General features: G+C 58.3%; 116 protein-coding genes, 3 tRNA genes, 3 pseudogenes and 1 riboswitch (1 of these 123 cut by a window edge). Of the genes and pseudogenes, 72 read left to right on the top strand and 50 right to left on the bottom strand.

What is annotated here, in order from left to right:
* A protein-coding gene (locus BG841_RS14310; RefSeq protein WP_070058265.1) for an NAD(P)-dependent oxidoreductase crosses the window boundary here: on the bottom strand, positions 1–635 show its 5' portion. Its footprint begins 304 nt before the window's first position; only the first 635 of its 939 coding nucleotides appear in the window; it begins with the start codon at positions 633–635; its stop codon lies beyond the left edge, outside the window.
* Positions 636–1,036: 401 nt separating this feature from the next.
* Between BG841_RS14310 and BG841_RS14305 the strand changes: the two genes are divergently transcribed.
* From BG841_RS14305 to BG841_RS14290, 4 genes are all read left to right on the top strand, one after another.
* Entirely contained in the window at positions 1,037–1,816 is a 780-nt protein-coding gene (locus BG841_RS14305; protein ID WP_070058264.1) for an alpha/beta fold hydrolase, read from the top strand.
* A gap of 79 nt (positions 1,817–1,895) precedes the next feature.
* Positions 1,896–2,414: an O-acetyl-ADP-ribose deacetylase gene (locus BG841_RS14300; RefSeq protein WP_070058263.1), complete on the top strand. Its 519-nt coding sequence runs from the start codon at positions 1,896–1,898 to the stop codon at positions 2,412–2,414.
* A gap of 255 nt (positions 2,415–2,669) precedes the next feature.
* Positions 2,670–2,870 (top strand): CsbD family protein, encoded by a 201-nt coding sequence (locus BG841_RS14295; RefSeq protein WP_070058262.1) that lies wholly within the window; start codon positions 2,670–2,672, stop codon positions 2,868–2,870.
* A 234-nt stretch (positions 2,871–3,104) separates the two neighbouring features.
* Complete coding sequence (locus tag BG841_RS14290) at positions 3,105–4,463, top strand: MBL fold metallo-hydrolase (RefSeq protein WP_070058261.1); 1,359 nt, start codon at positions 3,105–3,107, stop codon at positions 4,461–4,463.
* Between the two features lie 191 nt (positions 4,464–4,654).
* Here the strand turns inward: BG841_RS14290 and BG841_RS14285 are convergent, their stop codons facing one another.
* The 16 genes and pseudogenes from BG841_RS14285 to BG841_RS14205 all read right to left on the bottom strand — a co-directional run bounded on the left by BG841_RS14285 (position 4,655) and on the right by BG841_RS14205 (position 25,092).
* Positions 4,655–4,936 carry a PRC-barrel domain-containing protein gene (locus tag BG841_RS14285; protein WP_070058260.1) on the bottom strand — a complete coding sequence of 94 codons (282 nt, stop codon included), beginning with the start codon at positions 4,934–4,936 and terminating at the stop codon, positions 4,655–4,657.
* Positions 4,937–5,058: 122 nt separating this feature from the next.
* On the bottom strand, positions 5,059–6,321 hold the full coding sequence (locus BG841_RS14280; protein WP_158007619.1) for a sigma-54 interaction domain-containing protein: 1,263 nt from the start codon (positions 6,319–6,321) through the stop codon (positions 5,059–5,061).
* 535 nt (positions 6,322–6,856) lie between these two features.
* The gene (locus BG841_RS14275) at positions 6,857–7,273 is read right to left on the bottom strand and encodes a hypothetical protein (protein ID WP_070058258.1); all 417 of its coding nucleotides are present in this window, start codon (positions 7,271–7,273) and stop codon (positions 6,857–6,859) included.
* 753 nt (positions 7,274–8,026) lie between these two features.
* Positions 8,027–8,869: a carbon-nitrogen hydrolase family protein gene (locus BG841_RS14270; RefSeq protein ID WP_070058257.1), complete on the bottom strand. Its 843-nt coding sequence runs from the start codon at positions 8,867–8,869 to the stop codon at positions 8,027–8,029.
* Positions 8,866–9,861, bottom strand: coding sequence for an ABC transporter ATP-binding protein (locus BG841_RS14265; protein ID WP_198929194.1), 996 nt, complete (start codon positions 9,859–9,861; stop codon positions 8,866–8,868). Before BG841_RS14265 ends, BG841_RS14270 begins: the two co-directional genes overlap by 4 nt.
* Complete coding sequence (locus tag BG841_RS14260; protein WP_070058256.1) at positions 9,858–10,832, bottom strand: ABC transporter ATP-binding protein; 975 nt, start codon at positions 10,830–10,832, stop codon at positions 9,858–9,860. The genes BG841_RS14265 and BG841_RS14260 overlap by 4 nt, the downstream gene beginning before the upstream one ends.
* Positions 10,833–10,834: 2 nt before the next feature.
* Positions 10,835–11,713: an ABC transporter permease gene (locus BG841_RS14255; protein WP_070058255.1), complete on the bottom strand. Its 879-nt coding sequence runs from the start codon at positions 11,711–11,713 to the stop codon at positions 10,835–10,837.
* A gap of 53 nt (positions 11,714–11,766) precedes the next feature.
* Positions 11,767–12,783, bottom strand: coding sequence for an ABC transporter permease (locus BG841_RS14250; protein ID WP_070058254.1), 1,017 nt, complete (start codon positions 12,781–12,783; stop codon positions 11,767–11,769).
* Between the two features lie 87 nt (positions 12,784–12,870).
* Positions 12,871–14,400, bottom strand: coding sequence for an ABC transporter substrate-binding protein (locus tag BG841_RS14245; RefSeq protein WP_070058253.1), 1,530 nt, complete (start codon positions 14,398–14,400; stop codon positions 12,871–12,873).
* A 196-nt stretch (positions 14,401–14,596) separates the two neighbouring features.
* Positions 14,597–16,084, bottom strand: a complete 1,488-nt coding sequence (locus BG841_RS14240; RefSeq protein ID WP_070058252.1) for a sigma-54 interaction domain-containing protein — start codon at positions 16,082–16,084, stop codon at positions 14,597–14,599.
* Positions 16,085–16,280: 196 nt separating this feature from the next.
* Positions 16,281–16,835: pseudogene (locus BG841_RS14235) on the bottom strand (carbohydrate kinase family protein); the annotation flags it as partial.
* Positions 16,836–16,953: 118 nt separating this feature from the next.
* Positions 16,954–18,108, bottom strand: a complete 1,155-nt coding sequence (locus tag BG841_RS14230) for a M20 aminoacylase family protein (protein ID WP_070058250.1) — start codon at positions 18,106–18,108, stop codon at positions 16,954–16,956.
* 203 nt (positions 18,109–18,311) lie between these two features.
* Positions 18,312–19,850 (bottom strand): aldehyde dehydrogenase family protein, encoded by a 1,539-nt coding sequence (locus BG841_RS16600; protein ID WP_074454365.1) that lies wholly within the window; start codon positions 19,848–19,850, stop codon positions 18,312–18,314.
* 3 nt (positions 19,851–19,853) lie between these two features.
* Positions 19,854–20,732: an NAD(P)-dependent oxidoreductase gene (locus BG841_RS14220; protein ID WP_070058853.1), complete on the bottom strand. Its 879-nt coding sequence runs from the start codon at positions 20,730–20,732 to the stop codon at positions 19,854–19,856.
* Positions 20,733–22,339: 1,607 nt separating this feature from the next.
* The gene (locus BG841_RS14210; RefSeq protein ID WP_070058247.1) at positions 22,340–23,329 is read right to left on the bottom strand and encodes a phage portal protein; all 990 of its coding nucleotides are present in this window, start codon (positions 23,327–23,329) and stop codon (positions 22,340–22,342) included.
* On the bottom strand, positions 23,329–25,092 hold the full coding sequence (locus tag BG841_RS14205; RefSeq protein WP_070058246.1) for a terminase large subunit domain-containing protein: 1,764 nt from the start codon (positions 25,090–25,092) through the stop codon (positions 23,329–23,331). Before BG841_RS14205 ends, BG841_RS14210 begins: the two co-directional genes overlap by 1 nt.
* 158 nt (positions 25,093–25,250) lie before the next feature.
* Between BG841_RS14205 and BG841_RS14200 the strand changes: the two genes are divergently transcribed.
* From BG841_RS14200 to BG841_RS14075, 27 genes are all read left to right on the top strand, one after another.
* A complete protein-coding gene (locus tag BG841_RS14200; protein ID WP_070058245.1) occupies positions 25,251–26,066 on the top strand; it encodes a GPO family capsid scaffolding protein in 816 nt (271 codons plus the stop codon).
* Between the two features lie 13 nt (positions 26,067–26,079).
* Positions 26,080–27,084: a phage major capsid protein, P2 family gene (locus BG841_RS14195; RefSeq protein ID WP_070058244.1), complete on the top strand. Its 1,005-nt coding sequence runs from the start codon at positions 26,080–26,082 to the stop codon at positions 27,082–27,084.
* Between the two features lie 10 nt (positions 27,085–27,094).
* Positions 27,095–27,757 carry a phage terminase small subunit gene (gene gpM / locus BG841_RS14190; RefSeq protein WP_070058243.1) on the top strand — a complete coding sequence of 221 codons (663 nt, stop codon included), beginning with the start codon at positions 27,095–27,097 and terminating at the stop codon, positions 27,755–27,757.
* A gap of 102 nt (positions 27,758–27,859) precedes the next feature.
* The gene (locus tag BG841_RS14185; RefSeq protein WP_070058242.1) at positions 27,860–28,324 is read left to right on the top strand and encodes a head completion/stabilization protein; all 465 of its coding nucleotides are present in this window, start codon (positions 27,860–27,862) and stop codon (positions 28,322–28,324) included.
* Positions 28,324–28,530 (top strand): tail protein X, encoded by a 207-nt coding sequence (locus tag BG841_RS14180; RefSeq protein ID WP_070058241.1) that lies wholly within the window; start codon positions 28,324–28,326, stop codon positions 28,528–28,530. Before BG841_RS14185 ends, BG841_RS14180 begins: the two co-directional genes overlap by 1 nt.
* 11 nt (positions 28,531–28,541) lie before the next feature.
* Complete coding sequence (locus tag BG841_RS14175; RefSeq protein WP_070058240.1) at positions 28,542–28,961, top strand: hypothetical protein; 420 nt, start codon at positions 28,542–28,544, stop codon at positions 28,959–28,961.
* Positions 28,958–29,761: an N-acetylmuramidase domain-containing protein gene (locus BG841_RS14170; RefSeq protein ID WP_070058239.1), complete on the top strand. Its 804-nt coding sequence runs from the start codon at positions 28,958–28,960 to the stop codon at positions 29,759–29,761. Before BG841_RS14175 ends, BG841_RS14170 begins: the two co-directional genes overlap by 4 nt.
* A complete protein-coding gene (locus BG841_RS14165; protein WP_198929193.1) occupies positions 29,758–29,967 on the top strand; it encodes a hypothetical protein in 210 nt (69 codons plus the stop codon). The genes BG841_RS14170 and BG841_RS14165 overlap by 4 nt, the downstream gene beginning before the upstream one ends.
* Positions 29,964–30,434, top strand: coding sequence for a hypothetical protein (locus tag BG841_RS16945; RefSeq protein WP_141737105.1), 471 nt, complete (start codon positions 29,964–29,966; stop codon positions 30,432–30,434). Before BG841_RS14165 ends, BG841_RS16945 begins: the two co-directional genes overlap by 4 nt.
* The gene (locus BG841_RS16940; protein WP_158007618.1) at positions 30,400–30,546 is read left to right on the top strand and encodes a hypothetical protein; all 147 of its coding nucleotides are present in this window, start codon (positions 30,400–30,402) and stop codon (positions 30,544–30,546) included. Before BG841_RS16945 ends, BG841_RS16940 begins: the two co-directional genes overlap by 35 nt.
* Positions 30,543–31,004 (top strand): phage tail protein, encoded by a 462-nt coding sequence (locus BG841_RS14150; protein ID WP_070058235.1) that lies wholly within the window; start codon positions 30,543–30,545, stop codon positions 31,002–31,004. Before BG841_RS16940 ends, BG841_RS14150 begins: the two co-directional genes overlap by 4 nt.
* Positions 30,997–31,452, top strand: a complete 456-nt coding sequence (locus BG841_RS14145; RefSeq protein ID WP_070058234.1) for a phage virion morphogenesis protein — start codon at positions 30,997–30,999, stop codon at positions 31,450–31,452. The genes BG841_RS14150 and BG841_RS14145 overlap by 8 nt, the downstream gene beginning before the upstream one ends.
* 73 nt (positions 31,453–31,525) lie before the next feature.
* Positions 31,526–32,086 carry a phage baseplate assembly protein V gene (locus tag BG841_RS14140; protein ID WP_070058233.1) on the top strand — a complete coding sequence of 187 codons (561 nt, stop codon included), beginning with the start codon at positions 31,526–31,528 and terminating at the stop codon, positions 32,084–32,086.
* 3 nt (positions 32,087–32,089) lie between these two features.
* Positions 32,090–32,287, top strand: coding sequence for a hypothetical protein (locus BG841_RS14135; protein ID WP_070058232.1), 198 nt, complete (start codon positions 32,090–32,092; stop codon positions 32,285–32,287).
* Between the two features lie 7 nt (positions 32,288–32,294).
* The gene (locus BG841_RS14130) at positions 32,295–32,657 is read left to right on the top strand and encodes a GPW/gp25 family protein (protein ID WP_070058231.1); all 363 of its coding nucleotides are present in this window, start codon (positions 32,295–32,297) and stop codon (positions 32,655–32,657) included.
* Positions 32,657–33,568 carry a baseplate assembly protein gene (locus tag BG841_RS14125; RefSeq protein WP_070058230.1) on the top strand — a complete coding sequence of 304 codons (912 nt, stop codon included), beginning with the start codon at positions 32,657–32,659 and terminating at the stop codon, positions 33,566–33,568. Before BG841_RS14130 ends, BG841_RS14125 begins: the two co-directional genes overlap by 1 nt.
* Positions 33,561–34,187: a phage tail protein I gene (locus tag BG841_RS14120; protein ID WP_070058229.1), complete on the top strand. Its 627-nt coding sequence runs from the start codon at positions 33,561–33,563 to the stop codon at positions 34,185–34,187. The genes BG841_RS14125 and BG841_RS14120 overlap by 8 nt, the downstream gene beginning before the upstream one ends.
* 8 nt (positions 34,188–34,195) lie before the next feature.
* Entirely contained in the window at positions 34,196–34,906 is a 711-nt protein-coding gene (locus BG841_RS14115; protein ID WP_070058228.1) for a phage tail protein, read from the top strand.
* Entirely contained in the window at positions 34,906–35,241 is a 336-nt protein-coding gene (locus BG841_RS14110; protein ID WP_070058227.1) for a hypothetical protein, read from the top strand. The genes BG841_RS14115 and BG841_RS14110 overlap by 1 nt, the downstream gene beginning before the upstream one ends.
* Positions 35,241–36,260 (top strand): hypothetical protein, encoded by a 1,020-nt coding sequence (locus BG841_RS14105; protein ID WP_070058226.1) that lies wholly within the window; start codon positions 35,241–35,243, stop codon positions 36,258–36,260. The genes BG841_RS14110 and BG841_RS14105 overlap by 1 nt, the downstream gene beginning before the upstream one ends.
* 521 nt (positions 36,261–36,781) lie before the next feature.
* Positions 36,782–37,906 (top strand): phage tail sheath protein, encoded by a 1,125-nt coding sequence (locus BG841_RS14100; RefSeq protein WP_416202632.1) that lies wholly within the window; start codon positions 36,782–36,784, stop codon positions 37,904–37,906.
* A 12-nt stretch (positions 37,907–37,918) separates the two neighbouring features.
* Positions 37,919–38,428 carry a phage major tail tube protein gene (locus BG841_RS14095; RefSeq protein ID WP_070058224.1) on the top strand — a complete coding sequence of 170 codons (510 nt, stop codon included), beginning with the start codon at positions 37,919–37,921 and terminating at the stop codon, positions 38,426–38,428.
* 12 nt (positions 38,429–38,440) lie between these two features.
* Positions 38,441–38,725: a phage tail assembly protein gene (locus tag BG841_RS14090; protein WP_070058223.1), complete on the top strand. Its 285-nt coding sequence runs from the start codon at positions 38,441–38,443 to the stop codon at positions 38,723–38,725.
* A 23-nt stretch (positions 38,726–38,748) separates the two neighbouring features.
* Positions 38,749–38,865 carry a GpE family phage tail protein gene (locus BG841_RS16595; RefSeq protein ID WP_074454363.1) on the top strand — a complete coding sequence of 39 codons (117 nt, stop codon included), beginning with the start codon at positions 38,749–38,751 and terminating at the stop codon, positions 38,863–38,865.
* Positions 38,865–41,108 (top strand): phage tail tape measure protein, encoded by a 2,244-nt coding sequence (locus BG841_RS14085; protein WP_070058222.1) that lies wholly within the window; start codon positions 38,865–38,867, stop codon positions 41,106–41,108. Before BG841_RS16595 ends, BG841_RS14085 begins: the two co-directional genes overlap by 1 nt.
* A gap of 5 nt (positions 41,109–41,113) precedes the next feature.
* Complete coding sequence (locus BG841_RS14080) at positions 41,114–41,593, top strand: phage tail protein (protein WP_070058221.1); 480 nt, start codon at positions 41,114–41,116, stop codon at positions 41,591–41,593.
* Positions 41,590–42,576 (top strand): contractile injection system protein, VgrG/Pvc8 family, encoded by a 987-nt coding sequence (locus BG841_RS14075; protein ID WP_070058220.1) that lies wholly within the window; start codon positions 41,590–41,592, stop codon positions 42,574–42,576. The genes BG841_RS14080 and BG841_RS14075 overlap by 4 nt, the downstream gene beginning before the upstream one ends.
* A 17-nt stretch (positions 42,577–42,593) precedes the next feature.
* Here the strand turns inward: BG841_RS14075 and BG841_RS14070 are convergent, their stop codons facing one another.
* Complete coding sequence (locus BG841_RS14070) at positions 42,594–43,049, bottom strand: hypothetical protein (protein WP_070058219.1); 456 nt, start codon at positions 43,047–43,049, stop codon at positions 42,594–42,596.
* 61 nt (positions 43,050–43,110) lie between these two features.
* The gene (locus BG841_RS14065) at positions 43,111–43,737 is read right to left on the bottom strand and encodes a LexA family transcriptional regulator (protein ID WP_228141669.1); all 627 of its coding nucleotides are present in this window, start codon (positions 43,735–43,737) and stop codon (positions 43,111–43,113) included.
* A gap of 142 nt (positions 43,738–43,879) precedes the next feature.
* On the opposite strand from BG841_RS14065, the gene BG841_RS14060 reads away from it, so the two are divergent.
* From BG841_RS14060 to BG841_RS13980, 17 genes are all read left to right on the top strand, one after another.
* The gene (locus BG841_RS14060; protein ID WP_070058218.1) at positions 43,880–44,110 is read left to right on the top strand and encodes a hypothetical protein; all 231 of its coding nucleotides are present in this window, start codon (positions 43,880–43,882) and stop codon (positions 44,108–44,110) included.
* A gap of 39 nt (positions 44,111–44,149) precedes the next feature.
* Positions 44,150–44,476, top strand: coding sequence for a hypothetical protein (locus BG841_RS14055; protein ID WP_070058217.1), 327 nt, complete (start codon positions 44,150–44,152; stop codon positions 44,474–44,476).
* Between the two features lie 87 nt (positions 44,477–44,563).
* Positions 44,564–44,758, top strand: a complete 195-nt coding sequence (locus BG841_RS14050) for a hypothetical protein (RefSeq protein ID WP_070058216.1) — start codon at positions 44,564–44,566, stop codon at positions 44,756–44,758.
* A gap of 9 nt (positions 44,759–44,767) precedes the next feature.
* Positions 44,768–45,325, top strand: coding sequence for an ogr/Delta-like zinc finger family protein (locus BG841_RS14045; RefSeq protein ID WP_083260269.1), 558 nt, complete (start codon positions 44,768–44,770; stop codon positions 45,323–45,325).
* A complete protein-coding gene (locus BG841_RS14040) occupies positions 45,322–45,660 on the top strand; it encodes a hypothetical protein (protein WP_070058214.1) in 339 nt (112 codons plus the stop codon). Before BG841_RS14045 ends, BG841_RS14040 begins: the two co-directional genes overlap by 4 nt.
* Before the next feature lie 12 nt (positions 45,661–45,672).
* Positions 45,673–48,381, top strand: a complete 2,709-nt coding sequence (locus tag BG841_RS14035; protein WP_070058213.1) for a toprim domain-containing protein — start codon at positions 45,673–45,675, stop codon at positions 48,379–48,381.
* 17 nt (positions 48,382–48,398) lie between these two features.
* Positions 48,399–48,626, top strand: coding sequence for a hypothetical protein (locus tag BG841_RS14030; protein ID WP_070058212.1), 228 nt, complete (start codon positions 48,399–48,401; stop codon positions 48,624–48,626).
* On the top strand, positions 48,619–48,843 hold the full coding sequence (locus tag BG841_RS17745; protein ID WP_070058211.1) for a TraR/DksA C4-type zinc finger protein: 225 nt from the start codon (positions 48,619–48,621) through the stop codon (positions 48,841–48,843). The genes BG841_RS14030 and BG841_RS17745 overlap by 8 nt, the downstream gene beginning before the upstream one ends.
* A 10-nt stretch (positions 48,844–48,853) precedes the next feature.
* Complete coding sequence (locus BG841_RS14020; protein ID WP_070058210.1) at positions 48,854–49,333, top strand: hypothetical protein; 480 nt, start codon at positions 48,854–48,856, stop codon at positions 49,331–49,333.
* Complete coding sequence (locus BG841_RS14015) at positions 49,330–49,554, top strand: hypothetical protein (protein WP_070058209.1); 225 nt, start codon at positions 49,330–49,332, stop codon at positions 49,552–49,554. Before BG841_RS14020 ends, BG841_RS14015 begins: the two co-directional genes overlap by 4 nt.
* A complete protein-coding gene (locus tag BG841_RS14010) occupies positions 49,547–50,152 on the top strand; it encodes a hypothetical protein (protein ID WP_070058208.1) in 606 nt (201 codons plus the stop codon). The genes BG841_RS14015 and BG841_RS14010 overlap by 8 nt, the downstream gene beginning before the upstream one ends.
* On the top strand, positions 50,149–50,574 hold the full coding sequence (locus BG841_RS14005) for a hypothetical protein (RefSeq protein WP_070058207.1): 426 nt from the start codon (positions 50,149–50,151) through the stop codon (positions 50,572–50,574). The genes BG841_RS14010 and BG841_RS14005 overlap by 4 nt, the downstream gene beginning before the upstream one ends.
* Positions 50,564–51,028, top strand: a complete 465-nt coding sequence (locus tag BG841_RS14000; RefSeq protein ID WP_070058206.1) for a hypothetical protein — start codon at positions 50,564–50,566, stop codon at positions 51,026–51,028. Before BG841_RS14005 ends, BG841_RS14000 begins: the two co-directional genes overlap by 11 nt.
* Entirely contained in the window at positions 51,015–51,305 is a 291-nt protein-coding gene (locus BG841_RS13995; protein WP_070058205.1) for a hypothetical protein, read from the top strand. Before BG841_RS14000 ends, BG841_RS13995 begins: the two co-directional genes overlap by 14 nt.
* Complete coding sequence (locus tag BG841_RS13990; protein ID WP_070058204.1) at positions 51,302–51,541, top strand: hypothetical protein; 240 nt, start codon at positions 51,302–51,304, stop codon at positions 51,539–51,541. Before BG841_RS13995 ends, BG841_RS13990 begins: the two co-directional genes overlap by 4 nt.
* Position 51,542: 1 nt before the next feature.
* Positions 51,543–52,787, top strand: a complete 1,245-nt coding sequence (locus BG841_RS13985) for a hypothetical protein (protein WP_228141668.1) — start codon at positions 51,543–51,545, stop codon at positions 52,785–52,787.
* Positions 52,788–52,906: 119 nt separating this feature from the next.
* Entirely contained in the window at positions 52,907–53,500 is a 594-nt protein-coding gene (locus BG841_RS13980; protein WP_070058203.1) for an antA/AntB antirepressor family protein, read from the top strand.
* A gap of 133 nt (positions 53,501–53,633) precedes the next feature.
* Here BG841_RS13980 and BG841_RS13975 read toward each other — a convergent pair.
* Positions 53,634–53,707 (bottom strand) — tRNA-Cys (locus BG841_RS13975).
* Positions 53,708–53,824: 117 nt separating this feature from the next.
* Positions 53,825–53,900: transfer RNA gene (locus tag BG841_RS13970), tRNA-Gly, on the bottom strand.
* Positions 53,901–54,058: 158 nt separating this feature from the next.
* Positions 54,059–54,151, top strand: a riboswitch (TPP riboswitch).
* A gap of 62 nt (positions 54,152–54,213) precedes the next feature.
* Between BG841_RS13970 and thiB the strand changes: the two genes are divergently transcribed.
* From thiB to BG841_RS13935, 7 genes are read left to right on the top strand one after another with little or no spacing between them, the layout of a single operon-like run.
* Positions 54,214–55,227 carry a thiamine ABC transporter substrate binding subunit gene (gene thiB / locus BG841_RS13965; RefSeq protein WP_070058202.1) on the top strand — a complete coding sequence of 338 codons (1,014 nt, stop codon included), beginning with the start codon at positions 54,214–54,216 and terminating at the stop codon, positions 55,225–55,227.
* Positions 55,203–56,909 (top strand): thiamine/thiamine pyrophosphate ABC transporter permease, encoded by a 1,707-nt coding sequence (thiP, locus tag BG841_RS13960; protein WP_228141667.1) that lies wholly within the window; start codon positions 55,203–55,205, stop codon positions 56,907–56,909. Before thiB ends, thiP begins: the two co-directional genes overlap by 25 nt.
* Positions 56,902–57,516, top strand: a complete 615-nt coding sequence (locus tag BG841_RS13955) for an ATP-binding cassette domain-containing protein (protein ID WP_070058200.1) — start codon at positions 56,902–56,904, stop codon at positions 57,514–57,516. Before thiP ends, BG841_RS13955 begins: the two co-directional genes overlap by 8 nt.
* A gap of 56 nt (positions 57,517–57,572) precedes the next feature.
* Entirely contained in the window at positions 57,573–58,727 is a 1,155-nt protein-coding gene (locus BG841_RS13950; RefSeq protein ID WP_083260268.1) for an ABC transporter permease, read from the top strand.
* 2 nt (positions 58,728–58,729) lie between these two features.
* The gene (locus BG841_RS13945) at positions 58,730–59,542 is read left to right on the top strand and encodes an ABC transporter ATP-binding protein (RefSeq protein ID WP_070058849.1); all 813 of its coding nucleotides are present in this window, start codon (positions 58,730–58,732) and stop codon (positions 59,540–59,542) included.
* Positions 59,542–60,480, top strand: coding sequence for an MlaD family protein (locus BG841_RS13940; RefSeq protein WP_070058199.1), 939 nt, complete (start codon positions 59,542–59,544; stop codon positions 60,478–60,480). Before BG841_RS13945 ends, BG841_RS13940 begins: the two co-directional genes overlap by 1 nt.
* Positions 60,477–61,124: an ABC-type transport auxiliary lipoprotein family protein gene (locus BG841_RS13935; protein WP_070058198.1), complete on the top strand. Its 648-nt coding sequence runs from the start codon at positions 60,477–60,479 to the stop codon at positions 61,122–61,124. Before BG841_RS13940 ends, BG841_RS13935 begins: the two co-directional genes overlap by 4 nt.
* Here BG841_RS13935 and pgsA read toward each other — a convergent pair.
* From pgsA to BG841_RS13910, 5 genes are all read right to left on the bottom strand, one after another.
* Positions 61,115–61,666: a CDP-diacylglycerol--glycerol-3-phosphate 3-phosphatidyltransferase gene (pgsA, locus tag BG841_RS13930; protein ID WP_070058197.1), complete on the bottom strand. Its 552-nt coding sequence runs from the start codon at positions 61,664–61,666 to the stop codon at positions 61,115–61,117. The two genes, BG841_RS13935 and pgsA, sit on opposite strands and share 10 nt — an antisense overlap.
* A 7-nt stretch (positions 61,667–61,673) precedes the next feature.
* Complete coding sequence (gene uvrC, locus BG841_RS13925) at positions 61,674–63,557, bottom strand: excinuclease ABC subunit UvrC (protein WP_070058196.1); 1,884 nt, start codon at positions 63,555–63,557, stop codon at positions 61,674–61,676.
* Positions 63,541–64,200 carry a UvrY/SirA/GacA family response regulator transcription factor gene (gene uvrY / locus BG841_RS13920; RefSeq protein WP_070058195.1) on the bottom strand — a complete coding sequence of 220 codons (660 nt, stop codon included), beginning with the start codon at positions 64,198–64,200 and terminating at the stop codon, positions 63,541–63,543. The genes uvrC and uvrY overlap by 17 nt, the downstream gene beginning before the upstream one ends.
* A gap of 91 nt (positions 64,201–64,291) precedes the next feature.
* Positions 64,292–64,549, bottom strand: a complete 258-nt coding sequence (locus tag BG841_RS13915; RefSeq protein WP_070058194.1) for a hypothetical protein — start codon at positions 64,547–64,549, stop codon at positions 64,292–64,294.
* Positions 64,550–64,631: 82 nt separating this feature from the next.
* Positions 64,632–66,254, bottom strand: coding sequence for a methyl-accepting chemotaxis protein (locus tag BG841_RS13910; protein ID WP_070058848.1), 1,623 nt, complete (start codon positions 66,252–66,254; stop codon positions 64,632–64,634).
* Positions 66,255–66,421: 167 nt separating this feature from the next.
* Here BG841_RS13910 and BG841_RS13905 point away from each other — a divergent pair, with 167 nt between their 5' ends.
* From BG841_RS13905 to BG841_RS13895, 3 genes are all read left to right on the top strand, one after another.
* The gene (locus BG841_RS13905) at positions 66,422–67,126 is read left to right on the top strand and encodes an AzlC family ABC transporter permease (protein ID WP_070058193.1); all 705 of its coding nucleotides are present in this window, start codon (positions 66,422–66,424) and stop codon (positions 67,124–67,126) included.
* Entirely contained in the window at positions 67,119–67,448 is a 330-nt protein-coding gene (locus BG841_RS13900; protein WP_070058192.1) for a branched-chain amino acid transporter permease, read from the top strand. Before BG841_RS13905 ends, BG841_RS13900 begins: the two co-directional genes overlap by 8 nt.
* Before the next feature lie 135 nt (positions 67,449–67,583).
* Positions 67,584–67,674, top strand: a tRNA-Ser gene (locus tag BG841_RS13895).
* Between the two features lie 168 nt (positions 67,675–67,842).
* Here BG841_RS13895 and alr read toward each other — a convergent pair.
* Together alr and BG841_RS13885 are read right to left on the bottom strand one after the other, a co-directional pair.
* On the bottom strand, positions 67,843–68,928 hold the full coding sequence (gene alr, locus BG841_RS13890) for an alanine racemase (RefSeq protein ID WP_070058191.1): 1,086 nt from the start codon (positions 68,926–68,928) through the stop codon (positions 67,843–67,845).
* A 93-nt stretch (positions 68,929–69,021) separates the two neighbouring features.
* Positions 69,022–70,282: pseudogene (locus BG841_RS13885) on the bottom strand (D-amino acid dehydrogenase).
* A gap of 651 nt (positions 70,283–70,933) precedes the next feature.
* On the opposite strand from BG841_RS13885, the gene BG841_RS13880 reads away from it, so the two are divergent.
* Positions 70,934–71,884 (top strand): AEC family transporter, encoded by a 951-nt coding sequence (locus BG841_RS13880; protein WP_070058190.1) that lies wholly within the window; start codon positions 70,934–70,936, stop codon positions 71,882–71,884.
* Between the two features lie 51 nt (positions 71,885–71,935).
* On the top strand, positions 71,936–72,538 hold the full coding sequence (locus tag BG841_RS13875; RefSeq protein WP_070058189.1) for a DUF938 domain-containing protein: 603 nt from the start codon (positions 71,936–71,938) through the stop codon (positions 72,536–72,538).
* 33 nt (positions 72,539–72,571) lie between these two features.
* Here BG841_RS13875 and BG841_RS13870 read toward each other — a convergent pair whose 3' ends face one another.
* Both BG841_RS13870 and BG841_RS13865 read right to left on the bottom strand, forming a co-directional pair.
* Complete coding sequence (locus BG841_RS13870; RefSeq protein ID WP_070058188.1) at positions 72,572–73,402, bottom strand: CheR family methyltransferase; 831 nt, start codon at positions 73,400–73,402, stop codon at positions 72,572–72,574.
* A gap of 13 nt (positions 73,403–73,415) precedes the next feature.
* Positions 73,416–74,354 (bottom strand): chemotaxis protein CheV, encoded by a 939-nt coding sequence (locus BG841_RS13865; protein WP_070058187.1) that lies wholly within the window; start codon positions 74,352–74,354, stop codon positions 73,416–73,418.
* Between the two features lie 191 nt (positions 74,355–74,545).
* Between BG841_RS13865 and flgA the strand changes: the two genes are divergently transcribed.
* From flgA to BG841_RS13830, 8 genes are all read left to right on the top strand, one after another.
* On the top strand, positions 74,546–75,253 hold the full coding sequence (flgA, locus tag BG841_RS13860) for a flagellar basal body P-ring formation chaperone FlgA (RefSeq protein ID WP_070058186.1): 708 nt from the start codon (positions 74,546–74,548) through the stop codon (positions 75,251–75,253).
* A 175-nt stretch (positions 75,254–75,428) separates the two neighbouring features.
* Positions 75,429–75,737: a flagellar biosynthesis anti-sigma factor FlgM gene (flgM, locus tag BG841_RS13855; RefSeq protein ID WP_070058185.1), complete on the top strand. Its 309-nt coding sequence runs from the start codon at positions 75,429–75,431 to the stop codon at positions 75,735–75,737.
* A gap of 7 nt (positions 75,738–75,744) precedes the next feature.
* Positions 75,745–76,215, top strand: a complete 471-nt coding sequence (locus BG841_RS13850) for a flagella synthesis protein FlgN (RefSeq protein ID WP_070058184.1) — start codon at positions 75,745–75,747, stop codon at positions 76,213–76,215.
* Positions 76,216–76,441: 226 nt separating this feature from the next.
* Positions 76,442–76,999, top strand: coding sequence for a peptidylprolyl isomerase (locus BG841_RS13845; RefSeq protein ID WP_083260336.1), 558 nt, complete (start codon positions 76,442–76,444; stop codon positions 76,997–76,999).
* Positions 76,999–77,853, top strand: coding sequence for a tRNA (5-methylaminomethyl-2-thiouridine)(34)-methyltransferase MnmD (mnmD, locus tag BG841_RS17470; protein WP_228141666.1), 855 nt, complete (start codon positions 76,999–77,001; stop codon positions 77,851–77,853). The genes BG841_RS13845 and mnmD overlap by 1 nt, the downstream gene beginning before the upstream one ends.
* On the top strand, positions 77,762–78,892 hold the full coding sequence (gene mnmC / locus BG841_RS17465; RefSeq protein ID WP_228141737.1) for an FAD-dependent 5-carboxymethylaminomethyl-2-thiouridine(34) oxidoreductase MnmC: 1,131 nt from the start codon (positions 77,762–77,764) through the stop codon (positions 78,890–78,892). The genes mnmD and mnmC overlap by 92 nt, the downstream gene beginning before the upstream one ends.
* Positions 78,893–78,967: 75 nt before the next feature.
* A complete protein-coding gene (locus BG841_RS13835; RefSeq protein ID WP_070058183.1) occupies positions 78,968–79,591 on the top strand; it encodes a CBS domain-containing protein in 624 nt (207 codons plus the stop codon).
* Positions 79,592–79,818: 227 nt separating this feature from the next.
* Entirely contained in the window at positions 79,819–81,675 is a 1,857-nt protein-coding gene (locus tag BG841_RS13830) for a methyl-accepting chemotaxis protein (RefSeq protein WP_070058846.1), read from the top strand.
* A 45-nt stretch (positions 81,676–81,720) separates the two neighbouring features.
* On the opposite strand, the gene ligA is transcribed toward BG841_RS13830, so the two are convergent.
* The 4 genes and pseudogenes from ligA to BG841_RS17740 form a co-directional block, all read right to left on the bottom strand.
* Positions 81,721–83,754 carry an NAD-dependent DNA ligase LigA gene (ligA, locus tag BG841_RS13825; protein ID WP_070058182.1) on the bottom strand — a complete coding sequence of 678 codons (2,034 nt, stop codon included), beginning with the start codon at positions 83,752–83,754 and terminating at the stop codon, positions 81,721–81,723.
* Between the two features lie 82 nt (positions 83,755–83,836).
* Positions 83,837–84,874 carry a cell division protein ZipA gene (zipA, locus tag BG841_RS13820; RefSeq protein WP_070058181.1) on the bottom strand — a complete coding sequence of 346 codons (1,038 nt, stop codon included), beginning with the start codon at positions 84,872–84,874 and terminating at the stop codon, positions 83,837–83,839.
* 118 nt (positions 84,875–84,992) lie between these two features.
* Positions 84,993–87,803: a chromosome segregation protein SMC gene (gene smc, locus BG841_RS13815; protein WP_416202619.1), complete on the bottom strand. Its 2,811-nt coding sequence runs from the start codon at positions 87,801–87,803 to the stop codon at positions 84,993–84,995.
* A 77-nt stretch (positions 87,804–87,880) separates the two neighbouring features.
* A pseudogene (locus BG841_RS17740) lies at positions 87,881–88,501 on the bottom strand (chromosome segregation SMC family protein); the annotation flags it as partial.
* Here BG841_RS17740 and BG841_RS17175 point away from each other — a divergent pair.
* Together BG841_RS17175 and BG841_RS13810 are read left to right on the top strand one after the other, a co-directional pair.
* Positions 88,383–88,634: a hypothetical protein gene (locus BG841_RS17175; protein ID WP_198929240.1), complete on the top strand. Its 252-nt coding sequence runs from the start codon at positions 88,383–88,385 to the stop codon at positions 88,632–88,634. The pseudogene BG841_RS17740 and the gene BG841_RS17175 sit on opposite strands and share 119 nt — an antisense overlap.
* 68 nt (positions 88,635–88,702) lie before the next feature.
* Entirely contained in the window at positions 88,703–89,188 is a 486-nt protein-coding gene (locus BG841_RS13810; RefSeq protein WP_070058180.1) for a hypothetical protein, read from the top strand.
* 36 nt (positions 89,189–89,224) lie between these two features.
* Here the strand turns inward: BG841_RS13810 and rluB are convergent, their stop codons facing one another.
* From rluB to sdhC, 13 genes are all read right to left on the bottom strand, one after another.
* The gene (rluB, locus tag BG841_RS13805) at positions 89,225–90,196 is read right to left on the bottom strand and encodes a 23S rRNA pseudouridine(2605) synthase RluB (RefSeq protein ID WP_070058179.1); all 972 of its coding nucleotides are present in this window, start codon (positions 90,194–90,196) and stop codon (positions 89,225–89,227) included.
* Between the two features lie 33 nt (positions 90,197–90,229).
* Complete coding sequence (gene scpB / locus BG841_RS13800; protein ID WP_070058178.1) at positions 90,230–90,859, bottom strand: SMC-Scp complex subunit ScpB; 630 nt, start codon at positions 90,857–90,859, stop codon at positions 90,230–90,232.
* Positions 90,860–90,862: 3 nt separating this feature from the next.
* Positions 90,863–91,723 carry a segregation and condensation protein A gene (locus BG841_RS13795; protein WP_070058177.1) on the bottom strand — a complete coding sequence of 287 codons (861 nt, stop codon included), beginning with the start codon at positions 91,721–91,723 and terminating at the stop codon, positions 90,863–90,865.
* 16 nt (positions 91,724–91,739) lie between these two features.
* Positions 91,740–92,954 carry a tryptophan--tRNA ligase gene (locus tag BG841_RS13790; protein WP_074454361.1) on the bottom strand — a complete coding sequence of 405 codons (1,215 nt, stop codon included), beginning with the start codon at positions 92,952–92,954 and terminating at the stop codon, positions 91,740–91,742.
* A 138-nt stretch (positions 92,955–93,092) separates the two neighbouring features.
* The gene (gene sucD, locus BG841_RS13785) at positions 93,093–93,965 is read right to left on the bottom strand and encodes a succinate--CoA ligase subunit alpha (RefSeq protein ID WP_070058175.1); all 873 of its coding nucleotides are present in this window, start codon (positions 93,963–93,965) and stop codon (positions 93,093–93,095) included.
* A complete protein-coding gene (sucC, locus tag BG841_RS13780) occupies positions 93,965–95,131 on the bottom strand; it encodes an ADP-forming succinate--CoA ligase subunit beta (RefSeq protein WP_070058174.1) in 1,167 nt (388 codons plus the stop codon). The genes sucD and sucC overlap by 1 nt, the downstream gene beginning before the upstream one ends.
* A 181-nt stretch (positions 95,132–95,312) precedes the next feature.
* Complete coding sequence (gene lpdA, locus BG841_RS13775) at positions 95,313–96,749, bottom strand: dihydrolipoyl dehydrogenase (RefSeq protein WP_070058173.1); 1,437 nt, start codon at positions 96,747–96,749, stop codon at positions 95,313–95,315.
* A gap of 35 nt (positions 96,750–96,784) precedes the next feature.
* Positions 96,785–98,008 carry a 2-oxoglutarate dehydrogenase complex dihydrolipoyllysine-residue succinyltransferase gene (gene odhB / locus BG841_RS13770; protein WP_070058172.1) on the bottom strand — a complete coding sequence of 408 codons (1,224 nt, stop codon included), beginning with the start codon at positions 98,006–98,008 and terminating at the stop codon, positions 96,785–96,787.
* Positions 98,009–98,033: 25 nt separating this feature from the next.
* Positions 98,034–100,871: a 2-oxoglutarate dehydrogenase E1 component gene (locus tag BG841_RS13765; RefSeq protein WP_070058171.1), complete on the bottom strand. Its 2,838-nt coding sequence runs from the start codon at positions 100,869–100,871 to the stop codon at positions 98,034–98,036.
* 252 nt (positions 100,872–101,123) lie between these two features.
* Positions 101,124–101,828 (bottom strand): succinate dehydrogenase iron-sulfur subunit, encoded by a 705-nt coding sequence (locus BG841_RS13760; protein WP_070058170.1) that lies wholly within the window; start codon positions 101,826–101,828, stop codon positions 101,124–101,126.
* 13 nt (positions 101,829–101,841) lie between these two features.
* Entirely contained in the window at positions 101,842–103,614 is a 1,773-nt protein-coding gene (sdhA, locus tag BG841_RS13755; protein WP_070058169.1) for a succinate dehydrogenase flavoprotein subunit, read from the bottom strand.
* A gap of 3 nt (positions 103,615–103,617) precedes the next feature.
* A complete protein-coding gene (sdhD, locus tag BG841_RS13750; protein ID WP_070058168.1) occupies positions 103,618–103,965 on the bottom strand; it encodes a succinate dehydrogenase, hydrophobic membrane anchor protein in 348 nt (115 codons plus the stop codon).
* Positions 103,959–104,333: a succinate dehydrogenase, cytochrome b556 subunit gene (gene sdhC / locus BG841_RS13745; RefSeq protein WP_070058167.1), complete on the bottom strand. Its 375-nt coding sequence runs from the start codon at positions 104,331–104,333 to the stop codon at positions 103,959–103,961. The genes sdhD and sdhC overlap by 7 nt, the downstream gene beginning before the upstream one ends.
* Before the next feature lie 453 nt (positions 104,334–104,786).
* On the opposite strand from sdhC, the gene gltA reads away from it, so the two are divergent.
* Both gltA and BG841_RS13735 read left to right on the top strand, forming a co-directional pair.
* Entirely contained in the window at positions 104,787–106,061 is a 1,275-nt protein-coding gene (gene gltA / locus BG841_RS13740) for a citrate synthase (RefSeq protein WP_070058166.1), read from the top strand.
* Positions 106,062–106,190: 129 nt separating this feature from the next.
* Entirely contained in the window at positions 106,191–107,066 is an 876-nt protein-coding gene (locus BG841_RS13735; protein WP_070058165.1) for an NAD(P)-dependent oxidoreductase, read from the top strand.
* Positions 107,067–107,195: 129 nt separating this feature from the next.
* Here BG841_RS13735 and topA read toward each other — a convergent pair whose 3' ends face one another.
* The 3 genes from topA to fadB form a co-directional block, all read right to left on the bottom strand.
* Positions 107,196–109,832: a type I DNA topoisomerase gene (topA, locus tag BG841_RS13730; protein ID WP_070058164.1), complete on the bottom strand. Its 2,637-nt coding sequence runs from the start codon at positions 109,830–109,832 to the stop codon at positions 107,196–107,198.
* A gap of 219 nt (positions 109,833–110,051) precedes the next feature.
* The gene (gene fadA, locus BG841_RS13725; RefSeq protein ID WP_070058163.1) at positions 110,052–111,227 is read right to left on the bottom strand and encodes an acetyl-CoA C-acyltransferase FadA; all 1,176 of its coding nucleotides are present in this window, start codon (positions 111,225–111,227) and stop codon (positions 110,052–110,054) included.
* A gap of 33 nt (positions 111,228–111,260) precedes the next feature.
* On the bottom strand, positions 111,261–113,408 hold the full coding sequence (gene fadB / locus BG841_RS13720; protein ID WP_070058162.1) for a fatty acid oxidation complex subunit alpha FadB: 2,148 nt from the start codon (positions 113,406–113,408) through the stop codon (positions 111,261–111,263).
* Positions 113,409–113,431: the final 23 nt, after the last annotated feature.

The raw sequence follows: 113,431 nt of genomic DNA, 5'->3' as shown, positions 1-113,431 counted from the left end.
AGCACCTCCACAAGGACGCCGGGCTCAATGCCACCCTTCTCGGCACAGGCCGCGGCTTCAGCCAGTACCGTAGAAAACCCCAGAGATACAAAATTGTGGAGCAGTTTCAGGGTGTGGCCAGAACCCACCGGTCCTGCGTAGGTGATGTTTTCGGAAAAACTTTCCAGCAGCGGTAACTGCTCGTCAAACAGGGCCCGGTCCCCTCCGACAATCAGGTTCAGCCGCCCCTCAGCCGCCTCTTTGGGGGTGCGCGTCATAGGCGCATCCAGAAAGGCGCCCCCCGCTGCCGCGACTGTTTGTGCAAGCTTCACCGTGGATCCGGGAATAGCGGTGGAGCAATCGATAATTACCGTTCCCGGCCGCAGGCCGCTCAGCACTCCGTCTGCACGCAACAGCGCATCTTCTACCTGGGGGGTGCCGGTCACACACAGGATGATCACGTCGCTGGCAGTGGCCAATTCGCTGCCGCTGGCATAAGCAATGGCCCCTTCGGCCACCAGGTGGTCCGTGGGCTGGTTGCCGGGGTGCTCGAGAAACCCGACCGTCCATCCGTGGTGTAAAATGTTGCCGGCAATACCCTGGCCCATCAAACCGATGCCGATCATACCAATACGCTGAGTCTTGTTATCATTCATAGAACTGCCCTGGTTAAAAAGATGGCACCGTGGTTCGCGATCACCCACGTCCCTGTATTTGATCTCAATATAGTCCCCGATCCGGCATTGTGAACCTCTCTGCGCGAATTCATACTGTCTGACTGCGACCGTTTGGGGCGGGCCCCACTCAAGGCGCGGGCCGGATGCGTAACGACAGATATCCAAGGCGAGGCTTAGCGGGCGCCATCGGCCGACTGACAATGAGCAGGCCATGGGGCCAAGGCTGCAATGTGAGGCTCATTTTGCATAAACTGGCCGCGCACGTACCATTCAGTATCAGCGCCTGGTTCATGGGACAAAACCCGTGGCGAACCCCAGGGCCTTGGTTTGGCGGGCCCAGCCGGGTTGCAGCTTCTTTCGACGGTAAGGCAATAAAAAATATGAGCAGCACTTCCATTGAACAATTCAGCATTGACGTTCCCGGTGGGCAGGTCTTCGCAAAAAAATGGACACCTGAGACGGATTCGGGCAAGCCGCCCCTCATTCTGCTGCACGATTCCCTGGGCAGCGTCGGGTTGTGGCGGGATTTCCCTGCCCTACTGGCGAAAACCTTAGCCCGCTGCGTGATCGCGTATGACCGGTTAGGGTATGGGCACTCGGCTGCCCGGGACACTTTGCCGTCGGTCAGGTTCATCGACGAAGAAGCCAGCGTCTACTTCCCCGTCCTTAAACACCAATTGGGTATTGAGCAGTATGTGCTGCTTGGCCACAGCGTCGGGGGTGGCATGGCGATCCACATTGCCGCGGAAGATCCGGATTGCCAGGCGGTCGTCACGGTGGCGGCCCAGGCATTTGTGGAGCATCTGACACGTCAGGGAATCGAGGACGCCAGGCAGATGTTCGCGCAACCCGGACAACTCGACCGCTTGAAAAAGTGGCACGGGGACAAGGCCTGCTGGGTTCTGCGCGCGTGGACGGACATCTGGTTGTCACCCGAGTTTGCCCAATGGAGTCTGGAACCCGCCCTCCGGAAAGTGCAGTGCCCGGTACTTGCCCTGCACGGGGATGGCGATGAGTACGGGTCTGCGGCGTTTCCCGAGTTTATTGCCGAGCATGCCGGAGGCCCGGCAACCGCGGTGCTGCTGGACAATTGCGGACATATGCCCCACCGTGAACAACCTGAGGAAGTTTTAGCCGCGCTGAAAGGGTTTCTTGATTAACCGGTCGCTAGCGAGCACGGGCCACAGTTAACTGCTCAGTGGCCAATCTTCTGATGACCTGAACGGAGTGGATAGCGACATGACCACTAGAGTGCATGCCATTCGTGGCGACATTACCTCATTGTCTGTGGACGCGATTGTGAACGCGGCGAATACCTCTCTGCTGGGTGGCGGTGGTGTGGACGGTGCCATCCACCGCGCCGCCGGGCCCGACTTGCTGAAGGAGTGCCGCACCCTGCATGGCTGCCCTACCGGGGAAGCCAGAATGACCGGGGGCTACCGTCTGCCAGCCAGACACGTGATTCACACAGTCGGCCCGGTGTGGCACGGCGGTGATCAGCAGGAGGCCGGGTTGCTGGCCTCGTGTTACCGCCAGAGTCTTCTGTTAGCCGCTGATGCCGGTCTGGAATCCATTGCATTCCCGTGCATCAGTACCGGGGTGTACGGTTTCCCGGCCGGAAAGGCGGCGCAGATTGCGGTTAACACCGTGCGGACTTTCGTGCGGTCACAGCCAGCGCTCACGGAGGTTATTTTCTGCTGTTTCTCCGATGACGACCTGAAATTGTACCAACAGGCCCTGAACGTACCGGCGGCCTGACATCGAGGGTCGACCGCCGCTTCCAGCCATCCCGTCCTTACTTGCCGCACTTGTAAAATTTACACGGTGACCCGGCAACCCCCTCGCTGTGGCAACCCGTCGCCATCGAATTCCCGTCCCTGCACGCCGCTACTGCCGGCAGATGACGACCTTTGCCTGACTCTCCTGCGCAAATTGGCATGGGAGATGCTGCGCTATATGGCACCGGCCGGCACTCTATGCCCGCAAGGTGTCATGATCAGAAAGGAGAGCAACATGAACAAAGATATCGCCGAAGGCAAATGGAAGCAGATGAAAGGTAAAATCCAACAAAAATGGGGCAAACTTACCGATGACGATCTGGACCGGATCGAAGGCAACCGGGAAGAGTTTGCCGGCGTGATGCAGGAACGCTACGGACAAACCAAAGAAGAGGCGGAGCAGGAATTTGACAGATTTCGGGACAGCGATATCTGATCTCCAGCCGCCGCTATGGGTGACATTTGCAGAAAATTTGATTCACGCAGTGTCACCCGACTTCCAGCTCCTCTGTATGACCGGATACCCATAGGTGCCAACGTACAAAGGGAGCAAACGCCATGACAAAGAATGCGATTGAGCTTCTCGCTGAGGACCACGACACCACCAGGACACTAAACTGCAAGCGACATGATCTCTCGGTCGGCACCGGCTTAGCATAACGGAGGCCTCATGTTCATTCAGACATTCAAAGCCGAAGGTTTGTCTCACCTGTCATATCTGGTGGGCAATAGCGGGCAGGCCGCAGTGATCGACCCGCGCCGGGACTGCGAAATCTATGCGGAAGTGGCCGCCGACAGGGGGTGTCGTATCACCCACATCTTTGAAACCCACCGTAACGAAGACCTGATTTCAGGTGCTCCCATTCTGGAGGAACTCACCGGCGCCCGGGTTTACCACGGTCCCAATGCCGGGGACGAGGTGCAATACGCCGAAACCGTCAGGGAAGACGAAGCCTTCGAATTAGGCAACCTGAAACTACGGGTACTGGAAACGCCAGGCCATACCGATGACAGCCTCTCTCTGGTGTTGTACGACACTGATTTTGGCGACGACGCTGTGGCGGTGTTCACCGGTGACGCTCTGTTTGTCGGCGATGTGGGCCGTACCGATTTCTACCCCGAGCGCGCCGAGGAAGTCGCCGGGTTGTTGTACGGCAGTTTGCAAAAATTGCTGCAGCTCGGTGACCAGACTCTGATCTACCCCGCTCATGGGGCCGGGTCCGTGTGCGGGGACAATATGGCGGACCGGGAGTTTTCCAGTATCGGGTACGAACGCCGCAACAATCCCATGTTGCAAGTGTCTTCCCGTGAGGCATTCATACAGCGCAAGTTGCGCGAACACCACTACCAGCCGCCCTATTTCCGCGAGATGGAACGCCTGAACTCGGCAGGGGGCAGCGCCGTGCCCCGGGTTCTGACCCCCACCGCTTTGTCGCCCCGCCAATTCAAAGAGCTGTCCAAGGACACGGTCATCGTGGACGTGCGCACCGTCAGCAGCTTTCTGGGCGGCCATATTCCCGACAGCCTGTCCCTGCCTAGCGCCATGATTCCCGCGTTCGCCGGCTGGTATCTGCAGCCAGACGATCCTGTAGCCTTGGTGGCGGCCAGTGCACAACAAGCGGCCCTCGCCTCCCGTCACCTGGCGCGCATCGGTTTTGATCGGGTGTTGGGGTATCTGGCGACCGATCTATCCAAATGGGCCGCCGGCGCAGAGCCGTTCGTTTCTGTAGACGTTATTGATCTTATCGAGTTCAAGTCGCGCCGGGACAACCCGCCAACGGACTGGGTCTTGCTGGACGTGCGCGGCAAAGGCGAGGTGGACGCCAACCCCGTAGACCAGGCCGTGCACTATTATGTTGGCCTGCTACCCGACTACACAGACTCTCTGGACCCTGCTAAACACTACACCCTGATGTGTGGCAGCGGAGCCCGTGCCACCATCGCCGCATCGGTACTGTTGCGGCAGGGATTTCGGCAGGTGGACGTATTTCTGGGGTCGGTGGGTGCCTTGATGGCCGCTGACAGCTGACACCCACCTGCGCTTCAATCACTTACCGACAAGTGACCGCGATTCAGGTCCGCCAGCCCCGCCCGGCCGCCGCCAGGGCGTTCTTGGCCACATCCCGAAACACCTCGGGCCCGGATAAGTAGCGCGCCAGCGATATCGGGTTACCGAGGCACGGCTGGGTGTGGGCGGAGTCGGTGCTGACCGGTCGGGTATCACGAGCTGCGGGTGGCGCACATTCTTAACACCTTGCGACTGATGTCGAGTTCAATATCCGTTGCAATATTGACCAGTTTGAACTGACTCCAGGGAATCGATACTGACGAAGTCTGGGCATCGAACTGGTCAGCATCCAGGGTCATTTCCACGTATTCGATACGTCCGTTGTGGGGGTTGAGCACAATATCGTGAATGTATCCCAGGATCTCGCCATCGCGGCCCTTGACGGAACTGTTGAGTAACCGGCTCAATTCAATCCGTGCGTGTCTGTGCGGCATAACACCTTTGCCCTCATTCCAGGCACCGTTTCAGTGCCTCTGCCGTGTCTGTGATCCAACCAAATCTTAAGCAGTTTTTGCGCCAATACCGTGCGGCCATGATCCGGGATTTACAGCCGTGTTTACGACGACAGGTGTTTCATTTCGTATTCTTTAAGCCGGTTGTACAACGTTTTCAAACTGATCCCCAGCTCTTTGGCCGCAGTGGTCTTGTTACCTTTATGGTTGTGCAAAGTGGTCAGGATAACCTGGCGCTCTACATCCCCGAGCGTCTGTCCCGCGGGCAGGCGGAGATAATCCGACGCGATGGGCGGGCGGGCGAGAAGATTGGCAGGCAAATCCTCCACCATAATTTCTGTGTCCGCCAGCAAAAAGGCCCGCGCCACCACATTGCGCAATTCCCTGACGTTCCCCGGCCAGTGATAGATGCGCAGCACTTCCAGGGCATCTTCTGAAAACTCTTTGCTGATCTTGTAAAACCGGCAGTGGTCCGCAAGAAACGCTTTGGCGAGCGGGACCACATCCTCCCCTCGCTGACGCAACGGGGGGATCTCCATTGCAAACTGCGCGACGCGGTAATACAGATCCTTGCGTAACTGGCCCTCGGCGACCGCTTCGGCCAACTCACGGTTGCTGGACGCGATGATGCGGACGTTGCAGGGCTGCACCCGCTCAGCACCCACCGGCTGAAACGTATGCGACTCCAGCACCCTTAGCAACTTAACCTGCAGGTCTGGCTTCATTTCTGTCAATTCATCAAGAAACAGAGTACCGCCTTCCGCTTGCTCGAACAGCCCTTTGCGGGCACCCGCCGCCCCGGTAAATGCGCCTTTCACATGACCAAACAGCTCGCTTTCGGCCAGCTCGGCCGCAATGGCACCGCAATTGACTGCCACATAAGGACAATGACTGCGGTGCGACAACGCGTGAATGGTGCGAGCGACCAGATCTTTGCCGGTACCGCTTTCTCCGCTCACAAACACCGCAATGTCGCTCGGGGCCACTTTCCGGATGGTTTTGTACAGCTGCAACATGGGTGGGGATTCGCCAATCAACAACCCCCGCCCACTCTTATGCACGGCCTTCTCACCGCTTTGGTCGCACTTCATTTCGCTTTTGTACTGGCCCAACGCTTCCGCCAATCTGGTCAATTGACTCGGGTATTCAAAGATGTCCCTGGCGCCGACCCGCAATCCCTCAGCAGCCTGAAGGTAAGAAGGCGATCTGCTCATAAGAAAGATCTGGGTAACGTCGGCAATATTGGCCTGAGTCAGGAAGTTCAGCAGCGTGGTCCGCAGGCCGATGTCGTCACCGTCCAGGTTAATCAACAAGACTTCAGGTCGTGCCCTGAGAATTGTGTCCCGGGCTTCCTCCGTGCTGCTCACTGATTCAACAGAAAAACCCAAGGTTTCACAGATCTCACGGACGGGGGTAAGACTTTTCGGGTTATTATCCACCAACAAAGCATGGGGCACAGGTTTTACCTTGGGTTGTCAGCCTGAACGGAACAGCATCAGGTGAGTGTTTAGGCAACAGACACTTACCGTTGCGGTTTTACAGAGGGTGTCACCATCGGCAAATTATCAGCACGGCTCCCGCTTCCCGGGTCAAGAGCCGGGTGCCTACACTCATACTGTAGTAGGTTTTAGCCCCACGACGCCCGATAAAGGCTGCCAGACCCCGCTTCCTTACAGAATGGTAAACATCGGGGCATGGATATGCCCGGAAAAGCGCCAGGTCGGGTAAATTTGACCAGGCAACCTGTAACTTCTACAAAACACTCTGGCCCGTTGGATCCGGCACTGGCTGACCGGTTTCTATAACGATTGTGCGCTGGAATCCATCGTGTTCTTTGCCAGTTCCTGCTGCTTCGTGCTGTCGCAATGGACAACGACTGTCCAATGCCCGGTTTTCGTGGCCTTACGGGTTTTTTCGATCAGCAGATCGTGGTCCGGGCGCAACGCCACTGCGCCTGCGAACAGCAACGACAATACCGCCCCCAAAAAAGCCCAGAGCGATAAACGTCAGTACCGGGCTGGTGCGGGCAAAAGCCGGCCCCACTGCAACCAGCACGGCCGCGATCACCAGTCCGGCCACCAGGCCCACCACCCCAAACTTCACATGGGCCTTGACCATCGACCGCGCGATTCCCGTGGATTCGGGCTCAATTTTGCGGGCCATGGCCGGGTCGTCGGGCTTGATGATCCGGATTTGCTGCTCAGGGATCCCGGCACGTTCCAGAGATTCCTTTGCACGGTCCGCAGCCGTTTGACTGTCGAACTCCGCGCTCACTTTGTGGGAATAATGTTCTCCCAATACGGCATTGCGATCATTCATGGGGTCGCCTCCCTAACGGTGATGTTTCTGCCCCCACGCTTGGGCAAGCAAGATGCGCACCGCAAACGACGAACGACCAAATCCGCCCCTTCCAACGACGCAGACGCACACCAGTTTGCGGCAACAGTAACCGTGCCCGTTTTACCCCTCCAACACACTCAACCGTCAGTGTCGGGCGTTAGACGCACATTCGCAACCTTGGTGATTGCACCCTTTGCCTTCCGAACACTCACGGCAACAGAATATACCGGTGGACGTCTTGAAGTGGGTTTCGTCATCGGCCACCCTGCAACTGCAACCTTCATGGTCACATTGATAGGTACCATCAGCGCTTACATCAGCCATAACAGCTCCTCCCAGCATTCATGGGTTGCGGGCACCGGGAGTACCCGGTCTGTTCCCCCCGTGCCACAGTAGTAACATAGCCGTTACCTGCGGAACCCTGCCAGCCGAAAGAGGTTAAATCCCGCTTAAAAACACGCGCTGGTCAGGCCCGGGCTGGCCGCCCCCTCTTCAAGCACCAGCTTAGGCTTCAAAGAGATCAGCACAACACCCCCTTTACCGGCTTTTAAGACCATTGCGCAGTCTTCGACGTGTTTACGCAATTGTTCGACGTCCTGGAAAACAGCGCGTGGTTTGACCTGGAAAAATTACCGCCGATAAACTGGTCGTTGCTTCGACACACGGTATCAGAAACATGATGAACCGCAGATGCACCGCGCCAACCGGAACATGTGAATGGTCCCTGAGGGGCTAAAGTTTCCCGGGCACCACCAGAGGTCCCAGGGTGCTCAGATACTTCGACGGCGTCGAATATTGCGGGTACTGCACCGTGGAATCCCGGAAACTTTTCAGCGGCTGCCCCAACGCCAGAACGCCCCGCTCCCGGCTGCGGCGGACACGATTAAAATCCACCACGGTGGTCATCACGTCCTGGCACTCCCCCGCCTGGCGCAATACGTCCCCGTCAGGGCCCACGATGATTGATCGACCATTGCCCAGCTCACCGCAACTGTTCACATCAAAGAAATAACACTGATTGACGCCGGCACTGGTCCGGGCGATCGCCAGCTCAAGGTCGCGGTCGGCGGTGTTCGTCAGCGTCGGATGAAGAATCACTTCGGCGCCCATGGAGCACATAGCGCGGGTGGTTTCGGGAAACCACATGTCATAACAGATGGACACGCCGAAGCGACCCACCCCCTGGATATCGAAGATCGTGTGCTGATTACCGGCGGACACCCCCTGCTCGTAGGGTAGAAATGGGTAGAGTTTTCGGTGGCGGACCACCACCTCCCCGTGCGGATTGATAACCGAGGCGGTGTTGTAAACCTCGCCCTGATGCAATTCGTACAGTGACCCATTGACCATCCACAGGTTCAGCTTCCGGGCCAGGGTACAGAAATACTCCTCAGTCGGACCTGGCAGTGGCTCAGCGGCGGCGACCGAGCCCCCTTTGGCAGCCAGCTCTCCGAGTACCACCATATCCACCCAGGGAAAGCGGCGCTTGGCAGCGGTCACCACCCGTCTGATCGCTTCAAGATTGTCGCCCGCGGCAGCATTGAGCTGGACGCCGGCAATGGCAAATTGCGTCATGGTTGCGTCTCCGATAACGGATGGAAACAGGCGAAACCGTGGCCGCCTGGTCCCTCGGTAAAAGAGGGGGCATGCTGGCGACAGTCATCGGTGGCTGCCGGACAGCGGTCGGCGAAAACACAGCTCCGTGATGCCGGTCGTAAAATCGATCCCCGGGGCACCAGGGTCGATACGCGGCGCTTTCTGTGTGGGTTGATGCTGGGTACTGCCTCGATCAACGCCCTGGTGTAATGATGACGGGTATGATCGAGCACCTTGCGTGTTGGCCCGGCTTCAACCCGGTGACCGAGATACATGACCATGATTCGATCCGCAATGAATGCCACAGAGCCAAGATTATGGGAGATGAACACCATGCTCAGGGCAAGCCGCTGTTGGAGTTCCTTCAATAACATAAGAATCTGGGCCTGAACCGATACATCGAGCGCCGCAGTGGGCTCATCCAGAATCAACAGGCCAGGCTCCTGCGCCAGCGCACGGGCAAGCGCTATGCGTTGCAACTGCCCTCCTGAGAATTCATGCGGAAAACGGTCGAGGTGCGTCTCATCCAGGCCAACAAGGTTGAGGTACTCCACCACGCGCTTTCGCCGTGTGACCCGACGGCCGCGCCACCCCTTGATCGCGGACAGCTTAGTCGGACGAAAGGCTTCGGCCACCAGATCAACCACCCTCATCTTGGGATTCAAGGATGAAAAAGGGTCCTGGAACACAATCGCGATGCCGTCGTTACGGTGTGATGCGTGGGCGTCACTGGCCCGATAAAGCACCCGGTCGTTAAAACGGATTTCCCCTCCATCGGCCTGATCCAGCCCGATCAACAGCCGGGACAAGGTACTTTTACCGCAACCGCTTTCACCGACAATCGCCAGCACCTCGCCATCGGCAATGTCCAGGCTCACCTTGTTGACGGCAATAAAAGGCCCCATTCTGGTGTGATAAACTTTCTCCAACTCACGGACTTTCAGCGTGTGGTTGGTTACGGGTTTGGTCACGGTTGCGTCACCTCATATGGGTCGTTCAGGTGGCACCGGTAACTTTGCCCCCCTTTGAGAACGCGCTCGATCGGTACCCGATCGCAGGCTCCGTGGCGATGCGCGCACCGCTCTTTGAAGGCGCACCCGTGCATAGGCTGACTGAGATCAGGTACCCGTCCGGGAATGTACTCAAGCGCAGTGCGACTCCCGTCGATATCCGGCACCGTAGCCAGAAGTTTTCGGGTATAGGGGTGGGCCGGTGAGCGCAGTACCTCCTTTACTGCTCCCTGTTCCACAATCTCCCCCGCGTACATCACCATCACCCGATCGCAGAGTGATGCCACCACACCCAGATCGTGGGTGATCAGCAATACGGCCAACCCATCTTCAAGCGCCAATGTGCGCAGTAACTCAAGAATTTCGGCCTGTACGATGACATCCAGCGCTGTTGTCGGCTCATCGGCGATCAACACTTGTGGCCGGCACACCAGCGCCATGGCGATCATCACTCTCTGCAGCTGGCCGCCGGATAATTGATGCGGATACTTCTTCAACACCGCGGATGGGTCGGGCAATTGCACCCGCGCCAGGTTTTCAACCAATACGCCGGGTAACGATTTGCGCGTTACCCGGCCACTGGCCAGAGCGACGTCGCCCATTTGCTGACTGATGGTGAAGAACGGATTCAGAGCCGTCTGTGGGTTTTGAAAGATGACCGCCGCGTGCTCTGCTGCCAGCGGGTCACGAGTGCCGCTGGTTCGAACTGATCGCTGCTGCCCCTGCCAACTGCAATGCCCAGTTACCTGAGCGGAATCTGGCAGCAACCCCAATATGGCCATGGCGGTCATCGTCTTACCGCAACCCGATTCCCCAACGAGCGCCAGTATTTCACCTTCGTTCAGCGACCAAGACACATTCCGCACCGCGTGCACGGTTCGGTGAATCGACGGGAGGCGGACGTGGAGCGCGGAAACTGCCAGTAGCTGCATTTTTATACCCCCCGTGCCCTGGGATCGAGAATGTCGCGCAGTCCGTCGCCAATCAGGTTAACCGCCAGCACTGTGATAAAGATCGCCAACCCCGGAAAGGCGGCCGTCCACCAGAAGTCGAGAAATTTGGACCGGGACAACGCCACCATCAAACCCCACTCGATGGTCGGCGGTTTGGCACCGATGCCGATAAAGCTGAGCGAAGCGGCCGCCAGAATGGTGTAACCAAAATCCATCGATGCCTGAACAAGCGCCGGCGTCCAGGCGTTGGGCAAAATATGCCGCACCAGGATCTTCAGCTGGCTGATGCGCATGGTTCTGGCCGCACTGACAAACAGCTGGGATCGAATCGACATGACCGCGCCGCGCATGATGCGGGCATACCAGGGAAACCAGGATATCGCCAGAGCCAGCATGGCGTTGACCAGACTCGGCCCCAGGGCAGCAGTGATGGCAATGGGTAGCAACAGCGGCGGGAAGGCCAGGAACACATCGGTCACGCGCATCAGCACCATATCCAGCCGGCCACCAAAATAGCCTGACAACAGGCCGATGGGCACGCCAATGGCCATGGCGATGAGGATCACATTAAAGCCGATGATCAGCGACGTGCGTGCGCCATAAATCACCCGCGACAAAATGTCCCGGCCGAGATCGTCCGTGCCCATCCAGTGAGTCCAACTGGGGGGATCCAGTTTCACCGCGAAATTGATGGCATTTGGGTCGTAGGGGGCCAGCCAGGGGGCGAACAAGGCAGTCAGTAGAATGAGGCCGAACAGCCCCGCACCGAACACAAAAAGCTTGTTGCGGACCGAGAACCCGACCGCCAATGCTCCACGGGTTGGTGCGCTGGGCAGATTAACTGGGGCCGATCTGCTCATACCGAGGCTGGTGGCGCCTGGTGGCCTGGATTCGCCGGCTGTGTTTGGTGTGTTCATGGCAGTTCCAGCCGTGGGTCAACCAGGTGATACAGCAGGTCGATCACAAGATTCATGGACAGGTAAATCACTGCCAGCAGCAGGGTCACGCCCATGACCGCCGGAAAATCGTTGCGGGTGATACCGCCCACTGCATACCCCCCCATTCCGGGCCAGTCAAAGATGAACTCAACCACCACTGAGCCGCCCAGCATGTAGCCATAGGCAAGACCGATTACGGTTAATAGTGGAATAAGGGTCGCTTTGAGCGCGTACCTGTAATAGATCCTGCGACGGCTGACGCCATAGGCCTGCAAGGTGCGAATGTGGTCCTGCTGGAGAACTTCGACCATGGTGTTGCGCGTGATGCGGGTCACCACCGCGATCGACGCCATCACCAGCGTGAACACCGGCAGGACCAGATGCAGAACTGCGCTTTTGAAGGCAGGCCACTGTCCCGCCAACAGAGTGTCCACCAGATAAAGCCCGGTACGCTGGGCAAAGGGGTAGTCCAGCGCAATCTCGGCATTGATCCGCCCCTGCAAGGGAAACCAACCAAGTTGCCCATAAAACAGCATTTGCAACAGCATGGCGATCAGAAATACCGGCAATGCCATGCCGGCGATGGAGCCCGAACGCACCAAATGATCCGACAAGGTGTTCTGGCGCACCGCTGACACCACCCCCAGAGGAATGCCCATAACGACCACCAGAAGCAGGGCAATTGTGGTCAGCTCAAAAGTTGCGCCAAAACGATTGAACAGGTCACTGGTGACGGGCTGTCCGGTATGGAGACTGGTTCCCAAATCCCCCTGAGCCAGCCCTTTCAGGTAAACCATAAACTGCATCGCTATGGGTTTATCCAGACCAAGTTCGGTCCGCACCGCTTCAATCTGCTCCGGCGACGGGCGGTGCCCAAGCATCATCTCGACCGGCGAACCGGGCAGGATGCGGCTGAGCACAAAGGTCAGCATCAATACGCCCAGCAAAATGACCAGCATCTGGGCCAAACGCTGAATCAGATAGATTTTCATGACGTTTTCCTGCTAGCAAGGTTCGGATCAAGCGGTTCTGCGAAACACCGGTGAGGGTCACCCCGGTGTCTCCTCACCGGTCAGGGATCATTGCTCGTAGAGGTCATAAAAGAACACCGCGTTGTAGGCCGGATTTTCGGTTACCCCGCCCACCTTGGAGGCGCGGGCAATCCGTGATTGAATGTCAGCGTAAAAAATTGCCACCGCATCTTCCGTGAGAATGCGCTGGGCCTGTTTGTAGTTTTCGATGGCTGCTTCCCGGTCCACCCCTTCCAGCGCTGCGCCTTTGGTGACCAGCCGGTCATACTCCGGGTTGGTGTAGTGCGACAAATTGAACAGCGTATTTTGTTCAGTTCGGAACATCCCGATCAGCCAGTCGCTGGGTGTGGGATAGGTTGGCCACCAGGTCATGGATTGCAGGTTCGGAGCCGTATTCAAGTTTTTGGCGCGGTTCCAGATCACCCCCCATTCGCCCGGCAACAGTTCAACCTCAAGGCCAATTTGTGCGGCGTGGGCCTGGAACAGCAGCGCCGCATTTTTGTAGGCCTCGTCGGTGCCAATGTACGCCATGCTCACTTTCCAGTCGGATTTTGGCACCCCGGACGCCTGCAACAACTCGGCCGCGCGCAGAGGATCAAATGCGACGGTGCCCAGGTCATTGTTATGACCCCACATGGTTTTTGGAATCGGGCCCACAGCAACCGAAGCGTAGCCGTCATACACTTGATTGACCACGGTTTCATAATCCCAGAGGTGGGTGAGCGCCTGACGGAATTGTTTGTTATCAGTGGGATATTTCTGAGTGTTGATCAGAAACTGGGAGTTTTTCCAGGAAGGCACAGCGTAAGCGCTGAGACCCTCTTCTGCGTTTACCCGTTTAACGATGTCCGCCGGAACCAGGGATATGAAATCGGCTTCACCGGACAATAACATCTGCACCTGGGTGGCGTTCTCGGTAACCACCCGCAGGATCACCCGGTCGTATTGGTTGGCGTCCCAGCCTCGCCAGTAGTGCTCATTGGCTTCCAGTACAACTTGTTGGTTTTGTGACCATTGGCGGACTTCATAGGGGCCCGTGCCAACCGCATTTCCCCGGTTAAACCATTCGCTTCCTTTTGCAGCGGCCGTGGGTGAGTAGATATAGGAACCGTATTGCGAGGAGGCAATCAGATCGATGGGCTGAGGCGTTTTGGTGGTGATCACCAGCTCCAAGGGAGCCGGCGCTTCAATCGTCTGGACACTCTCCCAGATGTACCAGGCCCCCTGTTTCATCGCTCGGGTGCGGTCCAGCGACGCTTTTGCCGCTTCCGCAGTGAACGGCGTGCCATCGTGAAACCTCACTCCGTCGCGCAGTTGGAAAGTCCAGCGCAGGCCGTCATCGGAAACCGTCCATTCAGTGGCCAATGCCGGCGTGAACTGGCCCTCTTGAGCATTTGGGTTGTACCACAGCAGTGGTTCGTACACGTTTGCCAGCATCAAGACCTCCAGCGAGAATGCAATTGCCGGATCCCAATCCTTGATGTCGCCATACATGGCATAGGTAAGTGTGCGGGCCTGGGTTACTGTGAACGACAGACTCAGGATTAATCCCAACAACAGGATTTGGCAGGCTCTCATAGCGGGTTCTCCGGTTTTTTATTCTGAGCAACAGGCTTCGGTTAATGCGGATGGATCGCCGAGCCCCCGTAATACTCCGACTGCAGCAAGGGTCGTGCCAGCGAGCATTGGGGATTTTTTCAATTAAAATACAACAAGTTAAATCAAATCAGATATCCGTCGTTTTATTCAGGTCTGAATAATCAGGAAAATCCATTCAGTTCGGAATATCCGGGCTGCCAACCTTCAATCCGTGTCTTCTAAGCATCCGCGCCACCGTGGATTGGGACACTCCCAGCGCCTTGGCAATGTCCACCTGCCGGGTGTATTGGAGACACGCCGATTTGAGGTATTGGTATTCAAATTGTTTCAGTGCAATCTCAAACGGTTGTATAGGGGCCGCCTCATGAGACAGGATCAGCCCTTCGGTAACCTGGCCCGGCAGATCACTGACCTGAATGCACGCCCTGGTCGCCAGGACAAACACCCGCTCCAGTATATTTTCCAACTCTCGAATATTTCCGGGGTAGTGGTAGCGGCATAGTACGTCGAGCGCGTCACTGGACAGCGTGCGACTAAGCCCGTAGCGGTCGGACAAGCGTTTGAGGCTCAACCGGGCAAGAGCAGGCAGATCCTCGAGACGGTCCCGCAGGGGTGGCAGGGCTATCGGCAGCACATTTAGACGAAACAACAGATCCTCACGAAACGCCTTCCGGCGTACCTGTTCGTGCAGGTCCTGGTTGGTGGCCACAATCAAACGCACGTTGACCTCACGCACCTTGGTGTCCCCCACCCGGATAAAACTTTGGGTATCGAGAAACGTGAGCAATTTCACCTGTAAATCCATGCTGAACGAATCAACTTCGTCCAGCAGCAAGGTTCCACCGTCTGCGGCCTCGATCAATCCAGGCTTTCCGCCTGCTTTTGCACCGCTGAAGGCACCGTCGGCGTACCCGAACAGTTCCGCTTCGAGCAATCCTGCCGGTATTGCACCGCAGTTAAGCGACAGGAAAGGCTTGTTCTTGCGATCCGAAGATTTGTGAATAAACCCGGCAATCATGCTTTTTCCGGTTCCGGTCTCACCGGTCAGCAAAACCGTGGAGTCGAAATTGGCCACCCGCAAACACGTATCCAGTACCCGCTGCATCGGGCCGCTGTTCGCGACAAGGTTGTCGCTGCCACATCGCTCAATGGATAACGCGGTGAGTTCCGACTGGAATTTTTCCTGAATGCTCCTCGCGCGATAAATCTGCTCCCGCAACGCGTTCAGTTCGGTCAAATCACGCTCAGTGCCAACGACCAGGCTGACTTCACCACGGTCGTCAAACACGGGTACGCCATGAACCAGCAGCGTCCGACCGGAGCGCACTTTCTGTATAATCGCACTGGGTTTGCGAGTTCTCAGTACCTGATGGGTAACGTCGCGATCGTAATTGCCCTGCCCGAGCAATTGATCAACGGTTTTTCCGCATACCAGATGACGCTGTATGTCGTTCAACTGTTCACAGGCTGAATTGACCCAGACCAGCGTCTCATTGGCATCGCACACCCAGACGCCATCTGTCATTGCTTCCAGAATCTGAAATACCAGATCCAGAGTGACCGGCTGGTTGAGGAATTCAAGGCGGCGGTTTATTGGTGCGGCGGCGGGCCTGTCGGCCTGGGATTGCCGTACCTGATTGGCGGGGGGAGCACGGTGAGGCATAAGTACCTTTCTTATAATAATTAGCGGGGCCAGCTTTACGACCCAGTATAGAACCTATCGCAAAATCCGACAGTCTAATCCTGACAGTGGCCCACACCTTAGGGGTTCAAAGGCACCCACCACAGGTTTCACGTTAACCGCGTTCCCCGGAATCCAGTTCGGAGTTTAAAGGTCGGGCTGAGCCTCCCCTGCGCCATCAATAAGTATGCTTCCCGTTTGGCGACGGCGGTGTCATTTCGGACAATTCATGTGCCCATGGCGGATTGGCACCGGATCTGGAGACATTTATGGACGCTACCTGAGCCCCAAATTTCAGAACACCTTCCACGACACTTGCAGTGACGTTTTCGATGCCTGCTTTGCTGAGCACACCGGCACCTGACAGCGCCGCGAGCACCCCGGCATTGAACGTATCACCTGCCCCAACTGTGTCCACCACATGGGCCTTGTATGCGGGCACGGCAACCAGCTCTTCTTTTCCAAATATGGCAGTTGCCCCGTCTTTACCGCGCGTCAGGATAACCATTTCCGGACCTTTAAGGCGCAGCTCCTTGGCCTTTTCTATCAGTGAAAGAGGCCCTGGCACAATCCAGTCCAGATCTTCGTCGGAAACTTTCAGAATGTCGCAGGCTGCAAGCAAGCTGTCTAACCGTGTCCGGTAGCGGTCAACATCCCGGATGAAACTTTGCCGGATGTTCGGGTCGACCATAACCACTTTGTCGAGTGATGCGCGTTTTGCCAGGTCAATGTAAAAGTCACAGCAGGCATTGTGCTTGTTGTATTCATTGTATCTGTTGTATTCACGGCGATATTCCTTATTATTTTAAACACTACAATTACGCCACCATACTTTCATATGGCGCCTGGGGCTATTTTGGAAGCTGTGATTCCACCAAGGACACCCACACTTTAATACCGACCTCAATCGCACTGTCATTGAAGTCATAACGGGCATTATGTAAAGGCTTTGAAGGGGTCTGTTCATCAACGCCAAGCCAAAAGTAAGCCCCTTTAGTCTTCTGACTCATAAACGAAAAGTCTTCAGATGCCATGGAAGGCTCGACATCAGTATTGACTTTATCTGCACCCAGCGCCTTGACAGCCGCACCCTTAATGGCCTGATAAGCTTGCTGATCATTAGTGGTGACAGGGTAGCCTAGCTGATAATCAATCTCACCGGAGACGCCGTAGAGAGGCGGCAAGGAGGTTACCATCTCGGTCAACATGTCCTGCATGGATTGGCGAACATCCATATCAAAGCTGCGAACTGTGCCTTTCAGAATAGCGCGCTCGGGGATGACGTTCGTCGCGTCACCGCTATTCATCTGAGTGACGCTAATCACACCAGGGCGCAGCGGGGATATTCGGCGCGAGACAATGGACTGAATATTGGTGATCAAAGCCGCCCCAGCGGCTATAGGATCGGCCCCAAGGTGCGGCATGGCAGCGTGCGTGCCTTTGCCCGTCAAAGTAATTTCAAATGTATCAAAAGATGCCATCATGGGACCGTTGTTGACAGCAATCTCGCCCAGTGGAAGTCCTGGCCAGTTATGCAGCCCATAAACTTCGTCCATCGGAAATTTCTCGAATAGCCCATCATCGATCATCTCTTTTGCACCGCCTAACATTTCTTCTGCGGGCTGAAAGATAAAGTGGACAGTGCCATTGAAATTCCTGTTTTCGCTCAGGTGTTTCGCCACCCCCAGCATGATTGAGGTATGGCCATCATGACCACAGGCATGCATGCAATTGGCATGTGTAGATTTATGCGCAAAATTGTTCTGTTCTTCTATTGGCAGGGCGTCCATATCAGCCCGTAATCCGATAGTAGGCCCTTCGCCATTTCTGAGAGTGCCGACCACCCCGGTGCCGCCCAGGCCTTTATGCACGTCGATACCGAAGGACTCAAGCTTCTGGACAATAAATGCCGAGGTTTTAAATTCATTGAATCCAAGCTCAGGCTGACTGTGTATTAGCTTACGCCACTCTGTGACGTCTGCTAACAGTTCTTGACTTATTAACACTTACTTTCTCCTTTGACATAAACGGGTAGCACAGTGACATACCGACCTATTCTTTTCACATTTCAACCCGTAAACATAAACCAATAGCTTAAAAACTTAAACCAACCACCCAAACAAGATATATAAAGTTATAAAAAAGCACTGTTAGTCATCTAGTTAAAAAGGCCTAATACTCAACCTTTAAACTCTCTTAACCAAAGGTATTACTGGATTGAATAACCAAACTGAATAGCAGGATTTTTTGCTGTTTCGATCCATACACTTTTAGTCTGTGTATATTCGAGTAAACCTTGGTAGCCACTGGACCGGCCATAGCCGCTCTCACCAAAGCCACCAAACGGCGACATTACATTGATTGCCTTGTAGCTATTCACCCAGAAGGTTCCCGCATTTATTTGAGCGGCCATCCGATGAGCACGGCCTACATCTGCAGTCCAAACAGCGCCCGCCAAACCAAACCGGCTGTCATTGGCTAATGCCACAGCTTCTTCTTCATCACTGAATGAAATGACAGAAACAACGGGGCCAAAGATTTCTTCCTGTGCTACTCGCGTATTATTTTTCACATTGGCCAATACTGTTGGCAGATAAAAGTAGCCATGTTCTCCTCCACCAATTTCAGCGGGCTTTCCGCCTGCGGCAACAACTGCACCTTCAGCAATACCGTCAGAAACTAACGAGCGCACGTGATTAAACTGTTTCTGGTTATTAATCGGCCCCACCATCACGCTTTCATTCCATGGCAATCCAACGGGCAACTTACGGGCGGCCGAGGCAACACGCTCCACTACTTCTTTATAGATATCACGATGAACCAATAAACGGGCACCCGATACGCAACTCTGTCCAGCAGCAGAAAAAACAGCAGCCTGCGCACCCACTACCGCACGATCAAGGTCAGCATCAGGAAAAATAATATTGGCTGACTTTCCACCCAACTCTAATACGCAAGGGATTACCCGTTGTGCAGATAAGGAAGCAATGACAGCACCGGTCTGGGGTGAACCTACAAAAACCACTTTTTTAGTAGCCGGATGAGTAATTGCGGCAGTACCTGTCGTGTGCCCCAGCCCATTTATTACATTCACCAAACCACGCGGGATACCTGCTTGCTCCAGAAGTTTAGCGAGCACGGTTGAACTGAGTGGGGTTAATTCAGAGGGCTTCAGTAAGACTGCATTGCCTGCACAAATGGCCGGCGCGATCTGCCAGCCTCCGGTAAATACAGGTGCATTCCAGGGCGTGATCTGGGTCACCACGCCATAAGGCTCATGACGAGTGTAGTTTAAATGACTTGTTGGTATGGGAATCACTTGTCCCATAATTTTGTCACACCAGCCGGCATAATATGCAAACATATCAGCAACTTTTGCCACCTCAACCCGGCAATCGCGAATCGGCTTACCTGCAGATATACATTCAAGACGTGCCAAAGACTCCGCGGCTGCACGTATTTCCATGCCGCACTTCCACATCAATTGACCTCTTGCAGTGGCGGTCATGGACCACCACACTTTCTGAGCATTTACAGCCGCATCTGCCGCTGCAGCAACGATGCCTTCCCCCGCATCACGATAGGTCAAAAATACCTGACCGGTCGCTGGGTTAATCAGCTCGACATCGTCTCCATTACCGGCAACCAGTTCGCCATCAATCAAGCTGCCAAACTCTGACGTACCCAGCAGTTCATTAAGTAATATTGCAACTTGCTGCTCCCCATTTCCTTCCACTTCAAAACCCATAACCTATTCTCCCAAGCCGGCATGCTTAACAATGCAATTAAAATCAGCCTGGTCAGGTATGCTTTCTTCGCTCTGCGACCAGATTTCGGCTACCTGTTCTGCCAAAGGCAACTCCAACCCCATCTCACTGATCATATTTTGTGCCAAACGCACATCTTTACGCATCAGCTGCATAGTGAAACCGGAATCAAAGCCTTTATTGAGAATCCAACGAGGGAAGTTAACTTCACTGACCGCACTACGACCTGAACCCGCGTTCAATCCGGCAATAAGGTCGGCAGGATCGAGCCCTGCCTTGGTGCCCAGAGCGACTGCTTCGGCGGTGCTCACTAGATGTGCAGCACATAGCAGGTTGTTTATCAGTTTTGCCGCATGACCGTTGCCAGACTTCCCCATGTAGACCACGTCTGAACTCAAGGCGTCCAGATACAACTGCGCACGCTCAAGGGAGCTACGTTTACCTCCAACAACCATCACCATAGTACCGGCTGCAGCACCCGCCGGGCCGCCACTGACAGGGCAGTCCAACAGCTGGTGGCCTAACTGACCAAGTTCTATCGAGAGTGCCCGGGTTACCTCTGGTTCTGAGGTAGAAGTGTCAATAATCAGGGTGTTAGGCTGAGCGTGGTCAATAATGCCACCTTCGCCTTTGACAACTGCCTGGACATGCTTTGCCATTGGCAAAGAGAGAATGATGACACCGGCTTCAGCACACAGAGCGTTGATATCCACAACGACATTCACGCCGATTTCTCTGGCGGCTTGGCGTGGTGCTTCTCCTATGTCCGTGCCGACCACGTTAAAACCTTTGCGGAGTAAAGACTGAGCCATACCGTTGCCCATACGGCCTAGCCCGACGATACCTACAGTTTTTTTAGTCATGCCTGCCCCGTTTTTTATATTTATTTTCAGGTTCATTCTGGCAAATTAACCATTAATAAGAACCACAACAAAAAACCTTTTGTGTTCTAAAAAAGGCAACGCCAACGTAAGCAATGGGATAAACCCAAGAGCAAGGCAGGTACGCCCGCCAAACGTGGCTTGATGCAATCAACCCAACATCGGGTGTCTCGTTTGCCTGGCTCGTGAACCTGCTAAGCTTCTGAGAATTCTCGGAGTGCGTGGGTTTGCCACATCGAATCGGAGAGCTGTCAATAAAAAATTTGGTTACGTTCATGCAATATTATAGAGAGTATCTCGGATGTAAGACCCGGATGGTTAACGCGAGTGCATGCACTGCTCGGTATGAGTCGACTCACCCACCGATAGTGCTGGATAATGAATAACGCGGGAGACCGAACGATGACAGCGGAAGAACTGATCGCACGAGTGAAAGCTTTACCACCGGCGGCGCCTGTTTTGGTAGGGGCTACGAAACAGGTTACGCCGACATTGCCGGATTGACGTCGCGGAAGGTCATCCGATACCGAAATGCTCAGGCTACGCGATTTGCGCGAAAAGGGTCTGACTGATGAATGTCTGTCACAGGAGGGGAGTAATAGCAAAAGCAGTCACGAGCGGAAGGAATGCTGAAACACTCAATCGTTGTCGCCATCAAAACGCCGACTATGGAGTCGATTCTTAAGCGAAGGGAATACAAGAGGAAATTGGAGGCGCGGGCCGGAATCGAACCGGCGTACACGGAGTTGCAGGACGCCTTCACCGCAGCATCATTACCCTTGCACATCAAACACTTACCCATTTTAATCACAGCGGGTCACCGCTCATAGTCGCACTCGCCAGCCCTTTACTATCAATAAGATACGATAGCGATGTCGGCATTAATTCCCGCCCTAAGCCCTGCCAGATCCCCTCTAATGCCTCAGCATGCCTGCCATAACCGCAGCAAAGCCACGGCAACCACAGAGGTTTTAACGTGGAGTGAACTCAGCCATTACTGTTGATATGAGTGTGACTGTATTTGCGTGTGTATATACGCGTGTGTGCGGGTGCGTTAGGGGGCTGGCTCAGAATGTGAGGGGGGCTCGGAAAAGTGTAACAAGTGTAACAAGCGTAACAGTAAATAATAAATCTATATAAATCATGCTCTTATAATCGTTAGTATCGGCAAGTAATGTGTAACTAATGTGTAACGCTGTTACAGTTTTAAAAGTAACATATTCATTTATAAAATCCCTTTAAAATCAACGATGTGACGTTTCTGTTACTGCTCGTTACACTTTGACTGTAACAGGCAAACCCAGCAATGGCGGGGCCTACAGAGGCTTTTTTCCTCGTGTTGCAGTTGTTGCACTTTTCCGAGCACCCCCCGCAGCTACAGACCGGCCCCGAGCAAATATCAATGACTTACGAGCTTTCGGGCAGTTTTCCGCGTTTAAATCATGTGTTGATAAAGGCAGACCTATAGAAACGATCCGGAGGCGGGGGGGATTTCGCGCCGTGGTGCTCCGCTGCCCTGGCCGGACTGCAGGATCTGCAGGCACAAAAAAGCCCGCACTGGGCGGGCAAAGGCTGACGCTATTCGGTGGTCACGACCCTGGCAGATTCTCACCTAGGGTGTAGGGTTTAAACTTCAGGACTTCCCGTCCCGCGATGTCGTTCATTTCCAGCATTCGTTCTTGCAGGGGCTCCAGCTCGTTGGCGGCAAACACTCGCGCCGCTTTCTCTGCATCTCCGAACCCGCTGGAGTTGGTGGGGATGATACCCATCAACTGTGGCGGCACTCGATGTCCGGCCAGCTGGTCGTCACGGGTGGCGTTTTTGATGTTCCAGAAATCATCTTTGGCGGCTACCTCGCTGACCGGTATTACCTGCAGCCCATCCTTTTTGCCATTCGGCGCGTACATGAACAGGTTCTTGAAGTTGCCCGGGCCCTTGCTGTTTCGCAGCGCGGTGCGCAGCTCATCGATGTCGCCTTGCTGCTGGGCCGCATCGGTCATGTACATGATGAAGCCTGCATGGCTGCCGTTCTGATAGTACCTTCTTCTGAACAGGGTGGCGCTTTCGTTCAGCCAGGTGCTTTGCAAAGAGCCGAGATAATCGGGAACGCCATACAGCTCCTGGTCAAGATCGGGCTCCATCAGGTGGATGATGCTTCCGGCTTTAAACTCTTCTGGCTGCAGCCAGTTGTGCACCCACCAGTAGGAGCCCTCTTTCAGTCCGCGCCGACAGTACTTGGCCAGCACTGGCTTGATCTTCACCAGCCCGCCCATTCTATTTTCCAGCATTTCCCCGTACAGGTTGCCGAACACCAGGTAGTCCAGCGCCATGCGGGAGAAGTCTTGCCGGCTCAGGTACTTGGTGGGTTGGAATGTTTTCACCAATATGTTGCGCTTCACCTGCAATGCGCTGCCGTGGTGCGCGGTTGCCCGGTAAGATTTGGACAGGGCCCCCAGGTCGATCGGCGGTTCGTAGTAATCCTGCCCAGCCATCCAGCAGCCGGTATACAGCATTTCGTACCGGTCCATCACCGGGGTCGGCTCGCCAAAGGTGAACGCTTCAAAACTGCCATTGCTCATCAGTAAATCTCCATCATGCTGCCGCCGTGTTGCGTCGGGCCTTCTAGGGGTTCATTCGCCAGGGCGTGCATAATTGCCCAGGCAATATCGGAGTGACCAACATCGCCACCGCGCCCGGCGGCGTAGGTTATATTCTTTTGGGAGTCCGTCATCACGCGCCGGATCGCCATGAAGCTTTGCGCAATATCGGTGTCGCCCGAATCAAACTGCAGTCGGCCACGATCAATCAGGTTCTGGGTTTTTAGTACCAGCCGCGCTTTCACGTCCAGCGAATAGTGAAACCGAGTAACGGCCGGGAAGAACTTCTCGACGAGCTCAGCGACCGCCTCACCCAGGCCTGTCGAGTCGATGCCGATAAACTCGACGTTATAGCGGTGCGTCAGTTTGCGAATCTCTTCGGCCTGCTGCTCATAGTCCAGCCCACGCAGGCGTATCTTTTCGATAACGCGATGCGGCTTGGCGACTGACTTGGAAGGCGATATCACCGCGAGTCCCGCGCCGTCGCTATTCTCGCCGGATCCAGACGGGTCATAACCGATCCACACCGGGCTATTGCCCAGCGGCCGGTCGGTATACGGCTTCAGGTCGCGCCATGCAATCCAGCTGTCGACCATGCACTGCTGCAGTTTCACCAAGGGGAACACGGCATGGGTGTCGTCAACAAACTGGCACATCAGCAGGTTGGCAAACTCATCATCGGAGAATTCCAGCCGTAGCTGGTCAATGTCGAACAGGTCGCACCCGCCGGCCATCGCGTCTTCAATCGTGACGATTTGACGCCACTGGCCATCCTCACATGCCAGGCCCCCGGCCAATGCCGCGTGCGAGGTGTCCACGATGATCCGCTTGTCTTTTGCCCGCCGCCGGTTGAACAGGTCGCCGGTCCAGAACGGGTGCGCATCGTGGGTGATGGCCGATGGCGTCGAAAAGTAGGTCTGGCTCCACTTCTTGTGCATGGCCATTCCAGACGCCACTTTCCGGAACTGCTGGAAGTCGTGGATCCAGAAATACTCATCCATGTACAAATCGCCGTGGTAACCCTGCGCCGTGCGGGCGTTGGTGCCGAGGAAATACAAAGTGGCACCGTTGGGCAAAACGAGCGGGTCGCCTTTCAGCTCCACGTCGCAAGTGTCTTTGATGAACTGCACGATGTACTGCCGGAAAATATGCGCCTGGGCCTTGGACGCACTGAGAAAGATTTTGTTTTTGCCAGTGTGAAAGGCATCGACAATCGCTTCGCGGGCAAAGTACCAGGTGGCACCGATCTGCCGGCTTTTCAGAATGTTCCTGATGCGATGGGTCAGTCCCGCCACTTTCCACGCGTGCTGGTAATCGAACAGGGACTCTTCAAACGCGCTGGTGATCAGCTCCAGACCTTCTTCACCAATGTCGTTCTTCGCTTTGCGAGGCGCTTTGTTGCGCTCGATGATGTTCGGGTTCAGGTCAGACTCGCGGCCGGTGTCGCTGTACTTGTGCACCCTGGCCAGGCGTTCAATCTGGCGCCCCAGCAGATCAATCTCTTTGAAGTCCTTGCCCTCTTTCTCATCCTTGAAGATGAGCCGCACCATGCGCGCTTCAAGGGAGCTTTCCACCCGCTGAATGGGCCCGGCGTCGTCCCAGTTAAACCGCTTTTTCCACGCGTGGAACAGCTGGGTGCTGATCCCCAGGCGCTCACAAATGCGCACGGCTCGCCACCCCATCCAGTACAGGGTGCGAGCCTCGACGAAATGTTCTCTGTAATCCGACTCGACTGTTTTATCCATGCAGCCAGCGTAATGGCTACGCGCGCGGCAAAGGCGTGGTTTGTTTTGTGGGGAGCGACGGCACAACTGCCGATTGTTGGCATTGGGCGGCTGGGGCGTGAATCTGGTGCCACTGAAGAGAACCTACAGAATCGCCCACAAAGCACGGGAGTGGCAAGATGAAAAAGAAATTCCGAGTCGCGACAGAGGGAGCAACAACCGATGGTCGCGCCATCAGCCGGGTGTGGATTGAGCAGATGGCTGCCAATTTCAACCCCGCAACGTACGGCGCCCGTATCTGGCTTGAGCACTTTCGCGGCATGTTGCCAGACGGCCCGTTCAAGGCGTTCGGCGATGTTACCGCGCTGGAAGCCCGCGAAAATGCGGACGGAAAGCTGGAGCTCTACGCAGAGATCGATCCCACCGACGATCTGATTCAGATGTCGAAAGATCGCCAGAAGATCTACACCTCGATTGAAGTTGACCCCGATTTTGCCTCTTCCGGCGAAGCCTACATGGTTGGCCTGGCTGTCACCGACTCGCCCGCATCGCTGGGCACCGAGATGCTGCAGTTCAGCAGCGCCGCTGCGAACAGCCCGCTGACCGCCCGCAAGCAGCGTCCTGAAAACCTGTTCTCTGAAGCGCTGGAAGCCGAGCTGGACTTCGCTGAAGCTCCTGCCGACGACGCCGGAGCTGACACGCTGTTCACCAAAGTGAAGGCCCTGTTCACCAAGCACCGCGACACCAGCGCCGCCAAGTTCGGTGACTTTCGCGCCGACTTGGAGAAAACCCTCGAATTGTTCGTGACCGACGGGCAGCAGCTGCGCAGCTCGATGGATGAAATGCAAAGCGAGTACAGCCAGCTGAAGCAGGCGCACGACGCCCTGAAGCAAAGCTTTGACAGCTTGCAGGCCGAACTGGAAACCAGCCCCCACGATCACAGCCAACGCCAACCGGCGTCCGGCGGCGATAACACCATCCTGACCGACTGCTGAGGAACGCACCATCATGCGCACTGAATCACGAGTATTGTTTAACCAACTGCGGCAGCAGATTGCACAACTGAACGGCGTTGACAACCCGGCGGAAGCCTTCGCGGTTACCCCGTCCGTACAGCAAACGCTTGAAAACCGCATCCAAGAGTCCAGCGCTTTCCTACAGAGCATCAACCTGGTTGGCGTGGATGAGATCAAGGGCGAGAAAATCGGCCTGGGCGTTGGCAGCATTGCCGGCCGTACCGACGTATCGTCTAAAGACCGTACGCCCCGCGATGTCAGCGACCTGGGCAGCAACGGGTATGAGTGCTTCCTGACCGAGTTTGACACCGCGCTGCCCTACTCCAAAATTGACGCCTGGGCGAAGTTCCCCAACTTTCAAGCCCTGGTGCGTGATGCCATTATTCGCCAGCAGGCGCTTGACCGCATCATGATTGGCTTTAACGGCACCAGTGCCGCGGCCGAAACCAACCGCACCACCAACCCGTTTCTGCAGGATGTGAACATCGGCTGGCTGGAGCATTACCGCACCACCGCGCCCGAGCGGGTCATGGCCGAAGTCGTTGGCGCATCGGGCGAAGTGACGGTCGGCGCAGCCGGCGACTATAAGAACCTGGACGCCCTGGTTTACAACGCGGTCAACAACCTGATCGACCCTTGGCACCGTGAGAGCCCGGACCTGGTCGTGCTGATCGGCCGCACTCTGCTTGAAGACAAGTACTTCCCGTTGATTAACGAGAACCAGACGCCAAGCGAAAAGGCAGCAGCCGACCTGATTGTTTCTCAGAAGCGCATGGGCGGGCTCCAGGCGGTATCCGTGCCATTCATCCCTGCCGGAACTATCATGATCACCCCCCGTGACAACCTGTCCATTTATTACCAGACCGGATCGCGCCGCCGCCAGGTGATCGACAATCCACGCCGTAACCGCATTGAAAACTTCGAGTCTTCCAACGAAGCCTACGTGGTTGAAGATTTCGGTGCCGGCTGCGTGATTGAAAACATCAAGCCGGTGTAACGGAGGCATCATGACCAACCCAGCAAGAAAACACTTCTTGCGTGTCCGAGCCGCCCGCGAGGCGGCAACGGCTACGCCGGACCGCCCTCAGGGGCAGTCCCACGAATTGCACCGCATTTCCCTGGTGGAGGATGTTCGCGCCCTGCACGACATCCAAAGCATCGAGCGCAAGATTGAAGCGAAGCGCGACATGCTGCCGAGGTACGAAAGCTATGTTCAGGGCGTTCTGGAGGCCGGCACCGGCCAGCAGGATGACGTGCTGGTAACGCTGATGGTGTGGTACCTGGATATCGGCGACCTCAAAACCGGCCTGGACATTGCCGAGTACGCAATCCAGCACGGCATTGAAACACCCGACAAATACGCCCGCACCACGGCCACACTGGCCGCTGAGGAAGTCGCCGAATACGCCTTGCGCCAACTGAGCGATGAAAGCCCCAGCGACGACCTGCAAGAGCATATCTGCCGAGCGATTGAGCTGTTCGCCGACGCCGATATGCAAGACCAGGTAAAGGCCAAGCTGTTCAAGGCCCACGGCTATCTGTTGCGCCATCAGGGCAACGATGCTGACGCGCTAACGGCGCTGCAGCGGGCACTTGAGCTGAACGAGCGGGTGGGTGTTAAAAAAGACATTCAAACCATTGAGCGAAAATTGAAAGATTCCGGCGAGTAGCCGGACCCGAGTCGCACCCCGACGTCAGGCGGCACGGGGCCATGATCGGCGCTTATAGCGCTCTTTCTTCGGCCCCGTCCACCGCCTTCCACCGGAGGCAGTATGAGTTTAATTGCCGCAGGCGGCGCAACAGAAAATACCGCTGTTGTACCCAACGCCCCCTTCTTTCCCGATATCAATCTGGGTGAATTCCGAGACGCCATGCGCCTGGACAGCACGGTCACCGATGAACGGGCGCTGCACGCCCTGGAAGTGGCGGTTTTCGACGTGAATTCCCAGCTTTCCGGTTGGAGCCAAACGCTGATCGCCGATGGCATTGCCAATCTTGAGGGTGTACCTGTTCCGCCCTGGCAACCAAGTGGCGCGTTCAGTCGCCTGTACTTGCGGGCGGTGTGGAGCATGGCCAAGGCCAACCTGGTTGAGCGGTACCGCGATTATGACAGCACCAACGCAGGTCACGGCAAAGCCGATTCGATGGAACCCATCGCCGACGATTACCGCCGCGACGCCAGCTGGGCTATTGCCGATCTTACCGGCACCCGCCGCACGGTTGTGGAGCTGATCTGATGCGTGAGACCCGAGCCTTGCAGGGCGACACCGTGGACCTGATCTGCTACCGGCATTACGGCTACACCGACGGCGTCACCGAAGTGGTGCTGGAGGCGAACCCAGGCCTGGCCAAACACGGGCCAGTACTGCCCATGGGCACCAGGGTGCACTTGCCAGAAGTGGCCGCGCAACCCACGAAAACCAGCGTTCAACTATGGGACTGACCGGAGGCAGCATGAAAGACGAGCGCTTTGTTGACATGGTCGCGCAAGATTGGGCGGCCAGGCTGCGCGATCTGGAGCGACTGCAGCCCAGGGTTCAAAGCCTGGAGCACGCTGTGACAGAAATTCGCAGTGATTTCAGGGAGGCCCGGACAGAGCAACAAACCGCGCACCGTGAAACCCACGAAGCTCTGAATTCGTTCCGCAAGCGCATGGACGACGACAATCGATCCACCGTGGACGCCCTGAACAAGACCGCCGAGGATACCGCCGGGGCCATCCGGGTTCTGGGTGGGCGACTGGAAAGCGTGTCCCGGAAAATCGCATTCGCCGCCGGGGCCATTTGGGTGCTGCTGGGCATCAGCAGTGTTGTTTTGGTTTATCGGACAGAGGTGCTTCACCTGGTTGGAATATTGATTGAGGGCTCAGCATGATCTTGAAAAATGGAGATGTAGGCCAGCCGGTTGCATCGCTGCAATCGCTTCTTTCCGCCGAGGGGTTCCCGGTTGAAGTTGACGGCTGGTTCGGCGATAAAACCGAGCAAGCGGTCCTTCGCTTCCAGAAAAAGGCCGGCATATTCGTTGACGGCATTGCCGGGCCCGCCACTCTGGCCGCGCTAAACCCCCGTACGCCTTCCGAGATCGGCCGCAAAGCGCTCACCGAAGCCGACATCAGGGCCGCGGCCCGTAAGCTGGGCGTGCAAATGGCCGCAATCAAGGCCGTGACCGAAGTGGAAAGCCGCGCCGCTGGGTTTTTGCCATCCGGCCGGCCCGTCATTTTGTTTGAGCGTCACGTAATGTACCGCCGCCTGCAGCCGTCAGAGCGCGCGCACAACCAAGAACACTTCCCCCAGCTTGTCAATCAGAAGCCCGGCGGCTATCTGGGTGGCGAGGGCGAGTGGCGCCGACTACGGCGCGCCTGCTCCATCCACGAAGACACCGCGATCGAGTCGGCAAGCTGGGGGCTTTTTCAGATTATGGGCTTCCACTGGAAGGCGCTGGGCTATGAATCTGCACTGTATTTTTACCACCAGATGCACCGCAGCGAGGGCCACCAGATGGACGCCTTCGTCCGGTTTATCAAGTCAGATAAAGCCTTGCATGCCGCACTGAAAAACCGTGACTGGCAAGAATTTGCCCGCCGTTACAACGGCCCTGCCTACCGCCGCAATCAGTACGATCTGAAAATGGCGCTGGCATACGAGCGCCACAGCGAATTGAGGCGTGCCGCGTGAAACTGACCCCCGAGAAGCTGGACGCCTGGCGCGTGGTGCCGAGGCTGCTGGTCATCCTCTATGGGTGGATCTGTTACGACACCCACCACTGGTACACCGCCTTGCCCGACCCGACCACCACGCAGCAGTTTTACGCCAACGTCATCTGGACCGCCGCAGCCGCCTGGTTTGGCTTCTACGTGAACAGCGGGAGAAAGCAGGAATGAAGGCCTATCTAGTCATTGCCCTGGTAGTCATCGCACTCAGCGGCGCACTTTGGCGCAGCGTCGAGCGCAACATGAAAACCAGCGCCGAACTGGCGTCCGCATCCGACGCCCTGAATCGAAAAGAGCAGGAACACAAAGCCACCAAAGACAAACTCTTTGAAGTCGTGGCGGCCCGCGATCGCCTGGCCGATCGTATTTGGCACATTGAAAGCGTAGAAGCCGACCTCGAAGCCAAGCTGGACGCCGAAAGGGCAAAGCGGGCGACTCTGGAGAAAGAGAATGAAATCTATCGGAATTGGGCTGGCACTGACTTGCCTGGCGCTGTTGTCCGCATGCTCCGGGAAAGCCCGCTATATACAGGCCACCGATTACCTGGTGTGCGGGAACGTGAAACCGCTGGCAATTCCCGAGCGGCACCCCAGTCGGGCGTCCTTGAAAAAGAACGACAACCTGCTGGATCTGATTGACCAGTACGCGGTTAAACTGAACACCCTCAACGCCCGCATGGCCGAAATTGCATCAGAAGTGGATGATTGCGAGGCGCAAGCCCGGGCACTAAGCACCCAGGAGCAACAATGAGAAAGCTGGAAGACTTACGCCGGCACGTGCTGGCCAACGTGCCCAAGCTGAAGCGCAATCCGGACAAGCTGTTGACCTTTATCGAAGATGGCAACATTGAGTTCTGGCAGGGCCCCAACCTGAGCCACTCCTACGCAATCCCGATTCAGCTCATCGTCACCGACTACGCCGGATCGGTTGACGACATCGTGATACCCGTCTTGTCATGGCTCAAGGTGCGCGAGCCGGGGCTCGACCCGATGAACACTGTGCGCTTTGAAGCCGAGCTGCTGAACAACAACAGCTACGACATTGCCATCACCGTCAACATCACCGAGCGGGTAATCGTTACAGCCACCGCCGACGGTCTGGACATCGAGCACGTACTACCCAAGCCGCCGATGGAAATGGACGCCACCGAATGGGAAATCATCATGGACCTGCATGGCTTTTATGACGGCGTAGAATCCGATGACTGACGACATCGACGTGCTGGCCGGCTGGGTAGAGCCCCTGCTGAAAAAAATGGAGCCCTACGAACGCCGCAACCTGATGAAATCCATATCCAGGGACTTGCGAAAGTCTAACCAGGAGAGGATGAAAAAACAGGAGAGCCCGGACGGCCAGAAGTGGCAACCCAGAAAAGCAAGAAAGCTCAGGGGCAAAAGCGGCGGCATCCGCAAAAAAGCGATGTTCACCAAAATCCGCACCGCCAAGCACCTGAAGATCCGAACCACGCCAGACGTGGCCGGCCTGTCGTTCGTCGGCATCGCCGGAAGAATCGCCGCCATCCACCATCACGGCTTGCGCGCAAGAGTAGACCGAGATGGCCCGGATTATGACTACCCCCAGCGGCGCTTGCTGGGCATCAGCCGCGAAGACCTGGACATGATCGCCGACAAAGTCCTGGAGCACGTAACCCTGTAGGCGATTTTGTACCGACCAGCCAGACAACCCCGCGCGCTTCACCTGCGCGCGCGCTAGCGCCCAAACTGTGGGCATGAACACACTCTCTGAAGCTTTTCGCTCGCTCAACAACCTGATTCGCATCGGCACCATCGCCGAGGTGGACACGGTTCGCGCCCGCGCCAGAGTCCAGGCCGGCGACAACCTGACTGGATGGCAGCCCTGGATAAGCCCCCGCGCGGGCACCACGGTTGAGTGGAGCCCGCCCACCGTCGGCGAGCAGGTCATTCTGTTTTCGCCGGCCGGCGATTTGGCCCAGGCTGTGATCCTCACCGGCCTGTTCACCCAGAACGCACCCTCTGAAAGCGAAGACGAGCACAAACGGGTGTACCCGGACGGCACCGAGATCGCTTACGACCACGTTAAAAAAGAACTGGTCGCCAGCTTCGTCGACAAGGTCAACATCAACATCACCGGCGACGCCACCATCAACGTCGGCGGCGATGCGGTCACGGCCGTTGCAGGCACCTGCAAGGTCAACGCGACAAAGATCCACCACAACGACGGAATGGGCGTGGTCACCATGGCGCACATCTGCCACTTCACCGGAACCCCTCACAGCGACGGTTCTGCCACTGTAACCGCGGGGAAATAAACCATGGCACTGAGCAAGTCGGCACTGAAAGGCCGAATCGTATCGGAGATGACAGCCCTGGGCGCTGAGCCCGCTGGCAAGCACAGCTGGGTTGAGCGAATGGCCGAGGCGATCGCCAATGCGGTTGTGGATGAAATTCAAGCCAATGCGACCACCAACGTATCAGGTGGCAGTAGCGCTGGCACATGGCCGGTAACGTGAGGATCTTATGTCAGGAATGAACGTCTCCACCGGTAAAGCTCTCACCGGCATGGACCATATCAAGCAGAGCATCACCGACATTCTCACCACGCCGTTAGGTAGCCGGGTCATGCGCCGTGAATACGGGTCCCTGCTCCCCTCGCTGATCGACCAGCCCTTGAACGGCGCTACTTTGTTGCGCGCCTACTCTGCTGTAGTGGTTGCCATCAATGAATGGGAGCCGCGGATCCGCCTGGAACGCATCGTTAAGCTGGTGAATTCGGATAAACCCGGTACCGCCTTATTGGAAATGGACGTTGTACACGTCAGCGGAACGACAGCAACGGCCCAGCGCATCGCTGTTTCGATCAGTAATGGAGGCGCGATCTGATGACTGGAACTATCAATCTTGCCCAACTACCGGCCCCGAAACTCGTTGAAACACTCGATTTCGAAACTATCCTGGAAGAGCGAAAACAAGCGCTGTTAGCGCTGCTCAGCGACAAAGAGCGCCCAGAAGTCGAGGCCACGCTGCAGATTGAGAGCGAGCCGCTGACCAAGCTCCTTCAGGAGAACGCCTACCGGGAGATCCAATGGCGCCAGCGCGTTAACGAAGCCGCGAAGGCCGTCATGCTGGCCTATTCCAGCGATGAAGACCTGGACAACCTGGCGGCCAACTTCGATGTCGAGCGCCTTGTGATTGACCAGGGCGACATGAATGCCACGCCACCGGTACCACCTACTTACGAATCCGATGACGATATGCGCTTGCGCGCCCAGCAGGCTTGGGAGGGACTGAGCGTTGCCGGCCCCCGCGGAGCCTATGAATACCAAGCGCTGTCAGCAGACGGTCGCGTATCCGACGCAAAAGCGACCAGCCCTTCCCCCGCGCATGTAACCGTCACATTGCTATCCAGTGAAGGCGATGGAACAGCCAGTCAAGACATTATCGACCAGGTAGAGGCGGCGCTTTCCGGCGAAGATACACGGCCGGTGGGTGACCGCCTCACGGTGCAATCAGTAACCATCGTCAATTATCAGGTAGACGCAACTCTGTATGTCTACCCGGGCCCGGCTCAGGAACCGATTCTTCAGGCCGCCCAGGCATCTCTGCAGCAATACATCGGCACGCAACGCCGGATCGGCCGGGACATTCGTATCTCTGCGATCCATGCAGCGTTGCACGTTGAAGGCGTTCAGCGCGTGGAGCTGGCGCAACCGGTAGCCGACGTGATTCTGTCTGAAACGGAGGCCGCCTATTGCACCGCCGCCACGGCCGTTATCGGCGGCAGCGATGAGTAACGATAGAGCGCCGCTGCTCCCCAATAACACCACCCCCTTGGAGCGAGCTGCCGCAGAAGCCCTGGCGGAAATTCAGCGAGTGCCTGTTTCCCTGCAAACGCTTTGGAACCCCTACACATGCCCGGCGTTACTGCTGCCCTATTTGGCCTGGGCGTTCAGTGTAGATAGATGGGACCCGGCGTGGACAGACAAAGCCAAGCGCGAAGTTATTGCGACATCGTTCTACGTGCACAGGAAGAAAGGAACAATCAGCGCCCTGCGCCGCGTAGTCGAGCCCCTTGGTTACCTGTTGGAAGTTAACGAATGGTGGCAAACAACGCCCATGGGCACCCCGGGTACCTTCGCTCTCAAGATCGGCGTTCTCGATATCGGCATCACCGACGCTATGTACCAGGAATTGGAGCGGCTGATCGACGACGCCAAACCTGTCAGCCGCCACATCACCGGACTGGACCTGGTGGGCGAGAGCTCTGGGGTGTTTTACGCCGGAATGGCCTGTTATGACGGCGACGTTACCGATGTGATGCCCTACCAGCCTGGGATTATGTCAGCCACCGGACCGTTTTTTATTGGCATGGCAACCGATAGCACTGATTTAGCGACCGTCTACCCGCAATAGGAGCATGCATGGCAAGTTTTTACACCCTACTGACCGACATTGGCCAGGCCAAGTTGGCAAACGCAATTGCACTGGGACAAACCGTCATTATCGCCCAATTAGCCGTAGGTGATGGCAATGGCACCCTGCCAGCGCCGACCTCTGACCGCACCGCCCTGGTCAACGAAGTACGGCGCGCGCCCATCAACCGGAGCGAAGTTGATGCCCAGAACCCCAACTGGATCGTGGTTGAACAGGTGCTGCCACCGGACGTTGGCGGCTGGACGATCCGTGAAATAGGCGTGATTGACGCCGATGGCGACCTGATTGGCTACGGCAATTACCCCGAAACCTACAAACCCCTGCTGACAGAAGGCTCCAGCCGCACTCAAACCATCCGCTTTGTGATGGAAGTGTCAGATACCGCCGCCGTCACCTTAAAAGTTGACCCAACAGTGGTTTTGGCCACGCGGGGCTATGCCGATAATCTTGCGCAATCCGTGGGCGACAGTGCTGCCCAATCTTTGCAGAATCACGAAGAAGGCCGCGCACACCCAGCGGCGACGACTACCGCCCAGGGCATGGTCGAATTTGCAGACCAGACCGAGCATCTGGCCGGCGAGCGGGCCGATCGAGCCGCTACGCCGAAAGGGGTCAAACAGGCCCTGGATGCGCGCCTGCCGATCACCTCTCACAAACTCGTCATTGTTAACGGCTCTCCGGCCCTGGAGGAAATCTGATGTACGGCTACCCCAAAATCATCAAAACCCGCGCCGATGTGGAATATCTGGCGGGTTATATGGGCTCAAAGTGGGCCACGGAAGAAAACGTTCAGCGCGGTCTGGCGTTCCTGCGCGGCCTGCGCGACAACACCAGCCGTTACGTATTTGACCGCACACTGGCTGAAAACGAGCAACCATCCGGCAACGAGCCGCAATACCGCGTGCTGACCACCGACGACGGAGCGCGCGAGCAGTTCGTCCTCGAGGATAACCCCACGGCACGTATCCACCAGCTCGGCTTTACCCAAGCCGAAGTGCAGCAACTCATCGACACCATTGAAGGAGCGCGATAATGGCCACTGGCGATCGCATCATCATTCCGGCGATGGCAGCCGGATTTGTCAGTATCTTCGGGCGCATTGAAAAAGGCACCGGCGACACCCTGAACCTGCCCGAAGGCATGGTCAACATCGGCGGCAACAGCAAGGGCTACCTGCTGGAAAACACCGGCAACTGGGACCCCGTGACCAACAGCGATGGCAGTTTTGCTAGTCTGGCCCTGGGCGACGACGTGTACATCTACGCAGTGCAGGATGCCAGCGGCATCGCGCAATGGATCGCATCCAAAAACAGCACCGTCCCTACCGGCTACACCGCCGACAACAGCCGCAAAATCGGGGGCTTCCATTTCGGTAAAGTGCGCCCGTTGGCCGACGCCTACAACGCCGCCGCCGCGTTGCCGACTCAGATCATTCCGAACAGCTGCTGGGATCTGAAACACCGCCCAAAATGCGACCCCAGCGGCATGGTAGAAGTGATCCCAGGGCAGCTGTGGGTAGATATCTACTTGGCATCTGAAGACAGCACGCCCTGGCCAAATACCGTGCCCATATCAGTGCATAACGCCACACCGCTAACCGGAACAGAAGGCTATTCCCGACTGGATTACAGCCGTTTGGTTCGCAATGCTGGTAAGCGACTTCCGGATTACAGCGAGTTTATGATGTTCGCCTATGGCGTGCCGCAGGGCACTACCGGTGCCAGCGGAAGGCAAAGCACGGGCGGCCACGCGGGCTATGGCTTTGAGTGCGTCAGCTGCCTGAACGTGGACCAGCCCAGCGGCAACCTTTATCAGCAAAGCTCTCTTTTTTACGACCGAGACACCGGAGTAGGCTGGAAAGATGATCTCAATACCGGCAAGGACGGCGCCAACAACCACGGCCAGTGGTACGGCGGCCAATTCCGCACTGCATTATTCGGCGCCGGCTGGTACGACGCCGGCGAGGCCGGCTCCCGCAGCGTGGCCCTGAACAGCGTTCCGTGGGATGTGAGCGCGTATGTTGGCCTGCGTGGCGTCTGCGATTCTCTGTGATCTATTACGGACCGGGCTCTATCGCGCCCGTATTTGTTTCGCGCCACCCCACAAACTGAAAATCTGGCACCCCTGCGCCCAGCGTTCATCATGGCAGTTAACCACTGCCATACAGATGACCAGGAGGCGTCATGCCCGACCAATACCACCACGGCGTTCGAGTGCTCGAGATCAACGAGGGTACCCGAACCATCCGCACCGTTGCCACCGCCGTTATCGGGCTGGTAGCCACGGCTCCCGATGCCTCGGCCGGCTTAGCCGCTGAGGCAACTCTGCGGTCTATCGCCAGCAACGGCGATGTAGTATTCACCGCCAAAGTCGTCGGCACTGCCGGTAACAAAATCCGCGTACGTTATGTAAACCCCGGTACCGTATCTGAGGCCCTGGCTGTTTCCGTATCGGGCAACGACATCACCGTCAGCCTGGCCACCGGTGTCAGCTCTGAGGTCACCAGCACCGCAAGCGATGTGATCACCGCCGTCGAAGCCAAGACCGAAGCAGCCGCCCTTGTCACCGTAGCGCTGGACACCGGCAACGATGGCACCGGCCTGGTTAATGCAGCCGACTGGCAGACTTTGACCGGCGGAGAAAACGAAGCCTTCCCGCTAGATACCCCCGTGCTCGTCACCAACCTGATGGATGCAATCGGCGCTGCAGGCACCACCGGAACCCTGCCCGCCGCGCTTGACGCCATTGCCGATCAGGCCAACCCACCGGTAGTGGTGGTGCGCGTCGCCGAAGGTGTGGACGAGCCAGCCACCGAAGCCAACGTCATCGGCACCGTTACCGCCCAGGGCAAAAAGACCGGCCTGAAAGCGCTGCTGGCTGCTGAACAGAATCTGGGTGTGAAGCCCCGCATTATCGGCGTACCAGGGCTGGACACCGAAAACGTCACCGCTGAGACGGTCAGCATTGCCCAGAAGCTGCGCGCCTTTGCGTACGCCAGCTGCTACGGCAGTGAAACCCTGGAAGAAGCCATCATGTACCGCAACGGCTTTGGCGCCCGTGAGCTGATGCTGATCTGGCCAGACTTCGTCTCCTTCAACGTCAACACCGCATCGGCCGACACGGCCCACGCCGTAGCACGCGCCATGGGCATGCGCGCCAAGATCGACCAACAGGTCGGCTGGCACAAAACCCTGTCCAACGTGGCCGTGAATGGCGTTACCGGCATTGATAAAGACGTGCACTGGGATCTGCAAGACCCCAACACCGACGCCGGGCTGCTCAACGCCAACGACATCACCACGCTGATCCAGCGCGAAGGCTTCCGCTTTTGGGGCTCCCGCACCTGCAGTGCCGACCCGCTGTTCCAGTTCGAGAACTACACCCGCACCGCGCAAATACTGGCAGACACCATCGCCGAGGCGCACCTGTGGGCCGTCGACAAACCCATGCACCCATCACTGGCCAAAGACATCATCGAAGGCATCAACGCCAAGTTCCGCGAGATGAAGAACCTCGGCCTGATCATTGACGCGACGGCCTGGTTCGATGAAAACATCAACACCAAAGACACCCTCAAGGCCGGCAAGCTGTACATCGATTACGACTACACGCCCGTGCCACCGCTGGAAAGCCTGATGCTGCGTCAGCGCATCACTGACCAATACCTGGTCGACTTCGCCAGAAGTGTCAACGCATAGGAGCAATGAATCATGGCATTACCTAAAAAGCTCAAGCACTTCAACCTGTTCGGCAACGGCGACAACTGGCAGGGGCAAATCGCCTCGCTGACATTGCCGCCGCTGGTTCGGCAAATGGAAGAGTACCGCGGTGGCGGTATGAACATGCCCGTTGATATCGACATGGGCATGGAGAAGCTGGAATTCCAGTGGACGCCTGCAGGGCTGATCCCGGGCATCTTCGACAACTTCGGCACCAGCCAGCTGGACAAAGACATGTTGCGCTTTGCCGGCAGCTACCAGCGTGACGACACCGCCGAAACCGTACCCGTTGAAATCGTCGTGCGCGGGCGCCACCGCGAAATCGCCATGGGCGACGCCGAGTCTGGCAGCGACAACACCCAAAGCATCACCACCACCGTCAGCTACTACAAGCTAACCATTAACGGTGAAGAAGTGGTCGAGATCGACGTACTCGGAATGATCGAGAAAGTACGTGGCGTTGATCGCCTGGAGCAACACCGCCAGAACATAGGCCTATAAGGACCCTGACTGATGAGCAAGCCGGTAACCGTAACCGTAACACTGGACACCCCAATCGCCCGCGAGGGCGAGAAAGTCGACAAGATCGCACTGCGCAAGCCGCTGTCCGGCGAGCTGCGCGGCCTGAGTCTGGCCGAAGTGATGAACCTGGACGCAGACAGCATCACCAAGCTGATCCCCCGCATCAGCAACCCCAGCATCAGCGAGCACGAAGTGCGCAACATGGACCCCGCCGACCTGGTGGAGTGTGGCAAGGAGATTGCCGGTTTTTTGTTGCAGAAGCAGTACAAGGGGTAATCCCCCGGCGCGTTGATGACGCCATGGCTGATGTGGCCGCCATATTTCACTGGCGGCCCGCAGACATGGCCGACATGACCGTAACTGAATTGATGGAGTGGCGGGAACACGCCCGCAAGCGCAGCCAGCCGGAGGAATAATGTCAAAGAGTCTGGATCTTCAGGTAATACTGGCCGCACGTGACAAGATCACCGGGCCACTGAAGAAAATCAACGCCACATCCAGCGGTACCGCCCAGGCGCTCAAACAGGCCCAGGCGGAAACCCGCAAACTGCAATCCACCCAGCGCGATATTTCATCGTACCGCAAGGCCGACAAGGCCCTGAAAGACAACTCCGCTGCCCTCTCCGCATCGCAGGAGCGGGTGCGCCAGCTGGGCAAAGAGCTGACATCCACCGCCAAGCCCACCGCCAAGCTCCGTAACGAATACAACCGGGCCCGCAAAGAGGTGGAGCAATTCACCAGCCGGGGCCAGAAGCAACGCAAAGAATTGGGCGCGGTGCGCAAGCGCCTGCAAGAGGCCGGCGTGAGTACCCACAACCTGGCCGACGCCGAGCGCAAGCTGGCCGATCAGATGAAGGTCGCCAACGAGCGCATCCAGCGCCAGCGCCAGTACCTGGACCGGCTGGGCAAGGCCGACGTAGGCGGCAAGTTCAACAACATGACCAGCGAAGTGACCCGATTTGGCAAGCGCGCCCTGGTCGCCACCACCGGCGTGGCCGCGGGCATCTTTGGCATTGCCAACTCAACGGCAGGGCTGGGTGACCACGCTGCAAAGACTGCGGACAAGCTGAAACTAACCACAGCGGCCTACCAAGAGCTGTCCTACGCCGGCGAACGCTCCGGCATCAGCCAAAACGCGATGGACGGCAACATGCAGCGGTTCGTAAAGCGCACCGGAGAAGCCGTTCGCGGTGCGGGCGCCGCCCAGCAGGCGTACGAAGCATTGGGGCTTTCGGCTGAAGATCTGGCAAACATGCAGTCGGATGAGGCCCTGGCTGTCGTGGCTGACCGCCTGAGCAGCGTCACCAACCACAACCAGAAGGTGGACATTGCCAGCCAGCTGTTTGGCACCCAGGGCGGCGCGGCCATGCTCAATTTGCTGAAAGACGGCAGTGCGGGCCTGCAACAACTGCGCGCCGATGCTCAGCGCACCGGCTATGTGCTCAGCGAGAAAACTGCGCGCGACGCTGAAACCTTTAAAGACGCCCTGCTGGATACGCAATTGAGCATGGCCGGCATGAAGAACACCATTGGCGCAGAGCTCATGCCCGCGGTCACCGAACTGATGGGCGACCTTTCATCCTGGATGGGTGAGAACCGCGACCAGGTCAAGCAGTTCGCCCGCGAGTTCGGCGACCGGCTGAAAAATGCCCTGCCGATCATCCGCGATATCGGTACCGGCGTTGCGTCAACCGCCAAGAACCTCGCCATGATGACCAGCCGCGTGGCCGGCCTGGTCGGTGGGTTCGATAACCTGGGCATGATTCTCGCGTTCATCTTTGCGATGAAGCCCATCTTCGCCATTCTCGCCTTCGGCAAAGCCATCTTCACCGCAACCACCGCCATCATTGGGTTGGCCGGCGGCTTGCCGATGATAGCCGCAGGCATCAAGGCCGTTGGCCTGGCCATCACTGCCAACCCCATCGGACTGCTGATTTCCGCGATCGCAGGCGCCGGCTACCTGATCTACAAAAACTGGGACGGCATAGCGGGATTCTTCAGCGGGCTATGGGGCCAGGTAACAGCAGCGTTCAGCGCCGGCATTGGCGGTATCGGTAAACTCATCCTGAACTGGTCACCGCTGGGTTTATTCTACAAAGCCTTCAGCGGCGTCATGGGCTGGTTTGGCGTCGATCTGCCCGAATCCTTTACCGGGTTTGGCAAGCAGATTCTTGACGGCCTGGTCAACGGCATTTTGGGCGGCCTGAATAAAGTGAAAGACACCATCACCGGTGCGGGCGCCAAAGCCATCGGCTGGTTCAAAGAAACCCTGGGCATTAAATCCCCGTCGCGGGTGTTCATGGGCGCCGGGCACGACACCCTGGAAGGCTACCGCAAGGGGCTGGAGCAGCAAGAGCCCGACACCCTCAAACAGGTAACCGGTTTCGGCAAGCGCGTGCGCCAGGCCGGTGCGGGCATTGCCATCGGTGCAGCTGCCCTGCCCGCAGCGGCCGACGGCATTCAGTTCGACAGCCGTGCGCCCATAGGGTCGCCCACCGCGTCGGCCAGCGCAGCCGCCGGCGACAGCGTCACCATCAACGTCTACGGCGCACCAGGGCAAGACGCGCAAGAGATTGCCGCGCAGGTAGAACGGATCCTGCAGGATCGCGACCGCCGCAATGCCACCCGTGCCCGCAGCGCACTATACGACAGGGATTAATCGCCATGATGATGACGCTGGGAATGTTTGTGTTTGAAGTGAAGTCCCTGCCCTACCAGCAGCTGCAACGAGCCACGCAATGGCGGCATGCCAGCCAGAACCGTGTCGGCCAGCGACCCGGGTATCAGTATTTGGGCCCAGGCGAAGACACCGTCAACCTGAGCGGCACGCTGTACCCCGAGATCACCGGTGGGCGCGTTACCCTGGATGACATCCGCATCATGGCCGACGAGGGCAAAGCCTGGCCACTGATTGAGGGCTCAGGCCGCGTCTATGGCTTCTGGGTCATTGCCGCCGTGAACGAAACCAGCTCCACCTTCTTTGCCGACGGCGTGCCACGCAAAATCGATTTCACCATTGACCTGGTGCGCGTAGACGAAGACGACTTCCAGTCCTTTAAGAATCAGGCGGGCACCAGCCGTGACGCGGCGATCGGCATGGGCCTGTACACCCCGAGACGTAACGGCGGCGGGCTGATCGCATGAAGCATCGCGCCCCGTCGTACCGGCTACTGGTCAACGGCACCAACATCACGCCCCGCGTAAACGGCCGGCTGATCGACCTGACCCTGGACGAAACCCCGGGAGACGAAGCCGACACCCTCAGCCTGACCATCAGCGACCACGATCGCGCCGTAGAAATCCCCCCGAAGGGCGCCGAAATTGAACTGGCCATCGGTTGGCGTGATGGCGCGCTGGTCGAGAAAGGCCTGTTCATTGTTGATGAAGCCGCGTTCAACGGCCCACCGGATCAAGTGTCTATCACCGCCCGCAGCGCCAACATGCGCAACGAGCTGCCTGCGCGCAAAACCAAAAGCTGGCACCAGACCACCCTGGGTGAAATCGTCAGCACCATCGCCGGCAACAACCAGCTGCAAAGCGTGGTGGCCGAACCGCTCGCCGCCATTGCCGTTGAGCACATCGACCAAACCGACGAGTCCGACCTCAACCTATTGAGCCGCTTGGCCGAAAAGCACGACGCCATTGCCGCCGTAAAGGCCGGCAGGCTGCTGTTCACGCCACGGGGAAAGGCGCTCACCGCCAGTGGCGGCCAGTTGCCTGAAATCACCCTCACCCCGGCCGATGGCGACCAATACAGCTACCGCGAGACCGATCGCGACGGTTACACCGGGGTAGGTGCCTATTACAACGACCTGGACGCAGGGCGCGAAGTTCAAGTGCTGGCCGGTACCGACGAGCGCATCAAGCGCATGCGCGCCACCTACGCCAACCGCGAAGAAGCCGAAAGCGCCGCCTGGGCAGAGCTGCGACGACTGAACCGAGGTGACGCGGAATTCAGCATGAACCTCGCCGTGGGTCGGCCCGAAATAGGCCCGGAGTGGCGGCTGAAAGTCAGCGGCCTGAAGCCGCAAATTGAAGGCCGGCAGTGGGTTATTACCCGCGCCACTCACAGCCTGAACGACAGCGGGCTGACAACAACCCTTAACGCAGAAACGATGAGCGAGTGAGGGCGAGGCGGGATAGATCAATACTCGTCGGGTATCTCCCCGGTCTCAAGCATTGTCAAAAGTGCTTCGTGCGACAGAATAAAACACCCCTGGTCTCGCGCCGTTTGTATCTTTACCGGCCCGGCATTGGGGCCGCAACACAGGAAAGCCAGGCTTTTGGTGACGCTCTTTCTAACCAACATATCTCGCCGGGTCGCAAGCTCTTCCAGGCTGGCTCGCGTGGCCTTGGAAAACCCGGTGAAGCAAATTTCCGGGCGGGTTTCTATTTTGGGTGGCGGGGGCGTATACGGCTGGGTAACCGTAGCCTCGCCTTCCCCAAGATAACGATCAATCCGGTCTTTGCGGAACGTCCGGTACTTCTCGTCAACAACACACACGCCCTGCAAGTAACGCCCGGATTCCTTCCAGTGTTCAACGACCCATTCAGCCGTGTTGCCGCGAGAGTCTGTATAGGTAAACGAAATTGAGCCCATCGTACTTCTCCATGCTCGATGAAACTTCACACAACCCCTGTTAGTCTGAGACTAATCAGGCCTAAAAAACCCGGCCGCTGCGCCAGTGGCAATGTCCGATGATGTCCACCTGGTCCAGATTCTCCCTGGCGATCACTTCCGGGGCGTAGATTTCGTTGTCGCTCGACACCCGTAGTGATCCGTCGGTCATTTTCTGCAGCCGCTTAATGCGCAGGCTGTCGCCCACCCTGATAGCGAACACGCCATCCGGCGTTGTGCGAGCTCGGTTTATCAGCACTGTGTCCCCGTCAGATAGTGAGCCGTCCATAGAGTCCCCTGCCACGCGAATGGCGGCCAGGTCTTTGGCGTGCAGCCCTTCGCGCGCTAGCCAGTCGTTTCGGAACTTTAGGTGGCTGACGATCTGCTCATGATCGAAGAAGGCTCCGTTGCCAGCGCTGGCCTCAACGTCATATACGGGAATTTCGGTGTAGTCCCGGTCGCCCACCCCGTAGGCGTAACCCTCATCAACCTCGCCTTCGCCAAGGCCCAGCAGCAACCAGTCCAGGCTGACCCCCTTCTCAAATCGGAGTTGCACACACTGGTCCAGAGGGATTGTGCCCCGCGCTTTCCAGTTATAAATCATTTGAGGGTTTACACCGAAGTAAGTCGCAATATCTTTGTCTCGCTCCATGCCCAAGAGCTCTTTCATTCTGTTTACTATTTCCAACCCATTGTATTTTTCAGCAACCATTTTGATTCCCGATAGATAAATTCAATCGCATTTTTGTTTACAAGCAACCAATCATGCGTCTATCATTCTGTGTAATTCAGCGTTACACAGAGAATACACGATGACAGATTCAAAGAAACCCAGCCCGGGCTACAGCCGCGCCCCCGCGGGTGTGCTCACCGCCAAGCCGGTAGCCCTTCGATTGATGGCCGAAGAACGCGCCACCCTGGAAAAAATCGCCCTGGAGCAAGATCGATCCATGGCGTCGCAGGCTCGCATCTTTTTCTTGAGAGGGCTTAGCGAACACCTGGGCAGCCACTCTGCCCGGACCTCACAGCGGCCGTCTGTGTAACAGGATTCGCGACGCCTTCGCAACGAACGAGGAAACGCAATGACCGATGCCGATTACAAGCAGTACACGCCGCCCAGGACGGTCCGAGAGCATAAGTTCTCTGTTCGCCTGAGCTCGGAAGACCACATTCGCCTGCTGTGGTGGGCGCGCAATGGCGGTACCGACGCCACCCGCCGGCGGGCGGCAGCGGCGCGGTATGCCATTCAGCAGTTTCTGGAACAGGCCGGGGTGCCTTCGGCGGAAGAGATCATCAAGGCCAGCCGCAAGCCAGGGCCGCGGCGGCGAGCGATTGATCGCTTCCTGGATGAGGCAGGCATACCCGATGCCGAGGAAATACGGCGGAAGTACGACTACCGCCCACTGTAACTAGAAGTGCCAGGGTGCCTGCGCCCTGGCTTTTTTAAGTGCTTTTAGGGAATCCCCAGAGATTCCCGGAACAGAAACGAGGGGTTCATGCACCAGGGCAACACCGAGCGAGAGCTGATGGATTGGTACGACAAGCAAACAACGGACACCAAGTGGCGCATCAGCGCCTTCGTAGTCACTTCCGGACGACCTATACGGGAAATTCTGCAGCAACTGAAGCGGGTTTCGGAGTCCGGCAAACGCATTCACCTGGTTCATCCAGGCAGTAAGCAGCGGCACTAGGGGCGACTGATGTCAAACAAAAGCGAGAAAGCAAGTAGCAAGGTGCCCATGAGCCGGATCACGCGCAACTTCCTGCATCTGAACTGCCCGGCGTGCGGGGAGGCTTGCTCCATTCAGTCCAGCCGCTCAATACAGGAGCGCGGATGGGACGGCCTGGTGCAGTGCCGCAACCTGGAGTGCGGCTACCGGGGCGGCGTGCAGGTCTCTTACGGGCCCGTGCACCGGGCCAAGATCCCCCGGGCCCAGGTCGACGGCCAGGCAAAGCTGCAGCCCGGCGTGCGCAACAGCTTTCTGCGCATCCTGTGCCCTCACTGCACCGGCGTGTGCCGGGTGCGCACCAGCGTGCAGATGATCCCGGCGCAGCGCCAGCTGTACGTGTTCTGCCAGAGCGGCGATTACTGCGGGTACCGGGGGGTGGTGTTCATCACCCACACCGACCGCCTCTCGCTCGACCTGGAAGGCAATCTGCGAGAGATACCGCTTTCGCCCGATGTGCGGGAGCAGTGCCAGCTCGAAATTGACCTGGCTTACGAGAAATACCAACCAAAAAAAGGAATTACAAAATGAACGCTAACGCATCCGACAACAAAGCATTCAACGCCGCATACGGCCAGCTGATCGCTCTTCGCAAACGCGACTTTGGGCGCAAATCCGCCATCAGCATGACCATTGACAGCATTATGGAAGAGTTTCACTGCAGCCGTCGCCGTGCCGCGCTGATCGTTACCCGTGCGTGGGCTGACCTTGAGGCTGTTGGCCAGCGTTCCGCTTACGTGGATGTCAGCCTGACTACAGGCAACACCGTGGTCATTCACGACACCACCGGTCGTACCTCTGTTTTCTCGATTCATGAGCTGTTGCAACTGCGCGACACCGCTGACGCTACCCGCATCACCGTCTGACCGGAGCGCCTAATGCAAGATTCAATACGGTCGGACATTCTGTTCCGCATCAAAAACGACTTTGGCGGCCGGGAATCCACCGACGCCAAGTTCGTCCGCCGGATTCAGTGCCCCAGCTGCGGCAAAAAGGAGGCGTTCACCTCGATGGACGCCCCCTGGATGCTGAAATGCGGGCGGGAATCCAAATGCGGCGACCAGCACCACGTGAAGACGCTGTTCCCGGACCTGTTCGACAACTGGACCGACCGCTACGCCCCCCGCGACCTGAAGCCCGGGCAAAAGCCGTCCGGCACCGAAGTGGCCGACGCCTACATGAGCCACGGCCGGGGCTTTGATCTGGGCAAGGTGGCCGGTTGGTACAGCCAGGAAACCTACTGGGATTACCAGCGCAACATCAGCAGCACCACCGTTCGCTTCCAGATCAACGAGCGCGACTACTGGGAGCGCCTGATCGATAAGCCGGAACGGTTCGGCAAGATGAAGGCCCACTTCAACCGGGGCGCGCAGTTCAAGGGCGATGCGTGGGTACCGCCCGGGCTGGACCTTTCTCAAGTCTCAGAGCTGTGGATTGTAGAGGGCATCTTCGACGCCATCGCCCTGTACCACGCCGGCATACCGGCCGTGGCGGCGTTCAGCTGCAACAACTACCCAACAAAACTGCTGGCATCGTTAAAAAAGCTGCGCAGCGAAGCGGGCGCGATGCTGCCCAAAATTATATGGGCGCTGGACGGCGACGACGCCGGCATGCGCTACATCCGCCGGTTTGCCAGGGCGGCGCGGTCAGCGGGCTGGAAGGTCGGCGCGGCCATCATTCCGCAAGTGGGCAAGTCAAAGAACGACTGGAACGACGCCTGGCAGCGCGGCGAGCTGCTGAGCGAAGACGGCGAACAGCTCACCAAAGAGTTTCTGTACCAGGGCGATCTGGTCATTGCCCGCAGTGCCGGAGAGAAGGCGGCGCGCATGTTCAACCACACCGGCCAGCGCGAGTTTCCGTTCGGCTACGGCAACCGCCTGTTCTGGTTCAAGCTGAACATGGAGGAATACCAGAAAGCGATTAATGAACTGGAAGACTCCAGCGAAGCGCTGACCGACCAGGAGATCCGCGATAAAGCATTGCAGCAGTGCAATGCGGTGGTGGAGATCGCCAACTGCTACCCCACATTTCTCTATTACCTGGCGAACCCGATCACCGACGAGAGCTGGTATTACACCCGGGTCGATTTCCCCCACGACGGTCGGTCCGTCAAGAACACTTTTAACGGTGGCCAGCTGGCCAGTGCCAGTGAGTTCAAAAAGCGCCTGCTGGGCATTGCCCCCGGTGCAGTCTGGACCGGCACCAGCCAGCAGCTTGACAGGCTACTGAAGCAGCAGATCGGCGGCATCAAAACCGTCGAGACCATTGATTTTATCGGCTACAGCAAGGAGCACGAGACCTGGGTATTTCCTGAGCTGGCCGTCAATGCCGGCAACATTTACGACCTCAACGAAGAGGACTACTACGACATCGGCCGCATGAGCCTGAAGACGCTGTCGGCGTCGGTGTCGCTGAGCATCAACAGTTCCCGTTCCGAGTACAGACGCGACTGGGCGCTGGATCTGGCCAACTGCTTCGGGCCAAAGGGCGTGGTGGCGCTGGCGTTCTGGTTGGGCTCGTTGTTTGCCGAGCAGATCCGCGCTGAGCACAAGTCTTACCCGTTCATCGAGATAGTCGGTGAGGCGGGGTCCGGTAAATCCACCCTGATTGAATTCCTGTGGAAACTGGTGGGCCGCACCGATTACGAAGGCTTTGACCCCAACAAATCCACCGCGGCGGGGCGCTCCCGCAACTTTGCCCAGGTGTCTAACCTGCCGGTGTCGCTCATCGAGTCAGACCGCGACCAGGAAGGCGGCAACAAGCAAAAGCAGTTTGACTGGGACGAACTGAAAACCCTGTACAACGGCCGGTCACTCAGGGCACGCGGCCTGAAGACCAGCGGCAACGAAACCTACGAGCCGCCTTTCCGTGGCTCTGTGATTATCTCGCAGAACGCCCAGGTTGAGGCCAGTGACGCCATTTTGCAGCGCATTGTTCACCTCAAATTTACCCGCGAGGGACACACCCCGGCCACCAAGGCCCTGGCAATAAAGCTGGAAAGCACGCCCATGGAAAACGTCAGTGGGTTTGTGCTGCAGGCGACAACGTCCGAAGCCAAGTTGATGGAGATGTTCTTTGAAGCGGCCCCGGCCTACGAGCAGGCGCTGTCAGAGATTCCGGAGATCCGCATTCTGCGCATCGCCAAAAACCACGGCCAGCTGATGGCCCTGGTGGATTGCCTGGGCGAAAAGGGCCTGAAGCTTCTGCCGGAATCCTATCTGGAGCCAGCCCGGCAGATGGTTCAGGCCATGGCGCTGGAGCGTCAGGGCTCGGTGAACTCCGATCACCCCCTGGTGCAGGAGTTCTGGGAAGCCTACGACTACATCGAAGGCCAGAGCGTATCGCCAACCCTGAACCATTACGGCGACGACCGCATGATCGCCATCAATCTCAAGCACTTCGAGCAGGTGTGTGCGGAAAACAAGCTGTCAATTCCACGCATGTCCGAGCTCAAGCGCTATCTGAAAACGTCCCGGGCCCGAAAGTTTATTGATTCGAGCCGCACCGTACGCAGCGCCATTCGCCGCGAACTCAACCACACCGGCTCCGACACCGTTCGTTGCTGGATTTTTGAAAAAGAAAAATGACCCCTAAGGAGGGAATCATGGAAGCACAAGCACTGACCAGTACCGCCCCCGCAGCCCTGCTGCACGACATTGGCGAATTGACTGTGATCAACGACGACAACGGCCGTTGCCACCACAAAGTGGCCATGGTGCTGGTGTTTAACAGCAACGAAGAAGCGGCGGCGTGCATGGAAGCCGGCCTGGTGCGACTGATCCCGTCGCACGATCTGAGCCCCGAAGCGACGGAGTACCTGAACCGTGGCTGACATCGCTGACACCGCCGGCGACCATATCGAGAAAGAGCTCGAAATGGTACTGGCGAATCACCGCAACCGACAACTCGCACCAGCGAGCAGCGACCCCTACTGCGAAGAGTGCGACAACGAAATTCCCGCAGCAAGACGCGCCGCCCTACCCGGCTGCGCAAATTGCGTGGACTGCCAGCAAATGATTGAACACCAAAAAAGAACCCGCGGAATATAAGGGACACATTATGAAAACGCTGACGCTATCAAAAAACCAGATGCAGGAAGACCTGTACATTCGCGCAGAAGAAATCTTTCTGCTCACCGCCATCATTGTTCGCCGTGGCATTTCCAATGGATTTGTAGAGCTGTCCGGTCACGTGCAGAGACTGTACGCGCGCCTGCACCCTGTAGATCAGTCTTATGGAGAGGGCCACAAACCACACGTTCTGGCCGAACTCAACTTAGACATGGGCATTGACGAGCGCGATTCGCCTGAGCTCCAGGCGAGGATTCACGAGAAAGGCATGAGCGAATCGGAGGCTTATATACGCTACCTGGACCACCTGATCGCCATGGGCAAGCCGATGATTTCCGGGCCCCCATCAATGGCTATTTTCTGCCAGTACCCCGAGTGCAGCTGCCCGTTTGACATGGGGGCTGATAACCAGTGTTTACGCGGGCTGAAACAGCCAGAGAAAACAGCAACCGCGGGGACTTCATCATGAATCAGCGTCCCAGTGAGTTTAACCAGTCCGTGGCGGACGCCGATATTAAGTTGCGCAACATGGCCGACAAACGGCCGATCCAGTGCCTTGAAAAGGTAGCCGCCATATTTGGCTGGTGGGCCCTCTCTGGGGCCAACCGTGAGGAGCACAAAACCCTGCGCAGCCTCGCAGCCAGGCACGCCCGCCGGGCACTGAAGAACCTGGAGGCCCTCAATGGCTAGAAAACCGAAGCGCCGCAAGAATCACAGCGCCGCCGCGCGCGATCAGCGGCTGTTCGCGAACTCCCGGGTGTGGACCTGGGAGGGCCTGGTCAGCCCCGATAACGGCCAAAAATACACCACGGCAGAGCGCTTACTGCCGTTTGGCTGGGTCGATATGGGCGACGACCTTGCGCAACACCTGGTCAAGCGCCCCCGAAACTGGCTGGTCGCGGTGCGCGCTTTATGCCGTGCGCCGGACGGTGTCAGCTGGATGGAAAGCCGTTATTTTGACCTGCCCAGCTACAGCATTCAGCAGGTGGCCGAGCTGTACCACGAGCTGCGCGCCGATGCCCTCAAGGCACAGCGCACCGCGCAAGTGTACGACATGGGCTGGATCTGCCAGACCTGGCACGGCAAAAAGCCAGACGACCCGCTGGAGCTGTGGCACTACCAATACGCCCCGGCAGAAGCGATCCGGCAAGTAACCAACGACGAAAAACTAATAGCCCGCATGGCCGGCCCCGGCTACAGCCAGGAGCGGTACGACCGCTGGCAACAGGTTAACGTGGAATACCTGGAAGAGCGGAAACGGGAATTGGAGAAGGAGAAGGCGGCGTGAAAGAAGCAATGATCGAAATGATGTTTGAAAACAACCTGCGGGCTGAAGTCATCATTCACATTCCTACCATGCTGGCTCAAGACGCCTGGCCGGATGTTGCCCGGGAAGCCTTCATGGAGGACGACCCGGACCCGCTTTGGGAGGAAATCGGCATCGAGCAGCCATACGACCTCGACGACGAAGGGCTGACATTCGAGCACCTAACCGACAACCGGAAATTCGGCTACCTGGTTAAGTTCGCAACTCCGGTACCGCAGGATATTAAAACTGACTCTCACCGCCTGTCGTGGGGCTACTACAGCATGAAGTGGATCTACGCCGAGACCTATGAGCAGGCATGCGAGAAGGCGCTGGACTGGCGTCAGGAGTTTGTCGACAAGAAACGGAAGATGGCAATCAAGGAGTCGCGCAATGGACAATAAAAGGATCGTGGAGTGCCTGATTGTCGGCTTAGAGAATCTGAAACTAAATGCCACTGACAACTACAGTCGCGGCTACATCAGGGCCATGCTACAGGATGCCAACCGCCTTCTGCGCGCCGAGAAGGATGCCGGCATACCCGAAACCAGACTGAAGTGCGCGGGCATGATCGATCTATTTGACGAGGATGAGCCTGGAAACAAGGAGGTCGTCAAGTACGGGCTTCTTCTGGAGTTCCCTAATCGAGAGGCTATGGCTGAAGCGTTTGAAAAGGGCGTCTGCAGGTATTCGTTTGGTTTCGAGAATCCCGAGCCAGGGCCTACCTTTTCTTGCCCAGAATGCTGTGCTGATATGGCCGTCTCTGACCAGGGAGACCCTGAGTGCGATACATGGAGCTGCCCTGAATGCGACTTTAACGAGCCTGATAATAAGGGAGCGCTTGATGGCGGAAGTTAAAGGCGGTCACCTCGCCCGATCCGCTGCCATGCTTTGCCAGGATGAAGCCTTCCGGCTTTACCTGGACAGGGCCCAGGCACACAAAAGCGGGATTGATATTCCCGATGGCACCCACACGGTTGACGATGCTCGTGATCTGATCTTGGACGCCTGCGGCATCAACAGCCGTGCAGAGCTGGATCACAACGTAGGCGCGGCAACCCGGTTCCGGCAAATAAAGAACCACTTCCAGCGGTGGCAAGGCCGGCAAGCCCGGCGAGGGGCGCCCACTCAGTGAGACCGGTGTCCCTGCAAACCTTTATCGACATCGTCTATGTTGATGATAAAGAACCGCCGTCACTGGCAACGATTCGCCGGCGCTGCCCTGAAATACCCGGGGCATTCAAGGATGGCCGGCGCTGGCGAATTGACCTGGACGTGTATTACGAGACAATGAATCGACGGGTCAGGGGCCTGCCGGAGTGTCGGCAGGAGCTTGGCTTTCTTCAAAACCTCGCCGAGCAACTGACATAACATGGCCCCACCACGCCGAAAGCCTGGCCAGGAGTGGCTTGACCGCTACCCTGGCCTTTACATTCAGGCCCGCGATGGCATTTTTTACGTACGCCATCCGGTCACCCGCAAACAAGGAAGCTTACAAACCAAGGATCGCCAGACGGCCGTGCGCCGTTGGGCGATTCTTCAGCAAATGTGGGAGCAATCCACCACAGATTTTGACGCTGAACTGCTGTCCGGGAATATCTCGGTAGCCAAGCCCGCCGATCCGGCCAGTCGCACCACCCTGAAAAGCTACCTGCAGAAGTGGCGCACTCAGACCCTGGGGCACAGCGTCATCGACGGCCAGGTCATCTGGGGCGAATGCCACATCCTCAGCCAGCGCGGCCGCAACAGTGGTCGCCCAATCGCTCTGGCAACCCGCATCGACTACGCCAACGACGCCCAGCAACTGGAAGCCAGCGACGATTCCAGCTTCACCCTTTCTGACCCGCACTTGCTGCGCAAGGTCCGCACCCTGCTATCACCGTGGATCACAAAGCCCACCCATTACAACGGCTTGCGCAACACTCTTTCGAGAGTGTTTAGCCATGCCGTGGATAGCGGGCTAATCGACAGAAACCCCATGGCCGACATAAAGAAGGTTAACGAGCCCAAGCGCGAAGTGCTGGTGCCAGACCATGTATTTGCAGAAATTACCGCCCTCCTATGCGTTCACAAACTCAACAAACAAGCCCACGACGGCACCTGGCGGGCAAAGATTTGCGACCTGATCTACATGATGAGCCAGCAACCCATCGATGTTTTTGGCCTGAAAGAAGACCAGATTCACGATGACCAGGGCCCGTTTGGCGAGATCCACTTCGCCAGGCACAAAACCGGCGTGCCCATCATCATCGAAATGAACAAAGAACTGCGGCAGCTGGTCGACTGGTTCCGCGAATGGAAGCGCAAACAGGGCATTATTTCCCCGTATCTGATGGTTTACCCCCAGTATTTCGACAAGCGCAGCCGCACCAAGCCGGTAAAACACCGGTTTATGCAGCTGTCATGGGCCCAGGCGTGCACAGATGCCGGCTACAAGGGGCAGTATCAGCTGAGAGACTTGCGCAAGAAAGGATTAACAGACGAATTCGTCTCCCAAGGCGAGAACAACAAAGGCGGCCACGAAACCGAAGCCATGCGCAAGCACTACCGCCTGATCCGGCCCCCAGAGCGCAGCAAATCCACATTGAAATCACTGCGCAAAGATAGCAGCGCGTAATAGAAAAAAGACGGGAAAATAATATCCCCCCGATTTGGGGAATATTCCTGAAGATCAGCAACCTGGTTCTTGTTCAAAACTGAACAGGGGCCCTAGCGTTAATACAGGAAGGAACTGAAATGAGCAGTCAATGCCCTAGCAATCTGTTTAACAATGCAATCTCCATAATCCCCGGAGACCGCAGCGGCGAAGCTGAAAGTTATTGCAACGCAAGAGACCTGCATGAAGCCCTGAAGGTGGAGTCTCGTTTCAATGACTGGATTGCCAGAAGGATAAAAGAATACGGATTCGTTGAAGGGACAGACTTTTACTCAATTTTGAGTAAAAGTATTTCTGGAAGGTCTCCCGTGGAGTACCAGCTAACGATCGATATGGCCAAGGAGCTCGCCATGGTAGAAAAAACAGAGGTTGGCCGCCAGGTGCGCCAGTATTTCATCAAGGTCGAGCAGCACGCCCGAAAACTGCTCATCGAGCAGGCCAATCAGGTGCAGCCTATCGAGCAAGTAAAGAAGCGCATAAAGGACAACGGCAAGTTTAAGTACTTGATTATACTGCAAGAACAAGGGCAGAAGATCGCCAAAATGCTAACACAAGAGAGCGACCCGCTGGAAATCTACTACCTGCACTGCCAGTTGCGCCAAGTTAATGAAGCCCTGGGCATACCAACACTGCCGCTTGAGCGCTACGGCGGCCGAAAAGCTTTAACGGAATAAGAACAACCGGAGTTTAAGCGCCTTTTTGGCTAATCGATGTCGGCATGATGTCGGCATGATGTCGGCATGATGTCGGCATCGATACACCGGCCGCAGAGTAGCGCTGTAAGGTATTGGATTTAAAAGGAAAAATTGGAGGCGCGGGCCGGAATCGAACCGGCGTACACGGAGTTGCAGTCCGCTGCATAACCACTCTACCACCGCGCCGGGTATAAAAGCCTGAGGGAGTAATAGACTTTTACGTCCTTGGAAATCGGATGATAATTATCGTATTCCGAGGATTGTTTGATCTCTGCAATTTCGCCCTGTTAAAGGGTGAGAAATTGGAGCGGGAAACGAGATTCGAACTCGCGACCCCAACCTTGGCAAGGTTGTGCTCTACCAACTGAGCTATTCCCGCAATCTGTTTCGAGACATTGCCTCGTCAACGGATGCGTATTCTACGGATTCCTTCGTGAAGGTCAACAACTTTTTTCAAGTATTTGTTTTATCACTCATTTACGGTCATTTTTTATCCAACGCCGCGATTTGTTACGCGCTTCGCTGTGATATAATGGCCGGGACTCAACGGGGTGTCCTTCAGGGGCTGAGACCATACCCGCGGAACCTGATCCTGATCATGCTGGCGAAGGAATTGAGTGCACACCCTTATTGGTGAGCTCACCGCAACACGGCACCTCTCCATAATTATTGGCTGCTGAGGTTGTGCCACCATGTTTACTCGCTTCTCTGCCCTGTGCGGGCTCATTGCCACGATTTTGTTGCCGCTGGCGACCAGTGCCGAACCGTCCCAAACACTGACGGTCTACACCCATCCTTCTTTTGCGGCGGAATGGGGCCCGGGCCCTGCGGTCAAGACGGCGTTCGAAGCCCGGTGCGAGTGCCGGTTGGAGTACGTGGTGCTGGGCAGTGGTGGCGACATTCTGCAACGGTTACGCCTTGAAGGCGACCGGACACCCGCCGACCTGGTGCTCGGCCTGGACACCGGCACCATGGAAGCCGCCCGCGCGACCGGCCTGCTGGCCCCTCATCACACCGATCTTGCCCCGCTGGCCCTGCCGATCGAATGGCATGACCCGGTGTTTGTTCCTTATGACTGGGGCCACTTCGCCTTCGTGTACGACACCGAGCAGTTGCCCGAACCGCCCCACAGCCTGGAGGCGCTGCTGAACGCCCCGGAAGACGTCAAAATCATCATTCAGGACCCGCGCACCAGTACACCCGGGCTGGGTCTGCTGTTGTGGATGCGCCATGTGTACGGTGAGCAGGCACCCGCCAAGTGGGCGCAATTGCAAAAGCGCATCGTTACCACCACCAAAAGCTGGAGCGACGGTTACTTCTCCCTGTTCATGAACGGTGAAGCGCCGATGATCCTGTCCTACAGCACGTCGCCGGCTTACCACATGGCGATCGACAAAACTGATCGCTACCAGGCGGCCAGGTTTGACGAGGGCCATTACTTGCAGGTGGAAGTGGCTGCGGTGGTGGCCCCGTCCGACAATCAGGCACTGGCGCGGACGTTTCTCGATTTCATGTTGACCGCCGACTTTCAGCGGGAAATTCCGCTCAAGAACGTCATGCACCCGGCCATCGATCTGGGCGACGAGCTGCCCGAGGTGTTTGCCCGCCTGATCGAGCCGGAATCAACCCGCTATTTCCAGCCGCAAACGGTGGCCCAACACCGTAAAGACTGGGTGGATGAGTGGCTCGACGCGATGACGCGCTGAGTCCGGCGGCTGCCATGACACACCACCTGCAAAGAATACCGTTCAGCAAGCCCGGCTGGCGGTTGTGGCCCGGGACTTTTATGGCCGCCGCCATCATCCTGCTGACCCTGAGCGGGCTAAGCGCCCTGCTCTGGCAAGCCCCCGTGCTGGAGGTCGCTGAACTGTGGCAAAGCCGGTATCTGCGGGGCGTGGTGCATTTCTCCATCTGGCAGGCGTTGTTGTCGGTAATCCTCAGTCTGCTGGTGGCCTTGCCGGTGGCCCGGGCGCTGGCCCAATTGCGGGTATTTCCCGGCCGTTCTCTGCTGCTGCGGCTGATGGAATTGAGCCTGGTGATGCCCACCATTGTGGCGGTGTCCGGCCTGATCAGTGTCTATGGTCGCCAGGGCTGGCTGACGGTATGGGTGCAGGACTGGCTGCCGGCCCTTGGCTGGAACCTTTATGGCATCAACGGCATTGTCCTCGCCCACGTGTTTTTCAACGGGCCACTGGCCGCACGTATCCTGCTGCAGGCCCTGGAGGCGGTGCCCCAACCCCAGCAGCGCCTTGCCAGCCAGTTGGGGCTCAGCAGCTGGTGGCGGTGGCGGGCCCTGGAATGGCCGGCCATCCGCGCCGTACTGCCCGGACTGGGAGCGTTGATATTCACCCTCTGTTTCACCAGCTTCGCCATTGTGATGACCCTGGGCGGCGGGCCCTCGGCGACCACCCTGGAGGTGGCCATTTACCAGGCGCTGCGCTTCGAATTTGATTTTGGCCGGGCCGCCTTGCTCGCCATGGTGCAGCTGCTCATTTGCGGGTCATTGTGGTGGGGCGTGTTGCGCAAGGGACTGAACACCGATCTGGCCCCTCAACGCACGTTTGCCCAACACCAGCTGTTTGTTACCGCGTCCCGCACCAGCCGGCTCCTCTACGGCCTGCTGCTGGCCGGGTTTGTGGTGTTTATGCTGCTGCCCTTGCTGGCCGTGGTGACCCGGGGACTGCCGGGCCTGTGGTCGACAGAGGTGTTCGCGCCCGGTTCCGCCTTGCTGGACGCCACCCTGCGCAGCCTCGCGATTGCCTTGCCCGCCGGGGGCGTTGCCGTGCTGGTCGCATTGTTGCTGCTCGCAGCCGGCCACCGCTCGCATCGATGGTTCACCCGAACGTCCGAAGCGGCCGGTTATCTGCCGTTGATGGTGCCGCCACTGGTTCTGGGCACGGGTCTGTTTCTATTGTTGCGCCCCCAGCTGGGCGCAAGCAACGAAGGTCTGTTGCTGGTTACGGTGATCAATGGAATGATGGCCCTGCCGTTTGTGATGCAGGTGCTGCGCGGTCCCTTGCACAGCCTTGACACCCCCAGCCGTAATCTGGCGGATCAACTGGGCATACTGGGCTGGTACCGCTGGCGGTGGCTGCACTGGCCCCGCATGCGACGACCGTTGGCGCTCGGCATGGCCTATGGGATCGGGTTGTCACTGGGGGATTTTGGCGTGATCGCCCTGTTCGGCACCCCCGGAAAACCCACCCTGCCGATGCTGCTCTACCAACAACTGGGCAGTTACCAGATACATGCGGCAGCGGCCACCGGACTCTGGCTGGTGCTGCTGTTGCTGACGGTCTTTGCCGTGTTCAACCTTCTGGGGTGGTCAGGGTCGCAGCGCCCGCGACTGTTCCCTCTGACCCCCATCCCGGAGCCCCGTCATGCTTGAAGTCCGTCAGCTGACCTTCGCCTACCCCGAACAAAGCGAGCCCTGGTGCTTTGACTTTCAGGTTCCACCGGGGCAATGCCTGGCGATCACCGGCGCCAGCGGTGCGGGCAAGTCCACCCTGCTCAGTCTGCTGGCCGGTTTTCTGCGGCCCGCCTCGGGCAGCATCCGCTGGCGCGGAGAGGCGCTTGAATCCCTGCCTCCCGCCGAGCGACCGGTGACCAGCGTGTTTCAGGAACACAATCTGTTTGAACATCTCGACGTGCACACCAACATTGCCCTGGGCCTGCATCCGGGCAAAAAACTGTCCGCCGGGCAACACCGCGAAATCGACGCTGGGCTCGCGCGCGTGGGTTTGCCGGGGTTCGGCAAGCGCATGCCCGGGGAGTTGTCCGGCGGGCAGCGCCAGCGCGTAGCGCTGCTGCGCTCGACGCTCCGCAAACAGCCGCTGCTGTTGCTCGATGAGCCGTTAACCGGTCTGGATGATCAGGCTCAGGCCGTCATGCGCACCCTGTTACTGGAGCAAAAGGCCGCCGGTGTGACCCTGATCCTCGCCAGCCACCACGAAGAAGACCGACAAGTCCTGGCCGACAGAAACTGGAATCTTTAAGTTTGTGATTTGTTTGTTAAGCTTGAAGAATAGACCGCCGCAGGGTATTCAAGCACGTGATCGGCTCACCAGTATCCGGCCGCACGGCCGGACACCTAGATGAACACGCGAGCCAGCTCAGCATTAGCGGAGACTGGCTGCTGGACCATTACCCGCAACTTGAACAGCAGATTCAGTTAAAACTGAACCAGGGCACCAGCGCCATCTACTCGGCGGAACAAGTCAATGTCGATGCTTTGGGCGAGTTGGACACGGCGGGGGCGTCCCTGCTGCTGGACTATCTGGGACCGGCTACACTGGCCCGGATTGCCGAGCACTCCCCCGGTTTGTCGGCAGAAAAATCCGCCTTGATCCAGGCGGTGATCGAGGCCATGGCCGATCGGCACCCCCCTGAACCCGAGACCCTTTCTTCCATTCGGCGCTTTCTGACGGACACCGGCCGTCAGGTGGAAGCGCTTGCCCGGCTGCTGTGGTTGCTGCTCGGGTTTATCGGCCAGATCCTCGCCGCATTAGTCTGGATCACCCTGCGCCCCCTTCGCTGGCGTTTCACCCCGTTCGTCGCCGCCCTGCAAGAGACTGGCCTCAATGCCTTGCCCATTGTGGCACTGCTGACCTTTCTGGTCGGTGCCGTGGTGGCGTTTCTCGGCGCCACCGTGTTGCAGGACTTTGGCGTCACTATCTATACCGTCGATCTGGTGGCCTTCTCCTTTCTGCGGGAATTCGGCGTGCTACTGGCGGCGATTTTGCTGGCAGGTCGCACCGCCAGCGCATTCACCGCGCAGATCGGCTCCATGAAAGTGAATGAGGAGCTGGACGCCCTGCGCACTCTGGGGCTCGACCCCATTGATTTGCTGGTGGTGCCCCGGGTACTGGCGATGATGGTCAGTCTGCCCATTCTCAGCTTTGTGGGGATGATTGCCGGCATGGCGGGGGGAGCCCTGGTGTGTGCGCTGGCTCTGGACATTTCTCTTGCTCAGTTTTTGGCCATAGTCGAACAGGACATTACCGTGCGCCACTTTTATGTGGGCATGTCGAAAGCGCCGGTTTTTGCATTCCTGATTGCCGCGATCGGCTGCCTGGAAGGCTTCAAGGTCAGCGGCAGCGCACAGTCGGTGGGCACCCATACAACCTCCAGCGTGGTGCAGTCCATCTTTACGGTCATTCTTCTGGATGCTCTGGGCGCGCTGTTTTTTATGGAAATGGGGTGGTGATCATGACAGCTTCGCAAGTCAGGGAAACGGTGATCGAGGTGCGGGATTTGCACAACCGCTTTGGCAGCCACATCGTTCATGAGCACCTGAATCTGGATCTGTACCGGGGTGAAATTCTCGGCGTGGTCGGGGGCTCCGGGGCGGGAAAATCGGTGTTGCTGCGCAGCATTGTTGGTTTGCACCGTCCCTCTCACGGCGAAATCCGGGTCTTCGGCCAGGACCTGCTGGCGCTGGCCAAAGCTGAGCGCTCTCACGTGGAACAGCGCTTTGGGGTGCTGTTTCAGCGCGGCGCCCTGTTTTCTTCCCTGAACCTTCAGGAAAATGTCGCCATCGGGCTGATTGAACATCGGGGTCTGACGCGACCCTCGGCCGAAAAACTGGCGCGCATGAAGCTGGCGCTGACCGGACTGCCGGCCAGTGCGGCGCTGCAATACCCGGCGGAACTGTCCGGTGGCATGATCAAACGGGCGGCCCTTGCACGGGCCTTGGCGCTGGAACCGGAAGTGTTGTTTCTGGACGAACCCACCGCCGGCCTGGATCCGATTGGCGCCGCCGCGTTTGATCGCCTGATTGTGACCCTGAGCCAATCCCTGGGCCTGACGGTTTTTTTGGTCACCCACGACCTCGACACCCTCTACACCACCTGCGACCGCGTTGCCGTGCTGTCACAGAAAAAAGTATTAATTGCCGACACGCTGGCGGTTGTGGCCGACACCGATGACCCGTGGATCCAGGACTATTTTCATGGCCCCCGTGGCCGGGCCGCCAGTTACGCCACCTACCCCATTGTTCACCCCGTTAAGGAGCCCAGCTAATGGAGCCGAAAGCGCATCATCTGTTGATCGGCGTGTTTACCGTCGGGGCGATGTTAGCCGTGCTGGGGTTCGCACTCTGGTTAGCTAAAGCATCGGCCGGCCGGGAGTGGGCCTATTACGACATCGCCTTCGATTGGGCGGTGAGCGGCCTGTCCAAGGGCAGCCCGGTGCTTTATACCGGGGTTGAGATTGGCAACGTCGTGGAACTGCGCCTGGCGCCGAATGATCCCAACCAGGTCCACGTGCTGGTGCGCATTGACGACAACATCCCCATCCGACAGAACACCCAGGCCGGCCTGGTTCTCACAAATATAACCGGCAGCAGCAGCATTCAGTTCAGCGGTGGCACACCGGACAGCCCAATCCTGGAGGGCAAGCGGGACGATCCACCGGTGATTCCGGCCACCCGTTCCTTGTTCGACAGTCTGGCGAACAAGGGTGAGGCCTTGCTCAATAAGGCTGATGCCTTGCTGGCCAGTGCCGGCCACCTGCTATCGGAGCAAAACGCCGAGCACCTCACCGCCATCCTGCAAAACACCCGCACGGTCAGCGAACTCTTGCTGGGCAGCCAGGAACAGATAGGAAGCTTGTTGGCGCGCCTGGAGGAGACTGCCACCCAGGCCAGCGAGGCGGCGGCTCAGGTGTCCAGACTCACCGTCAGTGCGGATCAACTGCTGGTGAATCAGGGGCGTGAGGCCCTGGACTCATTGCAACAGGCTTTGGCCAGCATCAATCGGGTCAGCCAGCGCCTTGACAGCCTGACGGCCGCCAATCAGGGGGCGCTAAATGATGGTTTGCAAGGCATGGGCGAGCTGGCACCGGCCATGCGGGAATTGCGCCACACCCTGCGCAGCTTCAATCGGTTTGCGCGGCGGCTGGAAGACGACCCCGCGGGCACCATCTGGGGCAGAAACGATATCAAGGAGCTGGCGCCATGAAACCAAGCATCAGCGTGACCGCAGCGGTCATTGCAGGGCTCATGTCGCTGCCGGGCTGCACGGTGCTGCCCCGCCCCGACCCGCCCCGGGTCATGGACTTTCCGGTTCCCGAGCTACCCCGCCAGACCGACGGTGCCGCGCCGGCCATGCCTGTCACACTGCGGGTAGACACGCCACACGCGTCAGAACCGTTTAACGGCACGGGAATACTCGCCAAACCGCAACCCTGGGAGTTCCGGATCTACGGCGGGGTGCGCTGGCGCGACAACATTCCGGTGATCATGCGTGACCTGCTGGCGGGGGTGCTACGCAGCAGCGGCAGTTATCACGGCGTGATCTCCGATACCAACCCGGCCACCGCGCAGCACTCGCTGATCACCGAGTTGTCCGCGTTTCATACCGAACGTCCCGGGTTAACCGCACCCGATACCACCCGGCAATACGACGCGGTGATTGAACTGCACGCACAATTGCTCGACAATCGCTCACGCGCGACCCTCTGCGCGCGAAGTTTCCGGGCCACGGAGCCCATCCGCCCGGAGGATACTGCTGTAGAGGCGGCCGTACTGGCACTGGCGGCAGCGGGCCAGGCTCTGGCTCTGGAACTCCGTGACTGGCTGCAGGCGTGCCCGCATCAACCCTGATCAGGGAACAGATCGGGCCAGGCCGCCTTGAGATACAACATCATGGACCACAAGGTCAGACCGGCGGCGATATAGAGCAGCACCAAACCGGCGGTGGACCACAGCAGGCCCGGAGGAAAGGCCAACAAGGTGATGATCGCCACCATCTGGGCGGTGGTTTTTATTTTGCCTATGTAGGACACCGCCACACTGGCACGGCTGCCCATTTCCGCCATCCATTCGCGCAACGCCGAGATGACAATTTCCCGACCGATGATGACCACTGCCGGCAGCGTGAGGGCCACGCTACCGTACTCTTCAACCAGCACGGTCAGCGCCACCGCCACCATGAGTTTGTCCGCTACCGGGTCGAGGAAGGCACCAAAGGGCGTGCTCTGGTCAAGCTTGCGGGCCAGGTAACCGTCCAACCAGTCGGTCACCGCGGCGAGGGTAAAGATCGCCGCACTGACCAGGTAGCGCCACTCCACCGGCAAGTAATAAATACCCACGAACACCGGAATCATGACGATTCGGGACAGGGTCAAAATATTGGGTATGTTCATGCTCGTGCTATCCATCATGCAAAGCGGCGTATATGGTTTCCGCCAGGGATCGGCTGATGCCCTGAACTTTGGCCATTTCATCCACACTCGCCTTACGAATTTCCTGTATGCCGCCAAAATACCGAATCAGCTCCCGGCGGCGCTTAGGGCCCACACCCTCAATTCCTTCCAGTGTCGATTGGCGGCGTTTCTTGTCCCGGCCCGCACGATGTCCGGCAATCGCAAAGCGATGCGACTCGTCGCGGATATGCTGAATCAGGTGCAAGGCCGGGGAATCGGCCGGGGCACGGAAAACTTTACCGGACATCGCATCAATCAACTGTTCCATACCCGCTCTGCGACCGGCCCCCTTGGCCACGCCTATCAGAGGAATACCAGAAAGCTCAAACTTTTCAAATACTTCTCGAGCGATATTAAGCTGCCCCTTACCACCGTCGATCAACACCAGGTCCGGCCGCTTGCCTTCGCCTGCGGCCAGTCGCCGATAGCGCCGGGTCAGCACCTGCTGCATGGCCGCGTAATCGTCGCCCCCGGTCACACCTTCGATATTATAGAGGCGGTAATCCGCTTTCACGGGGCCATTCTCATCGAAAACCACACAGGATGCGACCGTGTGTTCACCATGGCTGTGACTGATATCGAAACACTCCATCCGCGAGGGTGTATCCTCCAGCTGGAGCAGATCCCGTAATGCCAGCAGACGACGGTACACGGTCTCTTTGCTGGCCAGATGGGTCAATAGGGTTTGCCGGGCATTAGTGGTCGCCAGTTCCAACCAGCGTTTCCGTTCGCCGCGCACGTTACCACGAATCCGCGTTTCCCGACCGGCCATCCCGGAAAGCGCCGCCGCCAGCAGCTCGCCTCCGTCTACCTCGACCGGCACCAGAACATCCCGGGGAATTTCCCGGCGAGTGTTGCCACCGAAATAAAACTGCCCCAAAAAGGCGCTGAGCAACTCCCCGTCGGTCTGCTCGATGACATAACGGGGAAAATACTCTTTGGTGCCCAAAACCCGCCCGGCGCGCACAATCAGCACCACCACGCACACCACCCCGGCGTCCTGGGCGATGGCAAGCACATCCGCGTCACCGCCGCCGCTGTCCACCGACTGCTGCTCCTGCACGTGTCGCAGGTGGTTAATCTGGTCGCGGACAGCCGCGGCTTTCTCAAATTCCAGAGCTGCGGCGGCGGCTTCCATTTGCGCCATCAGGTCACGAATAATGGCGGGGTTCTTGCCTTCCAGAAACATGGTGGCGTGGACAATGTCCTGACGGTACTCTTCCGGCGAGATATAGCCCACACAGGGAGCAGTACAACGGTTGATCTGATACTGCAGGCAGGGGCGGTTCCTGTTACTGAAAAAGCTATCACTACAGTCCCTTATGCGAAATATCTTTTGCAGAACATTAAGACTTTCCTTCACCGCTCCCGAGCTGGGAAAGGGCCCGAACCAGGTTCCCCGGTCCTTTTTCATGCGTCCACGGCGCAGGGTCAGCGAGGGATAATCGGCGTGGGAGGACAGGTAAATGTAGGGATAGGATTTGTCGTCCCGCAGCAGAATATTGTACGGGGGCCGCAGCGATTTTATGAGGTTCTGCTCAAGCAGCAGCGCTTCGGTTTCACTGCCGGTGATGGTGACCTCGATGCGGTCAATGCGGCTGACCAATGCGTCGGTCTTGGTGCTCAGCCCGGACGCGCGGAAATAGCTGCTGACCCGCTTTTTGAGGTTGCCGGCCTTACCGACATACAGGATGGCACCGCCCGAATCGTACATACGATAAACGCCGGGGCGCTCGGTCAGCTGTTTCAAGAAGCTTTTAATATCGAAACCTGCAGATTCAGTTCGTTGCTCGCCGGTGAGGTCCGGACCGCCGTCAAACCTTGTCGGCATCAAGCAACCCGAGCCTTACTGCCATCAACGCCAACTCGACGTCACTGGAAATGTTCAGTTTTTCAAAGATTCGATAACGGTAGCTGTTAACCGTTTTGGGGCTGAGATAGAGCTTGTCGGAAATATCCTGAACCTTGTGGCAATCCACGACCATCATGGCTATCTGCATCTCGCGTTCAGACAAACGGTCGAACAGGGATTCGTATGCGTCACCACCCGCATCGCCACCCAACTGCCTGAGAGCCATCTTCTGGGCGATTTCAGGGCTGATATAGCGCTGCCCGGCGTGGGCCATGCGAATGGCGCGTACCATTTCACCGATATCAGCCCCTTTGGTGATATAAGCCGTTGCGCCCGCCTGCATAACCCGTGTGGGATACGGGTCGTCCGCACATACCGTCACGACAATCACGCGGATGGAATCGTCCTGACGCAAAATACGGCGCGTAGCTTCAAGCCCTCCGATGCCGGGCATACGCAGATCCATCAACACAATGTCGGGGCGCTGCTTGCGAACCGCCTCTATGGCTTCTTCACCGGAGGCGGCCTGCCCAATGACTTCAATGTCGGGGTTATCTCCAAGCATCCGGGTAATGCCTGACCGAACCAGTTCGTGGTCATCTACAACCAATATACGTATCAAAGCTCACCCCGTACTAGGCTAACGCTGCTAAGGAGCATATTAACAGGTATAAATTGTACCCTTTAGCATACTGTAAAGGTAGTGACACACTTCAAGAATGCGTTGGGCGGCCCAGCCCTGCGGTGTTTTCGACCGGATCAAACCAGACCACCAGTTCGCCGTTACGCACCGCCTCCAGCACTCGTGATTTTTCTGCCAGGGGTGACACGGTATCGTTCAAACCGTGATACCGGGTGCAATATTCTTCAACCAGACCAGTCAACTGGTCTTCCGTCAATAACTCGCTGTCCACGATGAACTCCTCTTCCCGGGGATCCGGTTGCGGCTGGTGCCCTGTCTGGCTGTTCATACACGCTCCTTTTCAAACCAGACATGGTACGATTTATGATCACCGGGGAAAAGCCCCTGACCTGGCTAACCATCGCCCGGGGTTAGCCAGTGCCGTCTGGCGCAGTGCGAAAACGGGCCATCAACCGCCGCAGGACCAGAGACTCCTGTCGTAAGGATTCACTGATCCCCCGTGTCTCTGCCACGCTTGCAATCAGGAATTCCGCCCTTTCATCCAGCTTCGCAGAGCCGCGCTCCACCCGAACGACCTCTTCCCGCTGAACGGACACCGCCGAGGTGATTTGATCACTGTGTCCTTCCAGCTGCACAAACCGCCCTTGCAGGCGTTCGAGGTGCATTTTCAGCCCCGCCAGATGCGCCTGATTCAGTTCCCCGGCGTCGCGCATTTCGGTGAGCAAGCTGTCCATCTGGCCCACACCCGCGGTCAGTCCCTGTACCCATTGCGCGATGCGCTCCGTGGACTCTGCGGTGCGCCGGGATAAAGTTCTGACCTCATCCGCCACTACCGCAAAACCGCGCCCCTGATCCCCTGCGCGGGCGGCTTCAATCGCCGCATTGAGCGCCAGCAAATTGGTCTGCTCGGCAATATCGGCGATTACCCCCGTCACCTGCTCGATGTTGGCATTGGCGTCGGTCAGTGCCTGAATCGCAGCAGCCACCCGCGTCACCACATCCACCGTTCGTTCGGCGGCGTCCTCGCTGACGCTCAGGCTCTGCTGCAACTCGGCATTGCCGGCAACGGCCTCCCGGACAACCACCGCCGACCTGTCCGCGGCCTGCTCTATGACCGCTGCCCGGTCAGTGATGGACGCCATGGAACGGCTGACATCCTGAATCTGCCGACGGGTGCGTTCGGCATCCCCCTGCAAGACTTCCGCCCCCTCGTCCAGCGCACCGGCACGGGCATTGATGCCCTCGGTGGCACTTCGGACATCCGCAATAAACTGCTCGAATCGGCCGACGAGTGCGCCCAGCGCCCGACTGACCCCGGCCACTTCATCCCGACCCGCAAGCGCGGGCACCCGGGTCAGGTCGTTGGTGCGTTCCATGGCGACCAGTTTCCGCTCCACCCCGTGCAGCCGGAGAATAACCGAGCGACGCAACCACAGAGTCATAACGACCACCACCAGAAGAAAGGCCAACGAGCCACCCGCCAGCCACACTTGCTGATCGCCCAGATACTGCAGCAAGTCCTCCGCGCCGGCGGCAACCCGGCCGCGACTCTGCAACTGGCGCTGCTGAATGGCCGCCAGCATGGGCTGCAGCGTAGGAAACAACTCAAAATCCACGACCTGGCCCACGCGATAATAACTCTGCTGCTGCACGCCCTCGCCCATGGCCGCCAGCAATGCGCTGACCCGGTCAAACTCCCCCCTGTGTTCGGCGGCCCAGCTGTCCAGGCCGGGATCGTTACTGACCGCTTGCCAACGGGCGGGGATGGTCCGTTCCAGCTCGGCAAACCGCGGCACAATGTCCTCCCACAGCAGCAGCTGGGCTTTTATCTGATAGGCCAGATCCTGCAGCCCCCGGTGGCTTTGCTCCAGGTCCAGCAGCAACCAGGATTCGTTGAGACTGGTGTGGACCAGGGTTCCAGAGGCTTCTTCGGCCTTGAGAATGACGTTCCAGGACAAGGACGCCAGACCGCTCAACGCAACAACACACAGACAGGCAAAACACAGTATTCGCGAACGCGCCGTTCCAAGCATGATCACCCCCCGACGAAACCTGTCCCGCAGCATACGCAGCGTTGATGACATTTTTATTTCGCTGGTTTCCCAGTACAATCAGCCCCCGAGCCACGAAGCCCGCCTGCGCGCTGCAATAGCCGCCCCGGTTTCCCTGACATCATCGTTTTTCAACAAACTGAACGCTAATGAACCACTCCATCTTTCGTTTGACTCTGCCTATCCTGTTCGGCTACCTCCCCCTCGGGATGACCTTTGGCATCTTGTTTGTCGGCCAACTCGATTACGCCTGGTGGATTGCCCCGCTGATGGGGCTGATCATCTACGCCGGGGCGGGCCAGATACTGGCCATTGGTCTGTTGGCGGCCCACGCCGGGCTGCTGGAAGTATTCGTCGCCATGGCGGTGCTGAATGCCCGCCACCTGTTCTATGGTCTGTCCCTGCTGGGACAGTTTCAGGGCGCGGGCTGGCGCAAGCCGTACCTGATCTTCGGCCTCACCGACGAAACCTATTCGCTGCTCACCAGCCGTGAACGCAGCGGCTCCCGCGAGGAAGAACAGCGCACCGACTTTCTGATCACCCTCTACAATCAAGTCTACTGGCTGATTGGCTGCGCCACCGGTGCCTGGCTGGGCAGTGCACTCACCTTCGACAGTACCGGCATGGAGTTCGCACTCATTGCCCTGTTTATTGTGCTGGCGATTGAGCAATACAAAGCCCTGGGCGAGCAAAAACCCCTGTGGATGGGCGCCCTGTGTGCCGGCGCCGGTATCCTGCTGCTGCCGGCGGCCCATCAGTTGATTGGCGCGATTGCTCTGGTAACCGGTGCCCTGCTCCTGGAGTACCTGCAGGCACGCACGCCGACCGCCCCGGAGGAATACCGCCATGGCTGAATCCTATTATCTGGCCGCGTTTATCGCAGTGGCCGCACTGGCTACCTTCGCAACCCGGGTCACCCCGTTTCTGTTCCTGTCTCGTCACAGCGATCACCCGTTGATGAAACATCTGGGCAAGTACCTGCCGGCTGCCGTCATGGCCTTGCTGGTCACCATTTTTCTGGCGCGGGCGGCCGACTGGTCAGCCCCGGCATTCGGTGCCAACGCATTGATTCCCAGCGCGCTCGTGGCGATACTGCACCTGTGGCAACGCAATGCGTTGCTGTCGATTATCGCCGGCACGGCAAGCTACATGCTGATCCAGCAATTCCCGGGTTAAGGCAATAAAACAAATAATTGGCGGAAATGCGCATTCGCGCTTGCCAAAGCCTTTTAAAACCATTAAAGTTTGCGCCCTGAAATCAGCTCACTGATTTAAAACGGTTTATTGAAGAGCGGGTTTCAACAAGTTATTGGAGAGGTGGCCGAGTGGCTGAAGGCGCTCGCCTGGAAAGCGTGTATACGTGAATAGCGTATCGAGGGTTCGAATCCCTCCCTCTCCGCCAATTTAAAGCCCTGATCTATGTACATAGATCAGGGCTTTTTCGTTCTTGGGGCAAAACCGGGGCAGAATCAGACTTCACCTGTTCGCCGTTGTCCGCCTCACACCCCAGCCTTGGTGATGCTGCGCCCAGAAGGGCGTCGCTGTTCGGCCCACAGAGCAATGCCCCGGATCAGCCGAGGTACTTGCGCGGCACCCGTCTGGTGACCCCGGTAAACAAATGGTAAGCGATCGTATCGCAGTGGGCGGCCACTTCGTTGGCGGATAAGGTTTCGCCCCAGAACTCCACCTCACTGCCCACGCCCGCCGCTGGCAGATCGGTCAGATCCACGGTCAACATGTCCATCGACACCCGCCCAATCAGCCGGGTACGCTGGCCATCGACCAACACCGGGGTGCCGTCATTCGCTTGCCGGGGGTAACCGTCGGCATAGCCCATGGCGACGGTCCCTACCCGGGTCGGGCGCTCCGCCAGAAAACGTCCGCCATAACCGACACCCGCGCCCCGATCGGTCCACCGTGTGGCGATGACCTTGCTTTTGAGGGTCATGACCGGGCGCAGTTGCGCGCTGTCCGGATTGTCTACAGTCAGCGGGGACGCCCCATAGAGCATAATGCCGGGCCGCTGCCAGTGGGCCCGTACCTGCTCATGGGCCAACAGCCCTGCGGAATTGGCCAGACTCAGCTCAACCGTCGGTTCCAGAAAGGTCGCGGGCAGCCGGGCAACCTGAGTCGCGACCGACACTCCGGGGGCGGAGCAGTCGTCGGCGTTGGCCAAATGGGTCATCACCACCAGATTCTTTACCTGACGCAGACTTTTCAGCTGATCGTACGCCCTGACCGCCTGCGCGGGACTGAAGCCGAGCCGGTGCATGCCGGTGTCCACTTTCAACCAGACCGGCACCGGACGGGACAGCGAGCGGGTTGCCAGGGTGTGCAACTGTTCCTGATTGTGCACCACCGTCCAGAAACCCTCACGGGCGATGACGTCCAGCTCTTCGGCCTCGAAAAATCCTTCCAGCAGCAAAATCGGCTGGCGCAACCCGGCGGTCCGCAGCGCCATCGCCTCTTCAATACACGCCACCGCAAACACCCCAACCTCCCGGGCGAGGTATTCGGTGACCTCTGCCGCGCCGTGGCCATAAGCGTCGGCTTTGACGACCGCGACGGTTTGCCCGTGAGGGGCCAGGGAAGCGGCCAACTGATAATTGGCACGAAGATTATCCAGTCTGATTTCAGCGACTGCGGGTCTGGCCATATTTTCCACTCATTCGCTTGGTTGACAGAATCGCTATGACATCGATATCGGTGCTTGATCTCATCGATCATGCCTCCTGCATATCGCGCCGGGTTAGTGTAAAAAACGGTCGATCGACAGACCCTGAGGGTCGATCTCGGGGGGCGTGTTATTGATGACATCTGCAATCAACCGCGCCGAACCCTGCGACATTGTCCAGCCCAGTGTTCCATGCCCGGTATTCGTATAGAGATTGCTGATCGGTGTCGAACCGATGACCGGCACACTGTCCGGCGTCATAGGCCGCAGGCCGCACCAGAATGTGGCTTTGCCAAGGTCGCCGGCACCGGGGAACAGGTCATTGACCACAAATTCGGTGGGCTTGCGCCGTTTGTCTTTCAGACTCAGATCAAAATCGGCGATTTCGGCGGTGCCGCCCACCCGGATCCGGTCCTCAAACCGGGTGACCGCCACCTTGAACGCCTCATCCATGACCGTGGACTGGGGCGCTTTGGCGTCGTCCAGCAATGGCAGGGTCAATGAATAGCCCTTGATCGGATAAATCGGCAGTTTGAACCCCAGCGGGTTCAGCAGCAATGGCGAGTAACTGCCCAAACAAACCACGTAAGCGTCCGCCGAAAGCTCACCCCCGGAGGTATGTACCGCAGTAATCTCCCCGGCGGAGGCTTCAAGCCGGTGCACTTCCGTGTTGAGCAGGAACCGCACTCCGGCAGCGCGACAATGCGCCGCCAGACCTGTGGTGAATTTATGACAGTCGCCGGTGCCGTCCTGGGGAAAGCGCAACCCCCCGACGAATTTTTTCCGCAACCCGGGCAAGGGCCGGCTCGTGCCGGATACACTCGGCGTGATTGATCAGCTCGTGGGCCACGCCACACTCCCGGAGGGTCGCGAGATCAGCGTCGATGGACTCCATTTTGTGCTGGTCGCGGAACAGCTCGATGGTGCCTTGGGTGCGATGATCGAAGTCCAGTGGCACCTCCCGGACCAGCTCCTCCAGGCAGGTCCGGCTATATTCCGAGATTCGCAACATCCGTTGCTTGTTGGTGCGATACGCCTGTTCGCCGCATTGCCCCAACATCTGGAACAGCCAGTTGGCGGTCCGCGCATTAAACGAACTGGTACTGACCAGGATCGGCGCCATGTCCTGCATCATCCACTTCATGGCTTTCAGCGGGATGCCAGGCGCCGCCCAGGGACTGGTATACCCGTACGACAGCATGCCCGCATTGCCAAAGCTGGTTTCGGCGGCTACCGCAGAACAGCGCTCGACAACGGTCACCTCATGACCGGAACCGGCCAGATTCCACGCGGTGGAAACACCTGCAACACCGCCTCCCAATACAAGAACTTTCATGATGTTAAAACTCCGCCATAGGGCATAGATTGGAAACTCAGTAACCCCGGCAGGGCTACACTTTTCGCCAAATTGACACAGCTCAGCAAGCGATTGGTGAGAGGGAACCAGCGACAGCGTCGACGCCCGGTTGATTCACCCGGCCAGTGGCGGGTAATGAAACCGGTGCCCGGGTATCACCCGGCTCGCTCGAAAAAGGGCTCGCCCCGCGACGTGGATCAGTTGAATTGGAAAGACAAAATTTACGGAACTCAGGCAATAGCAGAAAACAACAGTTCTTCACCGTAGCGCCCCACCTAAAGAAAATGCAGTTATTGTAGTTTTTGATAGCCAACCGCTCAGAGTCTGATGCCTGGGCAGGGGCAATATTGCCGCGAATTTAAACACGCCTCCAGGCTGATAACAAGCCGATGATCGGGCCCGTCGCCAAATCCGCAGTGCGCAAACAACCCACCGCCTTTCGGTACATTCTGTTAACGGGTTCGCGGCGGTTTCGGGCCCGGTCACCGGCGGTTACTGTCCAATTTGCGCCGCCGTCTATATACTCACACCCCTTGATTCCGCGCTCGTCCGGGTTGCGCTCTATGGCTCAGCCTCGACCGTGCGCTGCTTACTGTTTCACTCCCAATCAACCTTCGGCACCCTGCGTCCATGAATTTATTGAGCGTTTTCAGCCAGACCCTTGAAACCACCCTGCCGGTATTCGCCATGGTGTTCATTGGCGCTGGCCTCCGGCGCATCGGCTGGATAGACGGCGCGTTCATCAACACCGGCTCAGCCCTGGTGTTCAAGGCAACCCTGCCGACGCTGATATTTTTGAGCATTGTGCGGGCGGACCTGAGTACCGCGCTCAACCCGTCACTGATCGTGTTCTTTACCCTCGCAACCGTTGGCAGCTTTTTATTTTGCTGGCTCTGGGCGCTTGTGCGCGTCCCCGTGGCGGCGGACCGGGGTGTGTATGTCCAGGGCGCCTTCCGGGGCAACGGCGGTATCGTGGGGCTGGCCCTTGCCGCTAGTCTTTACGGCGACTACGGGCTGTCGGCCGGGGGCATCCTGCTCGGCGTGGTGATTATTTCCTACAACGTTCTTTCGGTGATTGCGCTCGCCGCGTATCAGGACAGCAACCGTCTCAGCTGGCAGGCCATAGTGACCGATATTAGCCGTAACCCGTTGATTCTCGCAGTCGTCATTGCGGTCCCGGTGGCCGGGTACGAAGTTGCCCTGCCCGGCTGGGTGATGACCAGCGGTGATTACTTCGCGGCTCTGACCCTGCCGCTGGCGCTGTTGTGCATCGGCGGCACCCTGTCGTTAAGCTCTATGCGCAATGACAGCAAAACCGCCACCAGTGCCAGCCTGATGAAAATGGTCACGATTCCATCACTATGTACAGCCGCAGCCTGGGCGGTGGGCTTCAGCGGGCCCGAACTCGGCCTGTTATTTTTGTTTTTTGCCAGCCCCACTGCGGCTGCCAGTTTTGTGATGGTTAAGGCGTTGAACGGTAATTACAAACTGGCCGCCAATATCATCGCCATCACCACCTTGCTGGCGAGTGTGACCATCACAGCCGGGGTCTTTGTTCTGCGCGCCAGCGGACTGATTTAAAAGTGGTACACTAGACGAGCTCATCCTGTTTTACTGCCGGACAACCATGCCATGACTGACGGACTGCCCTACTCGCAAGCGTGCGAAAACAACAAGCACCCTATTCTCGACGTGCTCATAAACGTGTTCCGCACGCCGGGCACCGTTCTGGAAATCGGCAGTGGCACCGGTCAGCACGCGGTGCACTTTGCCTCGGCCCTGCCACACCTGAACTGGCAACCCAGCGACCACCCGCAAGCGAACAGGCTCAGCGAGGCCCGGATCGAGCACGCGGAGCTGGCCAATATTCGGCCGGTGATCGAACTGGACGTGGCCCAGCCGGAGTGGCCAGTCGAACGGGTATCAGCGGTATTTTCCGCCAACACCGCGCACATTATGGCGTGGCCGGAAGTTATCGCGATGTTCACCGGCGTTGGCGAGTTACTGGAGGCGGGGGGTGCTTTCTGCCTGTACGGCCCCTTCAATTACAACGGCCGCTACACCAGCGCCAGCAACCAACAGTTTGACCAGCATCTCAAAAGCCAGGCCGCTCACATGGGCATACGCAATCTGGAGGATCTGGAGGTCCTGGCTGCCAACGCAGGACTGATGCTGGAGCAGGATCATGAAATGCCAGCGAACAACCGGCTGCTGGTGTGGAGAAAACCTCACTGAGGCGGTCTGCTGCCAAAGCGCAGACGTCCGGTTTCACCGTTTCCGATAGATGATGCCGGGATGGCACTGCACCATCTCGTACAGCTCGGGCAATCCGTTCAGCGATTCTGACGCTCCGAGCACCAGATAGCCCCCCGGGTTCAGGGTGGCGTGAATGCGGGTCAGGATGTCTTTTTTGAGCGCCGCCGAAAAATAGATCAGCACGTTCCGGCAGAACACCACGTCCAGCTTCCCGAACGCGAATCCATCCAGCAGATTCAGCTCCCTGAATTCAACCATCCGCTTGATGTTGGCGCTGATCTGCCAGCTGCCGCTGGCGGACGGTATAAAAAAAGCTTGCTGGCGTTCGGGGGCAAGCCCCCGGCTGATGGCAATCATGTCGTACTCGCCGCGGCGGGCTATCGCCAACACACTTCTGGAAATATCCGTGGCGGTGATACGTACATCCCGGAGCTGACCCAGTCGCAGCCGCCGGTACTCCTCCACCGCCATCGCAATGGAGTAGGGTTCTTGCCCGGTCGAACAGGCCGCGGACCAGATCCGCAGAGGGTTCATGGGGTTATTGCGGGCGGCAAATTCGGGGAGCAATTTCTCGGACAATATCCGAAACGGATGGTCGTCCCGGAACCACAGGGTTTCGTTGGTGGTCATGGCGTCGATCACCCGCTCACGCAATGGCCCGCTGCCCGGGCGGTTGAGACTGCGCAACAAGCCGCCGAGTGAGTCCAGACGATATTCTTCGAGAATCCTGCGCAGGCGACTCCTGACCAGATATTGCTTATTGCTTCCCAGCAGGATGCCACAGGCGTCCTGAAGGAAAGCCTGGAAGGCTTCGTAATCCTGCGGGGTGATTTCTGACTTCATTAATTCGTTTGTTTCAGACCTGGTTGTGCTGATCCATGACCGTCATGACACGCTCCACCAGCTCATCTGCGGAGAACTTGACCATAAAGTCGTCTGCACCCACTTTCTCGATCAATGCACGGTTAAAAACACCGCTCAGGGACGTGTGCAGCATGACAAACAAATCGCTCAATTTCGGGTCTGCCTTGCACTGGGTGACGAGAGTATAACCGTCCATCTCCGGCATCTCCACATCTGAAATCATCATGGCTAAATGGTCCCGCGCGCTGGAGCCATCCGCAGTCAGCTCCTGCAGGTAATCCAGCGCCTGCTGACCGTCATTTTTGACAACAACCTCCAGCCCAACCGCTGCCATACAACGCTCGATCTGCCGACGGGCAACCACCGAGTCGTCCACCACCAGAATAGGTAACGTCTGGGTGCGGCCGACCTCAGCCTTGCTCAACACCGCCTCGGTGACGTCTTCACATCTCGGTGAAACTTCTGCCAGTACCTTTTCCACGTCGATGATTTCTACAAGGTTATCGTCAATGTTGGTGACCGCAGTCAGATAAACATCTCTGCCAGCGCCTTTGGGGGGCGGCAGAATTTCTTCCCAGTTCATGTTGACAATGCGATCCACGCTGGCGACCAGAAACCCCTGCGTATGGCGGTTGTATTCGGTGATAATGACAAAACTCGACGCCAGCTTCTCTTCAGGTATTGCCGGGAACCCGATGGCCTGGCCCAAATCGATAATCGGTATGGTTTCACCGCGAATGTGCGCCACGCCGCGAATAACCGGCTGACTCTTGGGCAAGGAGTACAGTTTCGGGCAAGGCAGTATTTCTTTCACCTTGAACACGTTGATGCCATAGACCTGCCGGCCCCGCAGGCGAAACATTAACAACTCCAGCCGGTTTTGCCCGACCAATTGTGTGCGCTGATTGACGTTATGCAGTACCCCTGCCATTAAAACTCTCCTGCTCGCTCAGGCATCTCATCCCGGGCACGTTTCTTGCTGCATTCACCATGATGACAGATTACTGACGGTTCATGGCTTCAGCGGTTATACGCCTTAACGGCCGATTATCCGGAACATTTAGAATTATCGCTACCGCCGCGCGTACGTCCGCGCCCGGAGCACAGGACACCCACACAGTTATGCGCGCAATCATGGTTTTCCTCATTGGTATGCTTGCGGTGACCACCGCAGCCGCCGCCCCGGCGAAAACGGCCGCACCCGAACAGATCGAGGCTGCGGCGAGCCGTTTTCTTGGTGGATTTGCGGCCACCCAGCAAGCCCGGGGCCACCGGGTGGAATACGCCCTCAGTCATGTCGATGCGCGCTTGTCGCTGCGGTCCTGTGAAAAGGAGCTGTCCGTGGGCTTCAATACCGACCCCTGGAAAACCCCCAATCCATCACTGCAGGTGCGCTGCACAGGACAGCAGCCGTGGCGGATATTTCTACCCACCACGGTGTCCATTTACGGAGATGTGCTGGTGGCATCCCGACTGCTCGCCCGGGGCGACCGCATCAGCGCCGATGCGTTCGAGCCCAGGACCGCCCAATTGAATGCCTCAAGGCGGGAACCCATCACCGACCCGGCCACGTTGACGGGCATGGAACTGCGCCGCTCGGTGCGCGCTGGCACCGTGTTTACTGCGGATCTGGTCAGCGCACCGGATGCCGTCCAGCGGGGAGACCATGTTATGATTACCGCACAATCCGGCGGTTTTTCGGTAAGCTCCCGGGGCAAAGCGCTCGCCAATGGCCGCATTGGCGAACAGGTTCTGGTGGAAAACCTGTCGTCATCACGCCAGGTGAAAGCCCGGGTGACGGCACCGGGCATGGTTGAGGTTTCCATGTGAGCGGCAAGGCCATGCCCTCACGGCAGAGCCAGGCCACCGGCCGGCCAACCCTTGCCGCCGAAATTCCTGACAGATAACCGTAAAATTTGTCTAAAGGTTTCAGAACGGCGGCCGATAGACGGTCATACACCAAGATTCGCCAAACCCACGGCAGCAACAGAACACAGGTATCGCTATGTCAATCGACCTAAATGGAATTGGCTCCGGCCAGGTCAACACCCGGAGAACCGCGGCTGATCAGCCGGTAACCCCGCCCCTGCCGGCTTCGCCCGACCCGGCAGCCCCCCGGGTTGCGGCCCCGCAAGGCGACAAAGTGAGCCTTAGCAGCATGCAGCAGCTCAAGCAGCAGCTCGACCAGGTGCCGGAAGTCGATGACAGCCGCGTTGAGCAGATCAAGGCAGCCCTTGCCGACGGCTCTTACAAAGTGGATGCGGAAAAACTGGCCCAGAAAATGCTTGATATGGATGAAAGCATTTTTGGGTGAGTAAATTATGGCGATTACCGACGAGCTTGAAGTTCTTTTACGGGAAGACATCCGCCAGCTCCATGAGCTGGCGGCGCTGTTGAAAGCGGAAAAAGACAGCCTGACCGCGTCCGACGTCAAGGCCATCGCACCCCTGACCCAGCAGAAAAACACCTTGCTGGAACAGGTGCGCGAACGCGCAAAACAAAAGATCCATATTCTGGTCAAGATGGGCTACCGTCCGGAGAGCGGCAGTCCCTCCCGGTTTATCCGCAGCGCGGGGCTCACCGAGCTGCATGACCTGTGGGCGACCGCACAGCTCGCGCTGGACGAATGTCAGGCGATGAACAGCATCAACAGCCGGATTGTCAGCCATCTGCAAAAACGCCTGCATCGGCTCAGCGACATCTTTCGCGGTGCCACCGGTCAGCAGAAGCTGTACGGCGCGAGCGGCGAGCAAACGTCCGTCAATCAGCGCACCATCCTGGCCAGCGCCTGACCCGCAAGTTTCCCCAAAACCCCGCCGCCAGCGGGGTTTTTTATACCCTCCAGCACGCCCAACCCGACGATAAATCTGCTAAACTCCGCTCCCATCAAAACCTTGCAATCCGGATTCCTGACCGACACAGAGGCGCAGATCAGTGAACAGCGTACCATCGACAAAAACCACCCCCCCAATCCCCGCCGTGATTCGGTTCATCCTGTTATTCTCCGCCCTGCTCGCCATGCCAACAGCCCATGCTGAGGTAAATGATGGCGCGGAAAGCCCGGCACAAGCTTTACCCAGGGTCATCATCAGCACCACCGAGGGCGATATGGAACTGACCCTGCGCCCCGACGTTGCTCCGGTCACGGTCAAGAATTTTCTCGCCTACGTGGACAGCGGGTTTTACGACGGTACGATTTTTCATCGGGTGATTCCCGGCTTTATGATTCAAGGGGGCGGCTTTGATGACCAGCTTCGCCGCAAAGCCACCCGGGCCGCCATCCAAAACGAAGCCCGTCCGACCTACAAGAACCTGCGCGGCACCATTGCCATGGCCCGCACCAGTAACCCCGACTCCGCCACCAGCCAGTTTTTCATCAACCTGGTGGATAACGAATTTCTGAACGCCGGGGTTCGGGGGGCAGGCTACGCGGTGTTCGGCCGCATTACCGAGGGCCTGGGGGTCGCCGACGCCATCGCCAGCCAACAAACCGGTTACCGTAAAGGCATGCGCGACGTCCCCGTCAACACGGTTTACATCACCCGCATCACCCGGGCTGCCGAACAGGCCGAGTGATGCAGATTCAGCCTCCCCTGCCAGCGCCCGCCATCGAATCCGCCCGGGTTCGATGGCGGGACGGCCAGCCGGAATCCGAGCAATTTGGTGATGTCTATTTCAGCCGTAACGACGGCCTGGAAGAAACCCGCTATGTTTTTCTGCAACACAATCAACTGGAAGCACGGTTTCGCCGGCTGCAAGCGGGCGAGTCGTTTGTGGTGGCCGAATCAGGGTTTGGCACCGGCCTGAGCTTTCTGGCGGTGTGGCAACTGTGGCGTCGGTGCGCCCCCCCTGCGGGCGCCGTGTTGCATTTTGTTTCGGTGGAACGCTACCCCCTGACCGTCGAGGATTTGGCGAAAAGCCATCAACTCTGGCCCGAATTGTCGGAATTAGCCGCGGCGCTGCACGAGCAATACCCACCCCTGACCCGCGGCCTGCATCGCCGCTTGCTGGATGACGGCCAGGTGCGGCTCAGTCTTTTCTTTGGTGACGCGGTGGAAGGCTGGCACACCATGAGATTCACCGCCGACGCCTGGTTTCTCGACGGCTTCGCTCCGGCGGTGAACCCACAGCTCTGGGTGGACGAGGTGGTGGATGCGGTGGCGCGCCACAGCAAACCCGGCACCACGCTGGCTACCTTTACCGCCGTGGGGCGGGTGCGTCGCGGATTGCAGGCTGCCGGATTCAGCATGCGCAAGCCCCCGGGGTACGGCTTCAAACGCAACATGCTTGCCGGTCGCTTTGAGCCCGCCGAGCCCCCCCACGACCCCCCCATCCCCGCTGCGGGCCAGTGGCGCCCCCTCATCGGTCACGGTCATTGGCGCGGGTATCGCCGGTTGTCTGCTGGCAAACAACCTGGCACGGCGCGGTAAGAAGGTAACCGTGATGGACGCGAAGGAGGGTCCGGGCCAGGGGGCGTCCGGCAACAGCCAGGGGGCGCTGTATGTGAAACTGGGGGTTAATTACAGCACCGAAACCGCTTTGGCCCTCAGTTCCTTGCTGTTCAGTCAGGCGTTTTACCGGCCGCTGGCCCGCCAACTCTGGTTTCCCACCGGGGTGCTGCAGCTGGCCTACGATGACAAAGAACAGCGTCGCCAGGTCCGCTTTCTGGAAAACAACGTCTATCCACCGGAAGTTGTACACGCCGTCAGTGCCACGCAAGCCCGGGCCCTGACCGGTACAGAGCTTGCCTGCGGCGGCCTCTGGTTCCCGGCCAGTGGCTGGCTGAAACCGGCGGAACTGTGCCGCCACTTGTTGAAACACCCGAATATAACCACCGTGTGGGGGCACCGGGTCTCAAGATTATCGCGACAGGATGGCCGCTGGCAGGTGATCACCGACCACCCCACTCTGGACAGCGATCACGTGGTGTTGTGCGGCGGTCACGAAACCCCAGCGCTGCTGCCCGAACCGGGCTACCGAATGAAAGCGATCCGCGGGCAGATCACCCAGTTCAGCAGCGCGCAACTCAAACCACCACGGGCGGTAATCTGCGGACAGCGTTACCTGAATCCCGCCAGCGATGGCTTTTGCCTGGCCGGCGCAACCTTCGACCTCAAAGACACCACCCCGGCGGTGACCAACCACAGCCACACCGAGAACCTGACCGAACTGGAGGGGATGATTGCCGACCTCTGGCAGCAGGAGCGGCCAGCCCTGGAAGATCTGACCGGTCGGGTGGGCTTCCGCTGCGCCACCCATGATTATCAGCCCATCGCCGGTGAACTGACGGACACCCGGGGTAACGCCATGGGTATCACGGTGTTCACCGGTCTGGGCAGCAAAGGATTGACGCTGGCGCCGTTGCTGGCAGAGTGGTTGGCCGACTGCCTGAGCGACCAGCCGGAGGCGCTGCCGTCGGAATTACGGTCCCGGGTGAGACCGGAACGCTGCCGCCTTGCGACCGGCTAAACTCCTGAGCATCCCTGCCGATAACCTTGGTAAGCATTTCTCGAACCCGCGTGCCAGCATCACTTTGGAGGGGCCATGGCGATATTTGTGAGCGAACCCGGCAGACCCCGGGGGATTCAGGTGGTGGCCGCCAATCACCGACCGGTGGCGTCGGTGACAGCCGGTACCCCAGCACAAGCCTCTGACCCGAAGAACAATCAGGCGACGGATGCTGGCCAGAATGCCCGGCATCGCGCTCAACGTGCGGTTGCCGGCTACGGCGGGGTAGTGCGAGTCGAGCCGGAAGAACACAGACCCTACTTGCCGGTGGCGGACCTGGCCACCCCCAAACTGGTCACCCTGTCCGCCAGAGCGACCATGGCGGACGCACTGACCACAATGGCCCGGAACAGCATCCACCATCTGCTGCTGACCGACCGGAACGACATTGCCGGTCTGATCAGCGCGGACTGGATCCTGCGCTGGCTCTACCAGCGGCAGGCCAGGGCCGCATTGCAAGTGTTCAACGAAATTGAGCTGCCAGCGTTTCTGAGTGCATCCCCCGAGACCGACGCCCACGACCTGGCACGCCTGATGCTCGCCCACCAACTGCGAGCCGCCCTGATCCTCGATCAGGCCGCCCTGCCCGTCGGCATAGTAACCGCCAGCGATTACCTGCAACTGTATGCAGAGGCCGGCCGCCGGGAAGGCAACGCCTAGCACCCGTATAAATCTTTACACTACAACATGTTAAATAACACCAACAGACACAAAGTGGCTGGCCGGCAGGAAGCCGGTGTGCCATATTCACCCCGGTCGCCCTGTTCTTATGCCGGAAAAGGTGGATTGGCCGCCCTTGAATCGCGGCACGATTATTGCCCCTGAAAGACATACATTGAGTCAAAAACCCATTCTAACTTACTAAAATATTGGAGTTAATTGTCATCATGGCATTATCACGCTACCTCTCTTCGATCTCTATTGGACGCAAGCTGGTCATCGGCTTCAGTCTGCTGATTGTCCTCGCCGCTCTGGTAGGGGTAGTGGGTATCATCCAGTTGAACAATTTCAGTCAACGAACCTTTATTGTTGTTCAGGCCGACGCCATGAGTAACGCACTGACCAGTGCACGCATTCACGAAAAAAACTTCATGCTCAGGGGCGACGAGGAGGAACTCGCGCGGGCCACCCAATCCAGCGACGCTGCCAGCGCCATTGCCAAAGACCTCCACAACCACCTCCAGGTAGCCAGCGACCTGGCCCTGCTGTCCACTGTGGAGGATGGCGCCAGCCAGTATAACGCTTTGCTGCAATCTCTGGCGGACAGCCGCCACGCCCGCAACGAGGTGGTGGAACAACTCGAGCAGGATGCCAGCCTGACGGTCAGCCGCCTGAACACCGAAGCGCAGCTTTATATGGCGGCCCGGGCGATCCGGAACATGCGCAACCACGAGCGTAGTTTTCTGATCCAGAACGACAGAGCCGCCATTGCAGAGTTCAAGCAAGAGGGGGAGCAAGCGATCGACTCCATCGAGGCGTCTTTTGCCCACGATGTCGCCAAGGAGGAAGTCATTACGCTGTTCAACGCTTACATGAGTACGTTTGACGCCGCAGTCAGCAGGGCCGCTGAACTGGCCGCGCTGGAAGAGCGTCTGGTGCAGACCGCCCGTCAGATTGTCGAGGCTGCTGAAACCCTGCAGGGCATTCAGCTCGACAATATGGAGCGCGACCACCGCAACGCAATGGTGATGATTGGCGTCGCCATTGCCATAGCTCTGCTTGCCGGTGTTCTGCTGGCCTGGAGTCTGGCGCGCACCATCCTGATGCCGCTGCGGGAAGCGGTAAACGTTGCCACCAACGTAGCCTCCGGAGATCTGCGGGACGACGTGCACTCGGAGCGTGGGGATGAGCTTGGCCGGCTGCTCAATGCACTGGGCAGCATGGTCACCAACCTGCGGTCGCTGGTAAAAGACATCAACAACGGCTCGGAAGACATGGCCACCTCGACGGGCGAACTGTCCGAAATTACCGCGAGAACCAGCCAGGATATGTCTCAGCAACGTGACCAGACCGACCAGGTCGCCACTGCCATGAACGAGATGGTGGCCACCGTCAACGATGTGGCCAAGAGCGCCGAGGAGGCGTTCAGTGCCGCAGCCGAGGCCAGCGAGACAACCACCCAGGGGGAAGCCGTGGTTGGCGAGACCCTGTCTTACGTCAGCGAACTGAACGGTCTGGTGGAAAACGTGATGCAGCAATTGCATGACCTGCAGGCCGACACTCAAAACATCGGCTCTGTGCTGGATGTGATCAAGTCGGTCGCCGAGCAGACCAACCTGCTCGCCCTCAACGCCGCGATCGAAGCCGCCCGCGCCGGTGAACAAGGCCGCGGATTTGCAGTGGTCGCCGATGAAGTCAGGTCGCTGGCCCAGCGGACCCAGACCTCCGCCAGCGAAATCGAGACCCTGATCACCAACCTGGTGTCCAGTGCGGAAAGGTCGGTGACGGCGATGGAATCCGGCAACCAACTGGCGGGTAAGACGCTCGACAGCGCCCGCACCACCGGCGAAACCATTCAGCAGATTGCCCAGGCCGTTGACTCGATCCGCCAGTTCAACAGCCAGATCGCCACCGCCGCCGAGCAACAGTCTTCGGTAGCGGAAGAGATCAACCTGAACGTCACTCATATCCGAGACATCAGTGACCAGTCGGCGGTCAGTGCAGATCAGGTCGCCGGTGCCAGCAACGAGCTGGCCCGGCTGGGAGACACCCTGAAAACCCAGGTCTCGCGCTTCAGCGTTTAACCACGGGTGCCGTCGTTGACGGAGTGCGGCTACCGCACCCGGCAGTCACTCAGTGACGCCATGCTGGTGCAGCAACTCCGTCAACCCCTGCTCATTCAATACCGGCACACCCAGACTTTCCGCGCGGGTCAGCTTCGAGCCCGCCGCTTCCCCCGCCACTACGCAGGCTGTTTTCTTCGACACGCTGCCCGCCACCTTGGCGCCCAGCGACTCCAACCTGGCCTTGGCTTCATCCCGGGTCATGGATTGCAGGGTACCGGTCAGTACCCAGGTTTGCCCGGCCAGCGCACTCGCCTGTTCAGTGACGGTTTCGGTCTGCCAGACCACCCCGCAAGCTTTCAGATCGTTCAGGGTTTCCTGGTTGTGGGGTTGCTGAAAAAAGCTCTGGATGTGACCTGCCACAATGGGCCCCACATCGGCTACTTGTTGCAGTGCTTCTTCGTCGGCGGCCATCAGCGCCTCCAGGGTGCCAAAGTGGCGCGCCAGAGATTTCGCTGTCGCCTCGCCGACTTCGCGAATGCCCAGGGCATATATAAAGCGCCACAGTTGGGGGTGCGCTGAGGCGGCAATGGCAGCCACCAGATTGGCGGCCGATTTTTCCCCCATGCGCTCCAGTTTCATCAGGTCAGCGGCCGTCAACCGGTAGAGGTCCGCGACCGTCTTCACCAGATTCTGCTCAACCAGAATGTCGATCCATTTATCGCCCAGCCCCTCGATATCCAGCGCCTTGCGCGAGGCGTAATGACGGATGGCTTCTTTGCGCTGCGCCGGACAAAACAACCCCCCGGAGCACCGGGCCACCACTTCCCCTTCAATCTGCACTATGTCCGAGCCACACGCCGGGCAATGGGCAGGGCGCACCACCTCACGGGCATCCGCCGGACGCTTGCTGTCGACCACCTTGACCACCTGGGGAATCACATCACCGGCCCGGCGGATGAACACCGTGTCACCGATTTTAAGCCCCAGTCGCTCGATTTCGTCCATATTGTGCAGGGTGGCATTACTGACGGTCACCCCGCCGACAAACACCGGCTGGAGACGCGCCACCGGGGTGACCGCGCCGGTCCGGCCCACCTGAAACTCAACGTCTTCGACAATGGTCAGCATTTCTTCTGCCGGGAATTTCTGGGCGACCGCCCAGCGCGGTGCCCGTGATACAAACCCCAAGCGCCGCTGCTGACCAAGATCGTTTACCTTGAACACAATCCCGTCGATCTCGTAGGGCAGTTCCGCGCGCTTGTTCAGCAAGGCCTCATAAGCCTGCCAGCATTCTTCGACACCGTGGGCCAATCGCATTTCCGGGTTGATGCGAAACCCCCAGGAATGCACCTGTTCAAGGCACCCCGCATGGGTATTGGGCAAGACACTTTCGTCCTCAACCGCCACGCTGTAGGCACACATTTCCAACGGCCGTTTGGCGGTAACGGTGGATTTTTTCTGGCGCAGGCTGCCCGCGGCGGCATTGCGCGGGTTCACGAAGGTCTTTTCACCGCGCTCGGCCAGGGTTTTGTTCAGACCTTCAAAGCCCGCCTTGGGCATGTACACTTCCCCCCTCACCTCCACCATGGCGGGCACCTGGGCACCCCGCAGGGTCAAGGGCACCGACCGGATCGTGCGGATGTTTGCGGTGATGTCTTCCCCGGCGAAACCGTCGCCGCGGGTAGCGGCCCGCACCAGTACGCCGGCTTCGTAGTGCAGGCTTACCGCCAGCCCATCCAGTTTCGGTTCGCACACATAGCAGACCGGTTCTTCGGTGGCCAGTCGTTCCCGCACCCGGCGGTCAAAGTCCCGCAGCTCGTCTTCGTTGAAGGCATTGTCCAGAGACAGCATGGGGATGCGATGCACCACTTCCGCAAAGCTGGTGTCCGCGGCCGCGCCGACCCGCTGTGTTGGCGAGCTGGCGGCCACCAACTCGGGGTACTCCCGCTCAAGCACCTGCAACTCCCGAAACAGCCGGTCGTATTCGGCATCGGGCACTTGCGGATCGTCCAGCACGTAGTAGCGGTGGTTGTGATCTTCAATTTCCTCACGCAATGCAGCCATACGCTGCTCCGCTGATGAACGCTTGTCTGACATGGGGGCGGTATCCTGATCTGATACAAAAATGCCCGGCTACAGCCAGGCATCAATGGTGTTAAACGGCTAGGGGGCGGCTGGCTCAGGCGCGGGATGAGCGTTTTTTGCGCTCATACTCCCGAATCCTCTGGCGGCAGTGTTCGATGGTCTGAGGGGTCATCACACTGCGGTGTTCGTCTTTCAACTCTCCGCCCAGATTCCGGACCACGCACTGCGCGGTTTCCAACATAAAATCAAACGCCTGCATCGAATTGGTCGGTCCGGGCAGACTCATGAAAAAACTGATTCCCGGGGTGTTCATCTCCGCCAGATCCTGCGGGCGGAAGGTGCCGGGCTCAACCATATTGGCCACACTGAACTGCACCGGGCTGTTGGTGTCGGGCTGCTCATGACGGTGATAAATGTCCATATCACCGTATTCCAGACCACAGGCTTCGAACAGCTCCTTCAGGGTCTGCCCCTTGAACGCCGGATCATTGGCCGCCAGCACATTAATGACCACCACTTCCTGGGCGGGTGGCCGGTTGGCACCCGGTAATGGCTGCGAAGCATCCCGCACCGTTTCCCCTCGACTGGCGGTGTTCTCGGCCACGCCGGCGAGCGTCGGCTCGGTGGCCGAAAAGGTGTCAGCGCTGTCTTCCCCGGACCCTGCGCCGTGCGGGTCCGGCTGGTCGTCCCAGGCCGACAGGGTGCCCGGATCTTCAGCACTTTCGTGGAGCTCTTCGTACCCGTGCGGCTCCTCGAACGCATCCCCCAGTCCTGGTTCACCCTCGTCCACCACCACGTCGTCCTCGGACCAGTCCGGCTCCTCAGTGCGCGGGGGCGTGTCGATCACCGGCCGGGTTGGTTTTTGTGGCGTTCGGCCCAGCCCGGTGCGGCGGGCCTTACGGACGTAGCCGCGATCCTCCAGGGCCTCTCTGGAGATGGGACGGGCCCCTCCGTTCGGTAGCTCGGGGTTGTAGTGTTCGTCCAACGGGGATTCGTCCAACTCGTTGACTCCCATGCCCGATGAAATCGCCATGGACTCCTTGCGGGCTCGCCTCATCCGACGAATCCCGTCAATAACAATGACGAGGATTATCAGGGTACCTATGGCAATTAACCATTCCCTAAGAGACATAATGATGCGGTCCTGTGTACATGTCGCTAGTCGTAATCACTCTAAAAAAAGCGCGCTCTGAATACAACGCGCGCGTCGCCAGATGGCCATTTTGTCATTTTTGCCCACCGCCGTACATTCACACTTCAGCCAGCGCGGCCGCGGTTTCAACGTCTACTGACACCAGACGCGAACAACCGGGTTCGTGCATGGTGACGCCAATCAACTGGTCCGCCATTTCCATCGCAATTTTGTTGTGGCTGATATAGATGAACTGCACCTGGCCCGACATCTCCTTCACCATTTTAGCGTACCGGGCCACATTAGCGTCATCCAATGGCGCATCGACTTCGTCCAGCATACAAAATGGTGCCGGATTGAGCTGGAATATGGAAAACACCAACGCGATGGCGGTCAGGGCTTTTTCGCCCCCCGACAACAAATGAATGGTGCTGTTCTTCTTGCCGGGTGGCCGGGCCATGATGGCCACCCCGGTTTCCAGCAAATCGTCTCCGGTCAGTTCCAGATACGCGTTGCCGCCTCCGAACACCTTCGGGAACAACGCCTGTAATCCGCCATTAACCTGGTCGAATGTTTCCTTGAATCGTTGCCGTGTCTCCCGGTCTATCTTGCGAATCGCGGCATCCAGTGTTTCCAGGGCCTCCTCCAGTTCGGCATGCTGCTCATCCAGATAGGTCTTGCGCTCGTTCTGGACTTCAAACTCTTCGATGGCTGCCAGATTGATGGCCCCCAGGCGCTGGATCCGGTTCGCGATGGTATTGAGCTCTTCGGCCCACACGCTTTCGCTGGCCTCGGCGGGCATTTGCGCGAGCACATCTTTCAGCTGCACATCCAGCTCGCCCAGCTGCTCCAGCTGATTCCCGGCACGTATTTCCAGAGCCTGAGACTCAAGCTTTTGGGTTTCCAGATTGGCACGCACTGTCTGCACCCGGTGCTCAATGCCGCTGCGCCCCTGTTCCCTGTCGCGCACTTGCTGATCGATGTTTTCAAGAGCTTCCCGCGCGGCCGCCAGTTTGTCTTCTTCCAGCAGCCGCGTCTCCAGCAAGCCCTCCAGCTGCATGCTCAGGTCTTCAATCGGCTCCTCGGCTGATTCCCGGGCCTCCCGCAACACTTCGATCCGCTCCTGCAGGCGCTCTTGTTGAATGCTTACCCGGTCGATGGTTTGTCGCAGGCCTTCCCGCTGACTGTGAAGTCGTTGCAATTGCAGTTGCAACTGATGGGCCCGGTCCTGGTCGTGCCGTGACTGCTGGCGCAGCTGATCGAGGGATGCCTGCAGGGTGTCTCGCTGTGCCTGCAAGCGCGTTCTCTCGTCCTCGTCGCCTTCGGTCGCCAGCAAGGCTTCCTGCCACGCCTCGCGCTCATCCTGCAACTGGTGCTGGTGTTCGTCCCGCTGGCCCCGGACGTCTTCCAGATCCTCATGAATGCGCTGCACACGCACCCGGATCTGCTCTGCCCGCGCCTGCACCCCACTCAGCCTGGAGCGCACCTCACCCAACTCCCGGTCAAAGGCGTTAGCGGTTTGCTGGGCCTGATCCCGATCCGCTTCTGCGGTGGCCAACTGCTCCTGAAGTTGTTCGAACGCCTGCTCCGTTGCCTCCAGCCGGGCAGCCGCCACTTCATAATCCCGTGTCAGGGCGTCGATTCTGCGCTGACGCTCATTGATACCTATGTGCCCCGCATCCGACTCGGGCATTCTGATCCAGTCGCGGGACAGCCAGACACCTTCTCTGGTGATGACACTTTGGCCCACGCCCAGCGCATGGCGGTGCGCCAGGGCATCGGCCAGATGTTCTGCCGTCGCAATACCGGTCAGGTAATCGGTTACGCCGCCGGCGTTGCGGATCTTACTCAGCAGGCTACCCGGGCCAGCCGGAGCACCGCTCCCGGATTCCGCCTCCGGATTCTGCACCACGATGACCCCCTTGGGGGCTTCGGCCACCGCTTCGCTTACCGCCGCCAGGCTGGCCACGCTCACCCCCTGGGTAAAGCGCCCAAGCACCTGCTCAACCGCAAACGCCCAGTCCGGGTCGATCTCCAGCTGTTGACCGATGCGTGGCTGTTGCCCCAGCTCATGCCGGGCGAGCCACTGCTGCAAGCCGTCATCCTGGGCACCGATCTGTTCGTCGAGTAAGGCCTGCTGCGAGCTCAGGGTCGCTTGCAGGGTTTGGGCGGCCTGCCGGCACTCTGACAGGGTCTGCTCCAGCACGCGACGCTGTTCCCGGGCTTCCTGCAAACGCTCGGTGGCCGCCTCGATACGCTCACCGGCCTCCTCGCATTGCAACTCACAGATACTTTCCTGTTCGACCAGCGCCTCCAGCTCGTCGCCGGCACTTTGGTCTGCCAGCAGGTGCTGCTCCTCTTGCAGGCGTGCCTCGCGGGTTAGCAGTTGATCAATGGCGTCTTCCAGGGCCCGTATCCGCGATTGCGCCAGTTCTGCCTGGCGACGGCTGTCTGCGGAGCGGGTATTGAACATTTCCCAGCCCTGTTGCCAATCCCCCATGGCGGTCTCGGCCTCCTGCAGGGCTAGCGCAGAGGTTTCGGCGTGATCGCACAGAGCCTGCTGTTCGGGCTCCAGCACACCGATCTCCTGCTCTATATCCGCCAGTTTCCGGGCGTCCTGCTCAAGTTCGCGGCCGGTCTCACGCTGACTTGCCAGGGCCTGATCCAGCTCCGCGGCGGATTGCCGGCTGCGTTCCCGCTGATGTTGCAGACTTTGCTCCAACCTGGCGATGTCTGAACCGGCTTCGTAATAGCGGGCCTGCGCCCGATTAAAATGCTCGGTGCGTTCGTAGTGACTTTGCCGCAGGCTTTCCAGGGAGGTTTCCAGACCGACCCGCTCGGTGAGCAGTTTTTCGAGTTCCAGCTCTGTCTGGCGGATGGTGCTCCGCCGCCCGTGCAGTTCCTGATCCAGCGCCTGCCAGCGCAGCACGGTAAGTTCGGCCTTTTTTGCCGTTCTTCCTGTTTCAGCGCCTTGTACCTTTCGGCCGACTGCGCCTGCCGCTGCAGATGCTGCAACTGACGGCCCAGTTCTTCCCGCAGATCGGTCAGACGCTCAAGGTTTTCCTGGGTGCGGCGAATCCGGTTTTCGGTTTCCCTGCGGCGCTCCTTGTATTTGGAAATGCCTGCGGCTTCTTCAATATAGACGCGCAACTCTTCCGGTTTCGCTTCGATCAGCCGGGAGATCATGCCCTGTTCGATAATCGCGTAGCTTCTGGGCCCCAGGCCGGTCCCCAGAAACAGATCGGTAATGTCCCGGCGCCGGCACTTGGTACCATTCAGAAAGTATTCCGACTGCCCCTCCCGCGTGACCCGGCGGCGTACCGAAATTTCGTTGTATTGGGCAAACTCCCCCGGCGCCGAACCGTCCGTGTTATCAAACACCAGCTCAATGGTCGCCTGACCCACGGGTTTCCGGGCACTGGAACCATTGAAAATGACGTCGGCCATCGACTCGCCACGCAAATACTTGGCAGAGCTTTCCCCCATCACCCAGCGGACGGCATCAATTATGTTTGATTTGCCACACCCGTTCGGGCCCACCACCGCCGTCAGGTTCGTGGGAAACAGGACGGTGGTCGCATCAACGAACGACTTGAACCCCGCCAGCTTTATCGATTTCAAACGCATCGTCGGCTTATCCGCTCAGATCACTGGTTTGCGCTTGCTGCGCACTCTCCCCCGCGGCGCGCAGTTTAACACGGGCCGTCATTTTTTTGGCGAAGTTAATCCACAGGTTAACCTTAACATCACAACCAATTGATATTGAACACATAATTAAACTTGGCCTGTCCCCTGCATCCCCATGATTGCACATTTGGAGGAAGCCACATGACACGCAAACACACGCCCAAGATTACCCTTCTGCACAGCCGCACCCGTGCGCTGGCCGCCTTAAGCCAGGCCACCCGTGACTGGCAGCAGAATTCCGACGTGTTTACCCGATTATGCCGGCGGTTGGCGACCACCATGTCTCTGGAAACCCAACTCGCTATCTTTGCCGAAGAACTTGGCGGGCTGGTGCACTTTGATCGCCTGTGTTATCAGCACCATTTTGGCCACCATGAATTTATCTACGCGACCGGCACTGGCGGCCCACACACCTGCAAATATCGACTGACGTTGGAAGGCGTCCATTACGGTGATCTGAGCATTCAGCGCCGCGTCCGCTTCGCGGACGAAGAGCTGGCGGCCATCGAACAACTGATCGGCGTGCTTATTTTTCCTGTCCGTAACGCCTGCCGCTACGGCGACATAGGCGTCACCGCCAGCACGGGTGTGGTGTCCCATGCCAGCCCGGCCGGCCCGTTGCGATAACCTGCGCGGGCGGGCCGAACCCCGGTGCGGGCCACCTCAACGCTTTTTCGGGCCTGACTTTTTGGCGGAGGGGGTGCGCTTGGGTTCCGGCCGCGTGCCGCTGACCTGCCAGCGCTTTCCCGCCGGTTTGCGGGCCGCGGTTCCCGGCTGCTTGTTGCGTTTCCGCTCCAATGCAGCCAGCTCTCCCGGCGTTTTGGCCGGCAGCGGTACAGGCGCGAGCCCCACCACCCCACTGAGCAGATCGTTTTCTTTTTGACCGAGTTCTTCCCAGCGCCCCACACTCAATCGGCTGGGCAGGAAAACCGGCCCGTAGCGCACCCGTTTGAGACGACTCACCCGGACGCCCTGGGACTCCCACAGCCGCCGTACCTCGCGGTTACGCCCACCCAGCAGGGTCACGTGAAACCAGCGGTTGATGCCTTCGCCGCCGGCCGCGCTGACATCCGAAAAACGGGCCATGCCGTCTTCCAGCAGCACCCCGTCCAGCAAACGCTGAATCATCGCCTCATCAACTTCACCGAACACCCGCACCGCGTATTCCCGGTCGATCTCATGGGACGGGTGCATCAGACGGTTGGCCAACTCGCCGTCGGTGGTGAACAACATCAGCCCGGTGGTGTTGATATCCAGCCGACCGATGGAAATCCAGCGCTGATCTTTCAACCGGGGCAACCGGTCGAACACGGTGGGCCGGCCTTCCGGATCACGCCGCGTGGTCACTTCACCTTCGGGCTTGTTGTAGACAATCACCCGGCGCACCACCGTGCCCGCCGCGCTCAGATCCAGCCGTTTGCCGTCCAGCTCAATGCGGTCGGTCACGATCACCTTGCAACCCGGTTCCGGCAGTTCTCCGTTTACGGTGATGCGGCCGGCAGCCATCCAGCTTTCAACCTCGCGACGGGACCCGACACCGGCGCGGGACAATACTTTCTGCAGGCGCTCGGGCACTTCCACACTCTCACGAGTGCGGTGCCCGGCCTGCCTGCTTTTAGGGCGATCTGTCGCCATGAATATGGTCCTTTCGTTACCCAATAAAGCCTGTCACTGCCCAGCGTCCTGCGCTGGGGTGGCGGGCAATTCCAATTCAACTTCCGTCTGCAACTTGCGCTCGATCTCCCGGCCGATATCGTCCAGATTGCGGATCTCAGACAGGGGCGGCAACTGATCCAGACTGCTCAGATTGAAATAATCCAGAAACTGACGGGTGGTCGCATACATCGCCGGCCGGCCCGGGACCTCCCGGTGCCCGACTACCCGCACCCATTCCCGCTCCAGCAAGGTGCGCACGATGTTACTGCTGACAGACACGCCTCTGATGTCTTCGATTTCCCCCCGGGTGATCGGCTGCCGATACGCAATCAGCGCCAGGGTTTCAAGCAGCGCGCGAGAGTACCTCGCCGGTCTCTCCTCGAACAGTCGGGAAACCCACAACGCCACTTCTTCGCGCACCTGCAAGCGATACCCGCTGGCGACTTGTTTCAGTTCAAACCCCCGGCCGGCGCACGAGGCTTCAAGGGACGCAAGGGCGCGCAGGGTTTTTTGGCGGGTGGGCCGCTCGTCATCAGTAAACAGGGCCCGCAGCTGATCAATGGACAGGGGCCGGCCTGCCGCCAGCAGCGCGCCCTCGAAAATAGTCTGTAAGTGCCGTACTTCCTCAAAGTTGTCGCTCATGCCCTACAACCGTAATGATTCCATGCCCGTCAGTTCTGACCTGGAACGGATGTGAATGGGCTCCAGCATCGCAGTCTGCACCACTTCGATCAACTGCTCTTTCACCAACTCCAGCAGCGCCAGAAATGTCACCACCACACCCAGCCGTCCTTCTTCGGGAGTAAACAGGCTCTCGAAGGTGAGGAAACCGCCATTGGCCAGGGCCGCCAGAATAGCGGACATCCGCTCACGGGTTGACAGTGTTTCCCGCTCAACCTGATGACTGGTGAACAGATCGGCGCGTCGCAGTACGCCCTGCAACGCCAGCAAAAGCTCGCCCATGTCAACGTCCGGAAGGACCTGCTGCGTGGGCATTGCCGGAAGCGCGGCCGAGCCGGTGAAAAAGTCCCGCTCGGCCTGTGGCAGGTCATCCAGATCTTCGGCCGCCTTTTTGAACCGCTCATACTGCTGCAGGCGCCGGATCAGCTCCGCCCGGGGATCCAGCTCTTCCTCATCGTCCACCTGTTGCCGCGGCAACAACATGCGGGATTTGATTTCGGCCAGGGTTGCGGCCATCACCAGATATTCCGCGGCCAGCTCAAAGCGCATGGCCTCCATGGTGGCGATATAATCCATGTACTGCCGGGTAATGTCGCTGACATCAACCTCGAGAATGTCCATGTTTTGCCTGCGGATCAAATACAGCAGCAGGTCCAGGGGGCCCTCGAAGGTGTCCAGAAACACCGCCAGCGCATCGGGCGGGATGTACAGATCCTTGGGAATATCCGTAAGGGCCTTACCCGACACCCGGGCCAGGGGCGAATCCAGCGGTGCCGCAGACGCCGCCACCTCCTCGACAATGGGGCCGGTGCTGTGATCGGTCATGTCTCACGGACTCGCATCAACGGTAATTCAGCCCCATGGCGGAGCGGACTTCGCTCAGGGTTTCCCGCGCCGCATCCCGGGCTTCTTCGCAGCCCTCATCAATGATGGAATGAACCAGGTCCGGGTTGTTTTCGTAATCTGCCGCCCTTTCCTGGATCGGCCGCAACTCTTCATTGATGGCTTCAATCAGCGGGCCTTTACAGTCGAGGCAGCCAATCCCCGCGGTGGTGCAGCCGGTGTGCACCCAGTCGAGGGTCGGTGCCTCGGAATACACCTTGTGCAACCCCCACACCGGACATTTTTCCGGTTCTCCCGGATCCGTCCGCCGCACTCGTTGGGGGTCGGTCGGCATCACCTTGATCTTGCGGGACACGGTGTCGGGCTGGTCCCGCAGGTTGATCACATTGCCATAGGTGCGGGACATTTTCTGCCCATCCAGCCCCGGCATCCGCGGCTGGTCCGCCAGATAGGGCTGGGGTTCGGGAAGGATGATCTTGCCTCCCCCCTCGATGTAACCGTAGAGCCGCTCCAGATCGCCCATGGAGATGTTCTGCTGTTCTTTCAGCAACGCACGGGCGGTGTCCAGCGCTTCCAAATCGCCGTCTTCCTGATATCTTTTCTTCAGGGAGCGGTACAGGCGGGCGTTCTTTTTCCCCATTTTGACAATGGCGATTTCCGCCTGCTCCTCGAAGCCGGGTTCCCTGCCGTAGAGATGATTGAACCTCCGCGCCAGGTCACGGGTAAACTCCACATGTGCCACCTGGTCGGCACCAATGGGGATTCGGCCGGCGCGGTACGCGAGGATATCCGCACTCTGCAGCATTGGATAACCAAGAAATCCGTACGTTGCGAGGTCCTGCTCCCGCAACTTTTCCTGATGGTCCTTGAAGCTGGGCACGCGTTCCAGCCACCCCAGGGGCGCAATCATGGACAACAGCAGGTGCAACTCGGCGTGCTCGGGTATCCGCGACTGGATAAACAGAGTGGACGACCCCGGGTTGACCCCCGCCGCCAGCCAGTCAATCACCATCTCCCAGGTGCTTTGTTCAATCCGGGAGGGATCCTCGTATTGCGTAGTCAGCGCATGCCAGTCTGCAACAAAATAAAAGCATTCGAATTCATGCTGGAGCTTGATCCAGTTTTTCAGCACACCGTGATAGTGGCCAAGGTGCAATTGCCCGGTAGGCCGCATTCCAGATAGTACTCGTTGCTGGGAATCTACAGAACCCAAAACATGAACTCCTTTTATATGGTTGGAAGCGCATTATAGACTGATGTTACCCAACACGTTAACGCAAAAACAAAAACCCCCGCCATCCGGCTTGCGCCGAACGCGGGGGTTGTCGTCAATTGAAAGACCTGGTCCGGCTTACCAGCCAGTTACTTCTTTCAACGCGTTACCGATTTCGGCCAGGCTGCGCACGGTCTTGACACCGGCGTCTTCCAGGGCGGCAAACTTGTCGTCTGCGGTTCCCTTACCACCTGCGATGATCGCACCAGCGTGCCCCATGCGCTTACCGGCCGGTGCCGTGACACCCGCGATGTAAGAGACCACCGGCTTGGTGACGTTGGTTTTGATGAACGCGGCCGCTTCTTCTTCGGCGCTGCCACCAATTTCACCGATCATGACAATGGCTTCAGTCTCTGGATCGTCTTGCAGCAGCTTCAGAATGTCAATGAAGCTGGAGCCCGGGATCGGATCGCCACCGATACCGACACAGGTGGACTGACCAAAACCAAAGTCAGTGGTCTGCTTGACCGCTTCGTAGGTCAGGGTCCCGGAACGGGAGACAATGCCCACTTTACCGCGCTTGTGGATGTGGCCGGGCATGATGCCGATCTTGCACTCGTCCGGGGTGATGATTCCGGGGCAGTTGGGGCCAATCATACGCACGCCTTTGCGATCAACGTACTCTTTGGCGTACAGCATATCGATGACCGGAATACCTTCGGTGATGCAGACAATCAGCTCAATGCCGGCATCGGCCGCTTCAATGATCGCATCCTTACAGAAGGGAGCGGGCACGTAGATGACCGTGGCGGTGGCACCCGTGGTTTCAACCGCTTCACGAACGGTATTGAACACCGGCAATCCCAGGTGCTCGGTACCGCCTTTTCCGGGGCTTACACCACCCACCATCTGGGTGCCGTATTCAATGGCCTGTTCAGAGTGAAACGTGCCTTGTGCGCCAGTAAACCCCTGGCAGATAACCTTTGTGTTTTTATCAATCAGGATGCTCATTACTTCCCTCCTGCGGCTTTAACGACTTGCTGGGCAGCATCCGTCAAACTGGTTGCAGCGATGATGTTCAGCTCGCTTTCTTCAAGAACCTTGGCCCCGAGGTCAGCGTTGTTACCTTCGAGACGGACCACAACAGGCACTTCCACGCCCACTTCCTTTACGGCACCGATGATGCCTTCGGCAATCATGTCGCACCGTACGATGCCGCCAAAAATGTTCACCAGAACGGCTTGCACGGCGTCGTCCGACAAGATGATCTTGAAGGCTTCGGTCACACGCTCTTTGGTGGCACCGCCACCAACGTCGAGGAAGTTGGCCGGTTCACCACCGTGCAACTTGACGATGTCCATGGTGCCCATGGCCAGCCCCGCACCGTTAACCATGCAACCGATGTTGCCGTCGAGCGCGACGTAGTTCAGCTCCCAGCGTGCGGCGTCGGCTTCACGCTTGTCTTCCTGGGAAGGGTCGTGCATTTCACGGATTTGCGGCTGGCGATAGAGGGCGTTGCCATCAACGGCGAGTTTGGCATCCAGACAGTGCAGGTTGCCTTCGTCCGTGATCACCAAGGGGTTAACTTCAATCAGATCAATGTCTTTGTCTACAAACAGTTGCGCCAGACCCAGAAAGATCTTGGTGAACTGCTTGATCTGATCACCCTGCAGTCCCAGCTTGAACGCCAGCTCCCGGGCCTGGTACGGCTGCGCACCCACCAGTGGATCAATTTCCGCTTTCAGGATTTTCTCGGGGGTTTCTTCAGCGACCGTCTCAATCTCGACTCCGCCTTCGGTGGACGCCATGAATACGATGCGACGACTGCTGCGATCAACCACGGCGCCCAGGTACAATTCCTGCGCGATATCCGTCAGTTCTTCAACCAGAATTTTGGCAACCGGCTGACCATTCTCATCGGTCTGGTAGGTGACCAGGTTTTGCCCCAGCCATTTCTCGGCAAAGTCACGAATTTCATCTTTGCTGCTGACCAGTTTGACCCCACCGGCCTTACCACGGCCACCTGCGTGCACCTGGGCTTTTACCACCCAACGATCACCACCGATCTCGACAGCGGCCGCGACGGCTTCCTGTGGAGTATCACAGGCGATACCTTTGGAAACTGGCAAGCCGTATTCAGCGAACAGCTGCTTGCCTTGATATTCATGCAAATTCATAGTCAATGTCCCGTTTTTTAATGGAGGATAACCATGGACGGAATGTAAGCCCGCTGAATGCGCGCCCTTCTCAGTGCATCGGTGATAGCCTCAACACTCGATACGCAAAGACGAAAGCCCACCCCAATCAAGGCAAAGGGGGGCGCCTTATTGGCGCCCCCCAGCTTTCATCGTTGCGGTACTACTTCTTTTTCCGGCGGTTAGCGACATGGATCGCACCGTCATTAACAGCCAGGGCCGCTTCATGCACCGACTCCGACAGAGTCGGGTGAGCGAAGCAGGTCAACGCCAGATCTTCGGCGGTTGAGCCGAATTCCATCGCGATAACCCCCTGGGCAACAATTTCGGACGCCTGTGGCCCAACCACATGAAACCCCAGCACCCGATCGGTCTTCTCATCAGCAATGATCTTGACCAGGCCGGAGGCCGCATTGGCGGCCATGGCCCGTCCATTGGCCGCAAACGGGAAGGTGCCTACCTTGAAGCTCTCGCCCGCGGCTTTCAGCTGCTCTTCGGTTTTACCCACCCAGGCCACTTCCGGTGCGGTGTAGATAACGTTGGGTATGCAGTCGTAATTAACCTGCGGCTTCTGGCCGGCAATCCGCTCGGCAACCATGACCCCCTCTTCGGACGCCTTGTGCGCCAGCATCGGGCCACGCACCACGTCGCCGATGGCCCAGACATTGGGGGCGTCCGTGCGGCAGTTTTCGTTGACGAAAATAAAGCCCCGCTCGTCCAGGTTCACACCCGAGTCGCCTGCCAGCAGGTTATCGGTGTTGGGGCGACGACCCACGGCGACGATCAGCTTGTCCACCATGAGTTCCTGTTCGCCCTTGGCGTCCTCATAGTTGACGTAGACCAGGTTGCGCTTCACGTTGGTGCCGGTGACCCGCGCCTGCAGCTGAATGTTCAAGCCCTGCTTTTTGAACTGCTTCAACGCATCCTTGGCCACTTGCTGGTCCACCGCCGGCAGGAAGGTATCCAGAGCTTCCAGAACGGTGACTTCCGCGCCCAGCCGGGCCCACACACTGCCCAGCTCCAGACCGATGACTCCGGCCCCGATCACCCCCACGCGCTTGGGTACTTCGGTGAACTCCAGCGCCCCTTCAGAATCGACGATGAAACCTTCCTGCAGCGGTGCCGGCGGGATTTCGATCGGCTTGGAACCGGTGGCGAGAATCACGTGGTCGGCTTCGTAGGTCGCCGTTTTACCGTCTGCATCGGTCACTTCAACCTGACGGTTGGCCAGCAACCGCCCGTGGCCGTAGATAGAGGTCACGCCGTTGGCTTTGAACAGCTGGGCGATACCGCCGGTCAACTGCTTAACAATGCCGTCTTTGCGAGCCATCATTTTTTCGACGTTGATGGCGAGCTTCTCGACCTCGATGCCCTGGTCGGCAAAGCTGTGGTTCGCTTCTTCGTACTTGTGCGAAATTTCCAGCAACGCCTTGGACGGGATACAGCCAACGTTCAGACAGGTTCCACCCAGAACCTGCTTACCGTCGGTCGTCCAGCTTTCAACACAGGCGGTCTTCAGACCCAGCTGTGCCGCTTTAATCGCCGCTACGTAGCCGCCTGGACCCGCACCAATGACGATAACGTCATACTTGTCAGACATGTCTTATCCTATTTCTGATTCGTTGTGTGACAGGCTCAGACGTCCAGCAGAATACGTGCCGGGTCTTCCACCAGTTCTTTAATGGCTACCAGGAACTGCACCGCTTCTTTACCATCGATCATGCGATGATCGTAGGACAGCGCCAGGTACATCATGGGCAGTATGACCACTTCACCGTTGACCGCCATCGGGCGCTCCTGAATCTTGTGCATACCCAGGATACCGGTCTGCGGCGGGTTCAGAATCGGAGTCGACATCAGCGATCCAAACACACCCCCGTTAGAGATGGTGAAGGTACCGCCGGTCATTTCCTCAATGCTGAGCTTGCCTTCCCGGGCTTTGGTGCCGTATTCGACGATTTTCTTCTCGACGTCGGCCAGCCCCATGGCGTCGGTGTCGCGCAGAACCGGAACCACCAGACCACGATCACTCGATACCGCAACGCCAATGTCCTGGTAACCATGGTAGACCATGTCGGTACCGTCAATGGACGCGTTAACCATCGGGTAGCGCTTCAGGGCTTCGGTAGCCGCTTTGACGAACAGAGACATAAACCCGAGCTTGACGCCGTGGCGCTTTTCGAAAGCGTCTTTGTACTGCTTGCGCAGATCCATCAGTGGCTTCATGTTGACTTCGTTGAAGGTGGTCAACATTGCCGCATTTTGCTGGGCACTCACCAGACGCTTGGCGATGCTGGCGCGCAAACGGGTCATCGGGACACGTTTCTCGACCCGCTCGCCGGCGGCCACACTCACTTCGGGCGCAGCAGCGCTTTTCGCAGCCGCTGGCTGCGACGTTTTGGCCGCGTCGATATGACGCTGTACGTCTTCCTTGGAAACCCGCCCGTCTTTGCCGGTGCCTTTGACGGCCGCCGGGTCAACGTTGTGCTCGTTTGCCAGCTTACGGGCTGCCGGGCTCAGAATGGCGTCACCGCTGGAGCCGGACGCGGACTCGTCCTGGTCGGCGGCGTCTTCCGCAGGGGCAGCTTCTGCAGACGTTTCAGCCGGGGCTGAAGCCGCAGCCCCCGCCTTGAACCGGCCAATGACTTCGCCGCTGACAATGGTGTCGCCTTCGTTTTTGATGATTTCTTCAATCACACCATCCGCAGGGGCCACCACTTCGATTACAACCTTATCGGTTTCGATATCGACAATCAGCTCGTCACGGGTGCAGGCCTCTCCGGGCTGTTTGTGCCAGGTTGCGACCTCGCCCTCTGCAACCGACTCAGGGAAAACGGGGGCTTTTATTTCAGTTGACATCTCAAGTCCTTAGTTCGGTAGCTCGTCAGATTTCAAACGCGTCGTTAATCAGTTTTTTCTGCTCTTCAATGTGGACCGAAATATAGCCACTCGCAGGCGCTGCTGACGGCGCGCGACCCGCGTACTGAAGATACAACTTGGGGTTGAGGTTATGCACGGCGTTGCGCATATGATGCTGGCTGCTATACCAAGCGCCCTGGTTCATCGGCTCTTCCTGACACCAAACCACCGTTTTCACCTTGGTATACGGCTTCAGCAATTCATCCAGATCGTCCCCGGGGAACGGATAAAGCTGTTCGATGCGCACGATGGCAACGTCGTCACGCTCGTCGGCTTTCTTCTTCTCCAGCAGGTCATAATAGACCTTGCCGCTGCACAGAATCACCTTGCTGACCTTTTTGGGATCGGAAGGCTCTTTTTCCGGCAGAATCGTCTGGAAGGTGCCTTCGCTGAGATCCTCCAGACTGGAGACCGCCTCTTTGTGGCGCAACAGGCTCTTCGGCGTAATGGCGATAAGAGGCTTGCGCAGCGGGCGCTTGACCTGACGCCGCAACATGTGGAACACCTGCGCCGGGGTCGTCGGCACGCACACCTGAATGTTCTGCTCCGCGCACAGCTGGAGGAAGCGTTCCAGGCGCGCAGAGCTGTGCTCCGGCCCCTGCCCTTCGTAGCCGTGCGGCAGCAGCAGCGTCAATCCGCACAGCCGGCCCCACTTGTGCTCACCACTGGTCAGGAACTGATCAATGACCACCTGGGCACCGTTTGCGAAATCACCAAACTGCGCTTCCCAGATGATCAGCGCGTCGGGCGTGGTGGTGGCGTAGCCATACTCGAACGCCATCACCGCTTCTTCAGACAACAAGGAATCGTAAATCTGGAAACCGCCCTGCTTTTCGGACAGTTCCTGCAGTGCAATGTGGGTCGAGCCGTCTTTCTGGTTGTGCAGCACCGCATGACGGTGCGAGAAAGTACCCCGCCCTACGTCCTGCCCGGTCAACCGGACCGGATGACCTTCATCCAGCAGGGACGCGTACGCCATCACCTCCGCGTAACCCCAGTTAATCGGCATGGCACCGGCGGTCATTTTCTTGCGATCGTCAATAATCTTGGACACCTGGCGCTGCACGGCAAAACCTTCCGGCACATCCGCCAGTTGTTTGCCCAGCCGCTGGATCGTTTTGAGCGGCACGCTGGACTTGCACTTGGCGGTCCATTCATGCCCCAGATACGGGTGCCAGTTCACATACAATTCGGTATTTGGCTTGGCCACCAGCGACTTGACCACGTGCTCGCCTTTGTCGAGCGCATCCCGGTACTCCAGTTCCATGGCCTTGCTTTCGTCCTGACCGATAATACCGGCCGCCAACAACTGCTCCGCGTAGAGTTCACGGGTGGTCTTGTGCTGACGGATTTTGTGGTACATGAGCGGCTGGGTAGCGGAAGGCTCATCCGCCTCGTTATGACCGCGGCGGCGATAACAGACCAGATCGATGACCACATCGCCCTTGAACTCGTTGCGGTAATCCATCGCCATCTGGGAGGCGAACAGCACTGCCTCAGGGTCATCGGCGTTGACGTGCAGAATGGGGGCCTGCACCATTTTAGCGATGTCGGTACAGTACTCGGTCGAGCGGGCATCTTCCTGACGGCTGGTGGTAAAGCCCACCTGGTTGTTGATCACGATGTGAATCGTGCCACCAACGCCATAGCCCCGGGTCTGGGACATCTGGAAGGTTTCCATGACCACGCCCTGGCCGGCAAACGCGGCGTCACCGTGCATCACGATGGGCAACACGTCCGAGCCGTCGGTGTCGTTGCGGCGGGTCTGCCGGGCTCTGACCGAACCCTTGACCACCGGGGACACAATCTCGAGATGGGAGGGGTTGAAGGCCAGTGCCAGATGCACTTCATGGCCACCGGCCATGACATTCGACGAGAAGCCCTGGTGGTACTTGACGTCTCCGGAACCGAAGTCGTTGAGGCGGCGGCCTTCAAATTCGTCGAACAGTTCCTTGGGGTTTTTACCCAAGGTGTTGACCAACACGTTGAGCCGGCCACGGTGGGCCATTCCCAGAACAATTTCTTTGGCGCCGTAGCTGCCGGCGCGCTGGATCAGTTCATCCAGAGCCACAATCAGGCTTTCACCGCCTTCCAGGCCGAACCGCTTTACTCCGGGGTAACGGGACCCGAGGTATTTTTCCAGACCTTCCGCTGCGGTCAGACGCTCAAGAATGTGTTTGCGGGTTTCAGGCTCGTATTCAGGCCGGGAACGAATCGGCTCCATGCGCTGCTGGAACCACCGCTTGATGCGGGTGTCCACAATGTGCATGTATTCGGCACCAATACTTTCACAGTAGGTGGCCGTCAAACCGTCATAGATGTCGCCGAGCTTCATGGTCTCGGGGCCCAGACTCAGTGAACCGACCTGAAATTCCAGGTCACGGTCCGCTTCTGACAGTTCGTGAAATTCGAGTTGTAGATCTTCTACCGGGGGACGGACTGTTACGCCGAGGGGATCCAGTTTCGCTTGCTGATGACCACGAAACCGGAAAGCGTTAATGAGTTGAAGCACACGGATCTGTTTTTTGTCAGCGGATGATGCCACGGTGGCAGGGACACCGCCGTTGCCTATGAATCGCTGATTGCGGGAGATGTGCTCGAACTGTTCACGGATTGCGGAATGATTGACGTCTCGGGCGTGCTTGCCTTCGACACTGGGCAGCTTGTCGAAATAGCTGCGCCACTCTTCCGGAACGGCATTAGGGTCTGTCAGGTAGGTTTCAAAAAGCTGTTCAACATAGGACAGGTTCCCGCCCTGTAGATGGGAAGACTGCCGTAACTGCTCCATTATGCTTTCATGCATTTTGAATAGCTCACCTTGGCTGGTGCGAGGGAGCTAACTATGGTCGGCCAAGGGTATTACGCGGTCAATACGGGTTTCCACGTGATCGACCACAGCCACCACAGATAGCGCGGAAGTTTTCCGGTCCCTAGTGGTTCTTTGAGTACTGAGAAAAGCCGCAACAAGGGCTGGGCCCTGGTTGCGGCTGACGTAGTGTGCAATTACCTGCAACCAAAGACCATACGCCTTTGGTTGAACCCAGTTTGCTGCCTGTCAGGTAGCCCGACTCAACAGCAGATTACGGATGTGTCCGATCGCCTTGGTGGGGTTGAGCCCTTTCGGGCACACACTCACGCAATTCATGATCCCGCGGCAACGGAACACACTGAACGGGTCGTCCAGATTATCCAGTCGCTCGGCCTGCGCCGAATCCCGGGTATCTGCCAGGAACCGGTAGGCCTGCAGCAGACCCGCCGGACCGATGAACTTGTCGGGATTCCACCAGAAGGACGGACAAGAAGTGGAGCAGCACGCACAAAGAATACACTCGTACAGGCCGTCCAGCTTCTCCCGGTCCTCCGGGCTCTGCAACCGCTCGATAGCAGGCGCGGGCTGATCATTGATCAGATACGGCTGAACCTTTTCATACTGCTTGTAGAACAGATCCATATCGACCACCAGATCCCGGATCACCGGCAGGCCCGGCAGCGGGCGCAACACCAGTTTGTCGCGCTTGACCACCTGAGACACCGGCGTGATGCAGGCCAGGCCGTTCTTGCCGTTCATGTTCATACCGTCGGAGCCGCACACACCCTCACGACAGGAGCGTCGATAGGCAACCGTAGGATCTTTTTCTTTCAGCAGCGCCAGGACGTCCAGGACCATCAGGTCGCGACCCTGGGGCAACTCCACCTCAACGTCCTGCATATAAGGCGCGCTGTCGGTTTCCGGGTTATATCGATAAATGCTTACCAGCATGCTTGCACTCCCCTTAATACGTCCGAACCATCGGCTCAAAGGTGTCTACGGTCTTGGGCTTGAAGTTAACATCGCGCTTGCCCACTCTCTTCTCAAGCGGGAAGTACATCGAGTGCTTGAGCCAGTTTTCATCGTCGCGCTCGGTGAAGTCGTTACGGGCGTGCGCACCGCGGCTTTCTTTACGCTCGATCGCCGACTTGGCCGTTGCGTAGGCAACCTCGAACAGGTTATCCAACTCAAGCGCCTCAATGCGGGCCGTGTTGAACGCCTGGCTGGTATCGGCAAGCTTGGTCTTGCGCACCCGCTCACCAATTTCTTCCAGCATGGCGAGACCTTTCTCCATGTTTTCACCGTCGCGGAAAACACCGAAATACAACTGCATGCAGTTTTGCAGGTCTTTACGTACCGTGGCGACGTCTTCCCCGTCAGTGGTGCTGTTCAGGCGGTCCAGACGCTCCATGGCGCGCTGGATTTCTTCCGTGGTGGCGTCGTCGGTCTCGAAACCTTCACGCAGCATCTGCTGAATGTGCAGTCCGGCCGCCCGGCCAAACACCACCAGATCAAGCAGAGAGTTGCCGCCCAGACGGTTTGCACCGTGCACCGACACACAGGCCACTTCACCACAGGCAAACAGACCGTCAATGATCACGTCTTCGCCGTTTTCGTCCTGCCCGATCGCCTGACCACCCACGTTGGTCGCAATACCACCCATCATATAGTGACAGGTCGGTACAACCGGGATCGGCTCCTTGGCTGGGTCAACGTGAGCAAAAGTTTTGGACAGCTCGCACACACCCGGCAAGCGCAGATTCAGCGTCTCCTCACCCAGGTGGTCCAGCTTCAAAAGGACGTGATCCTTGTCCGGACCGCAGCCGCGGCCGGCCAGAATCTCAAGCACCATGGAGCGGGCAACAACGTCACGGCCAGCCAGGTCTTTCGCGTTGGGCGCATAACGCTCCATGAAACGCTCACCCTCGGCGTTGATCAGGTAACCACCCTCACCCCGGCAACCTTCTGTCACCAGCGTACCTGCACCATAAATGCCGGTGGGGTGGAACTGCCACATTTCCATATCCTGTACCGGGAAGCCGGCACGCAACGCCATACCCACGCCATCACCGGTGTTGATGAGGGCGTTGGTGGTGGAGGCATAAATCCGTCCTGCGCCGCCGGTTGCCAACACGGTGGCCTTGGACTTGATGTAAGCCACTTCACCGGTTTCAATCTCAATCGCAATGACACCGACCACCTGGTTCTTGCCATTCTTGACCAGATCAACGGCGTACCACTCGTTCAAAAAGGTGGTCCCGCCCTTCAGGTTGGCCTGATACAAAGTGTGCAGCAGGGCATGACCGGTACGGTCCGCAGCGGCGCAGGTCCGGGCCGCCTGGCCGCCTTTACCATAATCTTTCGACTGGCCACCGAACGGGCGCTGATAAATACGGCCCTGCTCAGTACGGGAGAACGGCAACCCCATGTGCTCCAGCTCGAACACTGCCTGAGGGCCGACCGAACACATGTACTCGATGGCTTCCTGGTCACCGATATAGTCCGACCCTTTGACGGTGTCGTACATGTGCCAGCGCCAGTCGTCGTTGGGATCCGCGCTGGCAATTGCACAGGTGATACCACCCTGCGCCGAGACAGTGTGCGAACGGGTCGGGAACACCTTGGTGATACAAGCGGTCCGGACACCGGTCTCAGTCAGTTGAAGGGCTGCACGCATACCCGCACCGCCACCACCAATAACGATGGCGTCGTAAGAAATGGTTCTGATGTTAGCCATTAATTAAAGCCCCCAAAGAATCTGAACGCCCCAGGCGAGATAGACAAACATTGCCAATCCGCACGCGGCCTGAACTAGAAAACGTATAGCTGTTGCTTTGATGTAGTCGGTGGTCACTGTCCACAACCCTACCCACGCATGACCGCCGGTAGAAAGAAGAGCCAGCAGACTGAAAATCCGGAACCAGGTCTGGCTGAACAGCCCGGACCAGGTCTCGTAATCCATACCGGGATTCGCGACAACGAAACCCAGCAGAAAGATTGTGTACACGGCCAGCACGTAGGCAGTGACACGCTGGATCAACCAGTCGTAAACGCCGCTACGCCCCAGGTTAGTTACGCTGCTTACCATACCCAGACTCCTGCCAGAACAATGAGAATAATGGAAACCACCAACGCGGCTTTCGCGGCGAGACGCCCACTTTCAAGCTCTTCACCGATGCCCATATCCAAGAGCAGGTGCTTGATACCAGCAACCAGGTGGTACAATAAAGCGGACAGAATGCCCCAGGTGATCAGTTTCGCGAGAAAACTGTCCAGCAAGTCATTCATCCGGCTGAAACCTTCCTCCCCCGACAGGGAGACGTCGAGGCCGTACAGCATAAAGGCAACACCCACAAACAGGATGATGCCGCTGATGCGATGCACGATCGACAATAAGGCAGGCAGCGGAAAGTGAAACTTGCCGAGGTCAAGATTAACTGGTCGTTTGCTATTCACAGCGCTCTTACACTCTCTCGTTACTCCGTTTATCGGTTTCCCGACACGGATGGTTGGTATGTAAGGATTCTCGTGTTAGTACGTTTGCAAAACACGAATGGCTCAAGGAGGGAGAAAACACCGCACGCAAACGTCGTTGCTGGCGTATGAGCTTGGCTGATCCCCGATTCCGGGCTACGGATTATAAGGATGGCGTCTTACAAATACAAACCGCGACACGGCAACACCGCGACCACATTGATGAAAGCGGGCTGGTACAATCGGTTGCCGGCACACGGTAAACTGCACGACGGAATGCAAATCGCCGCTTATTAACAGGCATTAGCGCTTGTATTTGCGCGATTTCCAGTGGGTTCCATTGACAATAAAACCCAACACCCTATATTTTACCGCCAGTTTTGCCATAATACGCGCCTTTCCGCGCAATCTAATGCTGACGAACAGGAGAGCACCATGACCGACAAGAAAGCTACGCTTTCGGTGGGTGACAAGTCCATTGAGCTACCTATCTACTCTGGCAACGCTGGGCCAGACGTCATTGACGTCAGAGCGCTGGCCCAACACGATGTGTTTACCTACGACCCAGGCTTTCTATCCACCGCGGCCTGCGAATCCAAAATTACCTATATCGATGGCGACAAAGGTGTTCTCCTGCATCGCGGTTACCCGATAGAACAGCTGGCTGAACTGTCCGACTACCTGGAAGTGTGCTACCTGCTGCTGAACGGCGAGCTGCCCTCCAAAGAACAGAACAAGCAGTTTCACGACACCGTGAAAAACCACACCATGCTGCACGACCAGATGCGCAATTTCTTCAACGGGTTCCGCCGTGACGCGCACCCGATGGCGATCATGTGCGGTGTGGTGGGTGCATTGTCGGCGTTTTATCACGACCAGATGGATGTGACCGACGCCCGCCAGCGGGAAATCACCGGCCACCGCCTGATTGCCAAGATGCCAACCATCGCGGCCTGGTGTCACAAGTACTCCATTGGCCAGCCATTCATGTACCCGCGGAACGACCTCTCCTACGCTGAGAACTTCCTGTACATGATGTTTGGCACCCCCTGCGAAGAATACGAACCGAACCCTGTGCTGGCCAAAGCCATGGATCGGATCTTCATTCTTCATGCGGACCATGAACAGAACGCCTCCACCTCTACCGTACGTCTGGCCGGATCCACCGGCGCCAACCCCTACGCCTGCATTGCCTCCGGCATTGCTGCACTTTGGGGACCGGCGCACGGCGGTGCCAACGAAGCGGTACTGGAGATGCTGGCGGAAATCGGGGATGAAGCAAACATCGAAACCTTCATCGCCAAGGCCAAAGATAAAGACGATCCGTTCCGCCTGATGGGCTTCGGTCACCGTGTTTATAAAAACTTTGACCCGCGGGCCAAGGTCATGCGCGAAACCTGCTACGAGGTGCTCGCCGAACTGGGCCTGGAAAACGATCCCCTGCTGCGGATTGCCACCCGTCTGGAGCAGATTGCCCTGGAAGACGAGTACTTCATCGAGCGCAAACTTTACCCCAACGTGGACTTCTACTCCGGCATCATCCTGAAGGCGATTGGCATCCCCACCTCGATGTTCACCGTGATCTTTGCCATGTCCCGCACCATTGGCTGGTTCTCACACTGGAATGAAATGGTGAGCGGCGATTACCGCATCGGCCGCCCCCGCCAGTTGTACACCGGTGCAACCACCCGGGACTACCCGCAAAACTGATCCCCGCCAGCACCGATATGTGCTGCAGGATCCTGAAGGCCGCTCACCGAGCGGCCTTTTTTATTGCTGACGGGTTTGCCATGATGGCAGGGAGCAGACTCACAACATTAAAAACGGGAGACATTGCCGGTGACACAGCGCATAACATTTATCGGTTTGGGAGTAATGGGTTATCCCATGGCGGGCCATCTGGCCCGGCAGGGTTATCAGGTGACCGTTTGGAACCGCACTGCCCGGGTGGCCGAACGGTGGGCAGCGGAATACTCCGGCGCAGCCAGCGCGTCCGTGGCGGAAGCAGTCGCGCAGGCGGATATCGTCATGACCTGTGTCGGGGCCGACCCGGATCTGGAACACCTGTACCTGGACAACAGCGGCATCCTGGCCCATACCCCTCAAGGCGCGGTGCTGATCGACCACACCACCGCCTCTGCCTCCATGGCAGAGCGCCTCTATGACGCGGCCGCCAGCACAGGCCACAGCTTTATAGACGCGCCGGTATCCGGGGGCCAGCAGGGCGCCGAAAATGGCCAGCTGACCATTATGTGTGGCGGCGACGAATCAGCCTACTCCCGGGTTCTGCCCGTGCTGGAGTGTTACGCCAAGGCCGTCAACCTGATGGGAGCGGCCGGTGCCGGGCAACGCACCAAGATGGTGAACCAGATCGCTATTGCCGGACTGGTGCAGGGCCTGTCTGAAGCCATCCACTTTGCCGAACAGGCCGGCCTCGATGTGGCCCGGGTGATTGAGGTGATCTCCAAAGGTGCGGCGCAGTCATGGCAAATGGATAACCGCTCCGCGACCATGGCCGCGGGCGAATTCGAACATGGCTTTGCCGTTGACTGGATGCGCAAGGATCTGGGTATATGCCTGGAGGAAGCGCGGCGCAATGGATCAACTTTGCCGGTCACGGCGCTGGTGGATCAGTTCTACGGCGATGTGCAGCAGATGGGCGGGCGGCGCTGGGATACCTCCTCGCTGATCCAGCGACTCAGGAAGGGTCGCTGATACCCCCTCTCCCCCGGCCCCTCTCCCACAAGGGGCGAGGGGAGCAAACACCCGATGCCTGCACGGGTGCAATAAGCCCCTCGCCCCCGGCGGGAGAGGGGTTGGGGAGAGGGAGGGCGTTCCTCGTTCCTATTTTTCCTTGGGCTGCCACTGACCATTGACGTACCACGCCTGCCAGCCCGTCGCCTTGCCGTCTTTTTCGGTCATGACGTACTGCTGTTTGAATTTCCGGCTGTACCGAATCACCGTCGGATTGCCTTCGGGATCGGTTTCCGGAGCCTTCATGAGAAAATCGTACTTCGGATCGATCTCGTCACGGTGCGGCTTGATCTCCTTCACCAGCGGCGGACGGGTTTCCCGGTTCTTTGGAAACTTGCTGGCCGCCAGGAACAGTCCGGACGCGCCATCCCGCAGCACGTAGGTGTCATCCACCTTCTGGCATTGCAGCTCCGGCATGGGAACCGGGTCCATCTTGGGTGGCGCAGGCTCGCCGCTTTTCAGCAGCTTGCGGGTGTTTTTACAACCCTCGCCGGTGCAGCCGAAGTACTTGCCGAAACGACCGGTCTTCAGCTGCATCTCGCTGCCGCACTTGTCACACTCGAGCGTGGGACCATCATAGCCCTTGATCCGGAAGGTACCGGTTTCCACCTCAAAGCCGGGGCAATCGGGGTTATTGCCACACACGTGCAACTTGCGGCGCTCATCCACCAGATAACTGTCCATAGCGGTATCACAGATGGCGCACCGGCGCTTCATGCGCAACAGGCGGCTTTCACCGTCGCCTTCCACGTCATCTTCGGCACTGACCACCTCGTCACCGGACACCAGATTGATGGTGGTCTTACAGCGCTCTTTCGGCGGCAGGGCGTAACCGGAGCACCCCAGAAACACACCGGTACTGGCTACCCGGATCTGCATCGGCCGCTCACAGGCCGGGCATGGAATGTCCGTTTCGGTGGGCGTATTCTGCCGCATGGCGCCTTCGCCATCGCCGCTGGCCGCCTCAAGCTGTTTGCTGAAACGGCTGTAAAACCCATTAAGCACCTTCTTCCAGTCAACATCGCCTTCGGCTATGTCATCCAGCTCTTCTTCCAGTTTGGCGGTAAATCCGTAATCCATCAGATTGGAAAACGACTCGGTCAGCCGCTCGGTCACCACGTCACCCATTTTTTCAGAGTAAAAGCGGCGATTTTGCAAGGTGACGTAACCACGGTCCTGGATCGTGGAAATGATGGACGCATAGGTAGAAGGTCGTCCGATACCTTGTTTTTCAAGCTCTTTGACCAGACTGGCTTCCGTATAACGGGGGGCCGGCTTGGTGAAATGCTGGGTCGGATCCAGCTTGACCAGCGTCAACGCCTCCCCCACTTTGATGTCGGGCAGTGCCACGTCGTCATCTTTTTTTGACGCCTGCGGCGCTGCCTTCAGGAACCCGTCAAATTTGACAATGCGGCCCCGGATCCGCAGCTCGTAGTCGCCACTGGCAACCACGATCGAGGTACTGAGAAACTCCGCATCCGCCATCTGGCAGGCGATGAACTGACGCCAGATCAGGTCATACAGCCGTTCAGCATCCTTCTCTAAGCCACTGATATCTGCAGGCCGTCGGGTAACCTCGGTGGGGCGGATCGCCTCGTGCGCTTCCTGCGCGCCCTCTTTGCTGCCGTAAACGCGGGGGGCTTCCGGCAGGTAGCGGTCACCGAACTGCTTCTCGACAAAGGTACGACAACTGGCAATCGCGTCCTGGCTCAGGTTGGTGGAGTCGGTACGCATATAGGTGATGTAACCGGCCTCGTACAAACGCTGCGCCAGCATCATGGTCTTTTTGACGCTGAAGCCCATCCGGTTACTGGCGGCCTGCTGCAAGGTAGAGGTGATGAAGGGCGCCGACGGCCTGGAGCGGGTCGGCTTGTCCTCGCGCTTGGTGATCTCATAGGTGCCTGCCTGCAGACGCGCCACATGGGCCAGACTCTCCTGCTCACTCACCGGCCGGTAAGCTTTACCGTTGTAGCGGGTGACTTCGAGTCGCAGGGGCTTTTCCGAAGCCGCTGCGGTCACGTCCGCGTGGAGCTGCCAGTACTCTTCCGGTGTGAACGCACGAATGTCCCGTTCCCGCTCGGCAATCAGGCGCACCGCCACGGACTGCACCCGGCCGGCAGAAAGCCCGCGGGCAATCTTGGCCCACAACAGGGGTGACACCATGTACCCGACCACCCGGTCCAGAAAGCGTCGTGCCTGCTGGGCATTGACCCGGTTGATGTCGAGTTCGCCGGGGGTTTCAAATGCCGACTGAATGGCCTTCTTGGTGATTTCGTTGAACACCACGCGGCGGTAGCGCTCGGGCTCACCACCAATGGCTTCCTGCAGGTGCCAGGCAATGGCCTCCCCTTCTCTATCCAAATCCGTGGCCAGATAGATATGGTCTGCAGACTTTGCCAGCCGTTTGAGTTCACTGACGACTTTTTCCTTGCCCGGCAAAACCTCGTAGCTCGCCTGCCAATCGTTGTCCGGATCCACGCCCATTCGGGCAATCAACTGTTCCCGGGCTTTGCGTTTTTTATAAGCGGCTTTCTCGTCCGGCTGCATCTTGCGCGTGAGGGCTGCCTGTTTCGCCCGTTCCTTGGGGTCGGACTTGGATCCGCTGCCACTGACCGGCAGATCACGAATATGGCCGACACTGGATTTCACAATAAAATCGGAACCCAGGTATTTATTGATGGTCTTCGCTTTGGCTGGCGACTCGACAATTACGAGACTTTTACCCATATCAGAAATCTGAACCCTTGGAGAATCGGTCAATAAAAACAGCGACTTTAAACTTGCTGTAAAATCAGCTGGCTAGAAAAATGCATGCCGCGGATCATTTATAGGTGCTCTGTTTTACAGGGTCAAGAATATCAAAACAACCCATTCTTGCATTTGTTGTTCTGCGGAAGACAAAAAAGCCCGGCATTGCCGGGCTTTCGGTTGTGGGCTCAGCGGCCGTTAAATGCGTTCCCACACGGTGGCAATACCCTGCCCCAGACCGATACACATGGTGGAAACACCCAGGTGGCCACCTCTGGCCTGCATGACATTCAGCAGCGTGGTCGAGATACGGGCACCGGAACACCCCAGCGGATGCCCCAGGGCGATCGCGCCACCGTTCAGGTTGACCTTCTCGTCCATGACGTTCAGCAACTTCAGGTCTTTCAGCACTGGCAGAGACTGCCCCGCAAATGCTTCGTTCAGCTCCCAGAAGTCGATGTCTTCGATTTTCAGGCCGGCACGTTTCAGAGCTTTCTTGGTGGCCGGCACGGGCCCGTAACCCATAATGGCGGGGTCACAGCCAGCAACCGCCATGCTGCGGACCTTGGCGATGGGCGTCAGTCCCAGCGCCTGAGCGCGCTCCGCCGACATGAGCACCATCGCCGCAGCACCATCGGTGAGCTGGGAGGAGGTGCCCGCTGTGACGGTACCATTTCTGGGGTCAAAGGCCGGGCGCAACTGGCTCAGCGATTCCACCGTGGTGTCGGGACGTATGGTTTCGTCGGTTTCGATCAAGGTCAGGAAACCGTTTTCATCGTGCCCTTCAATGGGCACAATTTCATTATTGAACCGCCCTTCCAGGGTAGCTTCGTGGGCCAGCCGATGGGAGCGGGCCCCAAATTCGTCCTGTTGCTCACGGGTGATGCCGTGCATCTTGGAGAGCATTTCTGCGGTCAGGCCCATCATGTTGGACGCCTTTGAGGTGTACTTGGAGGCCGCCGGGTTGTGATCGAACCCCTCGGTCATTGGAACATGTCCCATATGTTCCACGCCACCAACCACAAACATGTCACCGTTATTGGTCATGATGGCCTGGGCCGCGGTGTGAATCGCACTCATGGATGACCCGCACAACCGGTTAACGGTTTGGGCTGCGGCTTCATGGGGAATGCGGGTCAGCAACGAAATTTGCCGGGCAACGTTAAAGCCCTGCTCTTTGGTCTGGTTCACACTCCCCCAGATCACATCTTCCACTTCTCTCGGGTTGAGCTTGTCGTTCCGCTCAAACAGCGCTTCGATCAGCGCAGCCGACAGGGTTTCCGCGCGAACATTGCGGAAACAGCCATTCTTGGCACGGCCCATCGGAGTCCGTACGCAATCGACGACGACAACGTCTCTCGGATTAAGGCTCATAGATCTTTCTCCGTTCGGAAATCTCGTTCAGGGTTATCCAAAGAATTTCTGGCCATTTTCAGCCATCTCGCGCAGCTTGTCGGTGGGATGATACAAGGCACCCAACTCTGCATATTCATCTGCCAGGGCAACGAACTTGTCCAGCCCCATATCGTCGATATAGCGCAGTGCGCCGCCGCGGAACGGAGGGAACCCGATACCATACACCAAACCCAGATCGACTTCGGCCGGGGTATCTACAATTCCGTCTTCAAGGCAACGGACCGCTTCCAGACACAGGGGAAGCATCATGCGCGCAACAATCTCGTCGTCGCTGAACTCCCTGCTGCCCTGCACCGCCGGCTCGAGCAGCCGGTACACCTCGTCGTCGACCACCTTCTTCTGCTTGCCCTTGCGATCCAGCTCGTATTTATAAAAGCCCTTGTCGCTCTTCTGGCCGAAACGTTCGTGCTCGAACATGATGTCGATGGCGGTCACGCTTTCGTGCTTCATCCGGTCGGGGAAACCTGCCGCCATGACTTCGCCGGCGTGCTTGCCTGTGTCCATGCCCACCACATCCAGCAGATAGGCGGGTCCCATGGGGAAACCAAACTTCTCCATTGCCTTGTCGACTTTCTGGAAGTCCGCACCGTCGCGCACCAGCCCGATAAAGCCGCCAAAGTAAGGGAACAAAATGCGGTTAACCAGAAAACCCGGACAGTCATTGACCACAATCGGGGTTTTTCCCATGGCCTTGGCGTAGGCGACCGTGGTTGCAATCGCACGATCGCTGGTCTTGGCGCCACGGATCACCTCAACCAGGGGCATCTTGTGCACCGGGTTAAAGAAATGCATGCCGCAGAAGTTTTCGGGACGCTTGAGGTTCCTGGCCAGCTCATCGATGGAAATGGTGGAAGTATTCGAGGTCAGGATGGTGTCGTCGCGCACCATGTCTTCGGTCTCCCGGAGCACCGCATCCTTCACCTTCGCATTTTCAACCACCGCCTCAACAACCAGGTCTACGTTTTTGAAATCTCCGTAATGAAGAGTCGCGGTAATGCTGTTGAGCACATCGGCCATCTGCTCCGGCTTCATGCGCCCCCGCTCAACCCGTTTGACCAACAGGTTTTTGGCCTCGTTGAGCCCCAGGGTCAGGCCGTCCTGGCTGATGTCCTTCATGAGGATGGGGGTGCCCTTCAGCGCAGACTGATAGGCTACCCCACCGCCCATGATACCGGCACCCAGTACCGCCGCCAGTTTTACCTCGGAGGCTTCCTGCTCCCACTCACGGGCTTTCTTCTTCAGTTCCTGGTCGTTCAGGAACAGGCCCACCAGGCAAGCCGCCACATTGGTCTTCGCCACTTTGGCAAACCCTTTGGCCTCCACTTCAATCGCCTTGTCGCGGGGCAATCCGGCATGCTTTTGCATGGTCTTCACGGCTTCCAGCGGCGCGGGGTAATTTCTACCGGCCTTGGCGGCCACCATGCCTTTGGCAATCTCGAACGACATCATGCTTTCCATGGCGTTCAGCTTGAGCTTGCCTTTCTTCTCGTCCCGGCGAGCCAGATAATCCAGCTTGCCTTCATTGCTCTCTTTGATCATCGCCACGGCCGCGTCGAGCAGCTTGTCGTGCTCAACCACCGCGTCCACTGCTCCGACTTTGAGTGCTGCTTCGGCGCGGTGTTCGCTCCCGGCGGCAATCCACTCAACGGCGTTGTCTGCCCCGATCAGACGGGACAAGCGCACGGTGCCCCCGAATCCCGGAAAAATACCCAGTTTGACTTCCGGCAGCCCCACCCTGGCCTGGGTACCCATGACACGGAAATCCGTGGACAGGCACATTTCGAAACCGCCACCCAACGCAATCCCGTTGATTGCGGTCACGGTCGGGAATGGCAAGTCCTCGACCGCACTGAAAATTTCGTTGGCCTGCAGGTTGTTGTCAATCAGATCCTGCTCGGAACCGGCAAACAATTCGGTGAACTCGTTAATGTCGGCACCGACAATAAAGCTGTCTTTACCACTGGTTACCACCAGGCCCTTCAACCCATTGGCGGCTTTAATCGCGTTGGTCGCGGCGCGGAGCTCTTCAAGTGTGAGACGGTCGAACTTGTTAACTGACTCGCCTTGCAAGTCGAAGTTCAACTGAGCGATCCCGCCTTCGATCTCTTTAACCGTGATGGCTTTACCTTCGTAAATCATCAACTGATCTCCAGTCTGTGTTT

The sequence above is a fragment of the Marinobacter sp. X15-166B genome (assembly GCF_001752365.1).
Lineage (GTDB): Bacteria > Pseudomonadota > Gammaproteobacteria > Pseudomonadales > Oleiphilaceae > Marinobacter.
Note: the sequence above shows the minus strand (reverse complement) of the source record. Positions and strands in the feature narration are given on the sequence as shown.

What these genes read in the sequence shown, in the direction of transcription:
- BG841_RS13955 (WP_070058200.1), top strand. Translation starts at nt 56,902, where the DNA reads ATGCTTGAAGTCCGTCAGCTGACCTTCGCCTACCCCGAACAAAGCGAG.
- BG841_RS13915 (WP_070058194.1), bottom strand. Translation starts at nt 64,549, where the DNA reads ATGAACAGCCAGACAGGGCACCAGCCGCAACCGGATCCCCGGGAAGAG.
- BG841_RS14075 (WP_070058220.1), top strand. Translation starts at nt 41,590, where the DNA reads ATGAAGCATCGCGCCCCGTCGTACCGGCTACTGGTCAACGGCACCAAC.
- alr (WP_070058191.1), bottom strand. Translation starts at nt 68,928, where the DNA reads ATGGCCAGACCCGCAGTCGCTGAAATCAGACTGGATAATCTTCGTGCC.
- BG841_RS14060 (WP_070058218.1), top strand. Translation starts at nt 43,880, where the DNA reads ATGACAGATTCAAAGAAACCCAGCCCGGGCTACAGCCGCGCCCCCGCG.
- BG841_RS13870 (WP_070058188.1), bottom strand. Translation starts at nt 73,402, where the DNA reads ATGAAGTCAGAAATCACCCCGCAGGATTACGAAGCCTTCCAGGCTTTC.
- BG841_RS13980 (WP_070058203.1), top strand. Translation starts at nt 52,907, where the DNA reads ATGAGCAGTCAATGCCCTAGCAATCTGTTTAACAATGCAATCTCCATA.
- BG841_RS14300 (WP_070058263.1), top strand. Translation starts at nt 1,896, where the DNA reads ATGACCACTAGAGTGCATGCCATTCGTGGCGACATTACCTCATTGTCT.
- BG841_RS13900 (WP_070058192.1), top strand. Translation starts at nt 67,119, where the DNA reads ATGGCTGAATCCTATTATCTGGCCGCGTTTATCGCAGTGGCCGCACTG.
- BG841_RS13765 (WP_070058171.1), bottom strand. Translation starts at nt 100,871, where the DNA reads ATGCATGAAAGCATAATGGAGCAGTTACGGCAGTCTTCCCATCTACAG.
- BG841_RS13845 (WP_083260336.1), top strand. Translation starts at nt 76,442, where the DNA reads ATGCCAACAGCCCATGCTGAGGTAAATGATGGCGCGGAAAGCCCGGCA.
- BG841_RS13835 (WP_070058183.1), top strand. Translation starts at nt 78,968, where the DNA reads ATGGCGATATTTGTGAGCGAACCCGGCAGACCCCGGGGGATTCAGGTG.
- fadA (WP_070058163.1), bottom strand. Translation starts at nt 111,227, where the DNA reads ATGAGCCTTAATCCGAGAGACGTTGTCGTCGTCGATTGCGTACGGACT.
- BG841_RS14010 (WP_070058208.1), top strand. Translation starts at nt 49,547, where the DNA reads ATGGCTAGAAAACCGAAGCGCCGCAAGAATCACAGCGCCGCCGCGCGC.
- gpM (WP_070058243.1), top strand. Translation starts at nt 27,095, where the DNA reads ATGACCAACCCAGCAAGAAAACACTTCTTGCGTGTCCGAGCCGCCCGC.
- BG841_RS14220 (WP_070058853.1), bottom strand. Translation starts at nt 20,732, where the DNA reads ATGACTAAAAAAACTGTAGGTATCGTCGGGCTAGGCCGTATGGGCAAC.
- thiB (WP_070058202.1), top strand. Translation starts at nt 54,214, where the DNA reads ATGTTTACTCGCTTCTCTGCCCTGTGCGGGCTCATTGCCACGATTTTG.
- BG841_RS14305 (WP_070058264.1), top strand. Translation starts at nt 1,037, where the DNA reads ATGAGCAGCACTTCCATTGAACAATTCAGCATTGACGTTCCCGGTGGG.
- rluB (WP_070058179.1), bottom strand. Translation starts at nt 90,196, where the DNA reads ATGGCGACAGATCGCCCTAAAAGCAGGCAGGCCGGGCACCGCACTCGT.
- zipA (WP_070058181.1), bottom strand. Translation starts at nt 84,874, where the DNA reads ATGTCTCTTAGGGAATGGTTAATTGCCATAGGTACCCTGATAATCCTC.
- BG841_RS14255 (WP_070058255.1), bottom strand. Translation starts at nt 11,713, where the DNA reads ATGAGCAGATCGGCCCCAGTTAATCTGCCCAGCGCACCAACCCGTGGA.
- BG841_RS14020 (WP_070058210.1), top strand. Translation starts at nt 48,854, where the DNA reads ATGAAAACGCTGACGCTATCAAAAAACCAGATGCAGGAAGACCTGTAC.
- BG841_RS14035 (WP_070058213.1), top strand. Translation starts at nt 45,673, where the DNA reads ATGCAAGATTCAATACGGTCGGACATTCTGTTCCGCATCAAAAACGAC.
- flgM (WP_070058185.1), top strand. Translation starts at nt 75,429, where the DNA reads ATGTCAATCGACCTAAATGGAATTGGCTCCGGCCAGGTCAACACCCGG.
- BG841_RS13880 (WP_070058190.1), top strand. Translation starts at nt 70,934, where the DNA reads ATGAATTTATTGAGCGTTTTCAGCCAGACCCTTGAAACCACCCTGCCG.
- BG841_RS14045 (WP_083260269.1), top strand. Translation starts at nt 44,768, where the DNA reads ATGTCAAACAAAAGCGAGAAAGCAAGTAGCAAGGTGCCCATGAGCCGG.
- sucD (WP_070058175.1), bottom strand. Translation starts at nt 93,965, where the DNA reads ATGAGCATCCTGATTGATAAAAACACAAAGGTTATCTGCCAGGGGTTT.
- BG841_RS14285 (WP_070058260.1), bottom strand. Translation starts at nt 4,936, where the DNA reads ATGCCGCACAGACACGCACGGATTGAATTGAGCCGGTTACTCAACAGT.
- BG841_RS17175 (WP_198929240.1), top strand. Translation starts at nt 88,383, where the DNA reads ATGTTTGATTTGCCACACCCGTTCGGGCCCACCACCGCCGTCAGGTTC.
- BG841_RS13875 (WP_070058189.1), top strand. Translation starts at nt 71,936, where the DNA reads ATGACTGACGGACTGCCCTACTCGCAAGCGTGCGAAAACAACAAGCAC.
- BG841_RS14135 (WP_070058232.1), top strand. Translation starts at nt 32,090, where the DNA reads ATGGCACTGAGCAAGTCGGCACTGAAAGGCCGAATCGTATCGGAGATG.
- BG841_RS14270 (WP_070058257.1), bottom strand. Translation starts at nt 8,869, where the DNA reads ATGACGCAATTTGCCATTGCCGGCGTCCAGCTCAATGCTGCCGCGGGC.
- BG841_RS14080 (WP_070058221.1), top strand. Translation starts at nt 41,114, where the DNA reads ATGATGATGACGCTGGGAATGTTTGTGTTTGAAGTGAAGTCCCTGCCC.
- BG841_RS14125 (WP_070058230.1), top strand. Translation starts at nt 32,657, where the DNA reads ATGACTGGAACTATCAATCTTGCCCAACTACCGGCCCCGAAACTCGTT.
- BG841_RS14205 (WP_070058246.1), bottom strand. Translation starts at nt 25,092, where the DNA reads ATGGATAAAACAGTCGAGTCGGATTACAGAGAACATTTCGTCGAGGCT.
- BG841_RS13830 (WP_070058846.1), top strand. Translation starts at nt 79,819, where the DNA reads ATGGCATTATCACGCTACCTCTCTTCGATCTCTATTGGACGCAAGCTG.
- BG841_RS14260 (WP_070058256.1), bottom strand. Translation starts at nt 10,832, where the DNA reads ATGCAGCTACTGGCAGTTTCCGCGCTCCACGTCCGCCTCCCGTCGATT.
- BG841_RS13985 (WP_228141668.1), top strand. Translation starts at nt 51,543, where the DNA reads ATGGCCCCACCACGCCGAAAGCCTGGCCAGGAGTGGCTTGACCGCTAC.
- BG841_RS14030 (WP_070058212.1), top strand. Translation starts at nt 48,399, where the DNA reads ATGGAAGCACAAGCACTGACCAGTACCGCCCCCGCAGCCCTGCTGCAC.
- BG841_RS14210 (WP_070058247.1), bottom strand. Translation starts at nt 23,329, where the DNA reads ATGAGCAATGGCAGTTTTGAAGCGTTCACCTTTGGCGAGCCGACCCCG.
- BG841_RS14015 (WP_070058209.1), top strand. Translation starts at nt 49,330, where the DNA reads ATGAATCAGCGTCCCAGTGAGTTTAACCAGTCCGTGGCGGACGCCGAT.
- ligA (WP_070058182.1), bottom strand. Translation starts at nt 83,754, where the DNA reads ATGTCAGACAAGCGTTCATCAGCGGAGCAGCGTATGGCTGCATTGCGT.
- BG841_RS13940 (WP_070058199.1), top strand. Translation starts at nt 59,542, where the DNA reads ATGGAGCCGAAAGCGCATCATCTGTTGATCGGCGTGTTTACCGTCGGG.
- pgsA (WP_070058197.1), bottom strand. Translation starts at nt 61,666, where the DNA reads ATGAACATACCCAATATTTTGACCCTGTCCCGAATCGTCATGATTCCG.
- BG841_RS14150 (WP_070058235.1), top strand. Translation starts at nt 30,543, where the DNA reads ATGAGAAAGCTGGAAGACTTACGCCGGCACGTGCTGGCCAACGTGCCC.
- BG841_RS14195 (WP_070058244.1), top strand. Translation starts at nt 26,080, where the DNA reads ATGCGCACTGAATCACGAGTATTGTTTAACCAACTGCGGCAGCAGATT.
- gltA (WP_070058166.1), top strand. Translation starts at nt 104,787, where the DNA reads ATGACCGACAAGAAAGCTACGCTTTCGGTGGGTGACAAGTCCATTGAG.
- BG841_RS14090 (WP_070058223.1), top strand. Translation starts at nt 38,441, where the DNA reads ATGAGCAAGCCGGTAACCGTAACCGTAACACTGGACACCCCAATCGCC.
- BG841_RS16595 (WP_074454363.1), top strand. Translation starts at nt 38,749, where the DNA reads ATGGCTGATGTGGCCGCCATATTTCACTGGCGGCCCGCAGACATGGCC.
- BG841_RS13810 (WP_070058180.1), top strand. Translation starts at nt 88,703, where the DNA reads ATGACACGCAAACACACGCCCAAGATTACCCTTCTGCACAGCCGCACC.
- BG841_RS14130 (WP_070058231.1), top strand. Translation starts at nt 32,295, where the DNA reads ATGTCAGGAATGAACGTCTCCACCGGTAAAGCTCTCACCGGCATGGAC.
- BG841_RS16600 (WP_074454365.1), bottom strand. Translation starts at nt 19,850, where the DNA reads ATGGGTTTTGAAGTGGAAGGAAATGGGGAGCAGCAAGTTGCAATATTA.
- topA (WP_070058164.1), bottom strand. Translation starts at nt 109,832, where the DNA reads ATGGGTAAAAGTCTCGTAATTGTCGAGTCGCCAGCCAAAGCGAAGACC.
- BG841_RS14250 (WP_070058254.1), bottom strand. Translation starts at nt 12,783, where the DNA reads ATGAAAATCTATCTGATTCAGCGTTTGGCCCAGATGCTGGTCATTTTG.
- BG841_RS14115 (WP_070058228.1), top strand. Translation starts at nt 34,196, where the DNA reads ATGGCAAGTTTTTACACCCTACTGACCGACATTGGCCAGGCCAAGTTG.
- BG841_RS14200 (WP_070058245.1), top strand. Translation starts at nt 25,251, where the DNA reads ATGAAAAAGAAATTCCGAGTCGCGACAGAGGGAGCAACAACCGATGGT.
- BG841_RS13910 (WP_070058848.1), bottom strand. Translation starts at nt 66,254, where the DNA reads ATGCTTGGAACGGCGCGTTCGCGAATACTGTGTTTTGCCTGTCTGTGT.
- BG841_RS14095 (WP_070058224.1), top strand. Translation starts at nt 37,919, where the DNA reads ATGGCATTACCTAAAAAGCTCAAGCACTTCAACCTGTTCGGCAACGGC.
- BG841_RS14240 (WP_070058252.1), bottom strand. Translation starts at nt 16,084, where the DNA reads ATGCCTCACCGTGCTCCCCCCGCCAATCAGGTACGGCAATCCCAGGCC.
- BG841_RS14050 (WP_070058216.1), top strand. Translation starts at nt 44,564, where the DNA reads ATGCACCAGGGCAACACCGAGCGAGAGCTGATGGATTGGTACGACAAG.
- BG841_RS14245 (WP_070058253.1), bottom strand. Translation starts at nt 14,400, where the DNA reads ATGAGAGCCTGCCAAATCCTGTTGTTGGGATTAATCCTGAGTCTGTCG.
- BG841_RS14295 (WP_070058262.1), top strand. Translation starts at nt 2,670, where the DNA reads ATGAACAAAGATATCGCCGAAGGCAAATGGAAGCAGATGAAAGGTAAA.
- BG841_RS14140 (WP_070058233.1), top strand. Translation starts at nt 31,526, where the DNA reads ATGAACACACTCTCTGAAGCTTTTCGCTCGCTCAACAACCTGATTCGC.
- BG841_RS13945 (WP_070058849.1), top strand. Translation starts at nt 58,730, where the DNA reads ATGACAGCTTCGCAAGTCAGGGAAACGGTGATCGAGGTGCGGGATTTG.
- BG841_RS14065 (WP_228141669.1), bottom strand. Translation starts at nt 43,737, where the DNA reads ATGAAAGAGCTCTTGGGCATGGAGCGAGACAAAGATATTGCGACTTAC.
- BG841_RS14170 (WP_070058239.1), top strand. Translation starts at nt 28,958, where the DNA reads ATGATCTTGAAAAATGGAGATGTAGGCCAGCCGGTTGCATCGCTGCAA.
- BG841_RS13935 (WP_070058198.1), top strand. Translation starts at nt 60,477, where the DNA reads ATGAAACCAAGCATCAGCGTGACCGCAGCGGTCATTGCAGGGCTCATG.
- sucC (WP_070058174.1), bottom strand. Translation starts at nt 95,131, where the DNA reads ATGAATTTGCATGAATATCAAGGCAAGCAGCTGTTCGCTGAATACGGC.
- BG841_RS13760 (WP_070058170.1), bottom strand. Translation starts at nt 101,828, where the DNA reads ATGCTGGTAAGCATTTATCGATATAACCCGGAAACCGACAGCGCGCCT.
- BG841_RS14055 (WP_070058217.1), top strand. Translation starts at nt 44,150, where the DNA reads ATGACCGATGCCGATTACAAGCAGTACACGCCGCCCAGGACGGTCCGA.
- BG841_RS13850 (WP_070058184.1), top strand. Translation starts at nt 75,745, where the DNA reads ATGGCGATTACCGACGAGCTTGAAGTTCTTTTACGGGAAGACATCCGC.
- uvrC (WP_070058196.1), bottom strand. Translation starts at nt 63,557, where the DNA reads ATGCCGACAAGGTTTGACGGCGGTCCGGACCTCACCGGCGAGCAACGA.
- BG841_RS16945 (WP_141737105.1), top strand. Translation starts at nt 29,964, where the DNA reads ATGAAGGCCTATCTAGTCATTGCCCTGGTAGTCATCGCACTCAGCGGC.
- BG841_RS14290 (WP_070058261.1), top strand. Translation starts at nt 3,105, where the DNA reads ATGTTCATTCAGACATTCAAAGCCGAAGGTTTGTCTCACCTGTCATAT.
- BG841_RS13905 (WP_070058193.1), top strand. Translation starts at nt 66,422, where the DNA reads ATGAACCACTCCATCTTTCGTTTGACTCTGCCTATCCTGTTCGGCTAC.
- BG841_RS14175 (WP_070058240.1), top strand. Translation starts at nt 28,542, where the DNA reads ATGAAAGACGAGCGCTTTGTTGACATGGTCGCGCAAGATTGGGCGGCC.
- BG841_RS14185 (WP_070058242.1), top strand. Translation starts at nt 27,860, where the DNA reads ATGAGTTTAATTGCCGCAGGCGGCGCAACAGAAAATACCGCTGTTGTA.
- BG841_RS13865 (WP_070058187.1), bottom strand. Translation starts at nt 74,354, where the DNA reads ATGGCAGGGGTACTGCATAACGTCAATCAGCGCACACAATTGGTCGGG.
- BG841_RS14120 (WP_070058229.1), top strand. Translation starts at nt 33,561, where the DNA reads ATGAGTAACGATAGAGCGCCGCTGCTCCCCAATAACACCACCCCCTTG.
- lpdA (WP_070058173.1), bottom strand. Translation starts at nt 96,749, where the DNA reads ATGTCTGACAAGTATGACGTTATCGTCATTGGTGCGGGTCCAGGCGGC.
- sdhA (WP_070058169.1), bottom strand. Translation starts at nt 103,614, where the DNA reads ATGGCTAACATCAGAACCATTTCTTACGACGCCATCGTTATTGGTGGT.
- scpB (WP_070058178.1), bottom strand. Translation starts at nt 90,859, where the DNA reads ATGAGCGACAACTTTGAGGAAGTACGGCACTTACAGACTATTTTCGAG.
- BG841_RS14145 (WP_070058234.1), top strand. Translation starts at nt 30,997, where the DNA reads ATGACTGACGACATCGACGTGCTGGCCGGCTGGGTAGAGCCCCTGCTG.
- fadB (WP_070058162.1), bottom strand. Translation starts at nt 113,408, where the DNA reads ATGATTTACGAAGGTAAAGCCATCACGGTTAAAGAGATCGAAGGCGGG.
- BG841_RS13995 (WP_070058205.1), top strand. Translation starts at nt 51,015, where the DNA reads ATGGCGGAAGTTAAAGGCGGTCACCTCGCCCGATCCGCTGCCATGCTT.
- BG841_RS14000 (WP_070058206.1), top strand. Translation starts at nt 50,564, where the DNA reads ATGGACAATAAAAGGATCGTGGAGTGCCTGATTGTCGGCTTAGAGAAT.
- BG841_RS14110 (WP_070058227.1), top strand. Translation starts at nt 34,906, where the DNA reads ATGTACGGCTACCCCAAAATCATCAAAACCCGCGCCGATGTGGAATAT.
- BG841_RS14070 (WP_070058219.1), bottom strand. Translation starts at nt 43,049, where the DNA reads ATGGGCTCAATTTCGTTTACCTATACAGACTCTCGCGGCAACACGGCT.
- mnmD (WP_228141666.1), top strand. Translation starts at nt 76,999, where the DNA reads ATGCAGATTCAGCCTCCCCTGCCAGCGCCCGCCATCGAATCCGCCCGG.
- BG841_RS14180 (WP_070058241.1), top strand. Translation starts at nt 28,324, where the DNA reads ATGCGTGAGACCCGAGCCTTGCAGGGCGACACCGTGGACCTGATCTGC.
- odhB (WP_070058172.1), bottom strand. Translation starts at nt 98,008, where the DNA reads ATGTCAACTGAAATAAAAGCCCCCGTTTTCCCTGAGTCGGTTGCAGAG.
- BG841_RS13795 (WP_070058177.1), bottom strand. Translation starts at nt 91,723, where the DNA reads ATGACCGATCACAGCACCGGCCCCATTGTCGAGGAGGTGGCGGCGTCT.
- BG841_RS14085 (WP_070058222.1), top strand. Translation starts at nt 38,865, where the DNA reads ATGTCAAAGAGTCTGGATCTTCAGGTAATACTGGCCGCACGTGACAAG.
- BG841_RS14105 (WP_070058226.1), top strand. Translation starts at nt 35,241, where the DNA reads ATGGCCACTGGCGATCGCATCATCATTCCGGCGATGGCAGCCGGATTT.
- BG841_RS14275 (WP_070058258.1), bottom strand. Translation starts at nt 7,273, where the DNA reads ATGAATGATCGCAATGCCGTATTGGGAGAACATTATTCCCACAAAGTG.
- BG841_RS14040 (WP_070058214.1), top strand. Translation starts at nt 45,322, where the DNA reads ATGAACGCTAACGCATCCGACAACAAAGCATTCAACGCCGCATACGGC.
- flgA (WP_070058186.1), top strand. Translation starts at nt 74,546, where the DNA reads ATGCGCGCAATCATGGTTTTCCTCATTGGTATGCTTGCGGTGACCACC.
- sdhD (WP_070058168.1), bottom strand. Translation starts at nt 103,965, where the DNA reads ATGGTAAGCAGCGTAACTAACCTGGGGCGTAGCGGCGTTTACGACTGG.